We start from the raw sequence: 115,343 nt of genomic DNA, 5'->3' as shown, positions 1-115,343 counted from the left end.
GCTGGCGATAATAGCGTGCTCGATAAGTTTGATATTGTGCTTACTACCACAGCAGGCACAACGGTAACTGATGCCTTAGATATTCAGATTATAGACACACAGCCCATTGCTAAGCCAGATATTAATGCTGTGAAAGAAGATACAGCGGATGCAGCAATGTTTGAAGACAACAATGCTGAAACCTCAGTTATCGCAGGTAATGTCTTAACTAATGATATCAAAGATGCAGATGGCGTCTTAGTTAGTTCAGTTAATGGTGACACTGGCTCTGTAGGTGTTGAAATACAGGGTATTTATGGCAAATTGACAGTGGATAGCAAGGGTGAGTACACCTATAGCCTCGATAATACCAACGCAAAAGTACAGCAACTTGGCTTAGGTGAGACTTTAAAAGAGTCGTTTAACTATGCGATTACTGATGCTGATGGTGATTCAAGCACATCTAAACTCGAAATTACTATCAAAGGTAGTAATGATCGACCCGTTATTACTAATATTGATAAGGGGAACGGTGTAATTGACTCTGTAAATATTACTGAACCAGAGAACGGTTCTAGTATTTTTGAAAAAGGAATCGTCGGATTTAGCGATATTGATATCAAAGACAAACTATCAATAAGTTATCTTAAGAATGATACCACCATTGTAACCTCTGATAATCTAGTACTAACAGAAGCTGAACAGTTGGCATTTAAATCAATGTTCTCAATAAATACAGAGTTTGCTACCAATAGCAAAGCTGAATGGAATTTTATAGCTCCATCGGAACTGCTAGATTTAATACCTAGGGGTGAAATAGTTACTATTAAGTATGCGGTACAAGTATCTGATAATAAAGGTATTAGTAATGTTGCTGATGGTAACCAGATTAGTACCAGTGAAATTCGTTATGTTGAATTTAACATCACGGGTACTAACGATAACTTTGTACTTAAAGATGATGTAGTTACTGTCCTTGAGGATAAAGCTGCTAACGGTAATGTATTTAATAATGATACTCAAGACCCAGATTATGGTGAGACACTGCAGGTAGAGAGTTTCACTATTGGTGATAGTATTATTGAAATTACAGATCTTGGTATTGAACATAATATTGAGGTGAACGGTAAGGTTATTGGTACTATAAAAATCGAAAGGAATGGCGACTATACCTTTGAACCTGAAGATAATTATAGCGGTCAAGTTCCTGATATTAATATCAAAGTATCAAATGGTGTGGCCGGTGTAACTAGAGCTGAGGGTACTGAAAAACTTAGTATTACAGTAACTCCAGTATCTGATAAACCAGATTTTGCATCAGTGTCAGTTAAAACTGAAGAAGATACAACCGTCAACATCGGTATTCGAGTTAAAGGTGATGGGACAGGCTTAAAAGCGCCAACCATTACCGATGCTATAGACCTAAATGGCACTGCTAATGGCGACAACCCAGAACGTATTGGCTTAATTACTCTAAGCAATATACCAAAGGGTACTAAGCTTGATTTTGGTGGTGTTGAGTATACAGCAACTGGACCAGCTGCCAAGCAGATGATCACTATTTTATTAAGCGACTATTTTGACAATGACATGATAGTCAACAATCCTGGAACACAAACACTAACTATGACTTCGGATCAGTTTGAATCCTTAAAGCTGACACCACCTAAAGACGATGCGACTAATATCACTATTAAGACCTCAGTCACTGAGTTTGAGGTTGATGCTAGCGGTAACAAGCTTGCAGGAGTAAATGGTGAAACAAAAAATGACACCATCAATGTTGATGTGCAGGCTGTTACAGACAGTGTTAAGAAAAATAATGAAACTGATGATGCTAGCCAGTTTGGTTACACCGCTGGAGAAGGTGTTGTTGACAATACCTTTACGGTTACAGCTTTAGAGGGTCAAAGTGTTAAATTACCTATTACAACTACCTTTGGTGATTTAGTAGGTGCTGATAACTCTCGTGAAACTTATGGCTTTATACTTAATAACCTACGTCCAGGGGCAACTGTAGAATTTACCCCCGCCGGTGGAGGCGAGACTCAGCTATTCATTGTAGACAATACAGGCACAGTATTGATTGGAGTTACTAAGGATGGTTCAGGTAATATCACAGGTACTAGCTTAAAGGTAAATAGTAGTTCACAACCACAAATTAGCATTAAGCCTGGAGATTATGATTCTGTAGATATGAAGGGCATTACGGTCTCTTTATATACTCAAGACCATGATCCTGATTCTGCTACTAAGCATACTTCTGTAGAGCGTATTGATACAGTCAAAGTTGATTTAACGTTAATGCCAGTGGCAGGACAAGTTGAGCTTGATAATCAAGGTGTCACAACCAAAGAAGACACAGCTGTCACCCTTGATAAATTTGGCTTTACCGTGCAGGACAAACAAGATGATAACGGTCTATTACCAGAAACCATTACAACGATACAGTTTGTTTTACCTGAAGGCTGGACTTATAAGGACAATGCAGGGACAACGACAGTAGGTAGCAGTGGCGGGACACCGATTATTATCAGTGGTATTACGCCGGCAGATAATGCTGATTTAGATGCTTATTTGGAAGACTTCTCTATTACACCGCCTGCACACTCATCCAGAGATGCTGATTTTACCTTCACAGTAACTACGGTAGATCCGGATGATGATGGTGGTATTGATCTACCAGCAACAGGTAGTCAAGATTTAACGCAAACGGTAGTCGTAACGCCCGTTGCTGAAGTCGTTGGAGGACGTAGTGATAGTGATGCCATAGATGACCTTACCATCAATCCAAGTCATACTTACGCAGCCAACGCTAATGAAGATGCAGCATTTGATCTTAAGAGTGATGGGTTTGACCTAAAAGGCTATTGGAATAATCAGGACACCTCTGAACAAACTTTCGCTCATATGACATTTGGTAATAAGAGTGACAGCGGCTTCACTTCAGTTGAAGGTGCGGTATTTACTTATAATGACGGCAATGGTTTAGTTAGCCTGACTGATAACGGCAACGGTGTCGATATCCCGATGAAGTATTTAGATACAGTTACAGTGACCCCGCCGCGAGACTATAGCGACTATAACCGTACCAGGGGTGCTGAGACAGCAGTAAAAGTTGAGGCAAAAACGGTCGATGTTGACGAAGATGGTGGCGCAACAGATACAGCCATCAGTGGCGGAAGTTACTTAACCTTTAAGGTTAAAGGCGTAGCCGACCCATCCACTTTAGCTGTTGATCCTGCCAAAGGGGTCGAAGATCAGGCAATAAACGGTGGTAATAATCGTGATACTGCTGCGGATATGACAACTGACGTCATTCCTACCGACGGCATTGCACTCAATATCCGCCCAAGCTCGCGTGATAACGACGGGTCAGAGACTTATGATGTGACCATCTCAGAGATACCAAAAGATGGGCAGCTTTATTACACCAATAAAGACGGTGATACACTCTTACTTGATACTACTGGTGGTACGGTAGTGATTGAAGATTACAATAATAGCGTAACTGGGTTGTACTTTGTGCCTGCCGAGAACTTCAGCGGTACGGTAAATCTAAAAGTACAGGCAGTAAGTCAAGAGGATGGCACTAGCGGTATTGCAAGCCCTATTCTTAATCTACCTATCAAAGTTGTTGGCAAGGCAGATCTAATAACCAATGATGACTTAGCAAAAGAGACCGCCACTATCAATGGTAAGGACTATACTTATGTCACTGACGAGGCAACGCTAGATGGTACAGGTAACCATCAGATTGCCTTATCTAGCCTATTCATCAAGGATGTTGCGGATATCGAGGCTTATGATGGTGACAGCCCAGCTGCTGAGCAGGTGGTTTATCGAGTTGAAAACTTACCTGCTGGCTTTAACTTAGCTGGTGCAGGGGTTACCTTCTTTGGTGGCAGTGGTGCTGATCGAGTATGGTCAGTGACACTAGAGGCGCTGCAGAATAATACTGCACAATTAAAGACACCAAATAACTTCGCTGGTGAAATTAACTTTACAATCACGGGTACCACGACAGAGACAGTATCTGGTGACAGTGTGACTCATGATGGTAAACACGTTTCTATTCTAGTGACTCCTGATGCTGCTGATGGCACTATGAATAATCCTCAAGTCGTTGCCACTGAAGATCAGTGGACAGCGGTAGACTTTGCTGCTGCTTTTAAAACTACGGACGCGTCTGCAGGAGATGAAGTACTTGAGAGCATTACTCTTTCAGCTGATAGCTTATTAGCGGCTGATCTCATCTTAAGTGTCGACGATGTAGAAGTGGAGCTGGTTGCTGGTGAGTCTTATACTTATACAGTGAATCAAACCATTAAATTTAAGTATGACGACGCTAAAGAACATAGCGATGATGATGTTAGTATAGACTTTGACTACACTTATAGTGACACGGCTACTTTGACTGATGGTTCAAAGGTTAGTCAATCTACAACACGCAGGGCAACGGTAGAGGTGACCTTCCAAGCGGTCACTGATACACCAAGCATGACCCTGGATGTGACAGATAGCACTATTAATAATAGCGGTACGGATAATACTGCTTCTGTCACCGTATCACTATCGTCACCTGACCAAGATGGCTCAGAGAGCTTTACTCGCCTAGAAGTTAATGATGTTCCTGAGGGTCTGAATGTAGTGGGTGGTATCTTATCAGATGGTATCTGGTACGTTGATGTGCCTAATAACCCAGCCATCACTACCACAGCGCCGACTTATGAATTAGTGCTTGAGCGTAATGACAGCACGGTCAATATACCCAAAGGGTCTTTCACTATTAAAGTGACGGGTATTACACAAGATATTAATGGTCAAGGTAGTGACGGTAGCGAAGCGCGTGTAGAAGGAAGCTTTGATGTTATTTTAGATAGAACGGGCGGTGGTGATGCGCCTGTCAAGCCTGACTTAATAGATAGCTTTACTAGTAAGGCAGAAATACCAGCACAGTTAGAGGATACTGGTTTTACTCTTGGCGATATATTAGATGCGACTCTGAATCCTGCGACCGCTGATACTGTCGACTCTTATACTTTCTCATTGACTGATCTGCCAGCAGGCACTGTATTAGAGAGTACCAACCCAGCGGTGAGTGTGCAACAGATTGGCGGTAAGTGGATTATTAGTGTGGATGATGCTAGTAGCCTCAGTCCAGAAGAAGCTCTTGATGCGGTGACAGTAACCCCGCCGAAAGACTTTAGTACCAACGTGACAGATGGCACCCAAGATTTTACCTTTAATGCCAACTTTACCGTCTTGGATAAAGATGGTGGCGAGGAAAGGGAGCAGGTCAGTGACGTCAATGTCGAAATCAAGCCAGTTACTGATCCTTTGGATGCTGATGGCAAATCAACCACGGTGGCAACGGATGAAGATACTAGCATCGATATCAATATCAACCTAATAAACAGTGCTGATGGTGATTATGTCCTACTAATCAATGGCAAGCTTTACATTCAAGTAGATGAATCTAGTCTATTGACAGGTACTGGTCCTGCTGGAGTGCTGACTGATGCCAATGATAATCCCCTAAATGAGGTGATATTGAATGATAACGAGGTCGGTGATATTCCTGCTGGCACTTACTATGAGCTAGAGGTCGGCACTAACCCTCCTGATAGCGTCACGGTCAAATACACGCCTGCCGAAAACGCCTATGGTAATGCCACTATCACTGTAAATGCTGCTCACAAAGAAATGACAGATGAGGCAGGGTATGACAGTGGTACGCTAACCTATGAGCATGAATATACCGTTGAAGTCTCAGCGCAGCCGGATAATCTAAATATCACTAGTAATAGTGGTGAGTCAATAGCCACAGCTATTGGTGACGAAGATAGCATGATTGCTATCGACTATAAAATTTCCAATATTGATGAAGGTGATATGGCTAGCGTTATTACCTTAGATAATATCCCTAACGGCTATTTGGTCTATTATACTAATACCAATGGCGTTACCGTCTTGGCGAGCAATAATGGTAATTCTGGTGGTAATAAATTATGGTCTATTGACGCCTCCAAACTGGCTAACGTCAACAGTGGCGCAGCAGGTGAAACGCCTAATATATTCATTAAGCCCCCTGAAAATATCAGCGGTGAAGTAACTGGTATCGAGATGAAGGTGGTTAATGACAGCGGTATGATTAGTGATCCTCTAGTGATTGATCTCGATGTGACCCCAGTCGCTGATGGGGTAACTGCTAATCCTTCTACTATTCTTGGTCGTCAGGGTAAGTGGACCACGCTTAACCTAAACGCAGTTATGCAAGACACGGATGGTAGTGAGACCGTTAATATGGTTATCACTGATGATGGCGTTAGCTTAACCGATGATGTCTTACGCTTTAGGGTGAAGAGTACAGGTGAAATGTTGACTGCCGTGTGGGATGATAGTACTAATAGCTATACCATAACTGGTATCACCCCTGAGCAAATAAATGACTTACAAATTCAGTCTTCTGTACCGCTAAAAGGTGATTTGGACTTTGCGCTTAGCACTACCGATAAAGCTACAGGGATGACTGATAGTATATCAACTGAAGTGACTGAAACGGTATCTGTCGATATCGCTTTTAGCAAAACCTTTGTAGGTACAGCGGAGAATGATATCGTTGATGCCTCTGGACAGTCTGTAGCTGTGAATTATAAAGGCGGCGCTGGTGATGACACCTTAATCGGAGGTAGCGGTAATGACTTCCTCGATGGTGGCACTGGTGTCAATACGCTGAAAGGTGGTGCAGGTAACGATAAAATTGTATTCTCTGTAGATAACGCCTTAATGGATGGTGGTGCTGGTAATGATACGCTCCTCATTAACGTTGCTGATACCAGTATCGATTTCAGTAATTTTGACACAGCGGTGTTTAATAGTATCGAAACCATCGATATGACAGGTAACGGTGCGCAGTCGCTGACCAACCTTAGTACCAGTGATGTGCTAGATATCATCAATGACACGGTGATGACCAATAAAGGCTTGGTTATCAACGGTGATAGTGCTGATAGCGTGAGTTTAACTGGTAACGATTGGACGAACAGCGGCACTACCACTCAAGGGGGCAATAGTTATCATGTTTATAGCTTTAATGATAACAATGGCACTCATGAGCTACTGATTCAGACCGATATTACGATTTTATAAACTATGACTAAAAGTTAAAGATATGGCTATAAGGTGCGGCTATCAAAGCGCACCTTATAAGATTATTAATTCCCGCATTAATATTGCATCATTCACCCCAAAGGCTTTAGGTAATCAAGGCTTTTAGGGTGGATGATGCAAATTTTTATCTATTTGCGTTTGATCCTTCAATAGCCGAGCGTAAGCATCCGACCATCCCATCTTTTTTTCTATTAAAAAATGCGAGATAGTGTCCACGAACAAATAATCGTGGACACTAACATGACAACACAATCTCCTAATACACCCAAACGAAGGTAAGCATCCGACCATCCCATCTTTTTTTCTATTAAAAAATGCGAGATAGTGTCCATGAACAAATAATCGTGGACACTAACATGACAACACAATCTCCTAATACACCCAAACGAAGAACTTACAGCGCCGAGTTTAAAGCACTTTTAGTAAAAGAAGCGACAGACTCAGGTCGATCAATTGCCAGTATCGCTCGAGAGCATGGCATCAACCAAAACCTTCTACATAACTGGAAACGCCAGTATCAGCGCAAGCAGAATCAAGCTGACACATTACCTGGTGCTATAAACAGGTCTCATGATCCAAACCCGCACTTTATCCCAATCCATCTTGAGCCTGAAGGTGCGCATCTAGGCTCAGCCTCCGTCATACAAAACATCAAACTGCAAATCACAGCTCGAGCATCTGGGACGATAAACCTCAACATTAGCCAAATAGACACTCAAAGCTTGATTGACCTACTACGAGGACTGCAATGATACCCATCACTCACATCTGGCTATCCACCACGCCTATGGACATGCGATGTGGTAGTGGCAAACTACTGGCCCACATCCTCACCGAGCACCAAAGCATTCGCCCTCACTGTGCCTACCTGTTTTACAACAAAGCAGGCACACGCCTAAAAGTATTCATTCATGATGGGCTTGGCGTATGGCTTTGTAGCCGTCAGCTTGATGACAATAAATTTCATGGCTTAACCAAACAGCTCACCACCACTCAAACTGGTATCAGCATCAACCGTGAACAATTTAATGCCTTAATCAGTGGACTGCCTTGGCGTAACATGGGCAAAGATAAATTAACCCCCATCCTATAAATAGCAGATGACAGGCAAATAAAACTCTGGCAACATATCGCCATGACTGTTGCCAACTTATCCGACTTATCAAAAGACCCCACTTACGCCGAGCTTCTGGTGAAAATCCACCTGCTTGAACAGCGTAATGAGCACCTGCAGCAACAGCTTGTTCAAACAAACACAAGTCACGATCAACTACAGCAGCTTTTTAACCAAGTGGTTGAAGAAAACCACAAGCTATATGAACAAGTGCTTGAGCTCATCGAAAAACAAAAGCGGCTTATTCACCGGCTCTATGGACAAAAAAGCGAAGGCATCACTGCCAGACAAACCCACTTAAACTATGAGGCGGCGCAAGAGGACTTAGCGCATCTTGAACAAATCCGAGATGACTACCTTAGCGGCTTAAGCCAAGATGAGCTTGCCAAGCTCCCTGCTATTGATCGTACTCAGGCAGAAATCCTCATTGATGAGGCTGAGCTTAAAGCCGCCAAAGAGAAGACAGATGAGCTGCCAGCTTCAGCTACTGATCAGCCTAAAAAAACAAAGCGTGCCAAATACACAGTGATTCCTGACAACCTTGAGGTGAAAACCCAGGTTCACGAACCACTTACCACCGTCTGTGACTGCGGCTGTCAAATGAAGCGAATTGGGGAGGATAAACAAGACAAACTTGGCATTATCCCTAAGCAGTTTTATATTGAGCGTCACATCTACCCTAAATGGGTATGCCGTGAGTGTGACATCATTCATCAAGCGGCTACCCCCAAGCAGATTATTAACAAAAGCATCGCCACCCCAGAGCTGCTTGCACACATCCTTATTAGCAAATATGCAGACCATCAGCCCCTATATCGGCAAAATATTATCTATCAGCGAAGTGGGGTAAATATCCCCGATGCTACTATGGCAGATTGGGTAGGACGCTGCGGCGTCGCCCTTGAGCCTTTAGTCAGTCGCTTGCATGAACTATTACTGTCTGAGCCTATCTTACATGCCGATGAAACCCCGGTATCTATCATGAAGAACCATGTAAAGGTAGGTGGTAAATCATTAAAAAAAGGCTATGTCTGGGCGTATCTTACGCCACAGCACAGCTCCTTAAAGGCGGTGGTCTATGACTTTGCTGAAAGTCGTCGTAATGAGCATCCTAAAGCCTTTTTAGATAAGTGGCGCGGTAAGCTGGTTTGCGATGATTACAGCGGGTATAAGTTCTTATTTCATCAAGGTGTGACAGAAATCGTTTGTCTGGCTCATGCACGGCGTAAATTTCATGAACTGCATGTCACTGGGCAAAGTATCGTGAGCATTGAAGCATTAACGTTATTTAGGCAGTTGTATGCCATTGAACGTGAGATTGATGAGCGATTTGAAAAAAATACACCCCCAATACCAAGAGATCCCCAAGTAGTTCGGCAAATCAGGCAAGAAAAAGCCAAACCAATTGCCGATAAGCTGCACCAATGGTTACAAGAAAAAAGACAGTTAACCACTAAAAATGCCAGTATTAGTAAGGCGATGGATTATTGCCTGAAACGTTGGCAGGCGCTGACTCAGTATCTAGATGATGGCAGGCTGCCGATTGATAATAATTGGGCGGAGAATCAGATGCGTCCGTGGGCACTTGGGCGTAAAAACTGGTTGTTTGCCGGTTCGCTGCGAAGTGGGCAGCGGGCTGCGAATATTATACCAATTCTAAAAAATAACACTCAAGTCGCACCACTCCCGCTGAGTGATAGACCTAATTAAGTTAGTCTCATTACACAATGCATTCCAAGCGTCACATGCCGCATCGACAATCGCATCATAACTCTCAAAACAGCGATTAGATAACCAATGCTGTTTAAGGTACTGCCATACCTGTTCAGCAGGGTTAAGCTCAGGTGAGTAGGGAGGCAATTTAAGCATGGTCACATTGTCTTGATCCAAACTTGGTTGGTGCCATAGCGCCCCATCCATAACCACCACGGCATGCCGACCTTCAGGAACAGCTTTACTGATTTCCTCCATATGCAATGCCATGGCTTGCTTATTCACATAAGGTAGAACAAGTCCAACACTCTCACCTGTCGCCGGATTAAAGGCACCAAATAGATAAGTCGATTCAAACTGCTGTTGCCTGACGACTCGAGGTCTTTGTCCTTTATAGTGCCAAACCCTTGTGATAGAGCCTTGTTGGCCAATACGTGTTTCATCCTGAAACCATATATCAACTTGCTTGATATCAACACCATCAGGTAGAACTTGCTTTACCTGCTCAAGGAAGTTTTTTTATATGCCTCCATGACTTTAGGATCTGCCTTAGGATGCTGACTACGCGCAGATATCCAGCTCATACCAATACGTTTCATGAGAGGATAGATCGCTTTAGGGGTATAGTTGGCGTTAAATTGTTCCTTGGCGATTTGTGCGATGTCTTTTGCCGTGAGCCTACCACCACCTCTTTGCTGCTGAGCTTCTACTATCGCTTGTTTGAATGGTTCTATGTCTTTTTCTGCTAAAAGACTCTTTCTGCCTCTGCCAGCTGCGTCATAGACACTAGTGATACCATGCAACCAGTATTTCCTTCTTATGGTATAGACGCCTCTAGGGTTATAGCCAAAGTTCTCTGCTACGGTCGCTATAGGATGACCTTGACTCAGTTGATGCAGCATGAGTAGTCTGATTCGCGCTCTGGCATTGCCTTCTGTTTTAGATAGTTGCAGAAAATCGTGGTCTGTGAGTTTATGATTTCTAGGGGTCTTTTTCGGCATATGATTCTATTATGTTGTTGAGTTGATTATATTGTATATTATTTTGTGGAATTGGTATTATGTCAATCATTCAGTCAGCTCGCTTAAATGGCTTGGATGTGTCTGCTTATTTGACAGACGTGCTAAGACGCCTGCCTACTCAAGAGGATCTGGATGAGTTGTTGCCTCATCGCTGGGTGCCACCGCAATAGGGGTTGGTCGGATGCTTACGCTATGTCTATTAAATCTGTATAGATAAAATTTCCTTCTCAAATTGAGTGAAGCGAGTATAGTCTTTCATTTCATCAATGCCAGCTTGTTCAGCGAAGGATGCATAAAAATCTTTAAGTTTTTTGCAGTCTGAGAATATCTCGATATATAATACTCCCGGAAAACTAGACCAAAAAATTGTAGCAAATAAGATAGAATAACCTTTAGAAAAAGAGGTCTATCTAATGACAAAAGTACGTAAGCGTCACAATGCTGAATTTAAAAGCAAAGTCGCCGTTGAAGCCATCAAAGAACACAAGACCCTCAACGAGTTAACCACAGAATATGGGGTTCATGCAACCCAAATCAGCAACTGGAAAAAGCAGGCTTTGGCAGTTATCCCTACTGCATTCAATACCAAACAGCAAGCCAACGAACAAGCCCAGCAAGCTATTATCGATGAACTACATAGGCAGCTAGGGCAAGTTATAAGCGAAAGAGACTGGCTTAAAAAAAAGTCCTTACAGCTACCCTGAGCACTCGTAAACAACTGCTAGAACCTGACAACAAGGATTTTAGTGTTCGTAAGCAATGTGAATTACTCAGTATCAACCGCTCAAGTCTGTACTATCAGCCAAAGCCCATCAGCGAGCTTGATATTACCCTGATGAACCTGCTTGACCAGCAGTACACCAAGACCCCATTTTATGGGGTTAAACGCATGACAGCGTATTTGAGGCAACTAGGCTATCAAGTGGGAGAAAAGCGAGTTAGGCGCTTACTACGGCAAATGGGGCTAGACGCTATTTATCAGCATCCTAACACGAGTAAGCCTAACTCTGAGCATCAAGTTTACCCGTACTTGCTTAGGCATGTACCGATTAGCCGTTGTAATCAAGTGTGGAGTACTGATATCACCTATATTCGCCTAGCCAAGGGCTTCGTATATTTGATGGCGGTGATAGATTGGTACAGTCGTTATGTTCTAGACTGGTCGCTATCTACCACGCTTGAGGCGGATTTCTGCGTGGATACGGTGAGCAGCTTATTGCACAATGGGTTACGCTGTGAGATTTTTAATACAGATCAAGGCTCTCAGTTTACCAGCCCAAGATTTACCAGACCGCTCATTGAGCAGGGTATTGCTATCAGTATGGATGGTCGCGGTAGGGCACTGGATAATATCTTTGTGGAAAGGCTTTGGCGGTCAGTGAAGTATGAATGCGTGTATTTGCGACAGTTTGAGACAGTCAGTCAGGCAAGAGCAGGTTTGAAAGAGTATTTCGAGTTTTACAATCATGAGCGTTTACATCAGTCGCTCGATTACCATACTCCTGCACAGGTTTATCTGGCTAACAATAGTTCGGATAATAAATCGTTTTATCAACCCAACTCTATCTTAATTTTATGATAATTTGGTCTAGACATTGGGGAGTACCTTAATATATTCAGGTCGTTTTCTTAAAAAGTGCTTTTTAAAAGCGCTACCACTTGTCTTCTCGTCTGATGCTAATTCCGATATTACATTTTTGGCATCTTGAATTAACTGACTTCTATCAACCTCTATAAAATTATCGAGGAATGACATTTGTTCACTAGAAGTAAGGTCCTGATTTTCTTGCTCTGTATTATTAACGTTGGTATTAACACTTTTATTTCCCACTCCTTCAACTTGATTATCCGGAGATTTCGTTGGTGACAAACCTATCTGGTTTGCACCCCCTATTTTATTTAGCTCATCCTTATTAGAGCTACTGGGCTTGTTATGATTAGCTTCTTCTTTATTGTTTGGGTAATCATCACTAGATTCATCTACCTGCCTAGCGATATCCTGGTTTTCCGAGTCCAGAGCATCGGTATTCTCTTTATCATCTTGGGGAGTAGGTTGATTCATTAGAGTATCACTATCAGTCAAATCATTAGCCGCTTGTTGGGCTGGTTGAGCATCACCTTGAGAGCCGCTTATAGAGTTTTCGTCGGTAGATGAGACCGCAGTTTCTGACTCGAGCTGATTAGGGTTAGTATTATTCTTAGTATTCTGACCTTCGGAATCACCTGTCGATACATTTTCTGCTTTTAGACCATTAGATGTATCTTCGCCTGAATGAGGCTTAGTGATTTTTTCTTTATCATTAGTTGTGTTTTGTTCAGGAGTATTCTTTACACTTTGTTGCTCTTGTGGCTTATTTAGACTTTCATTATAAATACGCTCTATTTCTTCAGCCTTAGCTTTGACGTCATTTACGATATTTTGGATATCTTCTTCATTAAAGTTACTTACGGGTAGTTCAGTTCTCTCTAATTCAGAGAAGAAATTAATATCAAACACATTAGATTGCAGTTGACTTATATTTTTAGCGTTATATAGATAGTTTAAATAGCCTTCATCTAATCTTCTACCTAAATAATATATAATAAGTTTAGAAAAGTCAGTTTTTGAATATAGGGTGTCTAAAAACGCTAAGTCTTTCTTCAAGAACTCTAGGTTACTTTCTAAATAATTATTATCCGAAAGGTTGTAATAATGAGCTAAGAATGATGATGCTAAAAAGTGGCTTTCGGAATTAACTATATTATCGAGGAGCACTTTTTCAGATACTAAAAATGGCTGATGAGTCAGAGGGCTATTATCAGTTTGAATATAAGATTCTGCACCATTTGAGTAGGCGTCATCTAACTCCTTAATTTCTTTCCGTAAAGCCCTACAATTGTTGAATATATTTTTATTATTTTTACTTAATTTATAGTTAATGAATAACCAAGGATATAATGTTTTGTTATGAAAGCTCTTTAGCTTCTCAGGTAGCTGTGTATGACCATAGCTTATTAATATATCATTAAATAAATTATTATTAATAAGATCTGGGGTTTCTAAAAACTTAGGATAATCGAGTATTTCAAGAAGTTTATTTCCTTTATCATGATCTCTTAGTTTAATTTGATAACCTACCCACTCAGTCCAGAGACGCTCAATGCTTGGGTCATATCTAACAATAGAGTGAGACTGTAAAATCTCATTTTCTAGCAGATTAAGTGCGTGATGTGTCAATGAATAAAAAGTTTGAACAGCTTGTATGGATATATACAATGTAGAAGAATTTCGCGATATATGGAGGTCTGAGTCGTTATAGTCATCAACCAAGCTAGCTATCAAAAAGCCATCTTCTTCTGTAATTGAGCCGATACTAATCGTACTGTAGCTTAATAGTAGTTCGAAACTTGATTGAGATCCATCAAAATAAGTAATGCGTGATGGTGAAGTACGCAAGTAGCCGAATGCTAGCCAATCCAACCATTCCTTGTGGGTAATAAGTATACAGTTGCTGTTTGCTATAGAATTATTATTGGTGGTGGTTCAAAAAGTAGGCTGACATTAGACATATCCATGATTGATGTAAAAGAAAGCTAAATCAAAGGCTTTAAAGTGATTTTCCAGCTTTTTAGAAAAGTTACAACTTCGCCTAAATGCTCGCCTTACTCGATGTCTGATAGTGCAATTATTACCTTCAATACCGACCGTGAAAAACTTGCCAATGACTTGGGTAAAGCCCTTAAAACCGGTAACAAAGCTATCCCAGGTATCACTAGCGATTCTAGCACAACTTACGCCTAAGGCTTGCAGTTTAGCTTTAAGCTTTTTGACAGTGTTAAGGTCTCGTTTTCCCCACACATAGGCAACAATTTCACCTGTGTCACGGTGATAGGCATAAATTAGCCATTGTTTGTTGGTCTTCTTGCCTACGAATGTCCAAAGCTCATCGACTTCAAGACAGTCGTATTGCCTTTGCTTGGGGGTTATTTGGTAGTGACACTTTTTTAGGGTGGCCAGTACTTTGCCTTTGCTGATTCTCTCAACGCAAGCGATGTCTTTTATGCCACTGCCTCGAACCATAAGATGGCGTATTTTGCTATCTTTTTGGGAGTGACAGCCTTGGTACGTTAAGGCATGGTCGCCAATAAACTGCCGTTTGCAGTCTTTGCATTTATAGTTTTGTTTACCATAGCTTTTGAAGCCATTTTTCTTTATACTGTCACTTAGACAGGCTGGGCATTTGATGTATAGTGTGATTTGCATTTCACTATTTTATCAATTTCTCAGCCTGTTTTTTTTCAGCCTACTTTTTGAACCACCACCTTATTATTTTCCATTAGAATATATCCCAATCGTCTTCTTCATCATCATCTACTAAATGTGGGTTTTCAATTTTCTCATAGCTACCAGCTGGTAAATCGGTGATGTATTTATGAGATGCTTTCCCACTATAGGTTAAGAATAGGTCCTTACGACTCCGAGTTACAGCAACAAATAAAAGCCTTTGATCTAAGCCTGGAGATTTTTCTAAAACGTGTGGAAGTACTATCTGCTTGTTAATAGTCAATTGAGGAACGTAAACTGTATCGAAATCTAACCCTTTTGAGCTATGGTAGGTCATGATAAAAACAATAGGCTGCTTATCACTTTCGTCCAATTCGCCAAAGCTATTACCTAAATACCTATAAGGTAGCTTGTGACGTTTGAAATAGCCATTAACTTGCCTATAGTCAAGTTTAGTATTATGGTCATTTAGATTAACGTCTTCAAAAGGTCCAGCTGGAGATATATTTTGAGATTTATATATTTGATCTCTGCACACGACAAAAAAATCATCCCCACCCGATTTTCATAGGTTTAGGGGTTAAAAAGCTAACTAACTGTCGAAATACAGTCTTATCATTGTTAAAAAACACCAAGCGAAGACCTTCGATCAATAAATCCAGGCCAAGCGCAAACAAACTGGCTTGAGGTCGAGCGTTTGACTTTAACTTGCGTTTTAACGGCTTATCTTTGTCTTTATAAATACCGACATGATAAGCCCAACAAAATGCTAAGGCGTTCACTGCGACTAATTTACTGACCCGATCAAGATGGGTTAAGTGGGTATCTTCAAGATTAAAGCCACGCCCCTTTAGACAAGCAAATAAAGTCTCAATTTCCCAACGCTTAGCATAGCTTGTCATCGCATCCACTGTTTCTAGTTGATTGGTTGCCACAATCACTAAATCATAGTCTTTATCACGCTTGGCAAATACTCGAACCAAACAACCATCGACAGTCAGTATTCGCCCATGTCGATATGTTTCTTGATGGCTAACATGGCGAAATAATTCTTTAATCTGTACCAACTTGCCATGATGATTCTTAACTTTACTGTTCTTCTTAATCCGTATGGCAAAGGGTATGTGATTATTGGTGAGCCAGTTAAACCATTTTTCGCCAACAAACTCTCTGTCCGCTACTATCATCTCAAGGTTATCTTTGCCAAATTGTTTGATAAACCGCTCAATAAGTTCACAGCGTTCAAGATGGTTTGTATTACCTCGCTTATCTAGCATTTGCCAGTATAAGGGGATGGCTATCCCTTTATATACCACCCCTAGCATAAAGATGTTGAGGTTACTTTTACCCCATTTCCAGTTGGTACGGTCAATGGTTAAGGTGACTTTGCCTAGCCTAAATAGTCGATATATCATTAAAGCCAGTTGATCGTAGTCTGTCCTCGCTTCGGCAAAAAATCGCTGTAGTCTGCGATAGTGACTGTCGGTTTTACCACCCTTAGGAAGGTGTCTTGCTATTTTTTTAAGATTACTGCTTTGAGCAGTAATCAGGGCTATTATCATTAGGCTCAAACATGTGATTCTTGCCTTGTTCATACTCAGGTTTTGGGTTAAAGTTTCACTAAGTCTGTTAAAGTTTGGCATGGTCTGATTCGTCTTGAAAATTACTATTATGCCTTTGCTTTAACAGACTTTTTTGTTTTTTTGTCGTGTGCAGAGATATTTGATAAAAGAATTTTTTAATATCTGAATGGTGTGTGAATAATATGCAACTCGGGCTGCCTGGCGCTGCGCGCTGAACCGCATTATCAGCAATCCAGCTAAATTCAGATGCCTCACTGTCAAACTCAACAATTAAGGGTGTATTATCGCCATTTGTATTTTCTGGAGAGCCTTCATTAATTCTGCTATCAGGAAGTATTTTTTTGGCTAAGTCTCTCATGGATTTTGTTAGTCTTAGAATCTCTGTAAAAACAAGCTTATTGGGTTTAAAGATTTCATCGATTTGAGTTTCTTCAGCGCTTCCCTGATAAATACTTTGTTCGCAGTCACCAGCTATAAATAAGAAGTTCGAAAGAGCTTTTATTCTGTTTAAATCATTAGGACTAATGTCTTGTACCTCATCGAGAAATACAAAGTCATACTTCTTTTGGTCCCTTAAAAATTTCGTATGTGTTTGAATGTTTATAAAGCCTTTATTCTCTGCAACAAATGTCTTCTTTATCAGTTCTTTCATGGCATGAGTATACGTAATAAAGCAATAAGTCTCACGAACTCCCAAAGACTTTCGATCTGCCCTTAGTTTAACTGCTAAGTTAGCTAGGACAGTCGTCTTACCAGTACCCGCAAAGCCTTGAACCCAGTAAACGGTCTTTTTACCTTCCCTAACTGACTTAAGCATTTCATTAATATAGCGTGTCTGTCTATCTCTGAGTTTATTAAACGGTATCCACCAAGCCATAGGAACCTCTATTTATTAAGTAAGTTATTATTATTTTTTGTTTGTACAAGATTATTATCAGAGTATACAGATGATTTTTCCTTACTTTTAATTTCTTCAATCAACTTTTCAGCTTTACGTTTTGTATCATCATCATTCAGTATACGACTTATTTTTAGAAGGTCTTCAGCTTCATCATAGTCAATATATCCAAAGTCATAGCCAGACATTATATTATTTTTAGCTTTCTCAAGTAATTCACGACCTTCTTTATCTCCTCTGCTATGCAGAATGCGACCCAATACAATCAAAGCACTATCGTATGAAGGATCATGTTCAAGCGCTAATCTAAGATATTTCTCTTGCTCAGGACCAGAATATCTACAGGATAAGTTATATGCATTAACAGCATTAGGCTTGCGTTTATAAGCTAAATTAGCCCACTCATTAGCTAAATTAGGCCGTCCAGCTCTAGCATATGCATAGCATATAGTCGTTGAATAATCATAGGTACTATCCATTCTTTCAATGCCTTGGTATAGCTCTGCAGCAAGTTCATACGCACCGGCATCTAAAGCGGCATCCGCATATGCTTTTACTACATGTATTCTTGGTCGTCCCTTATAGTCTAATAAGTCTTGATTAAAGGCTTGTTTGGCTTTCAATAATCTAGACTCAGTTTCAGTAAGCTCTTCATTTGATAATGGATTTAGGATGCTTGATGCAACGGTTTTACCTGCAACTGAAGCTGTGATACTTAAAAGTTTTTCTTGGTTGATGGAGGCCGTAACATGAACTTCATCACCTATATTGAAATATTCATTATCTGAGTCAATTGTGATGATACCTAGCAGCTTGTTTTTGTTACCTACACAAATTGGCAATTCGATACTGGACTGCTTACTATTTGCAACAACTAGAGTGGTTTCAAAAGCTGAAGGATTAGGAACAGGAGAGGAGGCAGGTATAATAGTTTCTAAAATTTCATTTTTAGTAATAATATAAATACTTTCTGAAGTTATAGGCTGAATGAAATCTATATCTAATCCGTGATAGCTGAAACTGACCCCTGCCGTCAAATCCGTACACCTAAACTTGGGAGATTTTAATTACGCAGCCTGACGGTAGAAATCAACCCAAACCTGTCTTGGCGATCTCATACCTAAATCTTGCTGAATCCTCGTTTGGTTGTAATCTAACTCAATATATTTGATGATACTGTTAATAGCCTCAAATCGAGTTCTATAATTATGATGATATACCAACTCATTCTTTAAGACGCCCCAGAAGCTCTCTATTGGTGCATTGTCGAAACAATTACCTTTCGCACTCATTGAACCTTTAAAACCGTGTTTACTGATGATTGTGCGATAATCATCGCTACAGTACTGACTACCTCTATCTGAATGCACAATAAGACCTTGGCTAGGTTGTTTATCCTTGATCGCTTTATTTAAGGCCTTACAGACTAAATCAGCCTTCATACGTTTATCGATAGCGTAGCCAACCAATTCTTTGGTATACAAGTCTTTAACACCTGCCAAATAAAGCCAACCCTCATCTGTCCAAATATAGGTGATATCACTGACCCATGCACAATTAGGACGATTGACGCCAAATTGTTGTTTAAGCAAATTAGGATAGATTCGCTTGTTATGGCCTGAGTCCGTTGTCACTTTAAAGCGCTTATGACGTCTACATTTGATGTCATGTTCTTCCTTGATACTACGTACCATATACTTGCTGACATCGTGCCCTTGTTCACTTAAGTGTGCGTGTAGACGCTGATAACCATATCGCTCTTTAGTCTCACTGTGAGCAGCTTTAACAAGTAGCTCACAGTGATTACGATGTATTTGCTGAGTACTGATATCACGCTTCGTCCAGTCATAGTAGCTTGATGGTTTGATATCAAGGATTTTACACATGCTGGTAATGCTAAATTCATATTTGTGATGGTCAATAAAGGCGTACCTTACTGACCGTTCCTTGCAAAGTACGCCGTGGCCTTTTTTAGTATCTCTCGCTCTTCTTGTGCAATCTTTAACTCTCGCTTTAAACGCTTATTCTCTTCAATAACGGCCATTAATTCAGAATCAAACTGTTTAGTACCTTTGAGCTTACCTTGATTAGCTTTCCGTTGCCAATTAGCTAGCGTTTGCATTGGTAGCCCTAACTGCCTTGCTGTGGCACTGACATTGCCACCATTATTTTCTATTGCTTTGACCGCTTCTGCTTTAAATTCTTCACTATATCTCTTAACTTTCTTAGTCATGGTAAACTCCTATTTGTCTTCTTTAGTTTACCAAGCTTTTGTCTACGGTTTTTTCAGCATACATCAGTATTTGAAGTCTGCCAATCAGGGTTATGTTGATGCTCAATTTAATATGGGGGTAATGTATCATACAGGTGTTGCAGGTATTACAGATCTTGAAAAGGCTGCTAAATGGTATATAGAAGCCGCTGGTCAAGGGCATGCAGACGCGAGACATAACCTCGATCTAATAACACTCTAAAACATTAAGTAGTTTCTTTAAGGAATATCCTAGAGCAACCATTCAAGTGCTACCTGTAGTTGGATAATAGACCACTATTTGATTAGGAATATCCAACTACTAAAATATCAGCATGAGATTTCTACTTTCTATTAATAGAGAAGAAAGTACGGCGGTATGGATGCCTCACTAATCTTTTTTCTCAAAGAAATAGAGGTTAAGAATGCTCTTCTCAAGAAGGTATATACCGAATAACATCTAAAATTAGATATCTTATAGAGTGTATTTCAAAAAGAGGTAGCCTCCTCAAGGCTCAAAGAGCTTGTTCAACATTATATTACAGTCAGAAGTATTAGCGCATGTTTTATAATACTCCCGGAAAACTAGACCAAAAAATTGTAGCAAATAAGATAGAATAACCTTTAGAAAAAGAGGTCTATCTAATGACAAAAGTACGTAAGCGTCACAATGCTGAATTTAAAAGCAAAGTCGCCGTTGAAGCCATCAAAGAACACAAGACCCTCAACGAGTTAACCACAGAATATGGGGTTCATGCAACCCAAATCAGCAACTGGAAAAAGCAGGCTTTGGCAGTTATCCCTACTGCATTCAATACCAAACAGCAAGCCAACGAACAAGCCCAGCAAGCTATTATCGATGAACTACATAGGCAGCTAGGGCAAGTTATAAGCGAAAGAGACTGGCTTAAAAAAAAGTCCTTACAGCTACCCTGAGCACTCGTAAACAACTGCTAGAACCTGACAACAAGGATTTTAGTGTTCGTAAGCAATGTGAATTACTCAGTATCAACCGCTCAAGTCTGTACTATCAGCCAAAGCCCATCAGCGAGCTTGATATTACCCTGATGAACCTGCTTGACCAGCAGTACACCAAGACCCCATTTTATGGGGTTAAACGCATGACAGCGTATTTGAGGCAACTAGGCTATCAAGTGGGAGAAAAGCGAGTTAGGCGCTTACTACGGCAAATGGGGCTAGACGCTATTTATCAGCATCCTAACACGAGTAAGCCTAACTCTGAGCATCAAGTTTACCCGTACTTGCTTAGGCATGTACCGATTAGCCGTTGTAATCAAGTGTGGAGTACTGATATCACCTATATTCGCCTAGCCAAGGGCTTCGTATATTTGATGGCGGTGATAGATTGGTACAGTCGTTATGTTCTAGACTGGTCGCTATCTACCACGCTTGAGGCGGATTTCTGCGTGGATACGGTGAGCAGCTTATTGCACAATGGGTTACGCTGTGAGATTTTTAATACAGATCAAGGCTCTCAGTTTACCAGCCCAAGATTTACCAGACCGCTCATTGAGCAGGGTATTGCTATCAGTATGGATGGTCGCGGTAGGGCACTGGATAATATCTTTGTGGAAAGGCTTTGGCGGTCAGTGAAGTATGAATGCGTGTATTTGCGACAGTTTGAGACAGTCAGTCAGGCAAGAGCAGGTTTGAAAGAGTATTTCGAGTTTTACAATCATGAGCGTTTACATCAGTCGCTCGATTACCATACTCCTGCACAGGTTTATCTGGCTAACAATAGTTCGGATAATAAATCGTTTTATCAACCCAACTCTATCTTAATTTTATGATAATTTGGTCTAGACATTGGGGAGTACCTTATTTAGCCTACCTGATCTTTGACATTAAAATAATTCGCCATTACTATCAGCTAGAGACAGCAGAGTGTAAATAGCAGATAGCCAAGGTATTAGTTAAGCCCACGAATAGTCAGCAGAATAACAACTGCGGTTTTAAATTTTGCATCTATAAAACGCAGTGGTGAGATTGTTCTGTTCACTGTTAAAGTTATCCTAATAAAAAAAAGCATCAGTGCTAAGCATTGATGCTTTTTTGCTCCAAATATATTATTGAGACCTTTTAACTGTATTTGTAATTATCTTGCCTTAGTTTTATACCGATCACAATAAACTTACTATATTAACAGGCCTGCCAAATAATCTTTCGTACTCTTTGACTGAAATAATAAATAAATAGATAGGTCTACAAAAACATACCCCTTTAAAAGGTTCACATATATTTAGCTTAGCAAGGAACATTAAATGGCAAAGATATCATTAACAAAGTTCTATATTCCTTATGAGTTCAATAAACAGCACCTATATTTATGCTACTGATATATAAATAAAAAATTAGTCTATTATTAATCGAAAAAAGGCATCAATGTTTGAAGCATTGATGCCTTTTTTCGATTAAAACCTCTAAATAACTTGTATCACGTAATAAAAAGTAGAAATGCCAAAATCTTATTCTTACTTTAATAAGATTTTATGTTCAGTACTTCATGTAGTGTAAAAATGGACTGTTGTTTCTTAACTTACTAAACATACAAAAAATAATATATTTTAATATTTAAGTAATACTTAATCTACAGTGCTTATGAATAAGAGCTATGCTCACTATAATACACATAATTAAAAGGCTTCATATATATACAACATGTAGTACAAAGCTTTTCTAGGTAGTGTTTTTTATTGAGCTGTTAAGTAATATTGATATTGTTGGTTTGTTTTTTAGGTCAGTAAGGTTTAGTAAAAGGATTTTAAAGTGACAAAAATGGTTAGATTGTCCTGGCTGGCGAAGCAAAATATTTTGATAGATGAATCTATAAATGAGCTATATAAACTATATCAATATCATTTGGTCAATGAGATTACCCGCGACAAGCATTGCCACCTATTGCAATATCTAATACAACAACCCATTGCTCTTCACCAGAAAGTTAAAGGATCCTACTGGTTAGCTAATAACTTTGGTCTACTAGTGCTATTAAAAAAAGAATCCCTTTCTCAAAAGCTTCTGGGTAGTAAGTTAGAGATTATTAGTTGGAGTAAGATTAAAAATCTAAAAGTTAACTTAGTGATTGAAACATTGAGCGTTTTACAGGCAATTTCTAGAAAGAGATCAAACCTATGTCATGTTGAGATATATAAGGTACTAAAAAGGCAGTTAAAGCAAGATGAGTGGAACAGTATTTTAGGAAAAAACAAGTTCACAATTGCTGATTATCTAGAGCGGGTTGGCATATCACAGTCTACTTTCGATCGTTCACGAGGTCGTATGCTATGACAGATTCAGTTGAAGACATGGTAATTATCGATTTATCTGATTTAAAGATTGCTTTGGAGTGTGCCACATCAGTGTTAGACACAGAATTATGTGCAGCTTTAAATGAGTTGATAGTCAAATTGCACCTTAGTTTAACTACTGAAGAGACTTTTAAAGGCGAAGAGGTAGATCAGTTAGCAAGCATTAAGTCGTACAAATATGAAATATCACGAAAGTGGTTTAAAGGTAAGTCGTTTAAGCACCAGCTTATCGCAATACTTATAGATGCTGCCAAAAATGACATGCATAAAGCGTTCTGGGTAGCAATAACTGATGTATGCTGAAAAAACCGTAGACAAAAGCTTGGTAAACTAAAGAAGACAAATAGGAGTTTACCATGACTAAGAAAGTTAAGAGATATAGTGAAGAATTTAAAGCAGAAGCGGTCAAAGCAATAGAAAATAATGGTGGCAATGTCAGTGCCACAGCAAGGCAGTTAGGGCTACCAATGCAAACGCTAGCTAATTGGCAACGGAAAGCTAATCAAGGTAAGCTCAAAGGTACTAAACAGTTTGATTCTGAATTAATGGCCGTTATTGAAGAGAATAAGCGTTTAAAGCGAGAGTTAAAGATTGCACAAGAAGAGCGAGAGATACTAAAAAAGGCCACGGCGTACTTTGCAAGGAACGGTCAGTAAGGTACGCCTTTATTGACCATCACAAATATGAATTTAGCATTACCAGCATGTGTAAAATCCTTGATATCAAACCATCAAGCTACTATGACTGGACGAAGCGTGATATCAGTACTCAGCAAATACATCGTAATCACTGTGAGCTACTTGTTAAAGCTGCTCACAGTGAGACTAAAGAGCGATATGGTTATCAGCGTCTACACGCACACTTAAGTGAACAAGGGCACGATGTCAGCAAGTATATGGTACGTAGTATCAAGGAAGAACATGACATCAAATGTAGACGTCATAAGCGCTTTAAAGTGACAACGGACTCAGGCCATAACAAGCGAATCTATCCTAATTTGCTTAAACAACAATTTGGCGTCAATCGTCCTAATTGTGCATGGGTCAGTGATATCACCTATATTTGGACAGATGAGGGTTGGCTTTATTTGGCAGGTGTTAAAGACTTGTATACCAAAGAATTGGTTGGCTACGCTATCGATAAACGTATGAAGGCTGATTTAGTCTGTAAGGCCTTAAATAAAGCGATCAAGGATAAACAACCTAGCCAAGGTCTTATTGTGCATTCAGATAGAGGTAGTCAGTACTGTAGCGATGATTATCGCACAATCATCAGTAAACACGGTTTTAAAGGTTCAATGAGTGCGAAAGGTAATTGTTTCGACAATGCACCAATAGAGAGCTTCTGGGGCGTCTTAAAGAATGAGTTGGTATATCATCATAATTATAGAACTCGATTTGAGGCTATTAACAGTATCATCAAATATATTGAGTTAGATTACAACCAAACGAGGATTCAGCAAGATTTAGGTATGAGATCGCCAAGACAGGTTTGGGTTGATTTCTACCGTCAGGCTGCGTAATTAAAATCTCCCAAGTTTAGGTGTACGGATTTGACGGCAGGGGTCAAACCTTTTATCATAGCTTGTTATTAAAAGCGCATGGAAAAGATAAAGAGTCTGAGCGGCTGATTAAGCGCTTTAAAACAGCCTACTTTTATCAAACACAAAACTACCAGTGGATTTGGAAAGAATTGCCAATCCTAACTAAGGCTGAAGGAGTAACATCTTCTTTTATTTTAGACACTTTTTCTTTAATGCTGGATAAGTTGAACAGAAACAAAACTCAAGTTGAAGCAGACAGATTAAGAGGAATAGTTGAAACTGAAGCAACAAAAAAATTTAGAGATAAAAAGCTCAATCAAATAAACGAAGTTAAAAAATACATAGAAGCTGCGTATTACCCACATCGTAAAAGCCAAAAAAAGCCATCAAAGCCAAAGACGAAATCTAAAAGTAGTGGCACTGATAAAGATAAAGGAGAGGGGCGAACTAAAAGAATCAGACCACCCAAACTCTCAGATAATGTCACAAAAGCACCTACTGCTTCTTTGTCAAATAATATAGACAGCTCAAATAATGGAAAGGATGGGGCAGTAGTAGATACTATCTATTTACAGGATACTACTACAGAGTATTCGACTCTTGAAGAAGCTGTTGATGTCATGCCATCTAGAATTAATACGTACTGGTTGAATCCTCAATTCCAAAAACGTAAATTACAAAGTTTTGGCATAGATGATGTAGATTTTAGCGTTAAACAGCAATACATGAGTTTGCGAGAGCATGAGTTTCTTTCAGATATAAATATGCTTTCACCTGCATCTTGCAAACTTGTATTTAACCAGTTGGCATATGACTTGAAGAGTGAGGATAAAAATACAAGTCTGATGGCGGCACCCTTATTCCTTTCATTAATCACAGCGTGTCCAGTGCCAAGCTTGATTGAAGAGGGTTTTATTGAACAATCAGGGTTATTCTATATAGGTAAACGTAAAGGTTATCTACAGTCGAAACTTGGGGTAACTACGATAGAAGAATACAGTCACAATAATTTAAATAGCACGGACCTAATTAAAATACCTCTGCCTGTTAGTTTGCTAAAAACAGCCATAGAAGCATCTAAAAGCAAAATTAAAATAAAAGACATTAAAGCCTATGTAAAGAGTATAAAAGAAAGTCTCGGGATAGTGTATTTAACCATTTCTAGAATTGAGTCAGCGCTACATTTTCTTTTGAGACGATATGTTGAAGGTAGTAACTCTCATATAGCTGATATTCTTTGTCGGATTGATGCAAGTCAAGCACCCGCTATATTTTATAGTAGCCATTCCCATCAGGAGCTAATAGGGCACTATAAAAAAGCATTGCAACTCCTAAATATACATAACCTTTTTGATCTTTCTTATATCGACAGTTCTTCAGAAGACTTTCTGACAGGCTCGGGCTTTGCATTAAAGACAGAAAGTGTCAGATTGTTTTTTCAACGGCTCAAGAGTTGGGTTATAGAGAGCCAGTGCCATAAACAGCTTTTTAATCGATTCAGTATCTATACATGGTATGGCTTCTGTATATTAACAGGGACTCGGCCTAACAATAAACTACCTAATGCTAAAAGCCTAGACCTTGAAGTTGGCTGGTATCAGGTCGCCGATAAGTCTAATAAAGTGACACAGAACCATAGGTTAATACCACTTTGCGGTTCGCTTATAAAGCTATTTAAACTTTATAGATCCTACCTTGTAGCTATTGATAAGCCTTTCCTTGAAACATTTAGTACAGCTGTCTATTTGATTAAGACGGCTCAAGATATCCCTTTTCTAAACCTCTCAAATACTGAGTTGAATGATTTGTCACCGATTACAAGAGGTGAAGCTTCTAAGATAGTACAAAATCTAACACCATTTCATGATCCATATGGGGTAAGGCATTTCGTCAGAGTGAACTTAGAGCGACAAGGGCTAAGTATGACCTTAATTAATGCAGTCATAGGACATGAGAAGAATGAGGAACAAGCACTGCACTCATATTCCTCAGTAAGTAAAGCAGCAATTAAAAGTGTTGGGTTAAACTTTGAGCAAATAGCTTTAGAGCTTGGTTTACAGGACTTTAGTGACATCATCTACAAGATTATAGAGGTAAATCCTTTTGTTAAAGAGTATATATCCCCCGAAAATAGTTGATGGTTATGCCGAGCCATTTGGCGACCCTGGATATCAGCTACTGGTTGATGAGCATCATGTCAGTACTGCTCGTTATGAAAAATATAAGCACAATGTGGCTCTACAGAACATGTGGGATAAGTGCTTGAGACAGCAGCAAACTTCATATGATGATTATGAAGCGAAACAAAAAAGTCTTAAGTCTGTTAAGAAGTATATAAAAAGATTTTATGAACAATTTTTTATAGGTGCTCAATTATTTACATTTGTATCGCAGGGCTTCTCCTGTACGAGCTATCATCCATGGGATAGGGTTGTAAAAACCTATCTTTCTGATTTAAATAAGAAGAGCCAGGTCTTATCACCGAAGTCATTTGAAGAGTTTCAGGCTATGGTGGCTGATGACCTAAAAAGACATTTTAGTAAAGGCAGACGTTTTGAAACTGCTTTTAATAGGTATGTGAAATTTATTGATTTTATAAATAAAAACTACCTTCTTAAGCCTTCTCATTATGCCTTACCCCAAATTAATAAACCAAGCAGAAAAAATCCTCTTAGTATTGCAGATAGTTGGGTAGCTGAAAGTAAATATATTCATGAAACGATTCAATTAGTAGTCGACTATTGGGGAGAGAAAAAGAGAAATTCTGAAGAAGAGATAATAGCCAGTCTTATTTTTTCAGGCATTGTTTATGGAGGGATAAATGATAAAGACTGGCTATTGCCATGGCTAACTCAATGTCTTAATAATCAGTTACAGCCATTCGTAGACTACACACTACAAACTACAATTAGGTATGGCAGCGCCAAATATGGAAATGAACGGATTGAATATGAATCAGACTCACTGAAAAGACAAAAATTAAATTCAGAACTATTCAACAGCCATCAAATTATCATCGACCCTATCAGCCAGTGCTGGCTGGTACGCTATTATAAATTACCGACCGTTAAGCTCAACAACTGCCTTTCATTAAATGATATTGAAAGGCTATTAAAAGAGTTTCTTGAAACCTTACTCGAGCCACTTAGCATACCAGTACCCACCCTTAGCCAACTTTTAAAATCTGCCAGTTATCATTGGGAAATTCTTCCAGGGGTTAAATTGAATCAAGCATTAGTGAGTGTCTTGCAAGGATCTATTAAGACAGTAGGCTTATTAGAAGATAGTTTTAATAATTTTATGAGTGCTAAGTATAGCTACTGCACAAACCCTTACTCGCTTCATAGTAATAGCTATAGTTTACAAAGAAAAAACTCAAAGGCTCATCTGCCTCCCTCTAAAGTAGATTATAAAAAATCAGACATTGTTAGCTTCTTAAAAGAGCAACTAGAGGAAAATCTTTCTAAAAAGTACAGGTATCCTACTTTTATTAAAAGTAACGCGACATTTAATAAGTTATCCATACTAATCAATGAACCGATTGTTTTAAAAAACTGGTTTATTTATGGCATAAAAAAGGAGATTAGTGCTCAGCTGATAACTAATCGAGAGCTATATGAGAAAATTTTGGTTCATTGGGTTATTGAGTTACTAAAGGAGTCACAGAAGCGTCAGCTAAAAACGATTAATGGATATCTTGGTAAAGTAGGTAATGAGTGGTGTTATTTTATGTCTCTAACCCAAGAAGACTTAACTAACTGGGATGAGGAAGATTTCATTGAGTTTTATGACGGCTTGTTAGAATTCAAATCCGTTGTTCGAGATAATAAAGCCATCGATCAGCCCGCTAATCTGCTCCAACGTATACATAACGTAGGTGTTAAGTTTTATGGATTTCCGGCTGTGACGATTGAGCAGGCAAAAATGCAAGTTAAAGTAAGAGCAGAGTGGCTTTCTGTTCAAGGTTATCACAGCATTCTTAGACAAATACATTATTCGGCTGAGCCTACAGAAAGGGACATGCTGATGCTTTTAATAGTTTTGACCTACCGCTGTGGTTTTAGAAAAAAAGAGCTGCTTGGTATTCAAATTAGAGATATAGAGGGGTTACAGTTAAATGAGCCCTCTATCATTGTGAGGTCTAATACCTACCGTGAATTAAAAAACCAGAGTAGTAAGCGTCGTGTTCCTATCTATGCATTATTAACACCCCGTGAGTTGGCTTTATTCAGTCGCTATGTACTATCTAAAATAGGCCAAGGCTCTGGGACTTATTTGTTCAGCACGATGGCATCAAAACATCCAATAGATGCAGACGTGCCATTAGAGCTTTTACGAACGATGATGGGCTATGTAGGTGAGAGTAGAGCGATTACTTTTCATGGTTTACGGCATACAGCAGTTACTAACTTAGCTATTCTGACCAGCGCTAGTCCCAGATTGGTTACTGCATTAACAGGATACTCGGAGAAAGATATTAAGAGAGCTTTGACGGGTCTAAACGGTGTAAATCACGATGGATCTGATAAATGGAAGGCATTAGCACGAGTGGTGGGACATCTTACTCCAAGCCGGAGTTTTGAATTTTATTATCATGCAGCTGCTCTAATCGCAACTTATGAGCTGGCTAATGCTGATATTAAGCTGCCCAAAAGAGCTTTTATCAATATAACAGACATTAAAAGTAGGGCTCTAAAAGACAATAAAATTGTCTCGGATGAGAATGGATATGTTTCCATCAAGTCTGCAGTGCCTTGGCTATATAGACAAGTTACTCAGCCTACCCAAGAGCGTCGAAAGCCGATTAAACATAATATTATGCTATCGACTCTTGATGATCAAACAGAGTCGGAGATTTTTGGAGTGGCTATTTCTGATACATTATTAACACGATATGCTATTCATCAAGTATTAACGTTGTTGACTACAATAGAGAAGAGTTATCTCAATCCAAGTCCTAATGCTAAAGACAGAGTTGCAAAACAGACAATGTTATCTGGATCGTCAAAGGCAGTAATTAAACCAGAAGATGCTGAAGAGTTATATAGAAGAGCTAAGATTATATCGAAAATAAGTTCCTCAACGCTTCAAAAAGAGAGCTATCGCTTCGTTACAGATAAGCATAAATTGCTGCCAATGCGTATTTATGAGTATATTGAACACGAATTAATGGCTCTGATGTATAAAGGGTTTTTAAAGCTAAGGGAAGATTGTTGGAAAGATTATAACTGGTACTTGCATATAGTGGCGCAGCGCATAACGTCGACTCATGCCAATATATCTTTCCCATTAAAGGAGTTTGAAGAGCTTAAACGCTTCGTAAAAGACTTAGTAGTGGTGAAGAATGGGTGTTCCCAAGTGACTTGAAAAGAAGTAATGATCATGTCAAAGACTTAAGCGGTAGTTACAAGACTATCTCTCAAAAGGCTGGCTTGTATATTACACCTCATGATTTACGCCGCACATTTGGCACAGTGGCTAATAGTTTAAACGTTAACTACCCTGTACTAAAAAGACTATTAAACCATCGTGAAGCAAAGTCTAGCGATGATGTGACATTACAATACATTCAAGTATCACAGCGCCAGCTTCGAGATGCTTTAAATGAAATAGAGGCCTTATACTGCAAACGTATCAACCTGAGTCAGAAGGATGTTATTGAAAAATTACTGTAGATTAAATGGTTGAATAAACTATGCTTTCATAAAATCTCAGGTATAAAAACCAGTAAAACTAATAGTATTATTCTGTTCAGAAGAATACACTTCAAGGTTTTTATTATCTCTAGTTCTATGACTTCAGAATTCCGAAATCCCTGTATGATATAGATCTTAACTATTTCTAATGGTTTTTTAAATTGTTAGGTGGATTGATTATTATCGGGGTTTGATGCTGATGCCAGTTTGAGTGGTGGTGAGCGGCTTGGTTAAGCCATGAAATTTATTGTCATCAAGCTGACGGCTACAAAGCCATACCCCAAGCCCATCATGAATGAATACTTTTAGGCGTGTGCCTGCTTTGTTGTAAAACAGGTAGGCACAGTGAGGGCGAATGCTTTGATGCTCGGTGAGGATGTGGGCCAGTAGTTTGCCACTACCACATCGCATGTCCATGGGCGTGGTGGATAGCCAGATGTGAGTGATGGGTATCATTGCAGTCCTCGTAGTAGGTCAATCAAGCTTTGAGTGTCTATTTGGGCAATGTTGAGGTTTATCGTCCCAGATGCTCGAGCTGTGGTTTGCAGTTTGATGTTCTTTATGACGGAGGCTGAGCCTAGATGCGCACCTTCAGGCTCAAGATGAATTGGAATAAAGTGCGGGTTTGTTGGATCATCTGGTCTGCTTATAGCGCCAGGTAATGTGTCAGCTTGAGCATGTGCCCGCTGATACTGGCGTTTCCAGTTATGTAGAAGGTTTTGGTTAATGCCATGCTCTCGAGCGATACTGGCAATTGATCGACCTGAGTCTGTCGCTTCTTTTACTAAAAGCGCTTTAAACTCAGCGCTGTAAGTTCTGCGTTTGGGTGTGTTAGGGTATTGTGTTGTCATGTTAGTGTCCACGATTATTTGTTCATGGACACTATCTCGCATTTTTTAATAGAAAAAAAGATGGGATGGTCGGATGCTTACAACGCTTCATAAGTATTACTCAGAAGTTATTACCTAACAAGCATGTATTAGTTACTACTAATAAAGAGCTACTTTCTAAACTCAGTAGCCTCGAATCTGTGAGAGGAATTAAATACATAAGCGATGATATAGTCTCTACATATTTAGTCGGAGTTGGTATACCTAATACCGTTAAAGATACATCAAAAAAATGGAAGTATTCTTCGGTTCTAAGATTTGCTGTGCATATGTTTTTAATTATGGATGAGGATATTCCGTTGAAAGACTAATAGTAAGCCTCATCGTGGAATATTATTTTACTATCTCATCGATCAGATAAGATCTAGCAGGTATCAATTCGCGCTTTCAACATCTTCCCGAGTGATATTGACTCAGCATATGAAATAAATAGAGTACGTTTAAAATACGATTAATTAAATATATATATAGTTTATTGAACTGTATATCTGATAATCTATTTTTATGTTTCTTTAATTGGCAATAAAAGCTATGAAAACAAAAATTCTAGGCAAACTAAACCCAAAAAGCTACAACCCACTACCTTTCTTTATTGAAAAGGTACCGGCAGGATTTCCTTCGCCGGCATCAGGTTATATAGAAGCCAGTATTGACTTGAACGAGCTTTGTATCAGCCACCCCAACGCAACCTTTCTAGTGCGCGCCGGAGGATTGTCTATGATTGATGCAGGCATTTATCCTGAAGACCTATTAGTGGTAGATCGTAGTCTAGAGGCTCAACACTGTGACATTATTGTTTGTGCGGTTAATGGTGAGTTCACTGTTAAAGAGCTTTGTCTTGAGCCAACCCCTAAACTAGTCGCTTATAATAAAGATTTTGATGATATTCCATTGAGTGATGATATTGAATTTGAAGTCTTCGGTGTGGTCAAGAACATTATTAGAGAGCTAAAGCGTGGCCGTGGTCAAAATCGCCGTGCTGATTTCTAAGAATAACTCTTCTACTAAATGTAATATACTTTCCTCATTATTCCTTCCTTGCGCTACTTTTAAAAAATAAACGACAACGAACGTCGTAAAGAATCATTAGTCGCTATTTTTTATCTGTTAATTCTTGCTATCTTACTAAAGAATAACCCTGATACCTTTATTGATTTAATTATCATAGTGTAGGCTAGATAAGGATAGCTCATGTATGCCCTGATTGACTGTAATAGCTTCTATGCCTCCTGTGAGAAGCTGTTTAGGCCTGACCTTAAAAACAAGCCAGTCGTTGTGTTATCAAATAATGATGGGTGTATCGTTGCTCGGTCCAAGGAGGCTAAGGAGTTAGGTATCAAAATGGGCGTACCTTACTTTCAAGTTAAAGAGTTTTGTAAAAGAAATTACGTTGAGGTATTTAGTTCCAATTACGCACTTTATGCCGATATGTCTCAGCGAGTTATGAGTACTTTAGAGTCGTTGTGTCCTACTGTTGAAGTCTACTCAATTGATGAAGCCTTTTTGTATTTAGCTGACTATCCTGTGGCCATGCAAGACTTAGATGCTTATGCCAAAAAAGTTAAATATATTGTTGAGCGGTACACGGGCATTGCAGTTGGGGTAGGTGTTGGTGAAACTAAAACTCTGGCTAAGTTGGCCAACTATGCGGCCAAAAAGTATCCTGCTACCAAAGGGACATGTGTGCTCACTAATCCCAGATGGATAAGGCGCCTGATGCAGATTACGGATGTAGGGGAGGTGTGGGGGGTTGGTCGACAGTATAAAAATAGGCTCAATACAATGGGCATTGAGACGGTATATCAATTGGCCGTTTGTGAGCCAGGGAAAATACGACAGCACTTCGGTGTGGTGTTGGAGCGTACTTGTTTAGAGCTTAATGGACAGGCATGCTTGGGTATGGAAACCGTTGAGCCTAAGAAGCAAATCATTTCCTCCCGATCTTTTTCGACACGTATTACTTGTCAAGAAGAGCTGGCGGAAGCGATATGTGGTCATGCTGCAAGAGCAGCCGATAAGTTACGTCGTCAACAAAGCGTATGCAGCTTTATGACTGTGTTTGCTAAGAATAGTGCATTTAATAAACGAGAAAGATATACGCCTATATCGGGCCAATATCAATTTGACACGCCAACAGCAGATACTAGAAAGCTGGTCGCTGCTGCAAGAGTGGTGCTAGCAAAAATCTATAAAGATAATATTCGTTATGCTAAGGCAGGGGTGATGCTATCAGGGATTTGTCAGCATGATGAGATACAACTTGATTTATTTGAGCAAGAAGAGGCAAGCGGTGCTAATACTGATAAGAAGCAGGCACTTATGGCGGTGATGGATGAGCTTAATACAAAGTATAAAGCAGACAGACATCAGCAAAATGCTTTGTTTGTCGCCAGTGAGGGAATAAGAGAGAAGCAGGAATGGCAAATGAATCGCCAGCTATTGAGCCCTTGTTATACTACTCGGGTTAGTGATTTGCTTGTTGTTAAGTAATTTAATTAATCATAAGTTATGGGTTGTTTTATTAAATGCTTATGACAGGATTGCACCTAATTGATATGATTACAGAATTTACTAGATTAACTGAGGGTCGCGAACGATATGATTGATGCAAGTAGAGGTATACATGACATTAGAGATTATGTAGGCGACTTAATAGGAGGAAGTCTGTTAATAGCAGAGACTCGTATTATTGCAGAGACTCTGCTAAAGCAGTTGCCTGAAGATGAATGGCGTGCCTTAGTCATAGACCAAAACATTCTACAGAAAAAATCTGTAAAAACCTCTAGCCGTTACGTTCGTGTAATTAGGACGCGCATTGAAGGGCTAGGTAAGGACTTTATGAGTGCACTGGTTACTTCTACGGAGCGAGCTTACATACAACTCTTATTGGTTGCAGTTATGATTAACTCTCCAATAGTAGAGGATTTTATGAGGCTAAGCTTGGCGGAGGCTAAAAGAACTTATAAGCCTAATCTACCAAGTACTGCTTGGCAAGATTTCTATGAAACACAGTCACTGAAGTATCCTGATCTGAATAATTACTCTGAATCAACCATAAAAAAACTGGGGACTAATGTTATCAAGATATTAGTGCTTAGTGGATATCTTAGTGATGCTAGAAAAAGAGAGATTTATCCGGTGTATCTAATGCCAGAAGTAAAGGAGTGGTTGCTACGCTTAGATAGAGCAGATTTAATCGAAGTTATGGAGTGTACTCTATGAAAGCTTTACAGCGTCGCTTAGACTTAATCATTGATAGGATTGAAAGCCCAAAGTTTTTAAAGAATGATGGGCTAGGCAATGAGATTGGCTTTTGGGTTTTTGACTACCCTGCTAAGCATGAGTTGTTGGTTCGCGAACATTTACAGTTAATGACCAACAGGCTTCAGAGTAGAGGGTATAAATTTGAAAATTTAAACATATTTCAAGTCCTTGTCACGATGTTAGAAGAACGAGGTCTATTTGAGCGTGCATGCCAGCGTGAGAAAAAGGTAGGTGTTGAAGCCATTAAGAAAACTCTTTCAGGACCTTTAAGTCAGGAGAAAGTAGCGAAGTTCATAGCAAGTAACTATGATATTGAAGAAATGGATTTTCTTATTCTATCAGGACTAGGAAGTGCTTGGCCATTGGTTAGAGGTCATGAGTTGTTGAGTGCATTGCAGGATGTTATGGGAAGCACACCGATGATCTTATTTTACCCTGGAGAGTATAGTGGTACAGACTTGCATCCTTTTGGAATAATCGATTCGCAAAACTACTATCGAGCTTTTAAGTTAGTTCCTGAGTCTGGCAATGAAAGTAAATATTAATAATAAGCTATAAAGTTGAGAGGGAAATATGAATATTGAAAGTATTTTTTCTAAGAAGTTAACTCGGAATATTAACGGTGTTGTTAAAGCAGAGGAAAGAGATAGTGAACAGATATTTGTTGAACTAGACGAATATGTAGTAACTCGCGAACTACATAAGCACTTTAATGATTTCTTTGATGTTTATTCCCCATCAGGTACATCGCAAGGTGTTGCTAGCTCTGGAGATAACGGGGTTTGGATCTCGGGTTTCTTTGGTTCAGGTAAATCCCACTTTTTAAAAATACTTTCGTACTTATTAGAAAATAACGTTGTTGAAAAAGATGGTCAGCATCGTAGAGCGGTTGATTTTTTTGAAAATAAAATCAACGATAATATGCTTTGGGCTAATATTCAAAGCGCAGGTGAAAAAAATACCGATGTTATTTTATTTAATATTGACTCTCGAGCTAATACTGAAGATCGTGAAAATGCCATCCTAAAAGTCTTTTTGAAAGTTTTTAATGAGCGACTAGGTTATTGTGCTGATTTTCCTCATATTGCGCACTTAGAGAGACAACTTGATGAGCGTGGTGAATATGAGGCATTTAAAGAAAAGTTCGCCGAATTATCAGGGTCTGTATGGGAAGATGAGCGTGATGCTTATGACTTTTATAGAGATGAAATAGCTGAAGCCCTAAGTTTTGCTACTAAGCAGTCCTTAAGCTCTGCTACGCAAATGATTGAAAATGTAGAGGAGAACTTTCCATTAGATATTCAAAACTTTTGTAAGTGGGTAAAAGACTATTTAGATTCTGAAGAAGATAAAAATATTCTTTTCTTGGTCGATGAGGTAGGGCAGTTTATTGGTCGAAATACTCAGATGATGCTCAAGCTTCAGACCATTACTGAGAACTTAGGTACTTACTGTAATGGAAGGGCATGGGTTGTTGTTACCTCTCAGGCAGATATTGACGCCGCTATTGGGAGTATGAACAAGGGTGAAAGCCAAGATTTTTCAAAAATTCAAGGTCGATTCAAGACGCGCTTAGCATTGTCTAGTAGTAATACCTCAGAGGTTATTCAAAAAAGATTGCTGTCTAAAACGGACAGTGCTGAGGCTAGACTAAATGAAATCTTTGCTGAAAAGGGCGACATACTTAGAAACCAACTGTCTTTTGATAAAACCACAACAGCAGAGTTAAAAGGCTATACCGATAGTAAGAGCTTTGTAGATAACTATCCGTTTATTCCTTATCACTACATACTTGTACAAAAAGTTTTCGAATCTATTAGAACCAAAGGTGCTACAGGTAAACACCTTGCGATGGGTGAGCGCTCATTACTAGATGCTTTCCAGAATGCAGCTAAGCAAATTAAGGACAAAGAGCTTAATGTATTAGTGCCTTTTCATAGTTTCTATGCGGCGATTGAAAGCTTTCTGGAACCAGCTGTAAAGAGAACTATTGACCAGGCTTTAGAGCTAGACTCACTCTCTGAGTTCGATGGAAAAATTCTAAAAACGTTATTTTTAATACGCTATGTAGATATTGTAAAAAGTACTTTGGATAACTTGGTTACCTTATCTATTAGTACGATAGATGAGGATAGAATAGCGTTACGTAAAGATATTGAGGAAAGTCTTGGTCGTCTAGAAAGGCAGCTTTTAATCGCTAGAAATGGTGATGAATTTATATTCTTAACAAATGAAGAAAAAGAAATTGAGAATGAGATTCGTCATACTGACTATGAGATTTCTGAGGTTTCAAATAAATTATCTTCTATTATTTTTGATAATATCCTTAAAGGTAATAAGGCCTATCGTTATCCGGTGAATAAACAGGATTTTGCAATCAGTCGTTTTTGTAATGGGCACCCTAAAGATGGAACTCAGCTTGAAGACTTGGTTTTGCAAGTGATATCCCCTTTAGATACTGACTACAATAACTTCTCAACCGATCATTACTGTAAAGAATATAGTCTTAAGGATAATGGTAGCGTATTGGTTAAGTTAGGAGAAGATAAACGACTATGGGACGACTTAACTACTTATGTGAAGACTGATAGATTTCTAAAGCAGAATTCAGGTCAAAGACGTGAGCAAGAGCATTTGCTAAGAGAAAAGCAAATGGAAAACATTGAGCGAGAAAAGCGTTTTATCACTGAGTTTGAGTCTTTGCTTTCTGAGGCAGATGTGTACGCCATAGGTGCTCAAATACCTAAGAAGTCGTCTTCTCCAGCAGCTATTTTAGAGGAAGCTTATAAGTACGTTATTGAGAATACGTTTGGAAAGCTGAATATGTTGAAAGCTTCAGATGGTGACGTATTAAGAGAGATTAATGCGGTTCTGACAGCAGATGATTTGGCTCAGATTGGTCTTGATCTTCAGACAGAAGAGAATAACCCTTCAGCTTTACTAGAGGTTGAGCAGTATATATCGCTAAACTTCGAGCGTAATATTCCTGTCACCTTACGTGATATCGTGACTCATTTTAGTAAGCGTCCTTACGGATGGCCAGATAATGACATTTTACTTCTTGTGGCAAGATTGGGGCTGGCTGGCAAAATCTCCTTGACTTCCAATGGTACGAATCTACCACTTAAAAAAGCTTATGATGCTTTTACAAGTGTTAGAAAGCGGGCTGAAGTAAGGGTTAATAAAGTAAGAAGTCATGGCGAGCACCAACTAAGAAAAGCAGCGACCTTAGTTAAAGACTTGTTTGGTAAAACTTTTACGGGATCTGAAGAAAAAGAACTCTACTCTTTGATAACTACTGAACTAAATGCTTGGTGTGAAAAGCTTAAGAAATATCAGAGTGTGGCTCAAAGCGGTCAGTTTCCTGGCAAAAAAGACATAGAAAGAGGCATTGTTTTAATTTCGGGCATATTAGAACAAGGTAATAGTTACTCACTGATCAGTCGTTTTATTGAAGATCAAGAGCCTCTAATGGACTTCGCAGAGGATTTTGAAGACCTCGAAGACTTCTATGACGGTCAAGTTGATACATGGCGTCAATTGGATTTGGCATTGAATCAACGCTTTAAGGCAAATAGGTCTGTATTAGTAGAGCATCCCGAAGCAAAAAAAGCCATTGAGGAGCTAGAGAGCATCTATGCTATGGCAGAACCCTATGGCAAGGTTCGCCATATTAAGCCTTTGATTGAGAATATTGAAGGTATCAATAGTGAGCTGATTGAGCAAAGAAAAGAACAAGCGCTTAAGAGTGTTGACTCAAAAGTTGACAATATTCAAAGAGCGTTAGATCAAGCTTCAGCACCTTCTGAGGTTAAAAATAAAGCTCTATATCCAATAAGACAATGCATTGAAAGAATAAAGCAGACAGACTCTATCCATCAAATAAAGAGCGAAGAAGCAGACTCTGTTGATTTAGAGTATCAAGCATATGATGTCATTAATGAGTATATCGAAGAACAGAATAGCCAAGCTGATGCTGCTACTGGAAATGTCGACTCTACGGATATAGGGACTAATCATATTGAACCTACCTCTATTACCGCTCCTTTAAGAAAAACAGTGACTATTAGCCCAAGTCATTTGATGAAGTCTGCTATACCTAATGGTGTAATTGAGAAAGAAGAAGATGTAGAGGAATATCTATCTGTATTAAGAGACGCACTAATGAAATCTGTGGTCAACGGCGACAGAGTTATTATTAAATAGTAGATAACTTTATCTAATCTGAATTTACGAAGGGTTATGGCATGTATCAAGCAGGCGGAACAATTAAAGACTTATTGGACAAGGTAGCAGAACAGCAGTATCTGCTACCTGCTATACAGCGAGAGTTTGTGTGGAAGCCAGAGCAAATATGTAGGCTTTTCGATAGTCTATTACAAGATTATCCCTTTGGTACTTTCCTGTTTTGGAAAATAAAGCCTGAAAATCGTGAAAAATATCAATTTTATCAGTTTATGCAACACTATCATGAGCGTGATAATTATCATTGTGAAAATGTTTCTAAACTACCTAATAGAGAGTTTACAGCGGTATTAGATGGTCAACAAAGGATTACTGCACTAAATATAGGTTTGCGAGGTTCATTTGCCTGGAAATTAAATGGTAAATGGTGGAGCAATGATGATGCCTTTCCAGTGCGGTATCTATATTTGAACTTATTAGGTGAGCCTAATTTAGAAACAGGATCTAAATATCAGTTTGAGTTTCTTACTGAAGATAGAAGCAGTAACGTTTCAGATTCTGAGTATTGGTTCAAAGTTGCTAGAATTATGAATGAAGATGAAGATGATCTTGTAGATGAGGTACAAGATAGTGAGGTATTAAATGCTGATCAAAAGAGAGAGGCTAGAAAGGCTTTGCGTGAGCTTTACCGTACTATCCATTTCAAAGATAAGATTGCTTACTATGAAGAAAGTGATCAAAGCTTAGAAAAAGTGCTTAATATTTTCATTAGAATGAATAGTGGTGGCACCACGCTTTCTTACTCAGACCTTTTATTATCAATTGCTGTGGCTCAATGGGATGATTTAGATGCTCGAGAAGAGATTCATAGCTTAGTTGATGAGATGAATAGAGTAGGGGATGGCTTTAATATCTCCAAGGACTTGGTATTGAAAGCAGGTCTTATGCTTTCTGATATTGGTAGTGTTGGCTTTAAAGTAGAGAATTTCAATAAAGAAAATATGGCTATCTTGGAAGCGAACTGGCATTCAATAAAAGAAGCACTGATATTGTCAATGCAGCTACTGGCAAGCTATGGATTTAATGCACAAAATTTAAGAGCCAATAGTGCAGTACTACCCTTAGCCTATTATTTATACCATCGTAAGTTAGATTTGTCTTATTTGTCCCGTGTAGAGCATGCTGAAGATAGAGAGCGTATCCGTCACTGGTTAGTACGTTCTATGCTTAAAGCCTCAGGGATTTGGGGAAGTGGGTTGGATACGCTTCTAACCTTACTTCGTGCAGATATCCAGCAATTTGGAAGTGATAAATTTCCGGTTGATAAAATTGAATCTACTATGCAGCAAAGAGGTAAATCATTACGCTTCGATGATGAAGAGATAGCTGAGCTGGCTGAGCTTGGTTATAACAATCCTAGAACATTCGCTCTACTAACATTGATATTTCCGGGATTTGACTTCTCACATCACTTTCATGTTGATCACATTTATCCCAAAGGGCTGTTTACTAAGAATAAACTTACTAAAGCAGGAGTATCTGAAGAGTTACAGGATCAAATGATTGAGGCGTCTAATAGGTTGCCTAATCTACAACTACTTGAAGGCTCAGTTAATAACCAAAAAAGACAAAAAATGCCACATGACTGGTATTTGCAACAGTGGCCAAATTCAGAAGCCAGAAAATCACATTTACAGTCACAAGCGATCTCTAGCCTTCCAGAAGACTTACAGGACTTCATGAGCTTTTATAATCAAAGACATGAAACTTTATTAGCACGTATAAGAATGGCATTGAGCTCTAAATAAACTTTTAAGCTCTATAATCAAACCCCTCTATACAAATAAAACCAATTGAACCAAATAAAAGAAGAGAATCATGGAAACCAGTAACATCAAGAACTATGCCCCTAGAGCACGTGTGGCATTTATGGATGCCGTTGCCAAACGATTGAACACCTTTGGTATCAGCGCGAATAAGAAAGGCGAGCTGCAAGTTATTGATGCGTTGGTCCAAGGTTCAGTGTTACAAATCGGTGATAACAACTTTGATAGCAAGCTTGCCTCAGCCAGGCAGCGTTTGGTTCAAAAAAGCGAACAGTTAGGCTATGCACAGTTGGTTGAGCAAGTAGCCTATACTTGGTTTAACCGTCTATGTGCCATTCGCTATATGGAAATACACGGCTATCTAGGTCACGGTTTTCGAGTATTGTCTCATCCAAGTGGTGACGCACGATTTGAAATATTAGATCACGCCCAAGATGCTGCAGAAGAGCTTGGACTAGATCGAGATCACATCATTGACTTAATGCTCGCGGGTGATAAAAACGAAGAGTTGTACCGTGAACTGCTACTGGGCCAGTGTCACAAGTTGCATGAAGCCATGCCGTTTTTATTTGAATCTCTTAATGACGAAACAGAGCTGCTATTACCAGACAATCTTACCCGTACCGACTCTATACTTCGTGGTCTTGTGGATAGTATTCCAGAAGAAGACTGGCAACAGGTAGAGGTAATAGGCTGGCTTTATCAGTTCTATATCTCAGATAAAAAAGACGAGGTTATCGGTAAAGTCGTTAAAAGCGAAGATATTCCAGCAGCGACTCAGCTATTCACCCCCAATTGGATTGTTAAATACCTCGTACAAAACTCAGTGGGTCGTCACTGGCTACAGACCTATCCTGATTCACCCATCAAAGAGGAGATGGAATACTACATTGAGCCTGCTGAGCAGACAGACGAGGTCAATGAACACTTAAAAGCCATTACCCCAGATTCAATAGATCCAGAGAGTATCAAGGTACTCGACCCTGCAAGTGGGTCAGGACATATCCTCATTGAAGCTTATAACGTTCTTAAAGCCATCTATGAAGAGCGTGGCTATCGCTCAAGAGATATCCCTAAGCTTATCCTAGAGAACAATATATATGGTTTAGATATTGATGACAGGGCCGCCCAGCTATCCGGATTTTCACTGATGATGATGGCGCGTCAAGACGATAGACGTATCTTTAGCCGAGACGTTCAGCTAAACGTGCTGTCATTGCAAGAGACCGGCCATCTAGATTTGCCAAAGCTGTGGCAAGACTTAAACCTATCAGGTGAGTTCGGCAGTGGCCAAGTGCAAGACATGTTTGGTGGTGATCTGGACTTAAGTTCATTTGAAGCTGACAACCGCTATCAGCTGCTACAGCGTAATATCGAACGTTTTAAGCAGGGCAAGACATTTGGTTCGTTAATTGAGGTGCCAGCAGCAGAAAATGAAGCGCTAAAAGAGCTGTATGAGAGTTTGCGTAAGCTTGCAGAGCAGGGAGACTCAATACAGCGTGCTGCGGTGAATGAGGTTATCGATGTAGTGCATCAGGCGCTGATCTTGTCCAGCCGATACGATGCCGTTGTAGCTAACCCCCCGTATATGGGAAGTAAAGGGATGAATAAAGCCCTTAAAGATTTTGCTAAACGAGAGTTTCCTGATAGTAAGTCTGATCTTTTTGCTATGTTTATGGAACTGGGGATATCGCTAATAAAGCAGACCGGCTCTATTGCTATGATTGTTATGGAAAGCTGGATGTTCTTATCCTCTTATGAGCGTCTTAGAACGAGGATTGTAGAGCAAAATACCATTATTGATTTAGTTCATATGCCATATAGTGGTAAAGGACGAACGCCTCTTGGAATTAATTTTGGTACGTCAGCCTTTATAGTTACAGGCATTCATCTTAGTCACTACAATGCTAATTTTTCAGCCGTACGTTATTTCGAAACAGATATCAATAATGTCCCATTAGAATTTCCCGTAGAAAATGAGCTTTTATCAATTTCAAGTATTGATAACTTCAAAAGAGTGCCGGGGCATCCTATAGCTTATTGGTTGACTGATAAGTTTTTAGAAGTGTTTAGTAAAGGCATACCAATGCAGGAGTATGCTATTCCTCGTCAAGGATTTGCAACAGGTAAAAATGATCGCTTTCTTCGTCAGTGGTATGAAGTATCAATTGATGACTCCGAATTATACTCATATAGCAGAGAACAAGCACTAAAGTCGACTCGAAAATGGTTTCCGTGCAATAAAGGTGGACGTTATAGGAAATGGTTTGGTAACAATACAATTGTGGTTAATTGGAAGAGTAATGGCAGCGAAATGAAAAGCTTTTCAGGGTCGGTAATACGTAATCCTAAATACTATTTTAGAGAAGGTATTACTTGGTCAACAATTAGTAGTTTAGCTCTTTCAATGAGGTACTCCCCCCCAGGGTTTTTGTTTGAAACTAAGGGGTCTGTATGCTTTCCTTTAGAAGGAAAAAGCTATCATTTACCATTAGCACTAATGAATACAAAAGTAGTAGAGTCGGTTCTATTGGCCATATCTCCTACTCTTGACTTTCATGAGGGTCCTATTGGTAAAGTACCAGTGGTAGAAGTATCAGATAGCAATGTCAAGAAAAATGTTAATCGGGCGATAGAGATTGCTAGAAAAGATTGGGATGCATTTGAAATATCGTGGGATTTTGATCAACATCCTTTATTAAAGCTGGCCGACCAAAATGAGTTGATTTCTAAACATTATGAGTCTCTGAGAAAAACGTGGGCTCAACTCACTACAGAGCTAAAGGAAATTGAGGAGGAAAATAATAAAATATTTGGTGGTGGTTCAAAAAGTAGGCTGACATTAGACATATCCATGATTGATGTAAAAGAAAGCTAAATCAAAGGCTTTAAAGTGATTTTCCAGCTTTTTAGAAAAGTTACAACTTCGCCTAAATGCTCGCCTTACTCGATGTCTGATAGTGCAATTATTACCTTCAATACCGACCGTGAAAAACTTGCCAATGACTTGGGTAAAGCCCTTAAAACCGGTAACAAAGCTATCCCAGGTATCACTAGCGATTCTAGCACAACTTACGCCTAAGGCTTGCAGTTTAGCTTTAAGCTTTTTGACAGTGTTAAGGTCTCGTTTTCCCCACACATAGGCAACAATTTCACCTGTGTCACGGTGATAGGCATAAATTAGCCATTGTTTGTTGGTCTTCTTGCCTACGAATGTCCAAAGCTCATCGACTTCAAGACAGTCGTATTGCCTTTGCTTGGGGGTTATTTGGTAGTGACACTTTTTTAGGGTGGCCAGTACTTTGCCTTTGCTGATTCTCTCAACGCAAGCGATGTCTTTTATGCCACTGCCTCGAACCATAAGATGGCGTATTTTGCTATCTTTTTGGGAGTGACAGCCTTGGTACGTTAAGGCATGGTCGCCAATAAACTGCCGTTTGCAGTCTTTGCATTTATAGTTTTGTTTACCATAGCTTTTGAAGCCATTTTTCTTTATACTGTCACTTAGACAGGCTGGGCATTTGATGTATAGTGTGATTTGCATTTCACTATTTTATCAATTTCTCAGCCTGTTTTTTTTCAGCCTACTTTTTGAACCACCACCAAATATTTATCAAAGCTTATAATCTTGAAAATGAGTTAGATCAAGATATTGATATAAGGAATATTACGTAAGCATCCGACCACCCCCTATTGCGGTGGCACCCAGCGATGAGGTAACAACTCATCCAGATCCTCTTGAGTAGGCAGGCGTCTTAGCACGTCTGTCAAATAAGCAGACACATCCAAACCATTTAAGCGAGCTGACTGAATGATTGACATAATATTCGCAGCCCGCTGCCCACTTCGCAGCGAACCGGCAAACAACCAGTTTTTACGCCCAAGTGCCCACGGACGCATCTGATTCTCCGCCCAATTATTATCAATCGGCAGCCTGCCATCATCTAGATACTGAGTCAGCGCCTGCCAACGTTTCAGGCAATAATCCATCGCCTTACTAATACTGGCATTTTTAGTGGTTAACTGCCTTTTTTCTTGTAACCATTGGTGCAGCTTATCGGCAATTGGTTTGGCTTTTTCTTGCCTGATTTGCCGAACTATTTGGGGATCTCTTGGTATTGGAGGTGTATTTTTTTCAAATCGCTCATCAATCTCACGTTCAACAGCATACAACTGCCTAAATAACGTTAATGCCTCAATGCTCACGATACTTTGCCCAGTGACATGCAGTTCATGAAACTTACGCCGTGCATGAGCCAGACAACCGATTTCAGTCACACCTTGATGAAATAAGAACTTATACCCGCTGTAATCATCGCAAACCAGCTTACCGCGCCACTTATCTAAAAAGGCTTTAGGGTGCTCATTACGACGACTTTCGGCAAAGTCATAGACCACCGCTTTTAATGAGTTGTGCTGTGGCGTAAGATACGCCCAGACATAGCCTTTTTTTAATGATTTACCACCTACCTTTACATGGTTCTTCATGATAGATACCGGGGTTTCATCGGCATGTAAGATAGGCTCAGACAGTAATAGTTCATGCAAGCGACTGACTAAAGGCTCAAGGGCGACGCCGCAGCGTCCTACCCAATCTGCCATAGTAGCATCGGGGATATTTACCCCACTTCGCTGATAGATAATATTCTGCCGATATAGCGGCTGATGGTCTGCATATTTGCTAATAAGGATGTGTGCAAGCAGCTCTGGGGTGGCGATGCTTTTGTTAATAATCTGCTTGGGGGTAGCCGCTTGATGAATGATGTCACACTCACGGCATACCCATTTAGGGTAGATGTGACGCTCAATATAAAACTGCTTAGGGATAATGCCAAGTTTGTCTTGTTTATCCTCCCCAATTCGCTTCATTTGACAGCCGCAGTCACAGACGGTGGTAAGTGGTTCATGAACCTGGGTTTTCACCTCAAGGTTGTCAGGAATCACTGTGTATTTAGCACGCTTTGTTTTTTTAGGCTGATCAGTAGCTGAAGCTGGCAGCTCATCTGTGCTCTCTTTGACGGCTTTAAGCTCACCCTGATCAATGAGGGTTTCTGCCTGAGTAAGTTCAATAGCAGGCAGCTTGGCAAGCTCATCTTGGCTTAAGCCGCTAAGGTATTCATCTCGGATTTGTTCAAGCTGCGCTAAGTCCTCTTGCGCCGCCTCATAGTTTAAGTGGGTTTGTCTGTCAGTGATGCCTTCGCTTTTTTGTCCATAGAGCCGGTGAATAAGCCGCTTTTGTTTTTCGATGAGTTCAAGCACTTGTTCATACAGCTTGTGGTTTTCTTCAACCACTTGGTTAAAAAGCTGCTGTAGTTGATCGTGACTTGTATTTGTTTGATCAATTTGTTGCTGCAGGTGCTCATTACGCTGTTCAAGCAGGTGGATTTTCACCAGAAGCTCGGCGTAAGTGGGGTCTTTTGATAAGTCGGATAAGTTGGCAACAGTCATGGCGATATGTTGCCAGAGTTTTATTTGCCTGTCATCTGCTATTTATAGGATGGGGGTTAATTTATCTTTGCCCATGTTACGCCAAGGCAGTCCACTGATTAAGGCATTAAATTGTTCACGGTTGATGCTGATGCCAGTTTGAGTGGTGGTAAGCTGTTTGGTTAAGCCATGAAATTTATTGTCATCGAGCTGACGGCTACAAAGCCATACGCCAAGCCCATCATGAATGAATACTTTTAGGCGTGTGCCTGCTTTGTTGTAAAACAGGTAGGCACAGTGAGGGCGAATGCTTTGGTGTTCGGTGATGATGTGGGCCAGTAGTTTGCCACTACCACATCGCATGTCCATAGGTGCGGTGGATAGCCAGATGTGAGTGATGGGTATCATTGCAGTCCTCGTAGTAGGTCAATCAAACTTTGAGTGTCTATTTGGCTAATGTTGAGGCTTATCGCCCCAGATGCTCGAGCTGTGATTTGCAGTTTGATGTTCTTTATGACGGAGGCTGAGCCTAGATGCGTGATTCCAGGCTCAAGATGAATTGGAATAAAGTGCGGGTTTGGATCATGAGGACTGTTTATAGCACCAGGTAATGTGTCAGCTTGAGTCTGCGTGCGCTGATACTGGCGTTTCCAGTTATGTAGAAGGTTTTGGTTAATGCCATGCTCTCGGGCAATGCTGGCAATTGATCGACCTGAGTCTGTCGCTTCTTTTACTAAAAGTGCTTTAAACTCGCCGCTGTAAGTTCTGCGTTTGGGCTTATTAGGGGGTTGTGTTGTCATGTTAGTGTCCACGATTATTTGTTCGTGGACACTATCTCGCATTTTTTAATAGAAAAAAAGATGGGATGGTCGGATGCTTACAATATTACTCTTCAGTTTAACCCTCTATATAGATATGGTGATCAAGATGATTTAGAAGATAGATTGCTAAGTGATACAGTAACTGAACTATTATCATATGTTATTGGCTGCATGATGGGACGATACTCACTAGACCAAGAAGGTTTAATATATGCTCATGAAGGTAACGAAGGGTTTGATGCCAGTCTGTATAACACCTTCCCAGCAGACAGTGATGGTATTGTCCCAATAATGGATGATGAGTGGTACAAGGATGATGCGTGCAACCGAGTTGTTGAATTCGTCAAAACAGTTTGGGGAGAGGATAATTTAACCGAGAACTTGCAGTTCATTGCTGAATCATTATGTCTAAATGCGATCATACCTAGAAAGTCGGAAACCTCAGTAGAAACCATCCGTCGTTATCTATCGACACAGTTCTACAAAGACCACATGCAGACTTATAAAAACAGACCTATTTATTGGCTATTTAGTTCAGGCAAAGAAAAAGCCTTTGAATGTCTGGTGTACTTACATCGCTACAACGAGGCTACCTTATCTCGTATGCGTACTGAATACGTCACGCCATTATTGGGTAAATATGAAGCCTATGCTCAGCAGTTAGAGAAGCAGTTCGACATGGCTGAAACTACCCAAGATAAAAAGCGCTTTGAGAAAGAGCTGAAGTCTATTAATAAGAAACACAGTGAGCTGCGTGAGTTTGACGATAAGCTCAAGCATTATGCGGATATGCGGATATCGATAGACCTAGATGATGGGGTTAAAGAGAACTACGGCAAGTTTGGTGACTTGCTCTCTGATGTTAAAAAGATTACGGGTAAAAATCCGGAAATGATTAATTTGAGATAATTAAGACTTGTGTCTACAACCTCTATATCTCATCACTCGAATAAATAACACAGAAGAAGAGAATCATGGAAACCAGTAACATTAAGAACTATGCCCCTAGAGCACGTGTGGCATTTATGGATGCCGTTGCCAAGCGATTGAACACTTTTGGCATTAGCGCAAACAAGAAAGGCGAGCTGCAAGTTGTTGAGGCGTTGGTCCAAGGTTCAGTGTTACAAATTGAGGATAACAACTTTGATAGTAAGCTTGCCCCAGCTAGACAGCGTTTGGTTCAAAAAAGTGAACAATTAGGCTATGCGCAGTTGGTAGAACAAGTGGCCTATACTTGGTTTAACCGTCTATGTGCTATTCGTTATATGGAGATCCATGGCTACCTAGGTCATGGCTTTCGAGTATTGTCTCATCCAAGCGGTGACGCACGATTTGAGATATTAGATTATGCCCAAGATGCCGCAGAAGAGCTGGGGTTAGATCGAAACCATATCATTGACTTAATGCTTGAGGGTGATAAAAACGAAGAGTTGTACCGTGAGCTACTGTTGGGCCAGTGTCACAAGCTACATGAAGCCATGCCATTTTTATTTGAATCTCTTAATGATGAAACAGAGCTGCTATTACCCGACAACCTAACTCGTACCGACTCGATACTTCGTGGCCTGGTGGATAGTATTCCAGAGGAAGACTGGCAGCAAGTAGAAGTCATTGGTTGGCTGTATCAGTTCTACATCTCAGATAAAAAAGACGAAGTTATCGGTAAAGTTGTTAAAAGCGAAGATATACCCGCCGCCACCCAGTTGTTTACCCCCAACTGGATTGTTAAATACCTCGTACAAAACTCAGTGGGTCGTCACTGGCTACAAACCTATCCTGACTCACCCATCAAAAAGGAAATGGAATACTACATTGAGCCTGCCGAGCAGACAGACGAGGTCAATGAACAGTTAAAAGCTATCATCCCAGAGTCAATAGACCCAGAGAGTATCAAGGTACTTGACCCAGCAAGTGGGTCAGGGCATATTTTTATTGAAGCTTATAACGTACTAAAAGCCATCTACGAAGAGCGTGGCTATCGCTCAAGAGACATCCCTAAGCTCATATTAGAGAACAATATATATGGTTTAGATATAGATGATAGGGCGGCACAGTTATCAGGCTTCTCACTGATGATGATGGCACGTCAAGATGACAGACGCGTCTTTAGTCGAGAGGTTAAGCTAAACGTATTGTCCTTACAAGAGACCGGCCATTTAGACTTGCCAAAGCTGTGGCAAGACTTAAACCTATCGGGTGAGTTCGCCAGTGGTCAAGTACAAGACATGTTTGGTGGAGATCTGGATTTAAGCTCATTTGAGGCTGACAACCGTTATCAGCTGCTACAGCGTAATATCGAACGCTTTAAACAAGCCAAAACGTTTGGTTCTTTGATTGAGGTACCAGCAAAAGAGCATGAAGCGCTAAAAGAGCTTTATGAGAGTTTGCGTAAGCTTGCAGAGCAGGGAGACTCAATACAGCGTGCTGCGGTGAGTGAGATTATCGATGTGGTGCATCAGGCGCTGATTCTGTCTATTCGATATGATGCAGTTGTTGCCAATCCTCCCTATATGGGTAGTAAGGGTATGAATAGTGAATTGAAAGAATTTGCTAAAAACAAATTTCCTGATAGTAAATCAGATTTGTTTGCCATGTTTATAGAGCGAGGTTTTTTATGGTTAAAAATTCACGGTTTTAACTCTATGGTAACGATGCAGTCTTGGATGTTTTTATCTAGCTATGAAAAAATGAGACTAAAGCTCTTAGCTCAAAGTACTATTCACTCAATGGTACATATGGGCAATGGAGTAATGAAAATTGCATTCGGCACAAATGCAACTGTTTTTAGAAATACTCATATCAAGAGTTATATCTCATCCTATTCATATGTTTCTAATAGTGATCTTAATGAGATTGAAATACCGTTTGAATTACCAGTAAAGAATGATAGATTAAACAATGTTATTTCAGATGATTTTGCAGTAATCCCAGGCAGCCCAGTAGCTTATTGGCTCAGTGGTAAATTTCGTAATATCTACGAGAACTCAAGGCTACTTGAATCAATAGCCCATTCACTGCAAGGCATGATTACTGGTGATAACAATACTTTTTTAAGACGATGGTATGAACCTAAGTTTAAAGGGTTAGCAATCGGCTTTGATAATATGGATGATGTTAATAAATCATTAATGTACTGGGTTCCTTACAATAAAGGTGGGGACTTACGAAAGTGGTACGGAAACAATGAATTTGTTTTGAATTGGTCAAATCAAGGGCGTGATTTGACTCGTTCAAGAACGCAAAACTCAGATTACTATTTAAAACCATGTGTGACTTGGACATTTATTAGCTCCTCATTTTTTGCGGCTCGACATTGTCCAGTAGGGTTTGTTTGGGATGTAGCAGGGTCAAGTGCTTTTCCAGAAGATGAACGATGGCATAATATTATTCTTGCTTTGATGTGCTCATGTCTTGGTAAAAAACTTCTTGATGCGTCCAATCCAACTTTAAATTATCAAGTCGAAAATATTTTAGCATTACCTTTACATAATAATTTGAGTGTATACGAATCAAAAATTTCTAATATTATTAGTAATTTAGTTTCGCTTGCTAAGCTAGACTGGGACGCCTACGAACGCTCATGGGATTTCCAATCTTTCCCCTTGCTATCCAATGTTTCTGAACAGGCCCCAACCCTAGAATCCAGCTACACCACTTGGATCAGCCAAAACCAAGAAACTATTGTCGAGATGCAGCGTTTGGAAGAAGAAAATAACCGAATTTTTATCGAGGCCTATGGCCTGCAAGATGAACTCACGCCAGAAGTGCCGATTCAACAAATCACACTTACGGTCAATCCTGCCTATCGCTACGGCATTAAAGGCACTGAGCAAGAACGCAGCGCCCGTTTTAGATCAGACACCATTACCGAATTAGTTTCTTATACGATAGGCTGCACAATGGGACGCTACTCACTAGACCAAGAAAGCTTAGTGTATGCTCATGAGGGTAACGAAGGCTTTGATAGCAGTCTATATAAGACCTTCCCAGCAGACAGCGACGGTATTGTTCCTATAATGGACGATGAGTGGTTCAAAGATGATGCCTGCAACCGAGTTGTTGAGTTCGTTAAGGCAGTTTGGGGTGAAGAGAACTTAACTGAGAATCTACAGTTTATTGCAGACTCGTTATGTCTAGACGCGATCCCACCTAGAAAGTCAGAAACCTCAGTAGAAACCATCCGTCGTTATCTATCGACCAAGTTCTACAAAGATCACATGCAGACTTACAAAAACAGACCTATTTACTGGCTATTTAGCTCAGGCAAAGAAAAAGCCTTTGAATGTTTGGTGTACTTACATCGCTACAACGAGAGCACCTTATCTCGTATGCGTACCGAATATGTCACGCCACTACTGGGTAAATATGAAGCATACGCTCAGCAGTTAGAGAAGCAGTTCGATATGGCTGAGACGACCCAAGATAAAAAGCGCTTTGAGAAAGAACTTAAGTCTATTAATAAGAAACACAGCGAGCTACGTGAGTTTGACGATAAGCTCAAGCATTATGCAGATATGCGAATATCAATAGACCTAGATGATGGGGTTAAAGAGAACTACGGCAAGTTTGGTGACTTGATCTCTGATGTTAAAAAGATTACGGGTAAAAATCCGGAGATGATTGATGCAAATTAATGAGCTGATTCAGGGGCTTAGTGCCAAGCTTGAACAAAGTAGAATTGTATTCTGGCATGACGCTGAACATAGCTTTCAAGAAGATATTGATAACATTATCAGTTCTTTAACCGATGAAAATAAAGAGGATAAGCTACAAGGTATAGAGCTACTGCCTGATAATCTGACCATACTTAAAATGGCTGATGAGTCTATATTGGAGACCAAAAAGAAAATAGAATTTGATGAGCCTAATCAGAAGTTTTTATTATATTTTTCTGAAAACGAGCCAGCGCCTGAGCAAGATTGGATGCTAGACATAAGGTTATACGGCGAAACATTTTTTGCTGATAGAAGTTCAATGCTACTCAATGAGCTTGGTATTCCCAAAATGTCACTTAGAGAGCATGTCAAAAAGCGTAATGCTTTTTTTGCAAGTAAAAAGCGTATAGCCAGTCTGAAAAAATGGGTAACAGAAAACGAGGATGAGTTAAGTTTAGACCGCAAAATGCTTGCTGTAACTGTAAGCTCCGACTCAGCTGAACTTGATAGTATTTTATTAACGCTTTTGAGTGATTATGCCCAGAATATCAGTACAGTCATAGAAGAGTCTTCTTTATGGAAAGCACTGAGCAAGTATGAGCTGAGTGATTCTCTATGGACTCTGTTGGAAAGAGCTTATGGCTACCCTACGCCTGAACCATCTTTAGAAGACTTTGTTTTTAAGCTATTTTGTACTGATTACTCACGTCAGATCAGCGCAGATGATAAAGACTGGTTAAGTAAAAACTTACTGCAGACTGGCGTTGGTCAAGCTAATGCTATGGCCTTTATGAGTAGTTGGCGAGACAGCAGAACCTATGCAGACAGCTATGCACAAATATCCAGTATATTAGCCCATAAGCTACAGATTAAAGCGAAGAGTGCGAGCTATAAACCGGAACAAATGGTGGACTGTCAGACGTTTGAAGAGATAGAACAAAATATTATCATTGGTCTAGTAAACAGCCTAATTGAAAACAGCAGTGATATTGAATCTGCACAATTTGATGCCATCGTGTCACGTCGCTCGTTTGGTTATTGGGCCAAACTGAAGACAGACTACGAATCTATTTATAGTGCACTAAGTAGCGCCAAAGAATTAATGCAGTTACGCAGTGAGTATGCAGGCGGCTTTAATTTTGCTAGCGCCAAAGAAATGTATAGCGCCTATGAAAGTAGTTTATATAAGTTTGACCAAGCCTATCGCTTATTTAGCGAAAAAGTGAACTTTACTTTGAGTAAAGGTTGGGAGATTCTTCGGAACTTAAAAGAGGAAGTTGAAAACTTATACATTAACTGGTACCTACATGAGCTCGGCCTGGCCTGGGATAAACATTTGGATGATGAAAATCTTTTAGAACATTGGAAGATTGACAATATACCAAACCAATATAATTTTTATAATCAACAGGTTCAGTCGATATTAATGGGGACACAAATCAAGCGAGTTTTCGTTATTATCTCAGATGCATTTAGATATGAGATAGCACATGAGCTTGATTCAATCATTAATAATGAGAAACGCTTTAAATCTGATTTATCGACTCAGCTAGGCGTGTTGCCAAGCTATACACAACTTGGTATGGCATCCTTGTTGCCACATAAGAGCTTATACTACGACGATAAGGGCAACTCCGCTGTATATGTAGATGATGTATCCTCTCAGGGCTTAAGTCAGCGAGATAAAATACTGCAGAGTGTGGGCGGGGTGGCAGTAAGCTCCAAAGATCTGATGAATTGGAATAATGAAGAAGGCCGAGAGAAAGTACGCAATGCCAGTGTCGTTTACATTTACCATGACACTATTGATGCCATAGGGGATAAGCAAGGATCAGAGCATAAGACTTTCGAAGCCTGTCGTGATGCTATTAACGAGCTTAAGAGCTTAGTAGGCCGTGTTATTAATAGGCTGAACGGTAGTCGAGTTATTATCACCGCAGATCATGGCTTTTTATTTCAAAATAAAAAGCTAACGACCACAGATAAGACCGGCATCGATGTTCAAAGTGCCATGACCAATGAAAATAAAAAGCGTTATATCGTCGGAAGAGACTTGAGATCTAACGACCCACACTGGAAAGGTAAAATATCTAACACTGCAAATGGGGCTATAGGTGAAGGTAAAGAAGTTGAATTTATCATACCTAAATCATCTCAAAGATTTCATTTTTCTGGTGGTGCTCAGTTTGTGCATGGCGGAGCAATGTTACAAGAGATATGCGTGCCAATCATTACAGTACGTGAGTTACCCAAAGAGCAAGTTGCAAAATATGAAAAAACGCCAGTAGGGGTTATTTCTGCTAAGCAGTCTATTAAATTTGTGAATAATATTGATAAAGTTGCATTTATCCAGACGGATGCAGTAGATTCCGAGCACAATCCAAGAAAACTATATGTCTATATTATTGATACAAAGGGGTTAGAGGTATCTAGTAAAGAAACGCTAGTCTTCGGTAGCTCAAGTAGTAACATGGATGAGCGTAGGCAAGAGGCAACCTTGAGCCTGATCGGATCTAACTTTAATCGTAATGATAAATATACGTTAGTGTTGCTAGACGCAGATACTAATACCGAATATGCACGCTATGATGTGACTATCGACCTTGCTATTCAAGATGAATTTTTCTAAAAAGATTTGGATATAAATATGACTGAAGGGTATGACTCACTTGCCAGCAATGAGACGGATAGCACTGATCTAGATGGCTTATTAAACCAGCATTTTAAAGGTAGAGTAGTCCGAAAGGATTTAACTAAAAAGTTAAAGGAAGGCGCTAACGTCCCTGTTTATGTACTAGAGTATTTGCTGGGTATGTACTGTGCCTCCGATGATGATGACATAGTGATGAGAGGGCTTGAGAACGTCAAGAAAATACTGGCTGAGAACTATGTCAGACCGGACGAAGCTGAGAAAATTAAATCCCTAATTCGAGAGCGCGGTACATTCAAAATCATTGATAAAGTCAGTGTGAAATTAAATCAGCGCAAAGACGTTTATGAAGCGGCGCTTTCAAACTTAGGAATTAGTGATGCCTTGGTTCCCTCTAAAATTGTTAAGGAAAATGAAAAGCTGCTAACAGGTGGTATTTGGTGCATTATTACCGTGCAATATTTTTTTGAGGAAGGCCAAAAAATCTCTCCTTTTTCAATAATGAATCTTAAGCCAATTCAGATGCCATCGATGAATATGGACGAAATATTCTCAGCGAGACAGTATTTCACGACTGAACAATGGATGGATGTGATTCTACGATCGGTAGGCATGGAGCCAACAAATTTAAAAGAATCGGTTAAATGGCATCTTATTGCACGCATGATTCCTTTTGTAGAGAATAACTATAATGTCTGTGAGCTTGGCCCCCGAGGTACTGGTAAGAGCCACGTATATAAAGAGTGCTCACCTAACTCATTATTGGTATCGGGTGGTCAGACGACAGTAGCTAACCTATTTTATAACATGAGTTCAAAGCAAGTAGGACTTGTGGGCATGTGGGACATAGTCGCTTTTGATGAGGTAGCAGGCATAAGATTCAAAGATAAAGACGGTGTTCAGATTATGAAGGATTATATGGCTTCTGGATCATTTGCTAGAGGCCGTGATTCTATCGAAGCCAAAGCCTCAATGGTTTTCATTGGGAATATTAACCAAAGTGTAGAAACACTAGTTAAGACCAGTCATCTTCTAGCTCCTTTCCCTGATGCAATGATTGACACTGCATTTTTTGATCGTTTCCACTGCTATATACCTGGGTGGGAAATCCCTAAAATGCGTCCTGAATTTTTTACCAATAATTATGGTCTAATAACAGACTATTTATCTGAATACATGCGAGAGATGCGTAAATACGGCTTCTCTGATGCTATTGATAAGTACTTTAAGCTAGGTAATAACTTAAACCAAAGGGATGTTATTGCCGTTAAACGCACTGTATCAGGATTACTAAAATTGCTTCACCCTGATAGTAATTATGGTAAAGAAGATGTGCGTAATTGCTTAGTATATGCATTGATTACAAGACGCCGGATCAAAGAGCAACTCAAGAAGCTTGGTGGCATGGAGTTTTATGATGTTCACTTTAGTTATATTGATAATGAAACGCTTGAAGAGTTCTTTGTAAGTGTGCCAGAGCAAGGGGGCAGCTCGCTTATATCTGAAGGTGTACCAAGACCAGGCGTTGTACATTTAGTTGCTCAGGGTGCCAATGGGCAGTTAGGGCTTTATCGTTATGAAACCCAAATGATGCCAGGCTCTGGTAAGTACTCTGTTTCAGGCTTGGGGTCTAATAGCGCTGCCAAAGAAGCCATTCGAATTGCTTTTGACTACTTTAAGGGTAATCTAAAACGTATCAGTGCATCTTCTAAGTTTTCTGACCATGAGTTTAGTTTGCACGTGGTTGAGCTACATAATACGGGCCCTAGTACTCATACTTCCTTAGCGGCCTTAATAGCTTTCTGTTCTATATTGATGGGACGTTCTACGCAAGAACAAATGGTAGTGCTTGGTGATATGACATTGGGCGGGGTTATAAATCCTGTTCAAAACCTAGCAGAGAGCCTACAGTTAGCAATGGATAGTGGTGCTAAACGAGTGATTATTCCAATGGCTTCAGCCTCTGATATACCTACAGTGCCTGCAGAGCTATTCTCAAAGTTTCAAATTAGCTTTTATGCTGACCCTGTTGATGCGGTTTATAAGGCTTTAGGGGTCCAGTAAGCCAACAGCCTTATTTGTTATAGAGTTTACTAAGCCTTAATCTGTGTGGTAGCAATGTTACCCATATAGAATAATCTAATATATGAACAAAAAAGCCAGACGGTCTTAACCATCTGGCTTTCTAACAACTAACAGGTAGCACTCTACCGGCTATAATACGCCTGCTGCATGTCGTATTCGCAAACGCCACAAATCCAATTCGACTTACAGCGGAAGTAGGGGATATCTGCAGGATGTTGTACAGGACAGACATAGCCACAACAGGCACAGCGCACATCATCCAAATAGGCGAAACACTGGCCTACCTCTTTGAACAGTTTCTGAGTACTAATGCCATACTTACGACAGAGCGCTTCAACGTGTGCAATATAATCAGATTTGTTGTCATAAGCCCAGTAATCCTCACATATTTGAAGATCAAGAGCACTTTGCGTCATATTAGGTTGTAGTTTTAAACTCATAATGCTTTCCTTAGAATTGATAGCCAGGGCCATGAAGTAAGTCATAAAGCTCATACCCTAGCTGCATGCACATTTCATCCAGTACATAGGACTCTTGAGCGTCTAGTCTGGATTGAACCCATATACGAATTGCCATATGGTTGTTAAAGCAGTTATCAACACCAAGGAATCTCGATAATGTACTGCCAGTTTGAATACACTTATCACGAATAAGAGTGTTAGCAATATGGTTTGCATCATCACTAATATGACCTTTGGGTTTATGTTGGGATAGTAGCTCTTGATAGTTAATCATCTTCATGCTCAACCTCCTGATTAGCCTTTACTAATTGCATTTGACTGCGATTTACCAGTGCTTCAAAAGCGCTACCATCTTGACGAGTCATATTAGGCACGTAGCGACTGTAAGTATTGAACAGCATTTTGGTGGTTGAATGGCCCATCTGATACGCAATCCACTCAGGGCTTTCACCAGCGGCTAACCAGAGTGTTGCAGCAGTATGCCTAGTTTGATAAGCATTGCGCTTTTTAAGACCTAGCGCCTTAAGAGTAGGATGCCAAACTCGTTTATTCACATTGTTGTAGTCAAATGGCTCACCAGTGTGAGAACAAAAGACATACTCAGAACGCTTATAAGTGACTTTCTGCTGCTCTTTTAATGCATCATAAACCCATGGAGACATTTGAATGGCTCTATATGACTCTTGGGTTTTAGGTGGAACGATCTTACCTTTAACCAAAGCCTGATTGATAACAATCTCACGGCGATTAAAGTCAATATTTTCCCAAGTGAGACCATCGATTTCGCTGGTTCTCATACCTGTGAAAAAGCGCACAAGATAGTAGTTTCGATAGTCCTCCCTAACCCCATTAATAAACTTCCAAACCTCATCTAACGTGAAAGGCTGAATACTGGCTTTTGGCTCCTTCAGAGACTTAATATCATCATACGGATTATCAAACTTGTAGCGTTTAGCAGCTTCTTTTAGTATCATACCTAGAGGTACCATTATCGAATTGATGCGTGCCGCTGACAGAGGTTTTTTAGCTTTTCCGCGCGTTACTTTGGCGAGTGCTGAGCGGAAGGCTAATACCTCTGTCTTTTTAATTGTATCGATGGGTCTTTCCTGAAATTCAGGTAAGAGATACATGTCAATAATTTCTCTAATCTTGCGTTTGTACGTATCACGCCATTCAATTTCTTTTTCTGAGAACCATAGCTCTGCAAACTGCTTGAATGACGGCATGTTTGTTGAGATACACTCCTTACGATCATTTAAAGCCATCATTTTCTGAGCTTTATCGCTCTTGGGGAAGTACTGAGCATAATTGAAAGTACCTAAAACAATTTCGGCTTCCATTCTTTCAATTATCTTTTGCAACTTCTTACGGTTTTCAGGGGTGTCAATCAGGTTGGTAGTTTCGCGACATCGGACTCCTAAGTAGCGAAAGTCAACAAACAGTTTTTTGCCCCTACTTCTAATACTAGCCATAATAGCCTCCTTATTGTAATGCCATGGCGTTGATGCTGCCGGACACGCCGACACGCATGTCTTTTTCAATTTCTTCCCAAACATAAAGGATTTTTCTACCACCGAATGGTCTGATGTAGTGAATGCCTTCAATTAGAACACTGTCTTTGAGCTCATTTCGAATCGTACGAGGGGTGTACTTGATGCGTTCAGAAAGCTCTTGGGTTGTTAAGTAAGTATGTGACATAATACATTCCTTATATAAAGTTTAATCATCATGGTACTTTTAAATACCATAGTTGTAATTTATCACATTTTTATAACTATGCAAGTACTTTTTACAACTAAGATTGGAGTTTTTCTGTGATAGTTAATCATTTACCCACTTTGTTAGCGGAAAGAAGGCTAAAGGTAGCGGATGCAGTACGGGCGACAGGAATTAGCAAAACAACGTTACATAAAATATATAATGACCAGTCGTCGAGAATCGACTTCGATACTATTGATAAGCTATGCGAGTTTTTAGAAGTTGAAGTTGGAGATATATTTGAATATGTTCCTGATGCAGAAGATCAGGATTTGAAAAAGAAGAGTAGAGGTCAAAGTTAAGAGGTTTATGAGTTAGAAATTTTAGGGCAGGCACAGCTTGGGCACAATTTGGGCACACGGTTTTTTTGCGAGTTATAGAGAGAGAGTAAAACGATGTATAGTTACAAGAGGTGCAATGGGTGTCAGCCCTTATATTTCGGGCATAAAAAAAGCCCCAATCATAAAGATTGGGGCTTTCGAATTTGGTAGGCGTAACTAGATTCGAACTAGCGACCTCTACCATGTCAAGGTAGCGCTCTAACCAACTGAGCTATACGCCTATTGAGGTGATGTATTTTAGCAAGTTTTTTAGGTTTTGCAAGCTTTTATTTACACAAAATATCTACCAACTGAGTCAACGCTCAAAAGTTAACTGTGGGTGTTTAAATAATCAGTAAGAGGGTTAAGACCGCTGTCAGCGACGCCAATTTCTTGGGCTACCAACCGACCCTGTTTGTCCAAAATAGAAAGTAAGTTTGAGTGATTAATATCGCCATTATCAGTAAACTGATATTTGATATTTAAGGTATTGGCCAGCATACGGGTATTGGCCTCAGTGCTACGGATTAAGTGCCAATGGTTCCCTAAATCATTGTGTTCGGCATAATTTTTCATGACTGGGACGGTATCACGCGCTGTGTCTAACGTTACCAATAAAAACTCAGTGTCAGCTCTTGCTTCATCAGTAAGTCCTTTCTCAATTTGTTTCATACCACGGACCAGGATAGGGCAGGTATGCTGACAACTGGTATAGGCCATAACAACTACTTGGTTTTTACCTTTTAACGTTTCAAGCTCAAGTTTATTGTCGTTATGATCGGTCCATTCTCCGCCGACTTGATAAATAGAATAGTCTTGTCCCAAGGCTTCAGCAGGCTCTTTCGAGTTCATATTTCCATGGGTCATAGAGTCATGGTTCATGCCCTCATGGTGCATAGCTTCATGCTGTTCTTCAGTTTGTGACATAGGCGTAGGCTTTGACTGAGCTGAATCGGATTCTGATTGACTACAAGCAATAGCAGTAATAGACAAACTGGCTACTAAGGCTGTCTTAAAGAGACAGGACACTAATTTATAGGAGATTAGTAGTGGGGCAGAACGGGAGAGATTGGTTTTCATAATAAATTCCTAATGAAAATAGAAGAGGTTGCTTAAATTAATAGCGAGCACAGCGAAAGCCCAGACTGCTAACGGTATATTTCGCTTCTAAACTTGAGCGAAAACCATAGCGCATGAAGGCAGCATAATCACTTGGGTCAACTGCGCCAATGGCAGCAGAGCCACAAAACATTTGCTGATTTAAGGTGCTATCAGAGCGTGATTCTCCCGTTACTAAACTATTGTTAAAATTCTCGGTCCATTCCCAAATCAATCCGTGCATGTCTTTAACTCCCCAATAGTTAGCAGGGCTTTGTCCCACTTTGGCAAGCCGATGGTTGTTACCAGCAGACTTGCTGTACCAGTCGAGAATGCTCTGATTGTATCCGGGTTCTAAGCTACCATTTTTATGGGTTTCAGAGGCTTGAGCCACGTACTCCCATTGCTCTACAGTAGGTAGTCGCTTGTTTTGGGCATGACAATATTGGTTGGCTACATACCAAGACACATTGACCACAGGTTTTTGGAAGTCAGCAATTTGTGGCGTATAACCCTTTGTGGCTTTCAACCAGTGCTTAAGATAGCCTTTGTCGGCGAATATTGGCACAATCGCTTGCTTTTGGTACTTTGGGTTTTGTTGTGAGAATTTATAAAGTTGGATATTGGTAACCGGTAACTCGTCTATTTTGAATGTGTCTACTTTGATAAGGGGGGAGTTATTACTCAAATATAAGGGTCGGTATACCCCAGACTCGATTGTCAGTTCTTTGGCTTGTGCTGTAGATATCATTAGACCCATACCAGAGACAAAGCTAAGAGTTATCCCCATTGAAGCCAGTAGCAACGATCTAATATAACTGCGTGGTAAAGTAGAGAACTTGGTGACTATAATATTGATTATCATGATGGCTCTCACTCGGTTGTGAGTATATAAAAGCAGGCAGTTGGCGCTTAGCTTGAAGTAAATTAGCTTAATTCAATCTAATATGGACTCGGTATCAGGCTTAGCTCAAGCCTGATACCGTATTAGGCCTAGTGGCTTTTATAGTGACTGTATTTTTACTCAGTTGCAGTCTGCAAACGGGCATTAGCTAATGGCCATCTGGGTTACTTTCGAGCTGCCACATGTGAGGGGGTAGTTTCTCCGCCTTTGTTACCCCAGCTATTTATAATATAGGTCACCACATTGGCGATCTTTTCATCGTCCAAATCGACCGCAGGCATGACACTATTGTACTCCTTACCATTGACCGTAATCTTACCGCTTAAACCATTGTGAATGGCGTCGATGGCGCGATTGGGGTCTGCATTTAGATAGTCTGACTTCGCCAAAGGAGGGAAGGCATTAGGTATTCCAGTGCCATTAGGTTGATGGCAAGCTGCGCAGTTACTGGCATAGACAGATTCGCCCATTTTAATGCGCTGTTGTAAGTTTTTAGCAGTAACCTCTGGTTTTGGTGTGTCGTTTTTGCCGATACTTTGTGTCGCTGACCCCTCAGGTAGATAAACTTGTTCTCTGACTTTTCCAGAATAGATTTTTTTATCTTCCGGACCCTCTACCGAAAGAATACCGAGAGCGCCTTTGTTAAAAGCTCGAAAGATTGAGTGATCAACTATCACGTAGTCGCCAGGTACATCAAGTTTAAATTGAGTGATTGCCGCGCCCCCAGCTGGTATTAAGGTGGTTTGTACACTATGGTTTTCAGACAAACCGCCCTCGATATTTACTTTATCGAAAATCTCTCCGATGACATGGAACGATGAAACTAAGTTAGGCCCGCCATTACCGACGAATAGGCGCACAGTTTCCCCTACTTTGGCTTTTAAGGCATTATCCCCGGTCATAGAGCCGACTGAGCCATTAAAAACCACATAGTCCGCATCTTCTTTAACTGCTTTTTCCATATCAAAGGGTTGTAAGCCTTTGTCTCCATAGTCGCCTTTGGTATAGAAGTCACTTTGCATCACGTAGAATTCTTTATCGACCTTTGGCAATCCTTCTTTAGGCTCAACCAATATAAGACCGTACATACCGTTGGCAATGTGCATTCCTACGGGCGCAACGGCGCAGTGGTAAACGTACAGACCAGGCTTTAGGGCAGTAAAGTTAAACTCTGAAGTATGACCAGGAGAAGTGAAAGATGAAGCGGCGCCACCACCGGGTCCCGTTACCGCGTGTAAATCGATATTATGCGGCATTTTGGAATCTGGATGATTAGACAGATGGAACTCAACTTCATCACCTTCACGGACACGAATAAAGCTACCAGGCACCGAGCCATTAAAAGTCCAGAAGTTATATTCAACCCCATCAGCTAAGCGCATTACTTTTTCCACAGTCTCCATTTTGACCACAACTTTGGCAGGATAGTCTCTATTGGTTGGAGGAGGGACTTGAGGTGCTGAGGTTAAGATAGCGTCTATAACGGGTAACTCACCTTGTTGGGTATTAGAGTTAGAGTCTTTGGTTCCGCTAGTAGTTGTGGCAGTGCTTTCATTACTGTCAGGTGCCGAGTTTTCAGGCGTTGATTTATCGCACCCAATCAGACCGGAGGTAATAGCAAACAAGCAAGCTAGTGCTAGCTTAGAATAAGAAGGGGCATTTTTGGGCAATGTTCTTAAGGTTGAGATAAGCATATTATCCTCCAGAAAGTAGGTTAATCCGATATGGAAACTGATCTTTCTATACATTCACTTTAAATGAATGTTTAAGGTTATGCGACTCTTTTTATTTAGTTCTGCTTATTTTTTCTATACTGATGAGTTAAAAGTAATCGTAATAATTGGCATGAAATATAAGGGCTAATATAAAGAGTGATAAATCCAAAATACAGTAAGAAGCTAGGATACAGACTGAAAAATAGAATAAGGACTTATTAATAAAATAAGTGTTTATAAAATAAGTGCTTGTAAACAGGAACAAGCCCATTATTGGCAACAAGCAATGATTGCCTTTAAGCATGCAGTCAGTAATGCAAAAGAGGAGACAAAGACTCACGCCCATATGTGTTATTCAAGTTTCTATAATTACTTACATCATATTCAAAACATGTACGTAGATGAGATCAATTGAGGCAGTTTGCTCTGGTTTACAATTGTTAGATGTCTTTAAATTAGAGAGTAATACATCTGGGGATGATGACTGCGATTGCGGGTGAAAAATACCTGTCCTAACGCAACGTATTCCAAGAAATTCTAGCCCTTATTTTATCTATAATAACTCCTAATCCCTTGATTATATTAGGGTTTTTTTGATTTATTTTTCAATTTTTATTCATAATGTCATTTTTGTAAGGCATACTCATAGAGGTTAATGATTATTAGCAAAATTATTAATTGGTCTCTATATAAGATCATAACGTTTTGATTTATCTCTTTTTTATATAGTTGCTAGCATTTCATTGCTTAATCTCTAAACGTAAAATTAGCACCAATATCGAAAAAAAATCCTAGAATTCAAATCTCAAAAAGGGCTAAAAAATGGGCATGTTCGATTATAAAAATTACTCAAGCAACGAAGCTGCAAAGCTGGTAGAAGATATCAGTCTACTATCTGCATATACTAATTCATTCAAAATTGGGGGATTTATACCTGGTGTTGATGTGCTTAACACAGTAGGTAGCCTAACTGGTGATTTATTGGCCAGTGAGGTTAACCTGCGTATTCCTGATGGGTGGACAGAATTAACCGCTACTGATTTAGGTCTCAGTCCAGATTCTGTAGATAATTCAGGATTTTTTACCATTCCTAGCTTTTTTTTAGGGACTGTCTTCGAAGGTCCTCAAGCTAAAATCTTTGGTCAATATAATGAAGCGGGCGATTTGGTTCGTATTAACTTTGATGCCGCAGGTACCAATGGCTTAGCAGATCTTATTGACTATACCAACCTCAATAGCCGTGAAGGTGTTGAGCTGTTTGATCCTATTCTTAAAGTAGTCCAACAGTTTGCTGAAAGCAATGGTCTTCAAGGTAGCGATGTCGTAATAAGTGGCTATAGTTTAGGGGCTGCAGTGGCTAATGTATTGGCCGCTGAACGTGAGAATTTAGCAGATGGGTTCTTTAAGGATTCGGATTATCTAGCCTTTGCTGTGCCAACGATTTATGATAATTCTGATGTGGTGCTAAATGTCGGTTACGAAAACGATGTGGTACATCGCATCACCGGTGATGAGACGAGCTTTGTTGGTGCATTACAGGCCACAGACTTTGGTTTAATTAACCCAGATAAAGAATTTAGCAGCTCTGTTGATAATTTCGTTTTATTTAATGATGTGTATGCGTCGCCGCTTATTTGGAATTTAAGCCCTTTTTCACTACTAAACGTAGCAACAGGATGGTTTGCCCATAATCAAGGGGTAGCTACTGATGCTATATCAAGAGTTATCGACTCCTCTTTTTATGAAGACACTAAAATGGACAGCACTGTAGTGGTGGCTGAATTATCCGCTGTAGCTAGAAGTACTACGTGGGTTGAAGATTATGCGACAACAACGTCTAGTCATTATGGCTCTTCCGCGTTTTTAGTAGGGAGTAAGTTTGATGATTTAATTGCTGGCGGTAGTAATTATGATTATATTGATGCAGGGTTAGTGTAACTATCCCCTAAAATAACACAGCTCAAACGTAGAATTTCTTATAAAATACCCATAAGGAGTTTTAATATGAGCAAACGAATGACCGAGACCCAAATAGTATCAATATTAAAAGAAGCAGAAGCTGGGATATCTGCTAAAGAGCTGTGCCGTAAATACGGGGTAGCTAGCTCGACATTTTACAAATGGAAGTCTAAATACGGCGGTATGGAAGCCTCTGATGTCAAACGACTAAAAGAGCTTGAAGAAGAAAACCGTAGGCTTAAACAGATGTATGCTGATTTAAGCCTTAAAGCGCAAATGCAGGAAGAGATCATAAAAAAGCTATAGCGCCTGTACCCGAGCGCAAAGTCTGGGCGCAAGAATTACAGGCGCAGTATGATGTCAGCATTGCAGTTAGTTGTCAGGTGGTCTGTATGAGTCGAACCGCTTACTACTATAAGCCTAAGCTACCTGATGATAGTGAGATTATTGATGTCTTAAACAAGCTTACTGACAAGCACAATCGTTGGGGTTTCCCAAAGTGTTTTAAGCGTATACGCAAGCTTGGCTACTCATGGAATCACAAGCGAGTACACCGTGTTTATACCGCGTTAAACTTAAACCTACGCCGTAAGTCTAAAAGACGGCTACCAACGCGCAACCCTAAGCCGCTAAGTGTGCCAAACGCATTGGGTCATACTTGGTCTATGGACTTTATGAGCGATAAGCTGCACAACAATATTCGCTTTCGAACCTTTAATGTGATTGATGATTACAACCGTGAAGTATTAGGCATTGATATTTGTACCAGTATGCCTTCACTCCGAGTAATTCGCTACCTTGACCAGCTAGCCGAGTGGCATGGCTATCCTAAGCAAATTCGTGTGGATAACGGCAGTGAGTTTACATCTAGCACATTCACTGATTGGGCATCAGCTCACGGCATCTATATTGACTATATCGAGCCTGGCTGTCCTTATCAGAATGCTTATATTGAACGGTTTAATCGCAGTTATCGTAATGAGGTTTTAGACTGCTACCTTTTCAACAATTTAAACGAGGTTAGTAAGCTGACTGAGGATTGGATCAAGGTTTATAACACCGAAAGACCCCATGATTCACTTAATGATATGACACCTGCTGAGTACAGGCAGGTGGCTTAATTATTCTACGATGATGTTGTGTTAAGAATGGGGTATTTACATTAGGTAATGACACTATCAAGGCTGGCATTGGCGTCGATCATATTGATGGCAATTTTGGTATAGATGAAGTACGTGTTGCAGGTAGAGGTGATGATTGGGATGTCTATAAAATGACAGATGACACTCTATTTTTCATAGACAAAGATGGTGTTAATCTGGTCGAAGCAGAGAATGTAGAGTCAGTCAGTTTCCAAAAAGAGATTAACAGCCATACCAATAACTATGAAATAACCGATGCCGGTCTTATTGATCATCGTTTTTTAATAAAACACACTGACAATGGCGATAAAGAATTCTTAGACCATGTCGAAGGAACTGAAGGTAATGATACGTTAATGGGTGAAATTGTTTTCGGTCGTGAAGGCAATGATACTATTAACGGCACAGACGCAGCAGATATTCTACATGGTGGCCGTGGTGACGACGTGATTTACGGACTGGAAGGCAATGACCGTATCTATGGTGCTGAAGGCGACGACGTGTTAAACGGCGGATTAGGGGATGATATCTTAATTGGCGGCGTGGGTAACGATACGTTTGTCATCGATAGCCTATCGGGCAATGATGTTATTGCAGACTTTAATAACGATGCGGGTTACCAGGATGTGCTACAGTTTTCATCCGAGTTATTTACGGATATGAATAATCTAATCAGTCAGACCAGTCAAAATGGGTCAAATGTCAGCGTTGCTTTGACCAATCAAAGTTATCTAATGGTTGAAAACTGCTCTGTTGAAGACGTATTGAATTGTTCTATAATTGCTTAAGTAAACGTTTAAAAATCTACTTGTTTATAAAAAAACTCAGCTTATTTGCTGAGTTTTTTGGGTGTAATACCATTGATATATAACCTATAAACTATACTATCAAATTAATCGCTAGTAGCGTCGGCTTAGAGAGGTTACTTTTTATTACTACTAAAATAGCCATCTTTCGCTGAGTCTTGAATAACAACGCCTTTGCTACTGAATGAGAAAGCTTTGTTACTAAAAGTACCAACCATGATAGCTTCAATTAATGGTGAGACACTCTGCGCTTCGCTTTCTATAGCTACTACGAAGTTAGCACCATCACCGCCTGTATCGTCATTCTTTTCTACAATATAGTTCAGTGTTCCCATAGGCGGCAACTCAATAGATTTTTTCAAATATGGACGAACATAGTCTCCATGAGTATTATAGTAATCAATTCTAGTCACATATAAACTATTATCTAAGCTGGTATTGCGAATACTCAAAGTCGCTGACAACATAACCTTAGGACTTTCTTCGTCACCATAAATATTTGAATAAACAGGCACATAAAATAGCTGTTGATAAGACATGTTGCCTTTAGGCATATCTACTTCTAACTCTTTTATAGGATCTTTGTGCTCATCACTGTATAAAATATTAGGGTCTTTTTCAGGAGGATTGCAGGCGCTAAGCCCCACCGTAATTAGCAAAGAAGTCAACAGTAGCAGTGATGTTTTCATAAATCTCCTTTAAGGCCTTATGGCGCTCAACCGCTTAATTTAGTCTGCCTACGCATTAAAAATGGCAGGCAGACAACAGGGTAGAGGTGTTTTATATTAACCCACCAATACGTTGGTTTCGGGGTAGTGTACTCTTGAAGACTTTGGCATAGCAATTAAATAAGCCAAGGTCAAAGGTCCCACTCGTCCTGCAAACATCATAAACATAATAACAATTTCACCGGTTGAGCTGAGCTTAGTGGTCAAGCCGCGGGTCAAGCCAACCGTACTTAGCGCTGAGACTACTTCGAATAACACGTCATCTAAAGGATGATCTGCCTCTACTACCGACAATACAAAGACGCTTATAAAGATAAGCATCATGGTAATACTAATCAAAGCCAAAGACTTTCTTACCAAGCGATCTGGAATACGGCGCTTAAATACGATGACATGATCGCGCTGTCTTAAAAACGCCCACGTGGTCAAAATTAAGATAACAAAAGTCCCAATTTTGATACCACTGGCAGTAGATAGCGAGCCGCCGCCAATAAACATTAAGAACATAGTCAGTAACGTACTGGCATCAGTTAGTTGTTCAATAGGGATGGTGTTAAAACCAGCAGTTCGAGGGGTAATGGCCTGAAACCAAGCGGCTGTTAATTGATTACTAAAGCTTAAATGACCTAGAGTATTCGGATTATTATGTTCTAACAACCAAAATAGCACAAAAGCCATAAAGTTTAAGGCCACAGTTGTGGTGACAACTACCTTGGTGTTCACGCTTATTTTACGCCAACTGCGATTATCAATAATGTCCTTCACCACAATGAAACCTAAGCCACCAATAATGATAAGACTGGTAATGATGATATTAATAGACTTGTTATCTGCATACGGCATTAAGTTGTCACTGGTCAGTGCAAAGCCGGCATTATTGAAGGCAGATACCGTATAGAAGAAGCCGGCATAGAGGGCCTCAGAGGCTGGCATTTCTTTTAAGAAGGCAAGGCTTAGGGCAATAAATCCTATCAGCTCAACTGACAATGCAATGGTAATAACCGATTTGGCAGTGGTGGAAATATCGCCAAAGCTTGTTTCCGCAAAAGCTTCACGGGCTATCTTTTGACCCACAATATTGAGCCGTCGCTGTAAGCTAATAAAAGCAAAAACGGCGAATGTCATAAAGCCAAGTCCACCAAACTGAATCAATATCGCAATAATCACTTGGCCTAATCGAGTGTAGTTGGCGGTATCAACAATAGAGAGTCCAGTGACAGTCACGGCAGAAGTGGCGGTAAAAGCGGCTTGAATCCAAGTTATGGGCTCAATTGTGCACGCTGGTAATTTTAAGAGAAAACAGCCCAGCGTTATTAAACATAAAAACCCCACTGCTAAAATAGCAGGGGGAGAGGTTAGAAATTTAACTGAGTTTTTTGGCATAAAAGGTACCTGTTGACCAAGCCTACTTGATATTAAGCATTGATAAATGCTTTGGATAAGTATTTAAGGTCACTGACCAATCCGGCATATACCACCCTATCTGGATATTGAATAACCGTGTCATCATTGAAAACCTGCACTAATTGGTTGTCACGAATAATTAATAGTAACGAAGTGTCAGGATGCTTACTTCTGATTTTACCAACGGTTATTGGTCGTAAGTTTTGCGGTACGTCAATGCGCACTAAAAACTCTTCATTACCCAAAGATAAATACTGTTTCATCATGGGATAAGCCACAGCTTGAGCAATACGAATTCCCATATCTTGCTCAGGATGGATAATATTCTCCACGCCTAAGCTGTGCAAAATATCATGATGGGCATCTGTTTTGGCTTTCACCCATAAGTTCTTAGCCGGTAACTTAATTAAGTTTAGAGTACATAACAAACTGGCTTCCAAATCTTCGCCAATACTGACGATTACCCCATCAAACTGACTCAAGTTCAACTCTTTTAAGGTTTCAATATCGGTAGCATCAGCGATAACAGAATGACTCAAGATGTCACTAACTTTGTTTACCTCTTGCTCATCCATATCAATGCCGAGTACTTCATTGCCTTGACTTTGTAATTCAAAAGCACAAGCTCGACCAAATACACCCAGTCCTATAACCGCAAATTGCATGTGTTACCTCTACATAAATAGTCATATAAAGCAAATATTAACGATTGTTATTGATCGTTAGGGGGTAAGATGGCACTCACTTTTCGTTTAGATAATTCAGGCAATAATTATACTCCTAAATATAACTAATAAGAAAAGAACAGCAACCAATATATACTAAAAAATCACAAAAAAAAGAACCCCAATTGATGAGGTTCTTTTGTTAAAAATAGGTGACAGTCAATTTTTATTGATTAAGTAAATTAAACTACTGAAAGTTATTGGCTGACTTTTGCCAATACTTCTTCACGGCTAAGCAGCTGTTTTTCGCCATCACGACGATCAACATATTCGTACTTGTCTTCCGCTAAATTGCGATCTGATACCACGATACGATGTGGGATGCCAATAAGTTCAAGATCGGCAAATTTAACACCAGGACGTTCATTACGGTCATCTAGCAGAACATTCAAACCTTTGGCCTTAAGCTCTTGATATAGAGCTTCAGCAGTTTGCATTACCGTCTCTTCTTTCGATTTCATTGGCACAATAGCGATGTCAAATGGGGCAATAGAGTCATTAACATTCGGTGTTTTGGCCCAAATAATGCCATTGTCATCGTGATTTTGTTCGATGGCGGCTGCGATAATACGGCTGACACCGATACCGTAACAACCCATCATTAAGGTTACAGGTTTGCCATCTTCACCCATAACTGTACAATTTAAAGCTTTAGAATATTTATCGCCCAATTGGAAGATATGACCCACTTCAATACCACGTTTGATGCTCAGTGTGCCTTTACCATCCGGTGAAGGATCTCCTTCTACCACGTTGCGAATATCCACCACTTCAGTAATGGTCGCATCGCGTTCCCAGTTCATACCGGTAGTGTGCATGTCATACTCATTGGCCCCTGACACAAAGTCGCTCATGGCAGCAGCGGCACGGTCAACATATACCGGAATGTCCAAATCTACGCCGATAAAGCCTTTTTTCAGACCCGCCGCTTTCATCTCTTCTTCGGTAGCGAAAGTAAGAGGGGTATCAACTTCAGCGATTTTCTCCGCTTTAATTTCATTTAAAGTATGGTCGCCACGCACCACTAGCGCTACTAATTGCTCATCGCCTTCAGTACCATCTTCATTGATATGATGACCTTTGACGATTAGCGTTTTTACAGTGGTTTCAAGCGGAATATCTAAGAATTTAGCCAAGTCTTCATTGGTTTGAATTTTTGGCGTGGCCACATCTTGTCTGTCTTGTGTCGGAGCGGCGCGTTCATTATTACAAACTGCTTCTGCCAGCTCAACGTTGGCCGCATAGTCTGAACCATCTGAGAACGCAATGGCATCTTCACCACTGCCGGCCAATACATGGAACTCATGAGAGGCTGAGCCACCAATTGAGCCAGTATCGGCTAATACAGCGCGGAAAGTTAAGCCAAGACGCTGGAAGATACGAGTATAAGCATCATACATTTGCTGATAGGTTATTTCTAATGACGCCTGATCAACGTGGAATGAGTAAGCATCTTTCATGGTGAATTCACGGGCACGCATGATACCAAAGCGTGGGCGAATCTCATCACGGAATTTACCTTGAATTTGGAAGAAGGTTACCGGCAGCTGTTTATAGCTACGTAATTCACCACGAGCCAAATCAGTAATTACCTCTTCATGAGTCGGGCCTAGTACGAAGTCACGGTTGTGACGGTCGGTAAACCGTAGAAGCTCAGGACCATAATCTTCAAAACGTCCTGACTCTTGCCATAACTCTGCAGGCTGAGTCATTGGCATCAGTACTTCTTGTGCGCCAATATTCTGCATTTCTTCACGCACAATTTTTTCAACTTTTTGCAATACCTTAAGCCCCATAGGTAACCAAACATATAGGCCTGACGCAAGCTTGCGAATCAGGCCGGCTCGTACCATGAGTTGGCTTGATACGATATCAGCATCACTTGGGGTTTCTTTTAGGGTAGCAAATAAAAACTGGCTGGCTCTCATAACTGACTCGACTTTACTCAATGTAGTTAAATGGTCGTTAACCTTAAAATCAACGGCAAAGAAACTATAAAATTAACCAAAACAATAAAAGCACCGTGAATAGTTGCCGTCTAAATTGCTGTAAAGTCAGTAATCGAACGGTTATTACGGTGCAGATAACAATAAAATAAGTGCGAATAAATCGCTGTAACTTGCCTATGTTAGGTAAACTCGCCGACTGACGCAATCACTTTTTAATATGTGGGCTAATTTAAATAAAATTTTGTCAGTTTTAGAGCCCTATTAAGGGGTGTTTATCGACAATGATGTAACGTAATTTAGCAGACAAAAGGACGCTTTTTGGCTATATTAGATTTATACATTTAAGGATGTGAAACGATTTAGCACCTTAATATTTCACGTCAATAATAATAACTTTATGATGGCAAATTATGAACAATAAAACTCAAAATACAGTACCTCGAAATAAAGTACCTCCAAATACAGTAAAAAGTAATGGGGTTTGGCTTAAGCTAATTTTCCTGCTCCTTTTAATCGCGTTAAGCGTTTTTCTGTGGCAACAGTTCAATAAAGACAATTCCCCACAAATTCAGACGGTAAGCCGAGAAGGCGTGGTCAGTAAAATTCAGCAACTGAATCGTTTAGAGACCGTGGCTTATAATGTGGATACGGTAATTACCAGTGAGCAGGAAGGCAGTTGGCAACGGTTATGGCAAGATGAACAAAAAGGTCTGTTTATTGCTCGTGGCCGTGTGGTAGCCGGTGTGGACTTAAGTACGTTAAGTCCTGAAATGGTTCAGATCACAGAGCCGACAGAAGCTCAAATCGAAGAAGCGCGCGCTAAAGCTGAAGCCCAAGGTAATGGAAATGCTCCTATTACCTTAATGCCTGACATTATGATTACCTTACCGCCTGCGCAAGTATTTACTGTGTACTTAGACGATGTAGAAGTCTATGACTGGAAGTCGGGCGGTTTCTTTGGCATGCTTCAAGCAGAACCTGAGATTTTGGCTAAGGCTCAAGCCAGCGCCAAGCAAGAAGTGCTTAAGCGCGCTTGTTCTGATGGAGTGATGCAGCAAGCAGAAAATAATGCCAAAAAAGAAATGGAGCAGTTATTTGCGATGACTGGCGCCAAAGTAAGTGTTACTACCCAGGGAGCAGGTGCCTGTCAGCCAGTTGACTAACGGATTATCCTTTAAACTGCCCAATAGCGTAAAGGCGGGCTTGCTTGTGTTCTACCATAGGTTGAGGGTAGTCAACATTTGCAAGCTCGCCTTTTGCGCTTAACGCTTGTCTTAGTTTGGCCTCATCATGCAGTATGCTCGGTTTTACGGGCTTTAGCTCTGGCAGCCAGGTTTTAATAAAAATAGCCTCTTTGTCATGCGTTTTAGCTTGGCTGAAAGGATTCATGATACGAAAGTAGGGCGCCGCATCGGTACCGACCGAGGCACTCCATTGCCAACCGCCATTATTTGAAGCAAAATCCCCATCAATGAGTCGTTGCATAAAGTAACGCTCACCCCAACGCCAATCAATAAATAAGTCTTTGGTCAAAAACATGGCAGTCACCATACGCAGTCTATTGTGCATAAACCCCGTTTGATTGAGACAACGCATCGCAGCATCGATCAAAGGCACGCCTGTCTGTCCTTGACACCATCTATTAAAGTCTTGCTCATCGTAAGACCAATGTACTTTAGTGTCTGCTGCTTTATTAAAGGCAGTGCCTTTAACAATATCTGGGCGATCAGCGATAACATGACGATAGAAGTCACGCCATGCCAGCTCACTAATCCAACGCTGGATATCTTGTTCAGCGCTAGCCTCATTGCTATTTTCTAGTGGTTTGTTTGTTTGTTTCTCTGATTGATTAAAGACATTGGCCTCATAAATAGCTTCAGCGGCTTGTTTGGCTTTGAGATAACAGACGCGAGGACTGATTGCCCCTATAGTTAAGTAAGCAGATAGCCGACTGGTGGCTTCTAATGAAGGCTGGTCTCGAGCAATATCATAGCGTTGTACATCTTCGGCTAAGAATGTTTGCAGCTGTTGATAGGCGGCAATTTCACCTGCCACAAAGGTTTCTTCAGCGTTTTTCAGTAGTTGGGTTTGGTCATTTTGGTTCGCAGACTCAGCTTCAAAGTAAGCTGCAGAAAATAGCCTAAGTGTTTGCTGATGCAAATCATCGATAGTGGCTAAGATTTGCGATAAACGTTCAGTAGCGGGCTTATCCGAATTTACTTTTTCAGTAGAGTACAAGTTGGGCGGACTGGTTTCTAGAATACTTCGCCATTTTTTATAAAAAGGGGTAAAAACCTTATACATGGTCTCGTCATTAGTGGTCACTGACTTCGGTGGCAAGATACATTGATCATGGTAGCGGCTAAATTCGATATCCTGTTGTTTTAAGCGCTGCTCAATAGCGGCATCGCGCTGCATTTCATTAACTTCGTACTCATAATTACTGGCCATATGAGTGATGCTGTGCTGTTGACAGAAGTTAACGACCGTCTCTATACAGCTGTCAAAATCAGCCGTTTTCAATACATGAAGCTCGATATCCAATTGATCAAACAATGAGGTTGCTAATACTTTTAGGGTGCGAAAGATAAAGTCCATTTGTACTATAGACATGTCATGCTCAAGCCATTGTTCAGCAGTAACCACAAATAAAGCGTGAATCTTAGGCTGGGCTGCTTTCGATACTGACGACTGAGACACATCTAGTTGTGATGGGTCGTTTTGGGTTAATGCCTGCTTCGCTAAGTCCGTTAATTGGCTTAGTGCTGTATTGTCCTCAACACGCAAGTCGCGTCGGAACCACATAAGGTAAGAAGTTAAGTCAGCGACAGAAGGGGAGGTCATTGCACATCCTTTAATGAGTGATAGAGTAGGTGATAAGAAAGATAGAAAAGTAGAAAGATAGATAGCAACTCGGGTTTATATTTGGAGTTATGCGCTTTTAATGTTATAAACTTTAAATGCTGTAAGTTAGTGTACGCACTGCTAAATTTGATAAAAAGTATGCTAGGATAAGTTTTATTTGGCAATTCTATTTTGGTAAAAGGTTTAGAGGGTCAATGCAGATTAAATTTTGTGGATTTACCCAACTCTGTGACGTGCAACAAGCGGTTAAGCTAGGGGCTGATGCCTTAGGCTTTGTGTTCTATCCGCCTAGTCCTCGTGCGGTCACTATGGAGCAGGCCAATGCTCTAATGACGCCTATTCCAGCCTTTGTCAGTGTGGTTGCTTTGGTGGTCAATATGGAACAGCAACAGCTTGTCGATCTAGCGAATACAGTCGCCTTTGATGTGATTCAGTTTCATGGCGATGAGTCCGCTGAACAATGCCAACAATTGGCCAATAAAGTTAATAAACGTTGGATTAAGGCACTTCGGATCAATAAAGACACTCACGATCTGGACAGCATCACGAATCAAATAAATCAATATGCCCAAGCAGGTGCGAGTAGTATCTTGTTAGACGCTTATCACAAAGAGGCTTATGGCGGTACTGGGGAGCGTTTTGATTGGTCACTTATTCCTCACGATTCTGCATTGCCTATTATTCTGGCAGGTGGTTTAACCCCGCAAAATATTAATGACACTTTAAAGCTGCCTATTCAAGCAGTCGATGTTAGCGGCGGCATTGAGTCGGCCAAAGGCATAAAAGACGCTGGCAAAATGGCTGCCTTTATTCGTGCGGTTAAAAATAACCGATGGCAAAGCTAAAAGAGCGTCTCTCATTGCCCAGGCCAGGAAAACTGGCCAAGCAGCTTGATTATTAAAGAAAGTATTGAAAATAAGTGATGATTACAAAACTATAAATAGGGTAAAACCAACTATGAAAAACTTTAATAACGTACCACATAATGATGAAGTAGAGAATATAACTGATTTTAGTCAGTATCCAGACCCAAGTGGCCACTTTGGCATTCACGGTGGGCGCTTTGTTTCCGAGACCTTAATGGCAGCATTAGAGGAACTGGAAGCTTTATATTATCAAGTCAAACAAGATCCCAAGTTTTGGGAAGAGTACCACAATGATTTGATTAACTATGTGGGTCGTCCTACACCACTGTATCACGCCAAGCGCTTAAGTGATGAAATCGGCGGTGCACAGATTTATTTTAAACGTGAAGATCTGAACCACACGGGTGCTCATAAAGTAAACAACACCATTGGTCAGGCACTATTGGCTAAGATGAGTGGCAAAAAGCGTATCATTGCCGAGACAGGGGCAGGCCAGCATGGTGTGGCGACTGCGACCATTGCTGCACGTCTGGGGCTTGAGTGTATCATTTACATGGGCGCTGATGATGTTGAACGTCAAAAGATGAACGTGTATCGTATGCGCTTGTTGGGAGCCAAAGTCGTGGCGGTTGAATCAGGGTCACGCACCTTAAAAGACGCCATGAACGAAGCCATGCGTGATTGGGTAACCAACGTCGATACTACTTATTATATTATTGGTACGGTAGCCGGTCCGCATCCATATCCTTTATTGGTTCGCGACTTTCAAGCTGTTATTGGCAAAGAAGCCCGCATTCAGCATTTAGAGAAGACTGGGAAACTCCCTGACGCTTTAGTGGCCTGTGTGGGTGGTGGCTCCAACGCAATTGGTTTGTTCTACGAGTTTTTAAATGATAAAGATGTGAAGATTTATGGCGTTGAAGCCACAGGTGATGGCTTGGACACAGACCGTCACTCAGCGCCCTTAGCAAAAGGCCGAGTCGGGGTATTGCATGGTAACCGTACTTATTTAATGGCTGATGATGATGGTCAGATACTTGAGACTCATTCAATTTCAGCGGGCCTTGATTATCCTGGCGTAGGTCCTGAGCATAGCTTTTTAAAAGATGTGAAGCGTGTGCAATATGTAGGCTGTACAGACAAAGAAGCGTTACACGGCTTCCATGAAGTGACTCGCAAAGAGGGTATTATTCCAGCGTTAGAGTCAGCACATGCTGTGGCGTATGCTTTGGAGTTGGCTAAGACCATGACGCCTGATCAGAGTATTATTGTCAATATGTCAGGACGTGGTGATAAGGATTTACATTCAGTTATGAAAGCTGAAGGTATTGAACTTTAAAGATATCGCGACATTCGTAATGACTGACTTAGTGTGAATGGCTGAAGTATTAATAATTAAAGTATCAGTAATTAAAGTATCAACTACTAAGTTAGTCCTTAATTTAAGCGTTAAGTGAGTCACTCTTTGAATTAGCCTATGGCATTCAGGATAACTGAGTATCTAAAAGATTATTTATTAAGGGAATATTATGACCCGAATTGAAACCGCATTTGCAGATTTAAAGCAACAGAATAAAAAAGCCTTAATTCCTTATGTTATGGCCGGTGATCCATCGCCAGACAGCTTTGTCGGTACTTTGCATGACTTAGTACAGCATGGCGCAGATATGATTGAAGTGGGCTTGCCATTCTCAGACCCAATGGCAGATGGTCCAACAGTCGCATTGGCGGGTGAGCGAGCTTTAGCAGGGGGTACCAGTACTCACCAAGCATTGCAAATGGTTAAGCAGTTTCGTGAGACTAACACTAGCACACCGATTATTCTAATGGGTTATCTAAACCCGATTGAAATTATTGGTTATGATGAATTTATAAGATTATGTGCTGAAGCTGGTGTTGATGGGGTCTTGGTAGTTGATCTACCCCCCGCTGAGTCAGGTGATTTTGTAGAGCATTTGGCCCAGCATGATATGAATAAGATTTTCTTATTATCTCCGACCACCTTACCTGAGCGTCGTAAGCAAGTGATGACCCATTGTGGCGGCTATATTTATTATGTCTCCTTAAAAGGGGTCACCGGTTCTGCAAGCTTAGACACGGCAGCGGTTGGGGAGCAAGTCCGAGCCATCAAACAAGAAACGGACTTACCTATTTGTGTAGGCTTCGGGATTCGTGATGGGCAGTCAGCCGCGGCCATTGGTGAATACGCTGATGGTGTCATTGTAGGCAGTGAACTGGTGAAAAACTTTGCAGGGCTTGATAGCCAGTCAAGCAAAGAAGAAATTGCCGCAGCTCAAGCCAAAATTATGCAAAAAATGGATGAGCTACGCCAAGCCTTAGATCAACTGGCCTAACTCGAAAGACTTTTTTACTGATATTAATCTGATGTGTTTATGACAAATAAAAGTAATTCGCCCAAAACCAAAACCTCTGAAAAGACAGTTGATGCTGGACTTAAATCTAATAAAGCTGCACCGAATGAAGCGCATTCAGGCGGTACATGGTTGACTCGCCCTGTACCTCGTGTGCAGCGTCATAGCCTGCCTCAACTGACGGCGGTGGAGACAGAGCCTTCTACGCAGTGCCCACAGTGTCATTCGATGATTACCAATACCGCTCTAATTTTTAACAGCTACGTTTGCCCTCATTGTGATCACCATTTGGCCATGACAGCACGTGAACGCTTGGCTGGATTTTTAGATCTTATTGAGGAAGAGTTGGGTCAACAGTTTACTACCGGTGACCCCTTACAGTTTGTGGACAGTAAGCCTTACCCCCAACGTATGCAGCAAATGCAAGACAAAACGGGTGAAACCGAAGCGCTTATCGTGTTTAAAGGCAAGCTGCGGGAGATGGATGTGGTGGCCTGTGCGTTTGACTTCCGTTTTATGGGTGGCTCGATGGGCTCAGTAGTGGGTGATCGCTTTGTACAAGCTGCTGAAGTAGCCTTAGAACATAAGATGCCATTGGTTTGTTTTGCTGCCTCTGGTGGGGCACGTATGCAAGAAGGGGTGTTATCACTGATGCAAATGGCACGCACTGGTGCTGCTATTGAGCGTTTACGTTTAGCCGGTGTGCCTTATATCGTGGTGCTAACCAATCCTGTTTATGGTGGGGTGACAGCGTCATTAGCCATGCTAGGAGACATCCATATCGCAGAGCCAAAAGCGATGATTGGATTTGCCGGTAAGCGTGTTATCGAGCAAACGGTGCGTGAGACGCTAGAAGAGCCATTCCAACGTGCTGAATATTTATTGGAGCATGGGGTTATCGACCAAGTCGTACATCGTCATCAGCTCAATGACACCATATACCGTCTATTGGCCAAACTTATGCACCTCTAAGTTTTTGGTTCTAATCTTTGCGCTAACTATTTATAGGTATTGTAAGTGTTGACTTGCAATACCTAAGTTATATGTTTTTAATGATTTTATTTTACCCACTGAGAGACATCGTGATTACTACCTCTTCAACTCCAGCCATAACTTCTGACTTAACTCCCAACCAATCCAGTCCTTTATCAGACTGGATTTATTATATGCAGCAAATACATGTCTCAGCAATAGACATGGGTTTGTCTCGCGTCATACCAGTTGCCAATCATTTGGGGCTAATACAGTCCGCTAAAGATGATGCGTATGTTTTCACTGTGGCCGGTACTAACGGTAAAGGGTCGACCACAGCAGTCATCAGTGAGGTCTGTCAACAAGCGGGTTATAAAACCGCACTTTACCAGTCTCCGCATCTTATAGATTTTAATGAACGGGTTCGTATTAATGGCTGCCCTGTGGGAGACAAGGTGCTAATTGACGCCTTCTATCAGGTTGAGCAGGCGAGACTGGCATGTGATTTGACTCTATCTTTTTTTGAAATGACCACTCTGGCAGCTATGCTTATCTTTGCTCAAGCAGATTGTGATGTTTGGGTGTTAGAAGTCGGCTTAGGTGGACGTCTAGACGTGGTCAATATTATCGATCCGGACTTGGCTGTTATTACCAATATCGGTATTGATCATGTGGATTGGCTAGGCGATACCCGCGAGAAGATTGGTTATGAAAAAGCGGGCATACTACGTGAGGGCATTCCCTTAATATATGGTGAAACGGATATGCCTGAGTCTGTGCTTGCTAAGATAGAAGAATTACAGTGTCCTTATTATCAAGTCGGTAAGGATTATGATTTTGCTGAGCAAGAGAAGGGATGGCAGTTTAGTAGTGCCAATATTACTTTACAGTTGCCTAAACCTAAGTTGTCTTTAATTAACAGTAATAATGCTGTGGCAGCTTTGCTTGCCAGCGATTTAACCATTACTACCGAGCATATTAAATCAGCACTTGCTAAAGTGAAACTTGATGGTCGTTTTGATGCCAGAGACATTCAAGAACGACATTGGCTCTTTGATGTGGCACACAATGAGCGGGGCATGACTTTTTTATTGAGTCAGTTTCTACCGTTATGGCAGCAACATAAAGCGCACTATCCTAAGGCTGAACTGCATGTGGTCTTCTCAATGTTGGCGGATAAGGACATAGACCATGTGGTGCAGTTATTGGTTGATTCAAAGCTACCTATTAAAACGTGGCATGTTGCTGAAATTGACCATCCTAGAGCAGCGCCTCTAAAACAGTTGACTGAGGTATTGCAACAGCATAATCAACAGAACATAATAACCTATGATAATTTAGGGGTAATAGGTGATAAAGTCGTTGGAGTAACTACTGAAGAGGACCTGATCTTAGTATGTGGCTCATTTCATACCATAGGTGAAGTGCTACAGCCATTAGTCTAAAAATACTGCAGCCATTGATTTAGATATTTGACAGTTGTTGTTTTAAAAGAACTAAAACCAATAGTATAGCAGCGACTTAAATTCCTATCGTCCAAAATGAATACTGTTTTAACCCCTTTGGCCTTCTAGTTAGTGATGGGCAAGGGGTTTTTTGGTCTTTACAGAACTCTCTTAAAGAACAGCACTAATATTATCTATGTTTAGGGTTTCAGTAGATGGCTATTTAATTATTTAGGCTTAACAATATTTTAGCTCAAAAATATTTCACTATTGATAGTAATAAGTTTTTTGTTATGATGACGTCTATTTGCGTAAAAAATCTTAATAAATCTATAGTACAATTAAACTAAATTTAAAAATACTGTTTAGATTTAACTGTGACTTTGTGTTATAAATTAATCACCCTGTGTAGTAACAGTGTAGTATTATTGCAATATAATCCTTTATAATAATAGTGAATTTAATGGTAATGTATCGGGATGAATAGTTTAAAATATTTTACCTATTGATGCTTTTGCATCGCATTATCTCTCATAGAATAAGTTAATAAATTATGATGTCTAGCTCTCAAAAAAATAAATTACTACTGGCACTAAGCTTAATGGTTGGTTGTACTCTGCCAACTTATGCCAATACGGTAGTTACTGATGTCCAAATTAACTCATTAATATCTCAAGCGATTGAGACGCATCCATTGGTCGGTTCAGCTCGTGCAGAGCAACAAGCGACCACTGAGGGAATCAATGCTGCAAAGCTTAATTTATTACCGACACCAAGTATCTCAACTAGCTATGGTAATAATGATGATATCGTATCGGAGATAGGTATTCGCCAACCTTTATGGACAGGCGGTCGACTGACAGCCAACGTCAACCAAGCCATATTTGATGATAAAGCGGCGACTGAAAATATTTATGAGCAACAAAACCAAGTGGCTAAGACCACGATTGAGGCCTGGCAAACTTATATCGCAGCCGTGGCCCAACAAAGGGTCTACTTAGAAACTATAGACCAGTTGCGCAAGTTTGAAGCCATGATGCAGCGCCGAGTGAGTCAAGGGGTCTCCGCCCGTATTGAACTTGACTTAGTGACTAACCGTATTTTGCAAGAAACCAATGCCTATGAAGCGGCACGAGAACAACAACATATTGCTGAGGCTCGATTACAACAAATTACGGGGCGTGCGCTACCTAGAGGTAGTGAACACAATGTTCCGCAATTAAACCTATTGGTGGATCAAGCCAAGAAAGCCTCTGCGGGATTTGAAAAACTGGCCTTTAGTGAAGCCAGTTTTTATAACCCCACAGTAGTTAAAGAGATGTTCCAAATCGAATCTGCAAAGCAAGAAGTAAAAGCACAAAGTGCCACAAGATATCCCACTGTTTATGCTGAGTATAAGCATACCTACGATCACGATACCAATGAAGATGATGGCCAATTTTATGTGGGCTTGAATTATCAGCCAGGGGCGGGCTTTTCTAACCTTGCTTTGACTCGTGCCTCTGAAGCCCGAGTAAATAGCTTGATTCAGAATAAAGAAGCCGCTCAGCGTCAGGTAATGGAAAATATCCAGATTCAATACCAGCAATTTGCCAGTGCCAGAAGCAGAGAATTATCTCTGGTGTCTGCGGTGGCTGGTGCACAAATCGTATTAGATTCTTATCAGCGTCAGTTCATTGCCGGACGTAAGTCTTGGCTAGAGGTTTTAAACTCAGTACGTGAGTTAAGTGATTATCAAATAAACTTGGTACAAACCCGTTCTGATATTTTGGGTTCATTTTATAAGCTGCAGGTAGATTTTAGTTTGATGCCTTGGCAAAAATATGTCCATAACCGTCAACCTATAAAAATGTTCAGCGTTAAAGATCCAGTAAAAGAATGGGTAGATACGCAACAAAACAACGTTCAAAGCAAACAGTTTGGATATGGACAACAGCGTCAACCACAGCCACAGGATGAGTATATTCAAGTAAATCTGCCGGCTTCTGTTGAACAGCAACTCAATCAAGGCGCTTATATAATGATTGATGAAGCGGGTAATCCTATAAAAATAACGGTCGAAAAACCGGAGATGGATGAGCTTAATAATAGCCCAGCTGGCACTCAACAAGACTTGAATAACTAGTTTGTAAGCCGGTAAATTTTGAGCATTGAGGTTTTGAGAAGTTAGTGCTAAATCAATTTTAGACTCTAACTATAAGGCTGTAGAAAGCTGTGGTTTGAAATTAAACAAGCGGTTAATGTCGAGATTTCAACGGTCTTCACAGCATGCTTCTCACGAATATAATAAAATTTTAATAAGTGATCATTATGAGTACTAACCAACACCTCTCAGATAATATAGAGTCAGATAACTTAGGGTCACACCATGAGTTAGTGCCGAGCTCAAATGAGCTCACGACGGCGCAATCTTTAGCTGATGCTTTGCGACATCTTTTAAGTCAGCAAGGATATCCGGTAGACAATATTCGACTTCAAGATATCATTAGAAAACATGATAATCCAAAAGCTGAAGAGCAAGGTCGTGGTATCAATACCTTAGGCGGTTTTGTTGAAATATTAAGAGGCTTAGGAATTGAAGAGTCTCCCGAAATTTTAGAACAACCAGATGCTGCATTTTTACCTTTAATTGCTTATCACTCACGTTATGGATGGGGGTTGATCGATGGCAAAAACCCACAAGGGGCTTGGAACTTACGCCAAGAGGCTCAGACTCGTCATGTGATATTAGATGAGTTGAAGTTGGTATTGAGGCTGCGCTTAAAAGACGATCATATCAAAAAGAAAAGTGCTTCTTTTACTACTTTATTGAAAAAGGACTTGTCCAACTATAAAGGCGTGGTAATAGAAGCCGTCATTGCTTCTTTCTTAATTAACTTCCTGGCCTTGGCCGTTTCTTTGTTCTCAATGCAGGTCTATGACCGAGTTATCCCCACTCGCAGTGAGTACACTTTAATTATCTTAGCCAGTGGTGTGGCATTAATTATTATCTTTGAAGCTTTTATGAAGTTTGCACGCTCAAAGATTATGGATAAAGTGGTGATTGGGCTTGATCAGTACTTATCGCGTGAGGTTTTTCAGCGCCTGTTAAAAGTGCGCATTGACCAAATGCCTGGATCAGTAGGTTCGATGGCGGCTCAGCTAAGAGGGTATGAGCAAGTACGTAGTTTCTTTACGGCCAGTACCTTATTTGGTCTGGTTGACTTACCAATGACTATTATTTTCATTGTTCTTATTGCTTATATTGCGTCACCGCTAGTGGCTATGGTGCCTATTATTGCCGCGATTATCGCCATCGCTATGGGATTAACTGCCCGTAAGAAAATCGATGCGATTGCTGCAGAAGGGGCCTCGGCTTCTTATTATAAAACAGGGCTTTTGGTAGAGACCGTCGAAGGTGTCGAGACTATTAAAGCAGGCGCGGGAAGCTGGAAGTTTTTATCACGTTGGTTAGATGTGATGAATGTCACAATTAAAAACGATCTGAGTATGAAGCATGCCAATGACTACTTAAGTTATTCGGCGCAAATGCTACAGCAAGCCAGTTATGTAGGTATCGTTATTGTTGGCTCATTTGTGGTAATGAGTGGGGACATGACAATGGGGGGCTTGATTGCTTCTTCAATTTTGGGTGGCCGTGTACTCGCACCTGTTATGTCTATTCCAAACTTACTGGTACAGTATTCTCATGCGAAAGCTGCTAAAGGCATGATTGAGTCGATTTTCGCCCTTGAGCAAGATAACCATGGCGTTAACTATCCTCTATCACCAACCAAAATTAGAGGTCATTATCAGGTTGACGATATGGTGTTTAATTATGTGGGTAACGACCGACCTGCTGTGGTTGTGAAAAAGCTAGTCATTCAACCTGGCGAAAGAATCGCAATTCTAGGCCCGATTGGTTCTGGGAAATCGACTTTATTAAAATTACTTTCTGGATTATATGCCCCAACATCGGGTCGAATTTTACTAGATGGTTTAGACATTCAACAGATTAGTCGTGAATCACTAAGCGAGCAAGTAGGGTATTTACAGCAAGACCACCGTTTATTCCAAGGTACTTTGCGTGAAAACTTACTGATTGGTATGCCAGCCCCTAATGATGATGTGCTGCATGAAGCCTTACAAAAAACAGGTCTAATTAACCTTGTTGCTAACCACTCAAGCGGTCTAGACCTTCCTATTAGTGAGGGGGGACGCGGCTTATCTGGCGGGCAAAAGCAGCTGGTGGCCTTTACCCGACTATTACTAACTAAGCCCTCAGTTCTTTTGATTGATGAACCAACGGCATCTATGGACAATCGTCAAGAGCAGCGCTGTATACAAGTCTTACGTGGCGAACTACAACAAGGTCAAACCTTAGTCGTATCTACCCATAAAACTGCCTTATTAGATTTGGTTGATCGTATTATTATTATGGACAATCATCAAATCGTCATGGATGGTGCCAAAGATGCGGTACTGAAACAGCTGATGCAAAATGAGCAAGCTAAGAAGCAAGGTGTGCCAGGACGAATAACTGAACAAGCGGCGCCTAAAGCAGCGATTAAAGCAGTACCCACTAATCCTAACTCTCCTCAGGGCAGCGGTCCCCAAACACCGCCGACTGCACCGGGTGATCAGCCGAATAAAGGCGGTACAGACGGTCACCCTACTTTTAATAATGGGGCACAGCCAACGTCAACTGTAAATACCAATGGTCAAGTAAATACGCAGCAGACCAATAGACAAGCTAGCAATCAAAGCAATACTGTGGAAACCAGCAAGCCAAAGATTATTATCAAGCCAGCTTCAGAAAATCTAGGTAATGTGTCTAAATCTGCACCAGAGAATGGGGCAACAACAACTCCTATCTCCGAACTAAATACTGCTGCCAATGAAACAAGGCCACCAGTAAATGATACGGCCAATACCATTGTCATTAACCCCACATCTGAAGAGAAATAGGCATGTCTGAATATCAATATACTCCTACCAAGCCCAAAATTGGTAATGCTCGCCTCACTATCTGGATTGCCCTTGTCGGTATTACCATATTATTAGTTTGGGCCTACTTTGCGAAGATTGACCAAGTGACTCGAGCGAAAGCGACAGTTATTGCTAGCGCCAGAACTCAGCAAGTGCAAGCCTCGGACGGGGGAGTGCTGACGGATATCTTAGTATCAGAAGGGGATGAAGTTAAAAAAGGCCAATTGTTAGTGGTGCTTGAAGAAGAGCGAGCCAAAGCCGCTTATGACAGCTCAGCGACTAAATCCGCTGCCCTGCAAGCTCAGTTGGCACGTTTAAATGCTGAAATATTTGATAAGCCTTTGTCTTTCCCAGCAAGTGTGCGTCAATATCCGGAATATGTCGAAAACCAAACTCAATTATATAATCGTCGCAGACAAGCGATTAATGAAGAAGTATCTTCTCTAGAGAAGATGTTGGTTCTCGCTCAAAAAGAATTAGATATGAATGAGCCGTTATTAGAATATGGCGACGTTAGTCAGGCTGATGTCATCAAGCTACGTCGTCAAGTCGCTGATATTGAAGCTCAGATCAATAACAAGCGTAATAAGTACTTTGAAGACGCCCAAGCCGAGATGACCAAAGCTCAAGAAGAATTAGACAGTGAGCTTGAGCAATTACGTGACCGGACTCAGGTTCTAGAAGAAAAACGCTTATTGTCTCCTCAAGATGGTAAAGTCAATAACATCAACATCACCACGATTGGTGGTGTGGTTAAGCCTGGTGAAGTTATTATGGAGTTATTACCTACCAGTAGTGACCTTATCGTAGAAGCCAAGGTAAGCCCTGCAGACATCGCGTATGTTAAAGAGGGGCAAAGAGCTTCGGTTAAACTAGATGCTTATGACTTCTCTATTTTCGGTGCCATGAACGGAACAGTGACTTATATCAGTCCAGATACCTTAATGGAAACTACCCCTAAAGGCGAAGAGCCTTACTACCGCGTACTGATCAAAATCGGTAAAGCAGAGTTCGCTGGACGTGGTGATGAGATTGTCATCAAGCCAGGTATGACAGCCAGCGTCGATATTAAAGCCATGGAACGTAGTGTCTTGTCTTACTTAACCAAACCGATTACTAAGACCCTGTCTGAAGGTCTAGGCGAACGTTAATGACGGGCCTCAAAGCGATAACTTTTTGGAGAGGTGCTGAGAGGCTCAAAGTGAATGGTTTTGTGGTGTTATTTAATTAGAGCGTGTGTTAAACCCGATATTACCGAAGTTTTTGAAATAAATTCAATTTTTTTGCAAAAAAGGTTTGACACACACTATTAAATCTATATAATACACACCCACAGAGCGAGACCTTAGTAACAAAATAACTAAGATTTTCTCTGGTTTAAACCTAAGATTGCCTTGCAGTTTAAATGGTTTTTGGGTGATTAGCTCAGTTGGTAGAGCGTCTGCCTTACACGCAGAATGTCGGCGGTTCGAATCCGTCATCACCCACCACTTATTGCTTTTTATATTATAAGCACAGTGGTTAAAGATGTTATACGACCTAAGCAGCGGTAGTTCAGTTGGTTAGAATACCGGCCTGTCACGCCGGGGGTCGCGGGTTCGAGTCCCGTCCGCTGCGCCATATTTTAAAACTTAATAAGCTTTAATTAGCTTAATAGTTTCAACCTCAAGTACCTGTACTTGAGGTTTTTTTGTGCTTAGTCATTTCTCCTTAATTTGCCTTTCTGCATAATTTCCCTATAGCAAGGTTATCTATCGTTTTGTGAATTATCGTTTAACACTAAATACTGCTAATAAAGTTAGCTTCAACATCTCTTATAAAATAAACAACAAAAAATAATAGTTCAGCTTAGGTACTTTAGCTATCCTAATAACTCATATTTAGTAACTCATGAGCTTTTCATTTCTTGTGCTCATTACTTTATTTAATATGCGGTTGAAGTATCTACTACACTACGTGTTCTAAGCGTTAATCGCTATAAAGTGTTGATTGCCATAATCAAAATATAATAATCATAAAAAAGCACAAAACCAAAGTACACCCCATATGTCATAAACTATGGGGTTTAATTAATAACAAAATTAAAAAGGTAAGTTATGCAACATTTCTATCCTCTATACCTCGCAAATAAAGCCCACGAAGGAGCAGATGACGCTCTTGAAGTGGTCAATAAATATAATCAAGAGACTGTCGCAGAAGTGGCTCGTTCTGATAGTGAGTTATTAGAACAAGCTATTCAAAAAGGATTAGAGGCCGTTCCTGCTATGCAGGCGTTAAAGCCTTATCAAAAGCAGCGTATCTTATTAGACTGCGTCGCTAAATTTACTGAGAGATTTGATGAATTTACGGAAGCGTTAATAGCGGAAGGCGGTAAACCTGAAGCAGCAGCAAAGGCTGAAGTTAAGCGTTTAATTGCTACTTTTCAGTTTGCAGCTGATGCGGTAACAACAGTGCCTGAAGGCGAGGTTTTACCTTTAGATTCGACAGAAGCCAGTGCAGGCTATCGTGGCTTTAGTAAAAGAGTGCCTATTGGGTTATGCGGGTTTATCTCTCCCTTTAACTTCCCACTAAATTTAGTCGCTCACAAAATTGCCCCTGCCATCGCTGCAGGCTGTCCTTTCATCTTGAAGCCTGCTAGTTATACACCTATTGGGGCTTTGATGATCGCGGATGTGTTGGCAGAAACTGACCTACCTGAAGGGGCTTTTTCAATATTGCCGATGTCTTCAAAAGTGGCCGACGTGTTGGTCACGGATGAACGTATTAAACTACTGTCCTTTACCGGTTCTGATAAAGTAGGTTGGGACATGAAGGCACGTGCTGGCAAGAAAAAAGTTGTGCTTGAGCTAGGCGGTAATGCGGCAGTGATGATTGAACCCGATGCTGACCTTGAAAAAGCCTTACCTAGAGTCATTACAGGCGGTTATAGTCAAGCAGGACAGGTATGTATCAGTGTTCAGCGCGTCCTGATTCATAAAGATATTTATCAGTCAGTAAAAGACGAGTTAGTCGCCTTGGCAAAAGAAGTAAAATCTGGTGACCCTAGTCAGGCCGACGTGGTCATTGGGCCGATGATCGATAAAGGAGAGCTTGAGCGTATTCAACAGTGGATTGATGAGGCGGTTGGTGAAGGGGCTACCTTATTGTGTGGCGGTGAGGTAGATGGCTTAGTTATGAACGCTACTATTTTAGAGAATGTCAGTCACGAGTCAAAATTATATAAAGATGAAGCTTTTGGTCCGGTAATGATATTGGAAGCTTATGATAATTTTGATAAAGGCATTGAACTTGCTAATGACAGCCGTTTTGGCTTACAAGTGGGGGTATATTCCTCTAGTATTAATAAAGCAATGCAAGCGTGGGATCATATTGAAGCGGGTGGGGTGATTATTAATGATGTACCTACTTTCCGCGTTGATAATATGCCCTATGGCGGTGTTAAAGATTCAGGATTTGGGCGTGAAGGTGTTAAGTATGCCATCGAAGACATGACTGAAATTCGCTTAATGGTCATTAAAGATTAACGTCTCATTCAAATAACGCCCCATTTATTGTTAAAAAATAGCCCCATTTTGCGATGGGGCTATTTTTTTAGATATCTATTATCATTTTTATTTTCAAAAAGTTAGCATCATTTTTAAAGAGTTAAACTAGCTTCTAAAGCACGATTAGTCTTATTAAACAGTCAGCATAATTTAGAAACAGATAAGAAATAGTTTAACGAGAGGCTGGGGTATGAAACTTAAATATCTGCCACAATTCCTCTTCATTATTTACAATATCTGCCAAGGTATAATCATCCATTACTTTCAAAAAGGCTTGTGTGGCTTCGGCAAATACTGATTTTAATTTACACACAGGAGTAATGGCACAGCTTTCAGAATACTTCATAGGAGTGTTCAAAGACTCAACTTGGTTTTCTTGTGGCTTTGTTCTTGAAGGAAGTAGAGCGAAACAGGGGACCACATGGAAGTCTGGCTCTGTCTGGCGGATAACTTCACCCAAAATAATATCAGTAGCAGGTTTGGCCAAGCGTATGCCGCCATTTTTACCTCGAATACTTTCAATATAGCCAATTTGTGCCAGCTGATGAATAACTTTAGTGAGATGGCTACGAGAAATTTGATAGCTATTTGCAATATCAGTAATCGTGGCTAAGGTATCTCTGTCTGGGATCACCGCAAGATACATTAAGGTGCGTAGCGCATAATCGCTATAGTTAGTGAGGCGCATAATTTTACCCCTTAGATAAAAATAAAAGTAATCAGATATTGGCTGCGCTTAGCGCCAGTCATTGCTGTTATAATTACTAACATCAAATTTCTAGCATTTTGCAACAGGTAGGCAGTGGTCGTTATGATAAATTATATATTGGTAACTCATTTACTGGGTGCTACGATTTGGACTGGCGGTCATTTAATCTTGTCTCTGGTGGTGTTACCTAAAGCCTTGAGAGACAAAGAGTTATCGGGCTTAATGGCCTTTGAAGAACAGTTCGAAAAAATAGGAATGCCTGCGTTAATCATCCAAATTATCACCGGTCTATGGATGGTACACAAAATGTTGCCTGATCCGAGCCTGTGGTTTGGTTTTGACAATGATTTGAGTGTATTGATTAGTGCAAAATTAGCCATATTGACACTGACCGTATTGGTAGCACTACATGCTCGTTTTAGGGTTATCCCTACTTTATCAGTCGCTAGATTAAACTACTTTGCGATGCATATTGCGGCAGTCACCTTACTATCAGTAAGCTTTGTCGTGGTTGGTTCCTTATTTAGAACCGGTCTTGGTTGATTGGATTAAGACCATTCGACGAAGACAATTCAATAAAGAACATTCAAGCGGAACCGTCTAATCAGATAGCCGTTGGGTGCTTATATTGAATTCATATTGATTAAACCGATATTCAATAGCTCATTACCCTCACTCGTTGGATAGAGTATTAGCCCCTCTGGCTATATTATACCGCAAACTTATCATATTGCTTATTGATACTATAGCTAGAAGGGTTAAGTTTTAAACTATCAAGCTGTAGAACATCAAGTTTTAAAGCTTCAACTGCGTAGGCACTAGCCAAATAAGCCATCATCTCTGGGCTTGGCGAGAATAGGCAGATAACTGATACAGAATAGTATAAAACAAGCTATCCATGCGGCTTGTGCTAGCATAACCCATACTAAGTAGTAGTCAGCAGATGCCAGCGGCATGATGACTCTAAACACAAAAGCCAATACCATTAATACAAAGATAACGTTTAAAGTTCGTGGCGGCGTATGGATACTGCGACCAGTATGACCTAAAGAAACCCTTGCCATCATAGCAACCGTCATCATTCCAACGCCCGATAAGGCCAAAGCATGTACGGCAATACTGTGGCTAAAATCCATCCAAGGCTGGAGAGCAAATAAAACAAAGCTGATGCACATACCTAAGAAAGCCACAAAAAGTGACCACAGTAGAGGTTTTTGCCAAAGTCTATGATGATACCAACCGGCCAAACGGCTCGTATTAACTATGGCCACTATCGAGGCACTAGCAGTAACCAAATAGGGATTAGGGTAAAACAGGTCAGCAATCATAAAAATTAGAAAGCTGCCAAGACTGATGACATCGAGCAACTTGCTGTTTTTCACTTTTATGGGTTGATCACTATCAAAGCTCAGACCACGCTCAATAAAGAAGGGGACGACACGGCGACCCATCGTCAGTACAATAGCCATCACTAAATATAGGCCTAAGTAAACCCCAACGCGTAGATAGTTCTGTTCACCGCTGTAAATGCCCCAATAGCACAAGCCGTTACCTAGGGTCAGTAGAATTAGCTTAGAGACAATACCCATTTGCTTATATTGCTTTACTGCTAAGACAGCGGTAATAATGGCCCAAGCGCTCATTCCCATAAACAATAGGTCAAAAATACTGGCTAGGATCAACCAAGCCGGTACGGTACCAATCCCTATTCCCATGGCAGCCCAAGCAAGACGTGCTATCAGCCAGCTGCCAAATATTGCTCCCAATCGATAGCCGTAGGGCATCATTATCCCGGTCCAGGTCTTTACTGCCGTCAATAAAAATCCAGCAATAATGGCCATGGCATAACCATAAAGCATTTCATGAGCATGCCAATAAAAAGGGTTTATTTGTACCGCATTAATCTGGGTTTTACCGGTAAAAACTAACATCCACAACGCCATAATCAAAATGGCAAAGACAGCACCGCCACTAAAAAATACGCGAAAGCTTAGGTTTAAAATAGGATGTGGCGAGCTAGGACGTTTACTGGGAGACTGAATTTGCAGCATATAGCGCCTCTGAAATTTTTGACCAACGAGCTACACTAAGTAAAAAAATAGAAGGCTTGTCGTCTAAAACAAAATATACATATAAAATGAATGTTTAAATTATACCTGTTTTAATTGACATATAATAGGGTAGTTTTAGATCAGCAAGAAATAACATAGGATGAGCGGGCCAACATGTGTGGCCTATATCAGTAGCCTGCTTAGTTAATCATATTCTGAGCTTAGGTAACTTATTACATCAATATAGAGGTGTGCTAAGGTAGCAAGTTAAAAGTGGCTATTTAAAAATAGCTAGTTAAAAGGGGTTAGTTAAAAATAGCTAAGTAATTACTATCTCGCATAAAAAAACCCTATTTAGCAGAAGCTAAGCAGGGGTGGAGAAAAGTGTTTTTATTATAATTCTTTTTATTGTAGGGTTGTTTTTGCTACCGAGTCTGACAGATACTCCTTAAGGCTAATCAATAAGATAAGATTTAAGCGTAAAATCTAAAGGTCTTAAAATACATATTTTTAATGGTTTTTTTAAAGATTTTCTATATAAGAGCATAACGTCGTAGAAGTAACGTTATGAAGTGATTATAAAGTAAAGTACCCCTAAAGTAAATGATAATAGTTATCATTAATATTTATATCGATTAATAAATATTGGTATTAAGGATTAAGCGGTGTTAAACCAAAAGTATGAGATCAAACTAAGTGACAACGAATTAATGCGGTATTCGCGTCAAATACTGCTAGAGAGCTGGGATATAGCTGCTCAAGAGCGATTGAAGTCAAGCACAGTGGTTATATTGGGGGCAGGAGGATTAGGCTGCCCCGTCTCAGAGACATTGGCTCGGGCCGGCGTGGGTACCATCCATTTGATTGATGATGATGTCATTGAAGCCAGCAATCTACAGCGCCAAACTCTATTTACCTATGAAAATATCGGACAATCAAAGGCAAAAACAGCATGTCAGGCTTTATTAAGTATTAATGCATTCGTTAACGTAAGCTATTCTGAGCAGCGTTTAACAGCACAAAATGCAAAAGAGTTGTTATTGTTAGAGAGAGCTAAGACGAGTAAAATACCGTTTTTATTACTAGACTGTACCGACAATTTTGCAGCCAGAGAGCTGTTGAACCAAGTCAGTGTTGAAGAGGGTCTACCGCTATTATCAGCATCAGCGATAGCCATGTCCGGCCAATTGGCTTTATATGAACCTAGTAAGCAGACAGGGTGTTATCACTGTGTGTTTGGTGAGACATTGAGCTCAGATTCCGAGGGCAGTACCCAAAACTGTACCAATTCGGGGGTCTTAGCAAGTACCACGACGGTGATGGGCAATCTTCAAGCCAATGCAGCATTACAGTATTTAGGCCGTGGCCGAAATCCCTTACAAGGGGAGTTGCTAATCTGGGATGGCAACAATATGACCCAACACAAGCTACGTTATCGACAAGATAAACAGTGCCGAGTCTGTGGAAATACAGCCACTGCTTAATAGTTAAGCAGTGGCTTGAAGATATGAAGGTGGCCTAAAGGTATAAAAGTGACTTAAAAATACAAAAGAGGTCGGCTTAACGTTCTAGGCTTTAGCGGTTATATTTGAATGATCTATTGTCGATTTTAATAATCTACATAGTGTTTAACCAATGGACTTAAGTCGATTTCCACCCCTAAGTTAACTAAGTTCCAATACTGTCCTGAAACAGTACGGTCCACCATCATAGTGGAAGCTGAGGGCTGAAATTGTTTAAAGTATTTTAGCCCTTGCTTGGCTTGGGAAATCATTTCGTGATGAATGGTACTACTGCCGAAATCAAATGGCCCTGTGTGATAGGGGGCAATAGATAAAGGCTTTAGCCCAATGGCTAGCCACTCTTGATAAAACGAGCCAGGGATAAGTACGTCATCTTCACGGCGTATACCCAGTTTTACCAAGTCTTGCTCTAACGCTGTAACGTCGCCTCTTAAGGCATGCTTGGCAAAACGTCTAAACAGCTGAATTTCAGAGTTACTGTAGGTGCGAATGCCACCAAAATCATAGGCGATGACACTACCATCGGCTCTAAAAGCGAAGTTACCAGGGTGTGGGTCGCAGTGCATACGGTATAATTCAAATATTTGTCCGGCACTAAAATGAAACAATCGAGTGGCTATTTTTTGTTTGATTTCGTTGTCCCAAGTAGCCGCTACGCTCAAGGGCTCTCCCAATTCTTCAGTTAGCGTCAAAATACGTTTTGTTGAGTGGCTTTTAATCACCTTAGGGATGATTAACCCTGGATCATCGGCATGAAAAGCACCAAATATCGCCAAGTTTTGGGCCTCTTTAACGTAGTCTAACTCATCTTTTAAGCTGTCTCGTATTTCAGCAAATATTTGGTCTTGTAACTCACGGCTCATGCTAAGCACGCCAGTCATTTTAAGCGCCATTTTTACTTGCTTTAAGTCACTGTCGCAGTTTTTATCGACATCAGGATATTGAACTTTTACTACGACATGTTGACCGCTGGGCAGTACCGCTTTGTGTACTTGGCCAATAGAAGCTGCCGCAAAAGGTTGCTGTTCAAATTCAAGATAGGCCTCTTCAATAGGCATACCTAGCTCACGCTCCACTTGTGACTTAATTTGAGCATAAGGCATCGGTGGCGCATTGTTTTGTAGCTTTTCTAAGGCGGCAGCGACCTCTGGTGGGAACACTTCTTTGTACTGTGAAGCGATTTGACCCACTTTCATGACCGCCCCTTTCATCTCACCCAACGTTTCAGCAATCTGTATGCCCACATCTTGCATCATTTGTGAGCGGGCTTCTGCCCGTTTATTTTCATCGCTCGAAAGGTTCTTAAATGAATTTTTTGCCGCTTTACCAGCGATACTGGCGGTCATGCCGGCGAGCTTCATAAAACGTTTGCTAGAGGATGCCATAGTAAAATGCCTTAACCCTTGATAGGGGCCTTAAAAGGGGGACAAATAATTAAACAGTCAACAAATAACCAATACGTAACTAAAGAGTTAAAAAATTGAAAATTCTCAAAAAACAGCAGGTAGTATAGGCCAATTAAAGACATATACTATTATTATAACGTTTAAAAATATTATAGCGTTTATGACAGATGTTTTTTATAAGCTGTAGTAGTGTTCAATAAAATAACCTAGAGCCATGTCATAGCCTAAATGACCCAAACCACAAATCACTCCCACCGCTTTGTCACTAAAGTAAGAATGCTCTCTAAAGGGTTCACGGCTATGAATGTTAGACAGATGCACTTCTATAAACGGTTTATTAATCGCTAATAGGGCATCACGCAATGCCACCGAGGTGTGCGTAAAGGCGGCAGGATTAATAATCACGGCGTCAATTTTATCTTCATTATCGGCCAATAAACCATGATGTTGTACCGCATCTACCAGTTCGCCTTCATGGTTTGATTGAATACTAATCAGCTCAATATTATGCTTGGCGGCAGTCTTAATAAGGCGCTGCTCAATGTCCTGTAGGGTGGTATAGCCATATATTTCAGGCTCACGTAACCCAAGCAGGTTTAAATTAGGACCATTGATTAATAAAATTCTACGATAAATAGCCTCTATATTAGACTCCTTGGCGACAGTGCGATTGGCTGCTGACTTAGCCTTGGGTGTTGCGATTTGCTGAGTGCTAGATTGGGTCATAATAACCTCGATAAATAATAATTATTATTAACTCTGATTTAATAGCCAATTTGATATTAGGTAAATATTATGGCTTATATAATAATTATAATACTATACCGAGTTTTAACCCATGACATTCGATTAAATACAGGCAATCGCGGCTACTATTCAGTAAAAAATGAAAAAAAAGGTTAAAAATAACACAAGATAATGTGAAAGTTATGTTAAAACACTTTGTGTTGATAAAATGCCGTGCTATGATTAGTTTTAGATAACAAACATGTCTGTAATGTTACAGAAATAGGAAAATGGTCTCAGATTTTCGAATGTTATTTTTAAATATCATTTTTAAAGATTCTTTTTAAATATCTGGAGTCATGATTTCTTAGATTGTCGGCATTATAAGTTTTATGTTAGTTACTAAGTGGCCACTAGCCACTTCTTATACCCAGTGTTAGCATCTCAGGCTTCAGCTTAAATGCTTTAATTGGGGTCTAATTGAAGTTTTGTTAATTAAGTTTTAGGAAGTAGATTATGTCAGCTCGTGAGCAAGGTACTGTTAAGTGGTTTAATGATGCAAAAGGATTTGGCTTTATTCAACGCGAAAGCGGTGAAGATATTTTCGTTCATTTCCGCGCTATTCAAGGTGACGGCTATCGTTCACTTCAGGACGGCCAAAAAGTAGAATTTGTGGTTACTGAAGGTGAAAAAGGCTTACAAGCTGAAGAAGTTACTAAAGTAGACGCCTAATTCATATTCAATAGCACAGTAGCTAATAGAGTCAGTCTATTAGTTACTTTGTTTATTGTTCTAAAGCCAATGTGTCAAATCTAACAGCGTTATCGTTGATTTAGATTTGATATGTTGGCTTTTTTATTGGTCTGTCAATATTAGACATTTTTGATTTAGAGGCATCTAATTTAGGCATTGATCAGGGCAATGACCTATAATAGCCATAAAACCCGATAACTCTATTTTAAGGCTATGATGCTTTATCTCAATACAGTGTTATTGGTAGTCATAATGACAATCGTGTCTTCTAATAATCATAAATAACTTAAAAAATTAAGGAAGTTTAATGGATGAGTTTATTACATTTGATGATTTGGCTCTAAGTGAGAGTGTCTTAAAGTCCGTAAAAGAGTTAGGCTTCACTCGGTTAACCCCCATTCAAGCAAAAATTCTACCTCATACTTTGGCAGGGCAGGATGCTATTGGGCAGGCACAAACAGGAACGGGTAAGACTGCGACTTTTCTAATCACTATTATTGAGGCGCTGTTAAAACGGCCATTTGCAGCCGATGAGATGCGCTATTTGGGTGAGCCAAGAGCAGTCATCTTGGCACCGACTCGCGAGTTGGCAAATCAAATCTTTGAAGATGCTATTGGTTTAACTCAGCACACGGACTTGCACAGCGTGTGTATTATGGGTGGGGTAGATTATGAAAAGCAAACAGCCGCTTTAGATCATGCTTTTACCGATATTCTGATTGCGACACCGGGACGTCTGATTGATTTAATTCACAAGGGACATGTTTTTTTGGACCGAGTCGAAGCCTTTGTGTTAGATGAAGCAGACCGTATGCTAGATATGGGCTTTATACCTGATATTAAGCGCTTGATGCGTTATATGCCCGCCAATACTGACCGACAAAGCTTATTGTTTTCAGCGACTTTCAATCAAGACGTGATGAATTTGGCCTATCAGTGGTTATTAAATCCAGTCTTTGTTGAAATTGAACCTGAGCACAAAACCAGTGATTTAGTAGAGCAGCATTTTCACCTGTTAACAGAGTCGGATAAGTTTGAGGCTTTGAATCGTATTTTAATGGCGGAAGATACTCATAAGGTTATCGTTTTTGCGAATAGAAAAGATCAAGTAAAACGGCTGTATAATCGACTTAGTGCAGAACATAACGTGGTTATGCTGTCCGGAGATGTGGATCAAAGTAAACGCGAGCGTTATCTTGATAATTTTAAAAATGGCGATGCGAAAGTACTCGTGGCCACGGATGTCGCAGGTCGAGGCATTCATGTCGATGATATCAGTCACGTGGTGAACTACACCTTACCTGATCAGCCTGATGATTACGTTCATCGTATTGGTCGCACTGGCCGTGCGGGTCAACAAGGGGTGAGTATTAGCTTCGTCAGTGAGGACGATGCCTTTAACTTGCCTGCCATTGAAGCACATTTAGATACCAAGTTAAAACTTGAGCAATTGGATTAATATTCGCTTATTGCACCTAAAAAGGGCTACTGATTCAGTGGCCCTTTTTATTGATAAATAGCTTCACTAAGTGCCGCTATATATGCCGTTCTAGACAATACCATCACTCAGAGTGATGGTGGGCCATAGAAGAATTATTTGTTGTATCCGACGTTTCAGACATTGGCATGTCATTGCTGCCGTGCATATCGTGACCCTGCATATTATGGTTCTTCATATTGGGATCAGCCATATCATGACTTTCCATGTTATCCATATCGTGCATGTCATGCATATTGTGAGCAGCGGGATCAGCAGGGGCAGACATCGTACTGCCATGCATTTGATGTCCGCCATGGTCGCCGTGCCCACCATGTTGCATGGCCATAGGCACTAAAATGATTGCTAATCCAGATAGAATCATAATTATTCCATTCAACTGGCGTAATTTATAACGACCAATCTGTTTGTGTAGCCAGCCCACAGTCTCTTGAGTAGCGACTAGCATAGGTACCGTACCTAAGCCAAATACAAACATTAATAATGCAGCACCAGCAACATCGTTACCGACCACAGCCATAAGAAGGGCACCGTATACCAAACCACAAGGCAAGAAACCCCATAGTAAGCCCGCGGCTAAGGCTCGTGGAAAAGTGTTTAACGGAAAAACTTTTTGACGCAGTGGTGACAGCTTTCTCCAGACACCCATGCCTACTTTTTCAAGCTTGCTTAAAAAGGGCATACCCAGCATAGACAAGCCGATAAAGGCCAATACCAGTCCCAGTAAAATTCTTGGGGTAGCATTTCCCATCAGTAGTGGCGCTAAGACGGTGGTACCAATAAGACCTGCAATAATGCCTAGAATCGAATAACTAATGAGTCGACCAAGATGGTATGTAGCGATAAGACCTCGCTTCTTTAGAGGGCTGACGCCTTGCATAGATAGACCAAACGCAGTCACTAAGCCCCCACACATACCCAAACAATGTGGCGAACCAAAAAAACCCATAGCCAAAGCTGCAAGTAATAAAGGAGTTGTCATAAAAGTTATCCGTGAAATTTAGGTTTTAGTAAGACTCAATAGCAGACTTAATGGCTTAAATTACTCACCCTCACCCGAGCCTTCTTGCGAGGCCGACTGTGAAGTATTGCTGGTCTGCGAGTGTCTGTCGATTTTTGAGGCAGGGGGTGTCTTGGCATTGGTAGCAGGCGGTGTGTTCCCAAGAGCCTGTCTACGCTCTTGGCGATCATCTAAGATTACACGTTGTGACTCATTGTCTAAGTCTTCAAATTGATTGGATTTTACCGCATAACGAACGGCCCAAATACCAATTACAAAAAGCATCAGACTCAACGGAATTAGTAAATACATACTGACCATATCAGGCATCCATTTTAAAAACGTATAGTTGTTTTGATATAAATATAGGCAAATATAAAGCGATAGCGTCGTGAGTTTCGAGCATGAAGATAATATATATATTGATATATTATAATCCTTTACGAAAACAAGTGTGACGCTAAATTGACCGCATGAGTTTCAATTTTTATTAAAACGTCTTTACCTCATCAGGCTTGCGACTACGCAATAAAGTTTCAAAACTCACGTCACTGGCTTGACGACAGTTGTCTTGCGGCGCAAAAACATCGCGGGCATAAGCCGCTAACTCATACACAGTACGACGCGAGTGCTGTGCATTGTTCTTTGGTGCCAGCCAACCTTTTTTCATTGGTAAAGCGGCGGGGATCGGCAAAGCATGGATGCCATTCAAAGCAAACTGCCTGCGAGCTCGGGTCATATGATAGGCATCAGTAATCAAATACACATCTTGCAAGTTAAGGCGCTTGGCAGTAAAGCGAGCATTTTCACAGGTATTCATACTGGCATTTTCAGTAATAATGTTCTCGATGCCATGGTTGTTTAACCAATCTTGCATCCAAGCGGATTCTACGCCGGTTAATATAATGGGAAGTGGTTTTTGGCGTTGGTGCCACATCACGGTTTGCATACGAATCAAACTGTACTTATTTAACACGATGTCTGGTTGATGTAACGGCGCGCTTGTGACTTGTTTTTTTGTTTCTTCGGTGTCTTTTTTAGCAGGATAGCTGGCTGAAATGCTTGATTTTAATTGACGGGTATTACTATTTTGCTGATCGTCAGTATTATTAGTCTGCTCATGATAGGTATCAGCTTCTGTGAGACCACCCCCCAACACCACGTAAGCAGTTGGCTCATGATTAAGCTGCAAGTTTAAGGAAAGTGTGCTATTCGAAGGTTGAGGATTTAGCGTGCTATGGTCTGAAGGGACTAATACTGGACGAGGGGAGTGATTGACTTCCGGAATAGGTAAGCGATTTAACACCCATAAGCCCACAGTTGAAAAAACAGGCGTATAGAAACTCACCATAATAATTAACCCTAGCAATAAAGAGCCTAGAGAGGCCCTTATTACAAAATTAACAATGGGTTTTAATGAGTTAACCATCAATTGTGACACCGGAGTGAGGGTAATTTACGCCCTATCAAAAAGACACTAGCTATTATAACTTGCTTGATTATCTACCCAAACGGGCTCACGCTCTAAGTCAATACCAAACTGATCATATATGGTTTGCTGTATTAAACGCTGCGTGGCCAGAATATCTTGCTGTGACGCTGGCGAGAAATTATCAACATCGCTATGATTTACCAATACCAAAGCCTGTTTAGCATGGGTCAAAATAGGGGCGATACCTTTACCTTTGAGTCCAGCGTTGTCAATCAGCCAACCTGCCGCGACTTTGGTATGTTTATCACCTACCGCATAACCCACAATATTAGGATATTGAGTTTGCAGGGTAGCAAACTGTTCATTGCTAATGATAGGGTTTTTGAAGAAGCTGCCACAGTTGGGTAGATGCTGTGGGTCAGGCAATTTAGATTGGCGAATTTCAATAATCGCTTTCATCACGTCAATAGGGGTCGCTACTGAGCGTTGCTCGGCTTTGGCCAATGTCAAGGCTAGGGCAGAAACATCCCCGTAATTGGCATTGACCTTGCTAGCATCTTTATGCAATCTGAAACCCACTCGAGTAATGAGCCATTGTCCTGCTTCTTGCTTGAATTTACTGTCCCGATACTCAAATTGACACTCTGCTTTTTGAAACTGATGCCAGCTTTGAGTAGGGATATGGAAGGCCTTTAAGTGGGTCATACAATCTTCTAGTTGTACGCCATAAGCCCCAATATTCTGTACAGGAGACGCGCCAACCAGCCCTGGAATTAGGGCCAGATTCTCCAGTCCATACCACCCTTGATTGACAGTATAAACCACCAGTTCATGCCAGTTTTCTCCGCCCATCACCTCTATATTAATGCCGTCTTCATCTTCAGATAGGATGTTAATCCCTTTATACGTAGGATGTAATACTGTGGCATTCAATACTTTTGGTAGAATAACATTACTGCCGCCTGACAGTACAAATATTGGCAACCCTATCCTAGCTAGCTGAGCAATGGTTGGCTCTATATCAGATTCCTTACCCAAGTTAATCAGTCTATCTGCCTGACATGCTAAGCGCATGGTATTGTGATGAATTAAATCTGCACCCAGGGTGCTTATCTCATCGATATCGAAATTTGTAGGGTTAGATGAGAGGGCATTGCTATCAGCAGAGGCTTGTAAACGGGGTGTCTGATGAAAAGTACTCATAGGCGGCTTAGGGCTCAATTTAATAGGCTTAATAATATATCAGATATAGATGACAGTGTGAGCAACAGGCAATAAACAATAAAGTTAATTAAATCTGCCAGGTATGTATCCAAGCATCTACCGAGGACTCAAGTCTTTTAATCACTTCTTCAAAGCCATCTTCACCGCCATAGTAAGGGTCAGGTACATCTTGGTTTAGATAACTGATGTCGACTTCACTCATCAATGCCAAACGCGCAAGACTATCCGCATTGGTAGTTTGTGCCGCTACTTCTCGAATGGCCTGAAGGTCTTTTAGGTTTTGAGCATCCATTGCTAGAACAAGATCAAAGTCTATAAAATCTTTAGGGCTCACCTGACGGGCTACTAACTTACTGATGTTGTACCCATGCTGCTTGGCATGAGTTTGAGCGCGCAAATCAGGATGTTTGCCAATATGCCAATCCCCAGTCCCAGCAGAGTCAATCTTCATCGTCAAACCAGCAATGGCAGTACGCTGTCTCATAATGCCTTCGGCTGTCGGAGAGCGGCAGATATTGCCAAGACATACTAATAAAACGGACTTAGGTATAGCAGCTGACATAGGCATAATTTACATTTAACCTTTAATAAGTATTTTAATGAACGACAATAACATAAATGACAATGAGGGGCGTTACGGCTGGCAGATATTAGTAGATATCAATCGTTAGCGATAGTCATTGGCGAAATAAATAGTAACTGCACTAACCTCGTATTGAATTCATAGCACTGATTAACTTCAAAACGCGCATTGAATTCAAAAAAAGAGCGCCCAACACGATTGCAAAAATAAGCCCACTTCATAGTATGGCATGGCAGGCTATTCTAACAATGTTAGGCGCTAAACGATAGTATAGGAACCCTATTCAAAGGTGAGCAGTATTAAACCAAGCCTAAGTATTAATCAGCTTGGTGTTTAAAGCGTTGTAAATCTCGACGCTGCTTCTTGTTAGGCTTGGTATCGGGGCGGGCAAGATTAGCAAGTTTGCGCTGTTCTGCAAAGTACTCACGTCTTTTGAGGCTTTCCTCTGTTTCTTCATATAAGTTTTGAGCCAATGTTGCATTGCCTCGTTGCACCGATAAATCTTTAACCACTACTGTTTTTTCAGTCATGGCAGTCGCAGAGCCCTGACGGATGGTAAGCTCATCACCGACACTAATCTCTTTGCTGGTCTTAACCCGACTACCTGCGAAATGGACTTTACCACCTTCAATGGCTTGCTTAGCAAGACTGCGAGTACGATAAAAACGGGCAGCCCACAGCCATTTGTCTAAGCGTACTTTTTGTAAAGAGCTGTTTTTAGTAGTGGAATCAGTGTCTTTTGATTTTGCCATATTTACCCTAAATTTATTAATGAGCCATTTATTTTATTAAGCACTTGTATGGTTTATTTATGGGGACAAAAGCCAACAAATTCAATCAAATATAAATCGTATCCAAGGTCAAAACCCAGCTTAGGTAGAAGCTAACTCGAGCATAATTCTGTTATTAAAATTATTGCATTATATAGTGTATGGGTAAGAAAACTTGCCCCATGACGGCTTCTCCATTTTCAACAAAAGGATTGAGTTTGGCTAGCTTGACAGCGTGTATGGCTGATGCGTCCAACTGGCTATTTCCGCTAGATTTAAGCAAGGTAGCTTCAATAATATTACCGTGTTTATCAATGAGTAATTTTAAAGTAACCCTATATCGAGTACCTGGTTTTGATGTCATTCTAACCTGCGCAGGAATAGAGATTATGGGCCTTACTCTCCAACTGGCATCCCTAGCCGCGAAGGTTCGTGCATAATATTCTTTAGCCTGTCCTTCTGTCATAACCAGAGTCTTTGACTCATCAATCAGTTCAGCATGAGCAGAGCAAAACAAGGTGACCAAAGTCACTATAGAGAATATCTGTCTTGCCGAAATCTTCAAAACCATATCTCTCTACAGTGTTCAAAATAATGCCATTTTCTTTAAAGGACTCATAAGGCAGAGATAAAGAATAAGGGGGCATTATTTTGAACAAAGACTAATCGGCTAACCAGTAACGATTCAACGTTACTTTAAAAACAGCTGATAACCAATGTTATCAGTGATAGGCATGCAGTCGTAACCAATCTCTTGTAAGGTATCTTGGACCGCACGTGAGCTCGTCGCAGTCGCTTGTATCCCTACCAATACGCGCCCGTCAGCAGCCCCGTGATTGCGATAGTGGAACAAAGTAATGTTGTAATCTGGTCCCAGTTTTTCTAGGAAGTTAAGTAGGGCACCTGGGCGCTCTGGAAAGCTGACTTTAAACAGCTGCTCGTCTTCCATACCGGCATGACCACCGATTAAGTAGCGAATATGTGATTTTGCAATATCATCATCGGTTAAGTCATGAGCATCATAACCTGCCTCATGTAAAGAGTTGGCAATGATATGACGTTCTTTGTCACCCTCTTTAAGAGCAATCCCGACAAAGATACTGGCAGGCTCTAAAGAATCAGGAGAGGTGCGACTACGAGCGCGGTAGTTAAATTCTGTAATATTACGGCCTTTTAGGTCGCGGCAGAATTCTAAGAAGGCACCGGTACGCTCAGGAATGGTAACAGCGAATACCGCTTCTTTTTTCTCACCGATCTCAGTGCGCTCCGCAATATAACGCAGGCGGTCAAAGTTCATATTGGCACCAGAGATAATGGCCACGCAGTTTTTGCCCGTCAGTTGATTTTCAGCTAAGTATTTTTTCATACCTGCCAATGCCAATGCTCCTGAAGGCTCAACGATACTGCGGTTTTCTTCAAAAACATCTTTGACTGCGGCACAAACCTCATCATTACTACAAGTGATAACCTGTTGTTCAATAAGCTTTCCTGAGTTATCACTTTTTTGTAGATTGAATACTTCATAAGGCAGCTCGCCAATCTGAGCCACCGCCGTACCATCCACAAACAAGCTTACTTGTGACAGTTTAACGCGCTCATTGGCTTCTATGGCAGCCTTTAGGCTAGCAGCCCCCTCGGGCTCAACCGCAATGACTTTGACCTGAGGCGCCACATCACCCAAAAAAGCAGCGATACCGGCGAGAAGCCCGCCGCCACCGACTGGGACGAACACATACTCTACATCGCGCCACTGTTGGTTAATCTCCATGGCCACCGTACCTTGACCGGCAATCACCAGTTCATCATCATACGGTGGAATATAGGTCAAACCTTCTTTAATAGAGCGCTCGATGGCATAGCGATTAGAATCATCGAAGCTGTCCCCATATAGGTCAACATTACCGCCTAAAGCTTTCACCGCTTTAACTTTAATATCGGGGGTAGTGGTGGGCATCACAATAATATTTTTAAGCCCTAACTTAGCAGCAGAAAATGCCACGCCTTGAGCATGGTTACCGGCTGAAGCACAAATAACCCCTTGCGCTTTTTGTTGTTCAGACAACTGACTAATTCGATTATAGGCGCCACGTAACTTAAATGAAAAAACAGGCTGTAAATCTTCTCGTTTTAAACGAATGTCATTATTAAAGCGAGTAGAAAGTTTTGGTGCGAAATCTAAAGGTGTCTGGATAGCGACGTCATACACGGTAGCCTGGAGAATGTTACGAACCCATTTTGATAGCATAGATAGTCCTAAGAATTTATTTGCCCATTGATTGGTTGTCGGTTATTAGCCTATGACCTGTGACTCATCATATTTAGACAGTACATTTAGATAAGTCATTCTTATTGTTGTCGCTGTTAAGCGTATGCTGTTTTTTTTAATCCTGCAAGTTTTAGCAGCGAAATTATTGATGATATTAGTTTATTTAATAGATAACTTTTATTAACCGATTAAAAATAAGGCATTTAAGGGCAAAAGTGGCGAAAAATAAAGGCAGATTTGATATTATGGCAACTTAATAAATCACGACGATGGTTGATTACTTAAGTTAGTATCACTATCACAGCAGTTAGTATCATTACCATATCTTCTTAATTTCATAAATGAAAAGGGCAATTATGAGTCAGCAACTAAAGCTTAAACAAGAAGTCGCAAAAGCCGCATTGGCCTCTATTGATGACGGCATGATTTTGGGCGTGGGCACAGGCAGTACCGTGAACTGTCTGATTGATTTACTGCCACAAGTGAAACTAAAAGGCGCTGTGGCCAGCTCAAAAGTCACTCAGGATAAGCTAGAAGCGTTAGGTATTGAGGTTATGGACCTAAACTTTGTGGGCGAGCTTGACTTATATATCGATGGTGCTGACGAAGTAAACCCTAATTTACAATTGATTAAAGGCGGCGGCGGTGCCCTAACCCGTGAGAAAATCGTGGCGGCAGCGTCCAAAGAATTTTTGTGCTTAGTGGACGAAAGTAAATGGGTAACTCAGTTAGGGGTTGAGTTCCCAGTACCAATTGAAGTCCTGCCTCAAGCCCGTTCTTATGTGGCTCGCGAATTGGTTAAATTAGGCGGTGAGCCTGTATATAGAGAAGGGTTTGTCACAGATTATGGTAATTTAATCTTAGACACTTATAATCTGCAAATTGACAGTGCCAGCGAAATGGAACAAACCTTAAATAACATCGTGGGCGTGGTCTGCAACGGTATTTTTGCGGCCAATCAAGCTGATAAATTATTGATTGCTAAGTCGACAGGTGTTGAGCTGTTACAGCGTTAGTATAAATAAGTCATTTCTAATGACTGGGTTTGTGGTTAAATAAAGAAGGCAGCCAGCGGGCCAATGCACCCTATGGCTGCCTTTTATCTATTTTAATTAACCGACAAGGATGTCAAACCTATGCCTCATATTTCTATCAATGGTGCTGAAATTTATTACCAAGACAGCGCTCCTGAGCAAGATAATCTTCCTATAACACAACGGAAACCTGTGCTACTGTTCGCACACGGGTTGTTATGGGGCACCCATTTATACGATAAACAAGTCGACTATTTTAAAGACGACTATCGCTGTATCGCGTTTGACTTTAGAGGTCAAGGCAAGTCGCAAGTTACCAAAGTGGGTTATGACATGGACACTCTAGCCGACGATGCCATCGCTTTACTAGAAACATTAGAGATTAAAAAATGCCATTTAATTGGTTTGTCTATGGGCGGCTTTGTGGCCCAGCGTGTCGCTTTAAAACGTCCCGATTTATTGCAGTCTCTTATTTTATTAGATACCAGCGCCCAGGAAGAAAGTACGGACAAAAAAGCGGATTATGAAAAGCTGCTGACAGCCATTAAGTGGGTAGGCATAAAGCAGGTGAGTAAAAAGGTCATGCCCATTATGTTTGGTAAGACTTTTTTAAATGATAAATCACGCAAGAAAGACTATAAAACTTGGTTAGGTTATCTGAATCAAAATAATAAAAAGGGGGCGATTAGAGCCACTCGCGGCGTTATAGAACGTGATGAGGTCTTAAGCCGTCTACATGAAATTGATTTGCCAACTTTAGTAGTAGTGGGTGATGAAGATAACGCAACACCTTATCCAAAAGCTCAGAAAATACATTTTGCGATTAAAGGCTCCAAATTCGCCGTCATTAAAGGCTCAGGGCACAGTACCCCTGTTGAACAGCCTGAGCTGTTGAATGAAGTGCTCGAAGAGTTTTTGCAGAGCATAGCAGGGTAGAGCACAATTGTTTTAAGCGCAGAAAAACAGACATTGAAAACAACGCTCATTAAAAAAGGCTAAGCAATATTGCTTAGCCTTTTTTAATGAGTATTTTCATCCTATTGCGCTTAGTGCATCAAGCAAATGATTAGCTCAATTTGATTTTGTCTTTTAATAAGAACTCCATTAGAGCTTTTTGGGCATGCAAACGGTTTTCTGCTTCATCCCAGACTACAGAACGCGGATCATCTAATAAATCATGAGAGATTTCTTCACCACGGTGCGCTGGCAAGCAGTGCATAAATAACACCTCTGGGTCTGCTTTATCCAGCATAGAAGGGGTAACTTGATAGGGAGCGAAGCGGCGCGCACGGGTGTTTTGTTCACTCTCTTGACCCATACTGGCCCAAACATCGGTCACGATCAGGTGAGCGTCTTTAGCGGCATCCTGAACATCTTCTACTAAGCTGACACAATGTTTAAATTTTTCCATTAAATCTGGGTTGGGCTCAAAGCCATAAGGCGCCGCCACTCTTAGTTCAAAGCCAAACTGGTGGGCTGCCATCATAAATGAAGAACACATGTTGTTACCGTCACCCACCCAAGTAACGATTTTGTCTTTAATGCTACCACGGTGCTCATAGAAGGTTTGCATGTCAGCAAGCAATTGGCAGGGATGGAAATCGTCCGTTAAAGCGTTAATGATAGGGACCGAAGAGTACTCAGCAAACTTTTCTACTTTTTCGTGTTCAAAGGTACGAATCATAATGATATCGACCATGCTAGAGATGACTCGAGCAGAATCTTCAATTGGCTCACCACGACCCAGCTGCGTGTCTTTGGGCGATAAAAAGATAGCGTGGCCACCAAATTGCCCCATACCAGTCTCAAACGAGATGCGCGTTCGGGTAGAAGATTTTTCAAAAATCATCCCCAAAGTACGACCCACAAACGGTTGGTAAACTTCACCTGCATGTTGCATTTTTCGAAGCTCACTTGCACGCTTAATCAGAGCGTCAAGCTCAGTTGGGGACAAATCGAGTAGAGTTAAAAAATGGCGCACGCTCATGAGACTCTCTTTAAATAACAGTTAATTGAGTTAAAAAGTGTTAACAAATAAATGACTAAACTCTCAGTATAGCGAAATTTATGTCTATGTGAAAACAGTTCGCTCGACTTTAATTTGACACAACCTTAATCCGAGCAGTCATACAGGCTTTTTTATAACTATATAGTAATACGAATCGGACGTTGGGTAACACGGCACAATAGCTCATAACCTAGTGTATGTGCAGAGTTAGCGATGTCATCGACACTCGGCGCCGCCTCATCAGGGTCGCCCCATAACGTAACTTGACAGCCCACAGTTGGGTTAGGCACTTCGGTTAAATCAATGGCAATCATGTCCATGGCCACTCGTCCAATTACGGGACATTTATAGCGTCTAACCGTGGTCGACCCTATGTCATTTTCGGTAGAGCGGTCTATGTCTGTTTCATTCTCGTGGGCTGCTAGCTGTACGCTGACCCAAGCTGACCCATCAACCACACGAGGATAGCCATCGCCGTAACCAATGCTAACAATACCTTTAACGATAGGACGATTAGCAACAAAGCGGCTGCCATAGCCCACATGAGCGCCGGCCGCGATATTATGAATGGCCATTAAGCTTGCCGAAAAGCTCATTACTGGCTTTAACTGTAGACTTTGAGCACTGATACCGTCTAAAGGGGTACTGCCGTAGAGCATAATGCCTGGACGTACCCAATCAAAATGACACTCAGGGAAATTAATAATCCCTGCAGAATTACATAAAGAGGCTTTTATGTTGGGATCAACTTTTTCACGTAGGTCTTGCAGCGACTCAGTAAACATCTTAATTTGATTGGTATTTGAGGGATGTTCAGGACGGTCAGCATTGGCGAAGTGGCTGGTCAGAATAAGGTTGTATCCAGCATCTACTAGCGTTTGGGCCACAGACACTAACTCTTCAGGTTCAAAACCTAAGCGGTTCATACCCGTGTTTAGCTTTAACCATATGGTACGGCAGGGAGAGTTGCTAGCCGGTACTTGTTGTAATGCCCACTGCACTTGGTTCTGATGATGAATGATGCTTTGACATTCAGCTTCTATAGACTCAGCCCATTCTTGTTGACTAAATACCCCTTCAATTAATACCAGTACTTTTTGCCAGCCTAAATCACGTATTTGCTTAGCTTCGGTAAAGCAAGCCACGCCTAGACCATCAGCTTTCTGTAAGCTAGGTAAACAGTATTTGACACCATGACCATAAGCATCTGCCTTAACCATGGCCAATACCTTGGTTTTTTCAGGAATGGCGTTTATGACTTGCGTTAAGTTATGAGTTAAAGCAGCAGAATTTAGGGTTATGGAGGCACTACGCATGGATCACACTCACTCGATTATATGAAAAACAAATTATCTAAGAACAAGCTATTTAAAAAACGGTGTAGGTAGAGAAATTTATAGGCAAAGCATGCTGGCTTTCTTTCAATAACCAGCCGCTATAAAGAACGATAAAAATTTAACCTAAGATACGCCATATAACAAATAATATGGCTAATATATAAAATAGGGGAGACAACCAGCCGATAACCTGTGTAGCAATAGCCACGCTGATTACAAAGCCAGCCAACGCAATCCAGTCTTTACGTCGGTCATTAAGCATGTCTGCTCGAATTTGTTGTATCTCACGCAGCTGTTGATCTTGTCTGGCACCCTGAGAGGCCATGCTTTGCAACCCTTGATCCAATAACTTAGGCACTTGCGCTGTTGATAATAAAAGCTCGGGTAGCTGTTCACGTAGTTCACGCATGTTGCGAACGGGGTCGAGCTGCTCTTTTACCCAGCCCGTCAAGATGGGCTTGGCCAAAGACCAAATATCAAGCTCCGGATACAAATCACGACCTAAGCCTTCGACGTGTACCAACGTTTTTAATAGCAACATCAGCTGTGGCGGGATACTCATGTGGTGGCGACGTGCAATGTCCAAAATTTGCATCAACACCCCAGCAAAGTCTATTTCATTAATGGGCTTTAACACCATGGGAGCAACAGTACGACGCATGTCACGGGTCAGCGCGTGCTTATCGGTATTGGGCGGAATCCAGCCGGCACGACTGACAATGTCTACCAAATTGGTGAAGTTGTTGTTCATTACAGCCAGTAGCATACGGGCCACGATCATTTGGTCGTCTTTTGACAGTTCACCCATAATGGCGCAATCTAAGCCTATATATCTAGGGTAGAAGCGATAGGGCTCTGGGGTATCGGCAGGAAGTGTCTCCACAAAGACGTTGCCTGGGTGCATGTCGGCATGGAAAAAGTTGTCGCGGAATACTTGAGTGAAAAATATGGTTAAGCCTTTCTCTGCAAGAGCAGCGCGGTCATATTGCAGCTCATCAAATACGTGAGTCTGAGAAATGGGTACCCCGACAATACGCTCCATGACCATCACGTTTTTTGAATCGGCATAAACTTCAGGCACATACATCATTGATGAGCCTAAAAAGTTATTACGCATCTTAGTGGTATTGTCTGCTTCAAAGGTTAGGTCAAGCTCGTTCAGCATAATCTGACGGTAATCTTCCACCACATCGATAATACGAACCGCACGGGCGGCTTCAAGGCGAGCAGAGGCCCACTGTGCCATATCACGCAACAACTCAAAGTCTGAAACAATACGCTCACGAATATCAGGGCGCACCACTTTGACCACTACTTCACGGCCATCGTATAACGCTGCCGTATGTACCTGTGCTATAGAGGCTGCGGCTAACGGCTTGGTATCGAAACGGGCAAAAAGAGTATTGATGCTTTTACCCAATCCAAACTTGGGGTCTTCAATCTGGGCAATGGCAATATTGACATCGAACGGTTTAACCCTGTCTTGCAGCTGAACCAACTGGTCGATAATGGCCGGTGTTACCAAATCACGCCGAGTAGAGAGCAGCTGTCCTAGCTTTAAAAATAAGGTGCCCATTTCCTCAAGCGCAAACTTAACCCCATTGTCTTGATGTTGTTTGCCCCAAGCGGCTGGATGGGATTTAATCATGCGAGCCACAGATTGTAGCTGCGGTGCATCTTCTACAGGAAGGTGAGTGTCAAGACGGTAATGAGCAGCGATGCGCCAAAGTTCAAGAAGACGTTTGCGATGAGATAACAGCATGTGGAGCAACCCATATCAGGAGTTTGAAGAAAGCTATGGTCAACCGTTGAGTCGTTGATAGCTTAAATAATTGGCATTAATGATACCACGGGTAAACCATTTTAAGAATGGCTGAGACGCATAAGATAAGACAATTCGAAGGACAAATCGATAGCGCATAAACAGACAAAAAAGCCATCCCAGAAGGGATGGCTTAAATGAAGCAAAGAGGAATACTAATTTAAATGCTATAAAAGCTAGGGCTGACTATCGCCTTTAATGCGGGCTTGTTCCGCTTTAATCATTGCCAGACGCGCTTCTTCACGCTCTACATCAGCACGAAGTCTAAGCAGTTGCTGTTTCAAATCATTGGCTTCGGCTTCAACCTCTGGGTCAGGCGCTTGATTGCCTGCCACCTCATTGGCCCAATCTGCCACATCATTAAAAGCATGCTTTGCCGTATGACGTACATTGCCTTTTAAAGAGTTAATCAACAAATTTAGCTGCATGGCCAACGGTGTGCCAATTAAGGGTTCAAGTTGACCAGCAATATCTGGATTGAAGCCAGAAACAAGCTGCTTCACCTGCATTAATACTCGGTGATCGCCTTCAATGGGTAGGTTGCCACTGGTATCGCGCATCAGGTTCATTAGTTCGGCGGGGTTTTCAACATTGATGGTACAGTCTGGTAGGATGCTACCGATAGACACATATTCTTGCCACGCTTGGCTTCTTTCTGGGTCAATAGCATGACCTGGGGTTTCAAATAGACCTTGCTCCAGTTTGGATACTGGCTCAAATCTAATGTGGTCTTCATTAAAATGCACGTCGATGTTAAATTCAGGCACAGTCATAGTTAAGCGCAACACTTTACCAGTAAGAGGCGTGAGTCCTGCTTTGGTAATTTGATCGCTCGAAATAGCAAAATTTATGAGTTTTTCTATACCGGTCAAAATTAAAACTGTAAACATATGTCGCCGCCTAAAATCTGATTTTAGTCTGGTAAATAGAAGCAGAAGACTAAACATTAATACTGTCTGCTGCTTCTAAGGTTTTATTTTTTGAAGCCACGGTGAACGGCAACGATACCTGCCGTTAAGTTATGATAATCACAGTTTACAAAGCCAGCATTTTCCATCATGTTTTTCAGCGTTTGCTGATTAGGATGCATGCGGATTGATTCAGCTAAGTACTGATAGCTCTCAGAGTCATTGGCGACAATCTTACCCATAAGCGGTAACGCCGTAAACGAGTATAGATCGTAAGCTTTTGATAATGGCTCAAAGATAGGTTTTGAGAACTCTAAAATAAGCAGACGTCCACCTGGCTTCAATACACGGTACATAGCACGCAGGGCAGCATCTTTGTCAGTCACGTTACGTAGACCAAAGCTGATAGTCAATAAGTCGAAGCTTTCATCTTCAAAAGGCGCTAAGGTTTCAGCGTTTGCTAAAACGAAATCAACGTTATTACAGCCAGCATTGATAAGACGCTCACGTCCCACGTCCAACATGGCCGCGTTAATGTCTGATAAAACGACTCTACCGTTACGACCGACTTCACGGCTAAACGCTTTTGCTAAATCACCTGTACCGCCGGCAATATCTAGCACATGTTGACCGGCACGAACGCCCGATAAACTGATGGTATAGCGCTTCCATAAGCGGTGAATACCAAAAGACATCAAGTCATTCATAATGTCGTATTTTTTGGCTACTGAAGTGAACACATCTGCCACTTTGGCCTGTTTTTCCGCCTTTTTAACTTTTTTATAACCAAAATGAGTCTCTTCAAGACCATCGGTATCTGGCGTATGTGGGTTGTTAATATCATCTTTGGGATTAAAACGCGGCACTTCTGATTGACCAGTTAAATCCGCAAAGTTTTGGTTAGGCTGAGTTTGATTGTTTTGAGTTTGATTGTTCTGAGTTTGAGCATTAAAAGGACGAGTAGTCTGTTGTCCTTGCGGTGTGCCGGCAGGCAACTCAGAGACATCACTGAACTGGTCATTTAAAACGGTTTGTTGCGCTGAGCTTGACTGTAAAGACTGTTGCACTTGAGCATTGGTCTGATGATTGTGGTCAATACTGTCTTTTACCAACTTATCTTGTAGGCTAGCAGTATCATTGTTTTGATTGTTGGATTGGCTCATTATAGATCCTGATTTTATTATGTATGAGATAGTAAATAGACGTTAAAAAAGGCATTAACATTAAAATTAACAGCGTACTTATTTGACTTATGTGAATCTCAATTTATTGACTATACGCTTCTTAATTCTGAAATTTTTGATTTTAAAATTTTTAATTTGAGATATCGCGGTACTTTATACCTTCAAATGTCGATGAGGGTAGATGATATTCGCGGCTTCTGAGAGCACATTTAATGACAGTATTTTTTAATCATCGTCTCTGTAATCATAATACCCTAAATAGCGAGCAGCTGCTTGAGGTTGATAGCTGCTCACCTTACGTTAACTCACTGTGATACTTTAAATCACAAAGGTTTAAAGTACAGATTATGACCCGCGGTGAACTTCATCGATAATGGCGAGTTCACGCTCACAGAATGGATCTATAAAGCTGCCCACACTTTTCAGAGGTTTCATCGCTGAAAATCCTGAATCAATAAAGTCATATAAAGGTTGTAGGTTACGCTTATATGCTTGATTTTTCACTAGTTTAAAAGACTTTTGTAAGATAAATGAGTTTAAATATTTATCACTGCGATAGCATACTTGTCTTAAATCTTCGATTTGCTGACGGCGCGCTGCTTCATCATTCACTTCAACATAGGCCGCTTTCATGTTCTCTTCATTGACCGCTAAATCATTCTCAAGTAGCCACTGAGCCAATTTAAGATCAAGTTCGGTAGAGGTAATCGCTGTTTCTACACCTAGAGTACCAGTTTCTAAAGCCGCAGAAGGGGCTAATTTCTCAACTTTTTGAGCTTTTGGTACAATTTTTTCTAGCTGACTGACGATTTGATTTAAGCTGTCACCACCATACAAATGTGTTAGAAAATAGTCTGCCATCGGTTTGTTTTTTGGTTGAGAAAAAAGATCAGCGTGGGTTTTGCGAATCCGGTCTTTCTGCCAGTTTTGTACTTCGGCTAATTTGGCAGCAAGTTGTGGATTATCATGATGGGGTAAGTCCCAGAACTGCTTTAACTTAACATTTAGATCGGATAGGGCAGACATAGATAGACTCCTGATTATTATTAAAAAAGTGTTAAAAAAATATAACGTAAGTTATGGTGCAAAGTATTAAATTATTATCATTTTAAGTAAAAGTATTTGAATAAAAACGGTTTACGTAACAGTATCTGATAAAGATTATGCCGCAAAGGATTTGCCTTGTCATAAATTTGTGGCAATGTATTAAGCGGATGTTTTATAGTTAATAACATTAGTGACAAACAAGCTAATTAACCTTATTTTACCAAACCTAGTTTTGATTATGATAATACTATATGTAAGTGCTAGATAATATCAAAGCCTAACATCAATTATATGTATAAGACCTGTATAGACCATATAACGTACTGTCATTGATAACACAAATAATGGATAACCGATTAAAGGATAAGTAAATGTCTAAAGATAATAAAAATGAAGTAAAAGAATTGCGTATTACTGCCGATCCTTTGAGTAAGTTTCATATGGATGAAGATGAGCTGCGTCTAGAATTAGTTAAAGCGCAATATGCGCTGCGTGAGACACGGCAACAAGGACAAGCAACGGGTCTTTTGGTATTAGTAAATGGTATGGAGTATTCAGGTAAAGGCGCCGCTGTGACTCAACTACGTCAGTGGGTAGACCCTAGATTACTGAACGTAGAAGCCACTAACGGTACTGTACCCAGTCATTATGAGCCTATTTGGCAGGCCCATGTCACAAAGCTTCCTCGTCATGGCAATATTACTGCTTATTTTGGCAACTGGTATGCAGACCTTATTGAAGGGGCTTTGCTACTCATGAAGCAAGACAAATCTGATGCCAAAAAAGACGAGGGGGAAGAGTTTGAGGCTTGGGAGATTTATCTACGTCAGCAACTAAATTTATTGGCAGAATTCGAAGCCGATCTAATCAATAACCATACTAAGCTTTTAAAATGTTGGTTCCATATCGATGAGGAAACTTTAAAGTACCGCATAAAGGATGATAAAGAAGATCCAGAGTGGTTATATCACATGGATTGGCAAGACAAAAAGAAAGTGAAGCGATTCAATAAAATAGCCAAGGTAATCTTGAGCCAGCAGCAAGACTGGGTAGTTATCGATGGTAGCGACCCTGAAGATGTTACTGAAAATAAAGTTAAAAAAGCCTATAAAGACCAAGGCTACAATCAAGAAGCCAACCTACAGTTTTGCCATGAAGTACTACATGCGACCCAAAATGCCTTATTGAGCAGTCAACAACATGACAGTCAACATCCCTTAGTGTCTAATATCAGCCGAAATATAAACGCTGCTTTTTCATGGGCAGATGTACCCGATAAATTAACGGATATAGATGACCCAGACATGGGCAAATCAGATTATCAGAAAGCGCTTGCTAAAAAACAGAGCCGTCTGGCTGAACTGCTACGTGCTCGTGCTAATAAAGCAAATCAAAAAGGAGACTCTGAAGCTAACAATCACCATGTGATATTCGCTTTTGAAGGAATGGATGCAGCCGGCAAAGGCGGGGCTATTAAGCGATTGGTTGCCCCTTTAGATCCTCGCGAATATCAAATCTATAACATCTCTGCGCCAAATCAGATGGAATTGCAGCATCCTTATTTATGGCGATTCTGGAAGCGTCTGCCTGAATTTTCGCCCAATATAAAAGAAGAACGTTTGAGTCGAATTGCCATTTTTGACAGAACTTGGTACGGGCGAGTCTTGGTTGAAAGAATTGAAGGGTTCGCTA

91 protein-coding genes, 3 tRNA genes and 1 pseudogene (2 of these 95 cut by a window edge) are annotated in these 115,343 nt (G+C 40.7%); 49 read left to right on the top strand and 46 right to left on the bottom strand.

From position 1 onward, the window contains the following. From LK453_RS13820 to tnpC (LK453_RS13805), 4 genes are all read left to right on the top strand, one after another. Nucleotides 1–7,131: the 3' portion of a Calx-beta domain-containing protein gene (locus LK453_RS13820; protein ID WP_227954009.1), read on the top strand. The gene continues 16,899 nt to the left of window position 1, outside the view; only the last 7,131 of its 24,030 coding nucleotides appear in the window; its start codon lies beyond the left edge, outside the window; its stop codon occupies nt 7,129–7,131. Nucleotides 7,132–7,508: 377 nt separating this feature from the next. Continuing rightward, nucleotides 7,509–7,904, top strand: coding sequence for an IS66-like element accessory protein TnpA (gene tnpA / locus LK453_RS13815; RefSeq protein WP_227954008.1), 396 nt, complete (start codon nt 7,509–7,511; stop codon nt 7,902–7,904). Continuing rightward, nucleotides 7,901–8,245 carry an IS66 family insertion sequence element accessory protein TnpB gene (tnpB, locus tag LK453_RS13810; protein WP_227954007.1) on the top strand — a complete coding sequence of 115 codons (345 nt, stop codon included), beginning with the start codon at nt 7,901–7,903 and terminating at the stop codon, nt 8,243–8,245. Before tnpA ends, tnpB (LK453_RS13810) begins: the two co-directional genes overlap by 4 nt. Before the next feature lie 42 nt (nt 8,246–8,287). Continuing rightward, nucleotides 8,288–9,976: an IS66 family transposase gene (gene tnpC, locus LK453_RS13805; protein WP_227954006.1), complete on the top strand. Its 1,689-nt coding sequence runs from the start codon at nt 8,288–8,290 to the stop codon at nt 9,974–9,976. Here tnpC (LK453_RS13805) and LK453_RS13800 read toward each other — a convergent pair. Both LK453_RS13800 and LK453_RS13795 read right to left on the bottom strand, forming a co-directional pair. Beyond that, on the bottom strand, nt 9,923–10,435 hold the full coding sequence (locus tag LK453_RS13800; protein WP_322746167.1) for an IS630 family transposase: 513 nt from the start codon (nt 10,433–10,435) through the stop codon (nt 9,923–9,925). The two genes, tnpC (LK453_RS13805) and LK453_RS13800, sit on opposite strands and share 54 nt — an antisense overlap. 41 nt (nt 10,436–10,476) lie before the next feature. Continuing rightward, nucleotides 10,477–10,980 carry a winged helix-turn-helix domain-containing protein gene (locus tag LK453_RS13795; protein ID WP_227954005.1) on the bottom strand — a complete coding sequence of 168 codons (504 nt, stop codon included), beginning with the start codon at nt 10,978–10,980 and terminating at the stop codon, nt 10,477–10,479. A gap of 56 nt (nt 10,981–11,036) precedes the next feature. Between LK453_RS13795 and LK453_RS13790 the strand changes: the two are divergent. Continuing rightward, nucleotides 11,037–11,171: pseudogene (locus LK453_RS13790) on the top strand (transposase domain-containing protein); the annotation flags it as partial. A 243-nt stretch (nt 11,172–11,414) separates the two neighbouring features. Continuing rightward, nucleotides 11,415–12,580 (top strand): IS3-like element ISPpy1 family transposase gene (locus tag LK453_RS13785; RefSeq protein WP_169393513.1). Its coding sequence is split into 2 segments (ribosomal slippage): nt 11,415–11,688 and nt 11,688–12,580, totalling 1,167 coding nucleotides; the frame shifts between segments, so codons are not numbered across the junction. Between the two features lie 9 nt (nt 12,581–12,589). Here the strand turns inward: LK453_RS13785 and LK453_RS13780 are convergent. The 7 genes from LK453_RS13780 to LK453_RS13750 all read right to left on the bottom strand — a co-directional run bounded on the left by LK453_RS13780 (nt 12,590) and on the right by LK453_RS13750 (nt 19,979). Then, nucleotides 12,590–14,437 carry a hypothetical protein gene (locus LK453_RS13780; RefSeq protein ID WP_201542341.1) on the bottom strand — a complete coding sequence of 616 codons (1,848 nt, stop codon included), beginning with the start codon at nt 14,435–14,437 and terminating at the stop codon, nt 12,590–12,592. A 105-nt stretch (nt 14,438–14,542) separates the two neighbouring features. Continuing rightward, the gene (locus tag LK453_RS13775) at nt 14,543–15,244 is read right to left on the bottom strand and encodes an IS1 family transposase (protein WP_227953986.1); all 702 of its coding nucleotides are present in this window, start codon (nt 15,242–15,244) and stop codon (nt 14,543–14,545) included. Between the two features lie 73 nt (nt 15,245–15,317). Next, on the bottom strand, nt 15,318–15,803 hold the full coding sequence (locus tag LK453_RS13770) for a 3'-5' exonuclease (RefSeq protein ID WP_201542392.1): 486 nt from the start codon (nt 15,801–15,803) through the stop codon (nt 15,318–15,320). Nucleotides 15,804–15,813: 10 nt separating this feature from the next. Continuing rightward, a complete protein-coding gene (locus LK453_RS13765; protein WP_227945131.1) occupies nt 15,814–16,827 on the bottom strand; it encodes an IS4 family transposase in 1,014 nt (337 codons plus the stop codon). 67 nt (nt 16,828–16,894) lie between these two features. Beyond that, nucleotides 16,895–17,725 (bottom strand): AAA family ATPase, encoded by an 831-nt coding sequence (locus tag LK453_RS13760; protein WP_227954004.1) that lies wholly within the window; start codon nt 17,723–17,725, stop codon nt 16,895–16,897. 8 nt (nt 17,726–17,733) lie between these two features. Next, a complete protein-coding gene (locus tag LK453_RS13755) occupies nt 17,734–18,783 on the bottom strand; it encodes a tetratricopeptide repeat protein (RefSeq protein ID WP_201542345.1) in 1,050 nt (349 codons plus the stop codon). Between the two features lie 30 nt (nt 18,784–18,813). Then, nucleotides 18,814–19,979, bottom strand: a protein-coding gene (locus tag LK453_RS13750; protein WP_201542363.1) for an IS3 family transposase whose coding sequence is annotated in 2 segments (ribosomal slippage) — nt 18,814–19,721 and nt 19,721–19,979 — 1,167 coding nt in all. Because the reading frame shifts where the segments join, the coding sequence is not laid out codon by codon here. 13 nt (nt 19,980–19,992) lie between these two features. Between LK453_RS13750 and LK453_RS13745 the strand changes: the two genes are divergently transcribed. From LK453_RS13745 to LK453_RS13705, 8 genes are all read left to right on the top strand, one after another. Beyond that, on the top strand, nt 19,993–20,220 hold the full coding sequence (locus LK453_RS13745) for a tetratricopeptide repeat protein (RefSeq protein WP_201542391.1): 228 nt from the start codon (nt 19,993–19,995) through the stop codon (nt 20,218–20,220). 422 nt (nt 20,221–20,642) lie between these two features. Beyond that, a protein-coding gene (locus LK453_RS13735) for an IS3-like element ISPpy1 family transposase (protein WP_169393513.1) occupies nt 20,643–21,808 on the top strand; the annotation gives its coding sequence in 2 pieces (ribosomal slippage) (nt 20,643–20,916 and nt 20,916–21,808; 1,167 coding nt in all). A 976-nt stretch (nt 21,809–22,784) separates the two neighbouring features. Beyond that, on the top strand, nt 22,785–23,306 hold the full coding sequence (locus LK453_RS13730) for a hypothetical protein (RefSeq protein WP_201542349.1): 522 nt from the start codon (nt 22,785–22,787) through the stop codon (nt 23,304–23,306). Beyond that, nucleotides 23,303–23,629 carry a hypothetical protein gene (locus LK453_RS13725; protein ID WP_201542351.1) on the top strand — a complete coding sequence of 109 codons (327 nt, stop codon included), beginning with the start codon at nt 23,303–23,305 and terminating at the stop codon, nt 23,627–23,629. Before LK453_RS13730 ends, LK453_RS13725 begins: the two co-directional genes overlap by 4 nt. Nucleotides 23,630–23,682: 53 nt before the next feature. After that, nucleotides 23,683–24,848 (top strand): IS3 family transposase gene (locus tag LK453_RS13720; protein ID WP_201542363.1). Its coding sequence is split into 2 segments (ribosomal slippage): nt 23,683–23,941 and nt 23,941–24,848, totalling 1,167 coding nucleotides; the frame shifts between segments, so codons are not numbered across the junction. Between the two features lie 20 nt (nt 24,849–24,868). Further along, a complete protein-coding gene (locus LK453_RS13715; RefSeq protein WP_201542275.1) occupies nt 24,869–27,007 on the top strand; it encodes a hypothetical protein in 2,139 nt (712 codons plus the stop codon). Next, nucleotides 26,973–30,236 carry a site-specific integrase gene (locus LK453_RS13710; protein WP_201542267.1) on the top strand — a complete coding sequence of 1,088 codons (3,264 nt, stop codon included), beginning with the start codon at nt 26,973–26,975 and terminating at the stop codon, nt 30,234–30,236. Before LK453_RS13715 ends, LK453_RS13710 begins: the two co-directional genes overlap by 35 nt. Then, complete coding sequence (locus tag LK453_RS13705) at nt 30,233–30,544, top strand: site-specific integrase (protein ID WP_265088915.1); 312 nt, start codon at nt 30,233–30,235, stop codon at nt 30,542–30,544. The genes LK453_RS13710 and LK453_RS13705 overlap by 4 nt, the downstream gene beginning before the upstream one ends. 201 nt (nt 30,545–30,745) lie before the next feature. On the opposite strand, the gene tnpB (LK453_RS13700) is transcribed toward LK453_RS13705, so the two are convergent. Together tnpB (LK453_RS13700) and LK453_RS13695 are read right to left on the bottom strand one after the other, a co-directional pair. Continuing rightward, a complete protein-coding gene (tnpB, locus tag LK453_RS13700) occupies nt 30,746–31,021 on the bottom strand; it encodes an IS66 family insertion sequence element accessory protein TnpB (protein WP_201537898.1) in 276 nt (91 codons plus the stop codon). Continuing rightward, nucleotides 31,018–31,416: a transposase gene (locus tag LK453_RS13695; protein WP_227945140.1), complete on the bottom strand. Its 399-nt coding sequence runs from the start codon at nt 31,414–31,416 to the stop codon at nt 31,018–31,020. The genes tnpB (LK453_RS13700) and LK453_RS13695 overlap by 4 nt, the downstream gene beginning before the upstream one ends. Before the next feature lie 570 nt (nt 31,417–31,986). Between LK453_RS13695 and umuD the strand changes: the two genes are divergently transcribed. The 7 genes from umuD (at nt 31,987) to pglX (LK453_RS13660) (ending at nt 43,608) form a co-directional block, all read left to right on the top strand. Continuing rightward, nucleotides 31,987–32,445: a translesion error-prone DNA polymerase V autoproteolytic subunit gene (gene umuD / locus LK453_RS13690; RefSeq protein ID WP_201542145.1), complete on the top strand. Its 459-nt coding sequence runs from the start codon at nt 31,987–31,989 to the stop codon at nt 32,443–32,445. Nucleotides 32,446–32,646: 201 nt separating this feature from the next. Beyond that, the gene (locus LK453_RS13685) at nt 32,647–33,945 is read left to right on the top strand and encodes a Y-family DNA polymerase (RefSeq protein ID WP_201542143.1); all 1,299 of its coding nucleotides are present in this window, start codon (nt 32,647–32,649) and stop codon (nt 33,943–33,945) included. A 108-nt stretch (nt 33,946–34,053) separates the two neighbouring features. After that, the gene (locus tag LK453_RS13680) at nt 34,054–34,677 is read left to right on the top strand and encodes a DUF1819 family protein (protein WP_201542141.1); all 624 of its coding nucleotides are present in this window, start codon (nt 34,054–34,056) and stop codon (nt 34,675–34,677) included. Continuing rightward, nucleotides 34,674–35,264: a DUF1788 domain-containing protein gene (locus LK453_RS13675; protein ID WP_201542139.1), complete on the top strand. Its 591-nt coding sequence runs from the start codon at nt 34,674–34,676 to the stop codon at nt 35,262–35,264. Before LK453_RS13680 ends, LK453_RS13675 begins: the two co-directional genes overlap by 4 nt. A 28-nt stretch (nt 35,265–35,292) precedes the next feature. Beyond that, complete coding sequence (gene brxC, locus LK453_RS13670; RefSeq protein WP_201542137.1) at nt 35,293–38,925, top strand: BREX system P-loop protein BrxC; 3,633 nt, start codon at nt 35,293–35,295, stop codon at nt 38,923–38,925. Nucleotides 38,926–38,966: 41 nt separating this feature from the next. Beyond that, nucleotides 38,967–40,712, top strand: a complete 1,746-nt coding sequence (locus LK453_RS13665; protein ID WP_201542135.1) for a DUF262 domain-containing protein — start codon at nt 38,967–38,969, stop codon at nt 40,710–40,712. A 70-nt stretch (nt 40,713–40,782) separates the two neighbouring features. Beyond that, complete coding sequence (gene pglX / locus LK453_RS13660) at nt 40,783–43,608, top strand: BREX-1 system adenine-specific DNA-methyltransferase PglX (RefSeq protein WP_227954003.1); 2,826 nt, start codon at nt 40,783–40,785, stop codon at nt 43,606–43,608. Here the strand turns inward: pglX (LK453_RS13660) and LK453_RS13655 are convergent. The 4 genes from LK453_RS13655 to LK453_RS13640 form a co-directional block, all read right to left on the bottom strand. Next, on the bottom strand, nt 43,573–44,274 hold the full coding sequence (locus LK453_RS13655) for an IS1 family transposase (RefSeq protein WP_227953986.1): 702 nt from the start codon (nt 44,272–44,274) through the stop codon (nt 43,573–43,575). The two genes, pglX (LK453_RS13660) and LK453_RS13655, sit on opposite strands and share 36 nt — an antisense overlap. Before the next feature lie 146 nt (nt 44,275–44,420). Beyond that, complete coding sequence (tnpC, locus tag LK453_RS13650) at nt 44,421–46,178, bottom strand: IS66 family transposase (protein WP_227945138.1); 1,758 nt, start codon at nt 46,176–46,178, stop codon at nt 44,421–44,423. 42 nt (nt 46,179–46,220) lie between these two features. Then, nucleotides 46,221–46,565 (bottom strand): IS66 family insertion sequence element accessory protein TnpB, encoded by a 345-nt coding sequence (gene tnpB / locus LK453_RS13645; protein WP_193031469.1) that lies wholly within the window; start codon nt 46,563–46,565, stop codon nt 46,221–46,223. After that, a complete protein-coding gene (locus LK453_RS13640) occupies nt 46,562–46,957 on the bottom strand; it encodes a transposase (RefSeq protein ID WP_201535522.1) in 396 nt (131 codons plus the stop codon). The genes tnpB (LK453_RS13645) and LK453_RS13640 overlap by 4 nt, the downstream gene beginning before the upstream one ends. A 60-nt stretch (nt 46,958–47,017) precedes the next feature. Between LK453_RS13640 and LK453_RS13635 the strand changes: the two genes are divergently transcribed. The 4 genes from LK453_RS13635 to brxL all read left to right on the top strand — a co-directional run bounded on the left by LK453_RS13635 (nt 47,018) and on the right by brxL (nt 56,347). Further along, nucleotides 47,018–47,887 (top strand): BREX-1 system adenine-specific DNA-methyltransferase PglX, encoded by an 870-nt coding sequence (locus tag LK453_RS13635; protein WP_409348218.1) that lies wholly within the window; start codon nt 47,018–47,020, stop codon nt 47,885–47,887. 65 nt (nt 47,888–47,952) lie between these two features. Next, entirely contained in the window at nt 47,953–51,612 is a 3,660-nt protein-coding gene (gene pglX / locus LK453_RS13630) for a BREX-1 system adenine-specific DNA-methyltransferase PglX (protein ID WP_201541559.1), read from the top strand. Continuing rightward, entirely contained in the window at nt 51,602–54,262 is a 2,661-nt protein-coding gene (gene pglZ / locus LK453_RS13625) for a BREX-1 system phosphatase PglZ type A (RefSeq protein ID WP_201541557.1), read from the top strand. The genes pglX (LK453_RS13630) and pglZ overlap by 11 nt, the downstream gene beginning before the upstream one ends. Before the next feature lie 18 nt (nt 54,263–54,280). Next, on the top strand, nt 54,281–56,347 hold the full coding sequence (brxL, locus tag LK453_RS13620) for a protease Lon-related BREX system protein BrxL (protein WP_201541555.1): 2,067 nt from the start codon (nt 54,281–54,283) through the stop codon (nt 56,345–56,347). A 143-nt stretch (nt 56,348–56,490) separates the two neighbouring features. On the opposite strand, the gene LK453_RS13615 is transcribed toward brxL, so the two are convergent. From LK453_RS13615 to LK453_RS13600, 4 genes are read right to left on the bottom strand one after another with little or no spacing between them, the layout of a single operon-like run. Beyond that, nucleotides 56,491–56,808 carry a hypothetical protein gene (locus tag LK453_RS13615; RefSeq protein ID WP_201541553.1) on the bottom strand — a complete coding sequence of 106 codons (318 nt, stop codon included), beginning with the start codon at nt 56,806–56,808 and terminating at the stop codon, nt 56,491–56,493. A gap of 10 nt (nt 56,809–56,818) precedes the next feature. Then, nucleotides 56,819–57,109 carry a hypothetical protein gene (locus tag LK453_RS13610; RefSeq protein ID WP_201541551.1) on the bottom strand — a complete coding sequence of 97 codons (291 nt, stop codon included), beginning with the start codon at nt 57,107–57,109 and terminating at the stop codon, nt 56,819–56,821. Continuing rightward, entirely contained in the window at nt 57,096–58,301 is a 1,206-nt protein-coding gene (locus LK453_RS13605; protein WP_201541549.1) for an Arm DNA-binding domain-containing protein, read from the bottom strand. Before LK453_RS13605 ends, LK453_RS13610 begins: the two co-directional genes overlap by 14 nt. A 10-nt stretch (nt 58,302–58,311) precedes the next feature. Then, nucleotides 58,312–58,527 (bottom strand): hypothetical protein, encoded by a 216-nt coding sequence (locus LK453_RS13600; protein WP_007393965.1) that lies wholly within the window; start codon nt 58,525–58,527, stop codon nt 58,312–58,314. 116 nt (nt 58,528–58,643) lie between these two features. Between LK453_RS13600 and LK453_RS13595 the strand changes: the two genes are divergently transcribed. After that, entirely contained in the window at nt 58,644–58,889 is a 246-nt protein-coding gene (locus LK453_RS13595) for a helix-turn-helix domain-containing protein (RefSeq protein ID WP_201541547.1), read from the top strand. 183 nt (nt 58,890–59,072) lie between these two features. Here the strand turns inward: LK453_RS13595 and LK453_RS13590 are convergent. The 4 genes from LK453_RS13590 to nirK form a co-directional block, all read right to left on the bottom strand. Further along, nucleotides 59,073–59,149, bottom strand: a tRNA-Val gene (locus tag LK453_RS13590). Between the two features lie 88 nt (nt 59,150–59,237). Beyond that, nucleotides 59,238–59,987 carry an SCO family protein gene (locus LK453_RS13585; RefSeq protein ID WP_201538443.1) on the bottom strand — a complete coding sequence of 250 codons (750 nt, stop codon included), beginning with the start codon at nt 59,985–59,987 and terminating at the stop codon, nt 59,238–59,240. Nucleotides 59,988–60,024: 37 nt separating this feature from the next. Continuing rightward, complete coding sequence (locus tag LK453_RS13580; RefSeq protein WP_265088883.1) at nt 60,025–60,870, bottom strand: formylglycine-generating enzyme family protein; 846 nt, start codon at nt 60,868–60,870, stop codon at nt 60,025–60,027. Between the two features lie 203 nt (nt 60,871–61,073). Beyond that, entirely contained in the window at nt 61,074–62,603 is a 1,530-nt protein-coding gene (gene nirK / locus LK453_RS13575; protein WP_227674337.1) for a copper-containing nitrite reductase, read from the bottom strand. Between the two features lie 238 nt (nt 62,604–62,841). Between nirK and LK453_RS14420 the strand changes: the two genes are divergently transcribed. The 4 genes from LK453_RS14420 to LK453_RS13550 all read left to right on the top strand — a co-directional run bounded on the left by LK453_RS14420 (nt 62,842) and on the right by LK453_RS13550 (nt 66,513). Then, on the top strand, nt 62,842–63,039 hold the full coding sequence (locus LK453_RS14420) for a hypothetical protein (RefSeq protein ID WP_406947784.1): 198 nt from the start codon (nt 62,842–62,844) through the stop codon (nt 63,037–63,039). 413 nt (nt 63,040–63,452) lie between these two features. Beyond that, nucleotides 63,453–64,562 (top strand): hypothetical protein, encoded by a 1,110-nt coding sequence (locus LK453_RS13565; RefSeq protein WP_201538447.1) that lies wholly within the window; start codon nt 63,453–63,455, stop codon nt 64,560–64,562. Nucleotides 64,563–64,628: 66 nt separating this feature from the next. Next, a protein-coding gene (locus tag LK453_RS13560; protein WP_379652738.1) for an IS3 family transposase occupies nt 64,629–65,704 on the top strand; the annotation gives its coding sequence in 2 pieces (ribosomal slippage) (nt 64,629–64,875 and nt 64,875–65,704; 1,077 coding nt in all). A gap of 152 nt (nt 65,705–65,856) precedes the next feature. After that, nucleotides 65,857–66,513 (top strand): calcium-binding protein, encoded by a 657-nt coding sequence (locus LK453_RS13550; RefSeq protein WP_227674336.1) that lies wholly within the window; start codon nt 65,857–65,859, stop codon nt 66,511–66,513. A gap of 134 nt (nt 66,514–66,647) precedes the next feature. Here the strand turns inward: LK453_RS13550 and LK453_RS13545 are convergent, their stop codons facing one another. The 4 genes from LK453_RS13545 to LK453_RS13530 all read right to left on the bottom strand — a co-directional run bounded on the left by LK453_RS13545 (nt 66,648) and on the right by LK453_RS13530 (nt 71,316). Beyond that, entirely contained in the window at nt 66,648–67,220 is a 573-nt protein-coding gene (locus LK453_RS13545) for a DUF3124 domain-containing protein (RefSeq protein ID WP_201535856.1), read from the bottom strand. Nucleotides 67,221–67,316: 96 nt separating this feature from the next. After that, nucleotides 67,317–68,642, bottom strand: a complete 1,326-nt coding sequence (locus LK453_RS13540) for a TrkH family potassium uptake protein (RefSeq protein WP_201535859.1) — start codon at nt 68,640–68,642, stop codon at nt 67,317–67,319. Between the two features lie 32 nt (nt 68,643–68,674). Further along, complete coding sequence (locus LK453_RS13535) at nt 68,675–69,328, bottom strand: potassium channel family protein (RefSeq protein WP_201527563.1); 654 nt, start codon at nt 69,326–69,328, stop codon at nt 68,675–68,677. Between the two features lie 257 nt (nt 69,329–69,585). Next, a complete protein-coding gene (locus LK453_RS13530; protein ID WP_201535862.1) occupies nt 69,586–71,316 on the bottom strand; it encodes a proline--tRNA ligase in 1,731 nt (576 codons plus the stop codon). Between the two features lie 431 nt (nt 71,317–71,747). Here LK453_RS13530 and LK453_RS13525 point away from each other — a divergent pair, with 431 nt between their 5' ends. Then, complete coding sequence (locus LK453_RS13525; protein ID WP_201535865.1) at nt 71,748–72,500, top strand: DUF4230 domain-containing protein; 753 nt, start codon at nt 71,748–71,750, stop codon at nt 72,498–72,500. 4 nt (nt 72,501–72,504) lie between these two features. On the opposite strand, the gene LK453_RS13520 is transcribed toward LK453_RS13525, so the two are convergent. Further along, the gene (locus LK453_RS13520) at nt 72,505–74,181 is read right to left on the bottom strand and encodes a cryptochrome/photolyase family protein (protein ID WP_201535877.1); all 1,677 of its coding nucleotides are present in this window, start codon (nt 74,179–74,181) and stop codon (nt 72,505–72,507) included. A gap of 215 nt (nt 74,182–74,396) precedes the next feature. On the opposite strand from LK453_RS13520, the gene LK453_RS13515 reads away from it, so the two are divergent. The 11 genes from LK453_RS13515 to LK453_RS13465 all read left to right on the top strand — a co-directional run bounded on the left by LK453_RS13515 (nt 74,397) and on the right by LK453_RS13465 (nt 88,349). Continuing rightward, nucleotides 74,397–75,047, top strand: a complete 651-nt coding sequence (locus tag LK453_RS13515) for a phosphoribosylanthranilate isomerase (RefSeq protein ID WP_201535880.1) — start codon at nt 74,397–74,399, stop codon at nt 75,045–75,047. A gap of 112 nt (nt 75,048–75,159) precedes the next feature. Next, nucleotides 75,160–76,407 (top strand): tryptophan synthase subunit beta, encoded by a 1,248-nt coding sequence (trpB, locus tag LK453_RS13510; protein WP_201535883.1) that lies wholly within the window; start codon nt 75,160–75,162, stop codon nt 76,405–76,407. 190 nt (nt 76,408–76,597) lie between these two features. After that, on the top strand, nt 76,598–77,422 hold the full coding sequence (trpA, locus tag LK453_RS13505) for a tryptophan synthase subunit alpha (RefSeq protein ID WP_201535886.1): 825 nt from the start codon (nt 76,598–76,600) through the stop codon (nt 77,420–77,422). A 39-nt stretch (nt 77,423–77,461) separates the two neighbouring features. After that, a complete protein-coding gene (gene accD / locus LK453_RS13500; protein ID WP_227674335.1) occupies nt 77,462–78,412 on the top strand; it encodes an acetyl-CoA carboxylase, carboxyltransferase subunit beta in 951 nt (316 codons plus the stop codon). 71 nt (nt 78,413–78,483) lie between these two features. Continuing rightward, nucleotides 78,484–79,857, top strand: a complete 1,374-nt coding sequence (gene folC, locus LK453_RS13495; RefSeq protein WP_201536047.1) for a bifunctional tetrahydrofolate synthase/dihydrofolate synthase — start codon at nt 78,484–78,486, stop codon at nt 79,855–79,857. Between the two features lie 553 nt (nt 79,858–80,410). Beyond that, a complete protein-coding gene (locus LK453_RS13490; protein WP_007393945.1) occupies nt 80,411–81,982 on the top strand; it encodes a TolC family protein in 1,572 nt (523 codons plus the stop codon). A gap of 185 nt (nt 81,983–82,167) precedes the next feature. Beyond that, complete coding sequence (locus LK453_RS13485; protein ID WP_201535889.1) at nt 82,168–84,804, top strand: type I secretion system permease/ATPase; 2,637 nt, start codon at nt 82,168–82,170, stop codon at nt 84,802–84,804. Nucleotides 84,805–84,806: 2 nt separating this feature from the next. Further along, nucleotides 84,807–85,976, top strand: coding sequence for an HlyD family efflux transporter periplasmic adaptor subunit (locus LK453_RS13480; protein ID WP_201535892.1), 1,170 nt, complete (start codon nt 84,807–84,809; stop codon nt 85,974–85,976). Nucleotides 85,977–86,239: 263 nt separating this feature from the next. Further along, a tRNA-Val gene (locus tag LK453_RS13475) sits at nt 86,240–86,315 on the top strand. A 53-nt stretch (nt 86,316–86,368) separates the two neighbouring features. Further along, nucleotides 86,369–86,445 (top strand) — tRNA-Asp (locus LK453_RS13470). Between the two features lie 476 nt (nt 86,446–86,921). Further along, entirely contained in the window at nt 86,922–88,349 is a 1,428-nt protein-coding gene (locus tag LK453_RS13465) for an aldehyde dehydrogenase family protein (RefSeq protein WP_201535895.1), read from the top strand. Nucleotides 88,350–88,542: 193 nt separating this feature from the next. On the opposite strand, the gene LK453_RS13460 is transcribed toward LK453_RS13465, so the two are convergent. Beyond that, complete coding sequence (locus tag LK453_RS13460; RefSeq protein ID WP_201535899.1) at nt 88,543–89,058, bottom strand: Rrf2 family transcriptional regulator; 516 nt, start codon at nt 89,056–89,058, stop codon at nt 88,543–88,545. A 123-nt stretch (nt 89,059–89,181) separates the two neighbouring features. On the opposite strand from LK453_RS13460, the gene LK453_RS13455 reads away from it, so the two are divergent. Then, nucleotides 89,182–89,622 (top strand): CopD family protein, encoded by a 441-nt coding sequence (locus tag LK453_RS13455; RefSeq protein WP_201535902.1) that lies wholly within the window; start codon nt 89,182–89,184, stop codon nt 89,620–89,622. 275 nt (nt 89,623–89,897) lie between these two features. Here LK453_RS13455 and LK453_RS13450 read toward each other — a convergent pair whose 3' ends face one another. Next, a complete protein-coding gene (locus LK453_RS13450; RefSeq protein ID WP_201535904.1) occupies nt 89,898–91,130 on the bottom strand; it encodes an NnrS family protein in 1,233 nt (410 codons plus the stop codon). A gap of 665 nt (nt 91,131–91,795) precedes the next feature. Here LK453_RS13450 and LK453_RS13445 point away from each other — a divergent pair. Further along, nucleotides 91,796–92,614: a HesA/MoeB/ThiF family protein gene (locus LK453_RS13445; protein WP_201535906.1), complete on the top strand. Its 819-nt coding sequence runs from the start codon at nt 91,796–91,798 to the stop codon at nt 92,612–92,614. 125 nt (nt 92,615–92,739) lie between these two features. Here the strand turns inward: LK453_RS13445 and LK453_RS13440 are convergent, their stop codons facing one another. Both LK453_RS13440 and aroQ read right to left on the bottom strand, forming a co-directional pair. After that, complete coding sequence (locus LK453_RS13440; protein WP_201535908.1) at nt 92,740–94,038, bottom strand: AarF/ABC1/UbiB kinase family protein; 1,299 nt, start codon at nt 94,036–94,038, stop codon at nt 92,740–92,742. A 195-nt stretch (nt 94,039–94,233) separates the two neighbouring features. Then, on the bottom strand, nt 94,234–94,785 hold the full coding sequence (gene aroQ, locus LK453_RS13435; protein WP_227674334.1) for a type II 3-dehydroquinate dehydratase: 552 nt from the start codon (nt 94,783–94,785) through the stop codon (nt 94,234–94,236). A gap of 516 nt (nt 94,786–95,301) precedes the next feature. Between aroQ and LK453_RS13430 the strand changes: the two genes are divergently transcribed. Both LK453_RS13430 and LK453_RS13425 read left to right on the top strand, forming a co-directional pair. Next, a complete protein-coding gene (locus LK453_RS13430) occupies nt 95,302–95,517 on the top strand; it encodes a cold-shock protein (protein WP_007393933.1) in 216 nt (71 codons plus the stop codon). A 328-nt stretch (nt 95,518–95,845) separates the two neighbouring features. Next, entirely contained in the window at nt 95,846–96,997 is a 1,152-nt protein-coding gene (locus tag LK453_RS13425) for a DEAD/DEAH box helicase (RefSeq protein WP_201535923.1), read from the top strand. A 103-nt stretch (nt 96,998–97,100) separates the two neighbouring features. Here LK453_RS13425 and LK453_RS13420 read toward each other — a convergent pair whose 3' ends face one another. The 8 genes from LK453_RS13420 to ilvA form a co-directional block, all read right to left on the bottom strand. After that, nucleotides 97,101–98,018, bottom strand: coding sequence for a sulfite exporter TauE/SafE family protein (locus LK453_RS13420; protein WP_201535926.1), 918 nt, complete (start codon nt 98,016–98,018; stop codon nt 97,101–97,103). Between the two features lie 60 nt (nt 98,019–98,078). Continuing rightward, a complete protein-coding gene (locus LK453_RS13415; protein WP_408582043.1) occupies nt 98,079–98,321 on the bottom strand; it encodes a cbb3-type cytochrome oxidase assembly protein in 243 nt (80 codons plus the stop codon). Between the two features lie 205 nt (nt 98,322–98,526). Beyond that, the gene (locus LK453_RS13410) at nt 98,527–99,387 is read right to left on the bottom strand and encodes a YdcF family protein (RefSeq protein ID WP_227671988.1); all 861 of its coding nucleotides are present in this window, start codon (nt 99,385–99,387) and stop codon (nt 98,527–98,529) included. 126 nt (nt 99,388–99,513) lie between these two features. Continuing rightward, nucleotides 99,514–100,671, bottom strand: coding sequence for a UDP-N-acetylmuramate dehydrogenase (gene murB / locus LK453_RS13405; RefSeq protein ID WP_007393928.1), 1,158 nt, complete (start codon nt 100,669–100,671; stop codon nt 99,514–99,516). An 88-nt stretch (nt 100,672–100,759) separates the two neighbouring features. Then, complete coding sequence (locus LK453_RS13400; RefSeq protein WP_007393927.1) at nt 100,760–101,260, bottom strand: low molecular weight protein-tyrosine-phosphatase; 501 nt, start codon at nt 101,258–101,260, stop codon at nt 100,760–100,762. Between the two features lie 332 nt (nt 101,261–101,592). Then, nucleotides 101,593–102,027 (bottom strand): RNA-binding S4 domain-containing protein, encoded by a 435-nt coding sequence (locus LK453_RS13395; RefSeq protein ID WP_007393926.1) that lies wholly within the window; start codon nt 102,025–102,027, stop codon nt 101,593–101,595. A gap of 160 nt (nt 102,028–102,187) precedes the next feature. Beyond that, nucleotides 102,188–102,511 carry an energy transducer TonB gene (locus LK453_RS13390; RefSeq protein ID WP_167896340.1) on the bottom strand — a complete coding sequence of 108 codons (324 nt, stop codon included), beginning with the start codon at nt 102,509–102,511 and terminating at the stop codon, nt 102,188–102,190. A gap of 225 nt (nt 102,512–102,736) precedes the next feature. Next, nucleotides 102,737–104,290 carry a threonine ammonia-lyase, biosynthetic gene (gene ilvA / locus LK453_RS13385; protein WP_007393924.1) on the bottom strand — a complete coding sequence of 518 codons (1,554 nt, stop codon included), beginning with the start codon at nt 104,288–104,290 and terminating at the stop codon, nt 102,737–102,739. A gap of 377 nt (nt 104,291–104,667) precedes the next feature. Here ilvA and rpiA point away from each other — a divergent pair, with 377 nt between their 5' ends. Both rpiA and LK453_RS13375 read left to right on the top strand, forming a co-directional pair. Beyond that, a complete protein-coding gene (gene rpiA, locus LK453_RS13380; protein WP_201527608.1) occupies nt 104,668–105,327 on the top strand; it encodes a ribose-5-phosphate isomerase RpiA in 660 nt (219 codons plus the stop codon). Between the two features lie 120 nt (nt 105,328–105,447). Continuing rightward, complete coding sequence (locus LK453_RS13375; RefSeq protein WP_007393922.1) at nt 105,448–106,281, top strand: alpha/beta fold hydrolase; 834 nt, start codon at nt 105,448–105,450, stop codon at nt 106,279–106,281. A 130-nt stretch (nt 106,282–106,411) separates the two neighbouring features. Here LK453_RS13375 and argF read toward each other — a convergent pair whose 3' ends face one another. The 6 genes from argF to LK453_RS13345 all read right to left on the bottom strand — a co-directional run bounded on the left by argF (nt 106,412) and on the right by LK453_RS13345 (nt 113,630). Next, the gene (gene argF / locus LK453_RS13370; RefSeq protein ID WP_007393921.1) at nt 106,412–107,332 is read right to left on the bottom strand and encodes an ornithine carbamoyltransferase; all 921 of its coding nucleotides are present in this window, start codon (nt 107,330–107,332) and stop codon (nt 106,412–106,414) included. Nucleotides 107,333–107,490: 158 nt separating this feature from the next. Continuing rightward, complete coding sequence (alr, locus tag LK453_RS13365) at nt 107,491–108,669, bottom strand: alanine racemase (protein ID WP_007393920.1); 1,179 nt, start codon at nt 108,667–108,669, stop codon at nt 107,491–107,493. Between the two features lie 139 nt (nt 108,670–108,808). Then, nucleotides 108,809–110,452, bottom strand: a complete 1,644-nt coding sequence (locus LK453_RS13360; protein WP_007393919.1) for an ABC1 kinase family protein — start codon at nt 110,450–110,452, stop codon at nt 108,809–108,811. Nucleotides 110,453–110,688: 236 nt separating this feature from the next. Next, nucleotides 110,689–111,402 carry a ubiquinone biosynthesis accessory factor UbiJ gene (locus LK453_RS13355; protein ID WP_044297965.1) on the bottom strand — a complete coding sequence of 238 codons (714 nt, stop codon included), beginning with the start codon at nt 111,400–111,402 and terminating at the stop codon, nt 110,689–110,691. Nucleotides 111,403–111,485: 83 nt separating this feature from the next. After that, entirely contained in the window at nt 111,486–112,583 is a 1,098-nt protein-coding gene (gene ubiE, locus LK453_RS13350; RefSeq protein ID WP_201535937.1) for a bifunctional demethylmenaquinone methyltransferase/2-methoxy-6-polyprenyl-1,4-benzoquinol methylase UbiE, read from the bottom strand. 366 nt (nt 112,584–112,949) lie between these two features. Then, nucleotides 112,950–113,630 (bottom strand): FFLEELY motif protein, encoded by a 681-nt coding sequence (locus LK453_RS13345; protein ID WP_007393915.1) that lies wholly within the window; start codon nt 113,628–113,630, stop codon nt 112,950–112,952. 392 nt (nt 113,631–114,022) lie between these two features. Here LK453_RS13345 and LK453_RS13340 point away from each other — a divergent pair, with 392 nt between their 5' ends. Continuing rightward, nucleotides 114,023–115,343, top strand: partial view of an ATPase gene (locus tag LK453_RS13340; RefSeq protein ID WP_201535940.1) — the 5' portion only. It continues 350 nt past the right edge of the window; 1,321 of the gene's 1,671 nt are visible here — the first part of the coding sequence; the start codon lies at nt 114,023–114,025; its stop codon lies off the right edge, out of view.

This window comes from Psychrobacter sanguinis, from assembly GCF_020736705.1.
Taxonomy (GTDB): domain Bacteria; phylum Pseudomonadota; class Gammaproteobacteria; order Pseudomonadales; family Moraxellaceae; genus Psychrobacter; species Psychrobacter sanguinis.
This window is presented reverse-complemented; position numbering and strand designations above follow the sequence as displayed.

Coding starts and splice junctions, on each gene's coding strand:
- LK453_RS13400 (WP_007393927.1), bottom strand. CDS start 101,260: ATGCCTATGTCAGCTGCTATACCTAAGTCCGTTTTATTAGTATGTCTT.
- LK453_RS13695 (WP_227945140.1), bottom strand. CDS start 31,416: ATGACAACACAATACCCTAACACACCCAAACGCAGAACTTACAGCGCT.
- argF (WP_007393921.1), bottom strand. CDS start 107,332: ATGAGCGTGCGCCATTTTTTAACTCTACTCGATTTGTCCCCAACTGAG.
- brxL (WP_201541555.1), top strand. CDS start 54,281: ATGACTGAAGGGTATGACTCACTTGCCAGCAATGAGACGGATAGCACT.
- LK453_RS13465 (WP_201535895.1), top strand. CDS start 86,922: ATGCAACATTTCTATCCTCTATACCTCGCAAATAAAGCCCACGAAGGA.
- brxC (WP_201542137.1), top strand. CDS start 35,293: ATGAATATTGAAAGTATTTTTTCTAAGAAGTTAACTCGGAATATTAAC.
- ilvA (WP_007393924.1), bottom strand. CDS start 104,290: ATGCTATCAAAATGGGTTCGTAACATTCTCCAGGCTACCGTGTATGAC.
- LK453_RS13395 (WP_007393926.1), bottom strand. CDS start 102,027: ATGGCAAAATCAAAAGACACTGATTCCACTACTAAAAACAGCTCTTTA.
- LK453_RS13580 (WP_265088883.1), bottom strand. CDS start 60,870: ATGATAATCAATATTATAGTCACCAAGTTCTCTACTTTACCACGCAGT.
- LK453_RS13585 (WP_201538443.1), bottom strand. CDS start 59,987: ATGAAAACCAATCTCTCCCGTTCTGCCCCACTACTAATCTCCTATAAA.
- LK453_RS13635 (WP_409348218.1), top strand. CDS start 47,018: ATGGGATGGTCGGATGCTTACAATATTACTCTTCAGTTTAACCCTCTA.
- LK453_RS13765 (WP_227945131.1), bottom strand. CDS start 16,827: ATGATAATAGCCCTGATTACTGCTCAAAGCAGTAATCTTAAAAAAATA.
- tnpC (WP_227945138.1), bottom strand. CDS start 46,178: ATGACTGTTGCCAACTTATCCGACTTATCAAAAGACCCCACTTACGCC.
- tnpB (WP_201537898.1), bottom strand. CDS start 31,021: ATGATACCCATCACTCACATCTGGCTATCCACCACGCCCATGGACATG.
- folC (WP_201536047.1), top strand. CDS start 78,484: ATGTTTTTAATGATTTTATTTTACCCACTGAGAGACATCGTGATTACT.
- LK453_RS13415 (WP_408582043.1), bottom strand. CDS start 98,321: ATGCTTTTTGTAATTGGTATTTGGGCCGTTCGTTATGCGGTAAAATCC.
- LK453_RS13615 (WP_201541553.1), bottom strand. CDS start 56,808: ATGAGTTTAAAACTACAACCTAATATGACGCAAAGTGCTCTTGATCTT.
- LK453_RS13605 (WP_201541549.1), bottom strand. CDS start 58,301: ATGGCTAGTATTAGAAGTAGGGGCAAAAAACTGTTTGTTGACTTTCGC.
- nirK (WP_227674337.1), bottom strand. CDS start 62,603: ATGCTTATCTCAACCTTAAGAACATTGCCCAAAAATGCCCCTTCTTAT.
- LK453_RS13775 (WP_227953986.1), bottom strand. CDS start 15,244: ATGCAAATCACACTATACATCAAATGCCCAGCCTGTCTAAGTGACAGT.
- LK453_RS13375 (WP_007393922.1), top strand. CDS start 105,448: ATGCCTCATATTTCTATCAATGGTGCTGAAATTTATTACCAAGACAGC.
- trpB (WP_201535883.1), top strand. CDS start 75,160: ATGAAAAACTTTAATAACGTACCACATAATGATGAAGTAGAGAATATA.
- LK453_RS13450 (WP_201535904.1), bottom strand. CDS start 91,130: ATGCTGCAAATTCAGTCTCCCAGTAAACGTCCTAGCTCGCCACATCCT.
- LK453_RS13655 (WP_227953986.1), bottom strand. CDS start 44,274: ATGCAAATCACACTATACATCAAATGCCCAGCCTGTCTAAGTGACAGT.
- aroQ (WP_227674334.1), bottom strand. CDS start 94,785: ATGACCCAATCTAGCACTCAGCAAATCGCAACACCCAAGGCTAAGTCA.
- LK453_RS13425 (WP_201535923.1), top strand. CDS start 95,846: ATGGATGAGTTTATTACATTTGATGATTTGGCTCTAAGTGAGAGTGTC.
- LK453_RS13355 (WP_044297965.1), bottom strand. CDS start 111,402: ATGTTTACAGTTTTAATTTTGACCGGTATAGAAAAACTCATAAATTTT.
- LK453_RS13795 (WP_227954005.1), bottom strand. CDS start 10,980: ATGCCGAAAAAGACCCCTAGAAATCATAAACTCACAGACCACGATTTT.
- LK453_RS13725 (WP_201542351.1), top strand. CDS start 23,303: ATGACAGATTCAGTTGAAGACATGGTAATTATCGATTTATCTGATTTA.
- tnpC (WP_227954006.1), top strand. CDS start 8,288: ATGACTGTTGCCAACTTATCCGACTTATCAAAAGACCCCACTTACGCC.
- LK453_RS13390 (WP_167896340.1), bottom strand. CDS start 102,511: ATGACAGAAGGACAGGCTAAAGAATATTATGCACGAACCTTCGCGGCT.
- rpiA (WP_201527608.1), top strand. CDS start 104,668: ATGAGTCAGCAACTAAAGCTTAAACAAGAAGTCGCAAAAGCCGCATTG.
- LK453_RS13550 (WP_227674336.1), top strand. CDS start 65,857: ATGACAGATGACACTCTATTTTTCATAGACAAAGATGGTGTTAATCTG.
- tnpB (WP_227954007.1), top strand. CDS start 7,901: ATGATACCCATCACTCACATCTGGCTATCCACCACGCCTATGGACATG.
- LK453_RS13430 (WP_007393933.1), top strand. CDS start 95,302: ATGTCAGCTCGTGAGCAAGGTACTGTTAAGTGGTTTAATGATGCAAAA.
- LK453_RS13410 (WP_227671988.1), bottom strand. CDS start 99,387: ATGGTGAGTTTCTATACGCCTGTTTTTTCAACTGTGGGCTTATGGGTG.
- accD (WP_227674335.1), top strand. CDS start 77,462: ATGACAAATAAAAGTAATTCGCCCAAAACCAAAACCTCTGAAAAGACA.
- tnpB (WP_193031469.1), bottom strand. CDS start 46,565: ATGATACCCATCACTCACATCTGGCTATCCACCGCACCTATGGACATG.
- LK453_RS13675 (WP_201542139.1), top strand. CDS start 34,674: ATGAAAGCTTTACAGCGTCGCTTAGACTTAATCATTGATAGGATTGAA.
- pglX (WP_227954003.1), top strand. CDS start 40,783: ATGGAAACCAGTAACATCAAGAACTATGCCCCTAGAGCACGTGTGGCA.
- LK453_RS13665 (WP_201542135.1), top strand. CDS start 38,967: ATGTATCAAGCAGGCGGAACAATTAAAGACTTATTGGACAAGGTAGCA.
- LK453_RS13440 (WP_201535908.1), bottom strand. CDS start 94,038: ATGGCATCCTCTAGCAAACGTTTTATGAAGCTCGCCGGCATGACCGCC.
- LK453_RS13760 (WP_227954004.1), bottom strand. CDS start 17,725: ATGGCTTGGTGGATACCGTTTAATAAACTCAGAGATAGACAGACACGC.
- LK453_RS13345 (WP_007393915.1), bottom strand. CDS start 113,630: ATGTCTGCCCTATCCGATCTAAATGTTAAGTTAAAGCAGTTCTGGGAC.
- LK453_RS13600 (WP_007393965.1), bottom strand. CDS start 58,527: ATGTCACATACTTACTTAACAACCCAAGAGCTTTCTGAACGCATCAAG.
- LK453_RS13480 (WP_201535892.1), top strand. CDS start 84,807: ATGTCTGAATATCAATATACTCCTACCAAGCCCAAAATTGGTAATGCT.
- LK453_RS13545 (WP_201535856.1), bottom strand. CDS start 67,220: ATGAAAACATCACTGCTACTGTTGACTTCTTTGCTAATTACGGTGGGG.
- LK453_RS13530 (WP_201535862.1), bottom strand. CDS start 71,316: ATGAGAGCCAGCCAGTTTTTATTTGCTACCCTAAAAGAAACCCCAAGT.
- LK453_RS13515 (WP_201535880.1), top strand. CDS start 74,397: ATGCAGATTAAATTTTGTGGATTTACCCAACTCTGTGACGTGCAACAA.
- LK453_RS13420 (WP_201535926.1), bottom strand. CDS start 98,018: ATGACAACTCCTTTATTACTTGCAGCTTTGGCTATGGGTTTTTTTGGT.
- LK453_RS13685 (WP_201542143.1), top strand. CDS start 32,647: ATGTATGCCCTGATTGACTGTAATAGCTTCTATGCCTCCTGTGAGAAG.
- LK453_RS13485 (WP_201535889.1), top strand. CDS start 82,168: ATGAGTACTAACCAACACCTCTCAGATAATATAGAGTCAGATAACTTA.
- LK453_RS13565 (WP_201538447.1), top strand. CDS start 63,453: ATGTTCGATTATAAAAATTACTCAAGCAACGAAGCTGCAAAGCTGGTA.
- tnpA (WP_227954008.1), top strand. CDS start 7,509: ATGACAACACAATCTCCTAATACACCCAAACGAAGAACTTACAGCGCC.
- LK453_RS13525 (WP_201535865.1), top strand. CDS start 71,748: ATGAACAATAAAACTCAAAATACAGTACCTCGAAATAAAGTACCTCCA.
- LK453_RS13610 (WP_201541551.1), bottom strand. CDS start 57,109: ATGAAGATGATTAACTATCAAGAGCTACTATCCCAACATAAACCCAAA.
- LK453_RS13490 (WP_007393945.1), top strand. CDS start 80,411: ATGATGTCTAGCTCTCAAAAAAATAAATTACTACTGGCACTAAGCTTA.
- pglZ (WP_201541557.1), top strand. CDS start 51,602: ATGCAAATTAATGAGCTGATTCAGGGGCTTAGTGCCAAGCTTGAACAA.
- murB (WP_007393928.1), bottom strand. CDS start 100,671: ATGAGTACTTTTCATCAGACACCCCGTTTACAAGCCTCTGCTGATAGC.
- LK453_RS13540 (WP_201535859.1), bottom strand. CDS start 68,642: ATGCCAAAAAACTCAGTTAAATTTCTAACCTCTCCCCCTGCTATTTTA.
- alr (WP_007393920.1), bottom strand. CDS start 108,669: ATGCGTAGTGCCTCCATAACCCTAAATTCTGCTGCTTTAACTCATAAC.
- LK453_RS13460 (WP_201535899.1), bottom strand. CDS start 89,058: ATGCGCCTCACTAACTATAGCGATTATGCGCTACGCACCTTAATGTAT.
- LK453_RS13520 (WP_201535877.1), bottom strand. CDS start 74,181: ATGACCTCCCCTTCTGTCGCTGACTTAACTTCTTACCTTATGTGGTTC.
- LK453_RS13535 (WP_201527563.1), bottom strand. CDS start 69,328: ATGCAATTTGCGGTTATAGGACTGGGTGTATTTGGTCGAGCTTGTGCT.
- LK453_RS13640 (WP_201535522.1), bottom strand. CDS start 46,957: ATGACAACACAACCCCCTAATAAGCCCAAACGCAGAACTTACAGCGGC.
- pglX (WP_201541559.1), top strand. CDS start 47,953: ATGGAAACCAGTAACATTAAGAACTATGCCCCTAGAGCACGTGTGGCA.
- LK453_RS13680 (WP_201542141.1), top strand. CDS start 34,054: ATGATTGATGCAAGTAGAGGTATACATGACATTAGAGATTATGTAGGC.
- trpA (WP_201535886.1), top strand. CDS start 76,598: ATGACCCGAATTGAAACCGCATTTGCAGATTTAAAGCAACAGAATAAA.
- ubiE (WP_201535937.1), bottom strand. CDS start 112,583: ATGAGCCAATCCAACAATCAAAACAATGATACTGCTAGCCTACAAGAT.
- LK453_RS13360 (WP_007393919.1), bottom strand. CDS start 110,452: ATGCTGTTATCTCATCGCAAACGTCTTCTTGAACTTTGGCGCATCGCT.
- umuD (WP_201542145.1), top strand. CDS start 31,987: ATGAAAACAAAAATTCTAGGCAAACTAAACCCAAAAAGCTACAACCCA.
- LK453_RS13455 (WP_201535902.1), top strand. CDS start 89,182: ATGATAAATTATATATTGGTAACTCATTTACTGGGTGCTACGATTTGG.